At 65.9% G+C, this 115,343-nt stretch carries 99 protein-coding genes and 3 pseudogenes (2 of these 102 running past the window's edge); 41 read left to right on the plus strand and 61 right to left on the minus strand.

From position 1 onward, the window contains the following. From ACIBW7_RS15575 to ACIBW7_RS15595, 5 genes are all read right to left on the minus strand, one after another. Positions 1 to 711, minus strand: the 5' portion of a protein-coding gene (locus tag ACIBW7_RS15575; protein ID WP_397046895.1) for an ABC transporter permease. 51 nt of this gene lie to the left of the window's left edge; 711 of the gene's 762 nt are visible here — the first part of the coding sequence; it begins with the start codon at positions 709 to 711; the stop codon falls past the left edge of the window. After that, positions 708 to 1,730, minus strand: coding sequence for an ATP-binding cassette domain-containing protein (locus ACIBW7_RS15580; RefSeq protein ID WP_397046896.1), 1,023 nt, complete (start codon positions 1,728 to 1,730; stop codon positions 708 to 710). Before ACIBW7_RS15580 ends, ACIBW7_RS15575 begins: the two co-directional genes overlap by 4 nt. A gap of 56 nt (positions 1,731 to 1,786) precedes the next feature. Further along, the gene (locus ACIBW7_RS15585; RefSeq protein ID WP_397046897.1) at positions 1,787 to 2,407 is read right to left on the minus strand and encodes a PadR family transcriptional regulator; all 621 of its coding nucleotides are present in this window, start codon (positions 2,405 to 2,407) and stop codon (positions 1,787 to 1,789) included. A gap of 277 nt (positions 2,408 to 2,684) precedes the next feature. Beyond that, the gene (locus ACIBW7_RS15590) at positions 2,685 to 3,641 is read right to left on the minus strand and encodes an electron transfer flavoprotein subunit alpha/FixB family protein (protein ID WP_397046898.1); all 957 of its coding nucleotides are present in this window, start codon (positions 3,639 to 3,641) and stop codon (positions 2,685 to 2,687) included. A 32-nt stretch (positions 3,642 to 3,673) separates the two neighbouring features. After that, positions 3,674 to 4,459: an electron transfer flavoprotein subunit beta/FixA family protein gene (locus tag ACIBW7_RS15595; RefSeq protein ID WP_397046899.1), complete on the minus strand. Its 786-nt coding sequence runs from the start codon at positions 4,457 to 4,459 to the stop codon at positions 3,674 to 3,676. Positions 4,460 to 4,651: 192 nt separating this feature from the next. Between ACIBW7_RS15595 and ACIBW7_RS15600 the strand changes: the two genes are divergently transcribed. Genes ACIBW7_RS15600 through ACIBW7_RS15610 form a run of 3 tightly spaced genes read left to right on the plus strand, consistent with a single transcriptional unit; the run spans position 4,652 to position 8,249 of the window. Continuing rightward, a complete protein-coding gene (locus tag ACIBW7_RS15600) occupies positions 4,652 to 5,455 on the plus strand; it encodes a class I SAM-dependent methyltransferase (RefSeq protein WP_397046900.1) in 804 nt (267 codons plus the stop codon). Beyond that, on the plus strand, positions 5,452 to 6,984 hold the full coding sequence (locus ACIBW7_RS15605; protein WP_397046901.1) for a 1,4-alpha-glucan branching protein domain-containing protein: 1,533 nt from the start codon (positions 5,452 to 5,454) through the stop codon (positions 6,982 to 6,984). Before ACIBW7_RS15600 ends, ACIBW7_RS15605 begins: the two co-directional genes overlap by 4 nt. 11 nt (positions 6,985 to 6,995) lie before the next feature. Next, complete coding sequence (locus ACIBW7_RS15610; protein WP_397046902.1) at positions 6,996 to 8,249, plus strand: glycosyltransferase family 4 protein; 1,254 nt, start codon at positions 6,996 to 6,998, stop codon at positions 8,247 to 8,249. A 3-nt stretch (positions 8,250 to 8,252) separates the two neighbouring features. On the opposite strand, the gene ACIBW7_RS15615 is transcribed toward ACIBW7_RS15610, so the two are convergent. Then, a complete protein-coding gene (locus ACIBW7_RS15615) occupies positions 8,253 to 8,798 on the minus strand; it encodes a DUF1697 domain-containing protein (protein ID WP_397046903.1) in 546 nt (181 codons plus the stop codon). Positions 8,799 to 8,930: 132 nt separating this feature from the next. Further along, positions 8,931 to 9,680: an acyltransferase gene (locus ACIBW7_RS15620; RefSeq protein ID WP_397046904.1), complete on the minus strand. Its 750-nt coding sequence runs from the start codon at positions 9,678 to 9,680 to the stop codon at positions 8,931 to 8,933. A 238-nt stretch (positions 9,681 to 9,918) separates the two neighbouring features. On the opposite strand from ACIBW7_RS15620, the gene ACIBW7_RS15625 reads away from it, so the two are divergent. Beyond that, entirely contained in the window at positions 9,919 to 11,250 is a 1,332-nt protein-coding gene (locus ACIBW7_RS15625) for a PQQ-binding-like beta-propeller repeat protein (RefSeq protein ID WP_397046905.1), read from the plus strand. 219 nt (positions 11,251 to 11,469) lie between these two features. Here ACIBW7_RS15625 and ACIBW7_RS15630 read toward each other — a convergent pair whose 3' ends face one another. The 5 genes from ACIBW7_RS15630 to ACIBW7_RS15650 all read right to left on the minus strand — a co-directional run bounded on the left by ACIBW7_RS15630 (position 11,470) and on the right by ACIBW7_RS15650 (position 16,670). Further along, complete coding sequence (locus ACIBW7_RS15630; RefSeq protein ID WP_397046906.1) at positions 11,470 to 12,627, minus strand: class I SAM-dependent methyltransferase; 1,158 nt, start codon at positions 12,625 to 12,627, stop codon at positions 11,470 to 11,472. Then, complete coding sequence (locus ACIBW7_RS15635) at positions 12,627 to 13,604, minus strand: class I SAM-dependent methyltransferase (RefSeq protein ID WP_397046907.1); 978 nt, start codon at positions 13,602 to 13,604, stop codon at positions 12,627 to 12,629. The genes ACIBW7_RS15630 and ACIBW7_RS15635 overlap by 1 nt, the downstream gene beginning before the upstream one ends. A gap of 560 nt (positions 13,605 to 14,164) precedes the next feature. Then, positions 14,165 to 14,941 (minus strand): enoyl-CoA hydratase-related protein, encoded by a 777-nt coding sequence (locus ACIBW7_RS15640; RefSeq protein WP_397046908.1) that lies wholly within the window; start codon positions 14,939 to 14,941, stop codon positions 14,165 to 14,167. Between the two features lie 17 nt (positions 14,942 to 14,958). Next, positions 14,959 to 15,729 carry an NUDIX hydrolase gene (locus ACIBW7_RS15645; protein ID WP_397047087.1) on the minus strand — a complete coding sequence of 257 codons (771 nt, stop codon included), beginning with the start codon at positions 15,727 to 15,729 and terminating at the stop codon, positions 14,959 to 14,961. 107 nt (positions 15,730 to 15,836) lie between these two features. Further along, complete coding sequence (locus ACIBW7_RS15650) at positions 15,837 to 16,670, minus strand: ABC transporter ATP-binding protein (RefSeq protein WP_397046909.1); 834 nt, start codon at positions 16,668 to 16,670, stop codon at positions 15,837 to 15,839. A 53-nt stretch (positions 16,671 to 16,723) separates the two neighbouring features. Here ACIBW7_RS15650 and ACIBW7_RS15655 point away from each other — a divergent pair, with 53 nt between their 5' ends. Further along, a complete protein-coding gene (locus ACIBW7_RS15655; protein WP_397046910.1) occupies positions 16,724 to 16,999 on the plus strand; it encodes a hypothetical protein in 276 nt (91 codons plus the stop codon). A gap of 50 nt (positions 17,000 to 17,049) precedes the next feature. On the opposite strand, the gene ACIBW7_RS15660 is transcribed toward ACIBW7_RS15655, so the two are convergent. The 3 genes from ACIBW7_RS15660 to ctaD form a co-directional block, all read right to left on the minus strand. Then, a complete protein-coding gene (locus tag ACIBW7_RS15660; protein WP_397046911.1) occupies positions 17,050 to 17,814 on the minus strand; it encodes a peptidyl-tRNA hydrolase in 765 nt (254 codons plus the stop codon). A gap of 74 nt (positions 17,815 to 17,888) precedes the next feature. Continuing rightward, on the minus strand, positions 17,889 to 19,112 hold the full coding sequence (serB, locus tag ACIBW7_RS15665) for a phosphoserine phosphatase SerB (RefSeq protein WP_397046912.1): 1,224 nt from the start codon (positions 19,110 to 19,112) through the stop codon (positions 17,889 to 17,891). A gap of 137 nt (positions 19,113 to 19,249) precedes the next feature. Continuing rightward, on the minus strand, positions 19,250 to 20,992 hold the full coding sequence (ctaD, locus tag ACIBW7_RS15670; RefSeq protein ID WP_063046341.1) for a cytochrome c oxidase subunit I: 1,743 nt from the start codon (positions 20,990 to 20,992) through the stop codon (positions 19,250 to 19,252). A gap of 290 nt (positions 20,993 to 21,282) precedes the next feature. Here ctaD and ACIBW7_RS15675 point away from each other — a divergent pair, with 290 nt between their 5' ends. From ACIBW7_RS15675 to ACIBW7_RS15695, 5 genes are all read left to right on the plus strand, one after another. Next, positions 21,283 to 22,134, plus strand: a complete 852-nt coding sequence (locus ACIBW7_RS15675) for a VOC family protein (RefSeq protein ID WP_397046913.1) — start codon at positions 21,283 to 21,285, stop codon at positions 22,132 to 22,134. Positions 22,135 to 22,269: 135 nt separating this feature from the next. Next, positions 22,270 to 23,367: an ABC transporter substrate-binding protein gene (locus ACIBW7_RS15680; RefSeq protein WP_397046914.1), complete on the plus strand. Its 1,098-nt coding sequence runs from the start codon at positions 22,270 to 22,272 to the stop codon at positions 23,365 to 23,367. A 473-nt stretch (positions 23,368 to 23,840) separates the two neighbouring features. Continuing rightward, positions 23,841 to 24,299: a hypothetical protein gene (locus ACIBW7_RS15685; protein WP_397046915.1), complete on the plus strand. Its 459-nt coding sequence runs from the start codon at positions 23,841 to 23,843 to the stop codon at positions 24,297 to 24,299. Between the two features lie 235 nt (positions 24,300 to 24,534). Further along, positions 24,535 to 37,851: an amino acid adenylation domain-containing protein gene (locus ACIBW7_RS15690; protein ID WP_397046916.1), complete on the plus strand. Its 13,317-nt coding sequence runs from the start codon at positions 24,535 to 24,537 to the stop codon at positions 37,849 to 37,851. A 172-nt stretch (positions 37,852 to 38,023) separates the two neighbouring features. Beyond that, positions 38,024 to 38,968, plus strand: coding sequence for a dioxygenase (locus ACIBW7_RS15695; RefSeq protein WP_397046917.1), 945 nt, complete (start codon positions 38,024 to 38,026; stop codon positions 38,966 to 38,968). 58 nt (positions 38,969 to 39,026) lie between these two features. Here the strand turns inward: ACIBW7_RS15695 and ACIBW7_RS15700 are convergent, their stop codons facing one another. Beyond that, entirely contained in the window at positions 39,027 to 39,440 is a 414-nt protein-coding gene (locus ACIBW7_RS15700) for a hypothetical protein (protein ID WP_397046918.1), read from the minus strand. A gap of 87 nt (positions 39,441 to 39,527) precedes the next feature. Continuing rightward, complete coding sequence (locus ACIBW7_RS15705) at positions 39,528 to 41,648, minus strand: MMPL family transporter (RefSeq protein ID WP_397046919.1); 2,121 nt, start codon at positions 41,646 to 41,648, stop codon at positions 39,528 to 39,530. A 287-nt stretch (positions 41,649 to 41,935) separates the two neighbouring features. Between ACIBW7_RS15705 and nrdF the strand changes: the two genes are divergently transcribed. Further along, positions 41,936 to 42,898, plus strand: coding sequence for a class 1b ribonucleoside-diphosphate reductase subunit beta (gene nrdF / locus ACIBW7_RS15710; protein ID WP_327101320.1), 963 nt, complete (start codon positions 41,936 to 41,938; stop codon positions 42,896 to 42,898). Between the two features lie 108 nt (positions 42,899 to 43,006). On the opposite strand, the gene ACIBW7_RS15715 is transcribed toward nrdF, so the two are convergent. The 3 genes from ACIBW7_RS15715 to ACIBW7_RS15725 form a co-directional block, all read right to left on the minus strand. Beyond that, positions 43,007 to 43,468, minus strand: coding sequence for a hypothetical protein (locus ACIBW7_RS15715; RefSeq protein WP_397046920.1), 462 nt, complete (start codon positions 43,466 to 43,468; stop codon positions 43,007 to 43,009). 256 nt (positions 43,469 to 43,724) lie between these two features. Beyond that, entirely contained in the window at positions 43,725 to 45,089 is a 1,365-nt protein-coding gene (gene mgtE / locus ACIBW7_RS15720) for a magnesium transporter (RefSeq protein WP_397046921.1), read from the minus strand. A 336-nt stretch (positions 45,090 to 45,425) separates the two neighbouring features. Next, positions 45,426 to 45,935, minus strand: coding sequence for a hypothetical protein (locus ACIBW7_RS15725; RefSeq protein WP_397046922.1), 510 nt, complete (start codon positions 45,933 to 45,935; stop codon positions 45,426 to 45,428). Between the two features lie 155 nt (positions 45,936 to 46,090). On the opposite strand from ACIBW7_RS15725, the gene ACIBW7_RS15730 reads away from it, so the two are divergent. Both ACIBW7_RS15730 and ACIBW7_RS15735 read left to right on the plus strand, forming a co-directional pair. After that, the gene (locus ACIBW7_RS15730; RefSeq protein WP_397046923.1) at positions 46,091 to 47,083 is read left to right on the plus strand and encodes an LLM class F420-dependent oxidoreductase; all 993 of its coding nucleotides are present in this window, start codon (positions 46,091 to 46,093) and stop codon (positions 47,081 to 47,083) included. Between the two features lie 250 nt (positions 47,084 to 47,333). Then, positions 47,334 to 47,702 (plus strand): RDD family protein, encoded by a 369-nt coding sequence (locus tag ACIBW7_RS15735; RefSeq protein WP_397046924.1) that lies wholly within the window; start codon positions 47,334 to 47,336, stop codon positions 47,700 to 47,702. Positions 47,703 to 47,967: 265 nt separating this feature from the next. Here ACIBW7_RS15735 and nrdE read toward each other — a convergent pair whose 3' ends face one another. From nrdE to ACIBW7_RS15755, 4 genes are all read right to left on the minus strand, one after another. Then, positions 47,968 to 50,073: a class 1b ribonucleoside-diphosphate reductase subunit alpha gene (gene nrdE / locus ACIBW7_RS15740; protein WP_397046925.1), complete on the minus strand. Its 2,106-nt coding sequence runs from the start codon at positions 50,071 to 50,073 to the stop codon at positions 47,968 to 47,970. Between the two features lie 38 nt (positions 50,074 to 50,111). Continuing rightward, a complete protein-coding gene (gene nrdI / locus ACIBW7_RS15745; RefSeq protein ID WP_063046323.1) occupies positions 50,112 to 50,573 on the minus strand; it encodes a class Ib ribonucleoside-diphosphate reductase assembly flavoprotein NrdI in 462 nt (153 codons plus the stop codon). A 48-nt stretch (positions 50,574 to 50,621) separates the two neighbouring features. Continuing rightward, positions 50,622 to 50,855 carry a redoxin NrdH gene (locus tag ACIBW7_RS15750; RefSeq protein ID WP_397046926.1) on the minus strand — a complete coding sequence of 78 codons (234 nt, stop codon included), beginning with the start codon at positions 50,853 to 50,855 and terminating at the stop codon, positions 50,622 to 50,624. Positions 50,856 to 51,248: 393 nt separating this feature from the next. Beyond that, positions 51,249 to 51,815, minus strand: coding sequence for an NAD(P)H-dependent oxidoreductase (locus ACIBW7_RS15755; protein WP_397046927.1), 567 nt, complete (start codon positions 51,813 to 51,815; stop codon positions 51,249 to 51,251). Positions 51,816 to 51,944: 129 nt separating this feature from the next. Between ACIBW7_RS15755 and ACIBW7_RS15760 the strand changes: the two genes are divergently transcribed. Both ACIBW7_RS15760 and nadE read left to right on the plus strand, forming a co-directional pair. After that, positions 51,945 to 52,571 carry a helix-turn-helix domain-containing protein gene (locus tag ACIBW7_RS15760; protein WP_357477758.1) on the plus strand — a complete coding sequence of 209 codons (627 nt, stop codon included), beginning with the start codon at positions 51,945 to 51,947 and terminating at the stop codon, positions 52,569 to 52,571. 6 nt (positions 52,572 to 52,577) lie between these two features. Then, entirely contained in the window at positions 52,578 to 53,402 is an 825-nt protein-coding gene (nadE, locus tag ACIBW7_RS15765; protein ID WP_397046928.1) for an ammonia-dependent NAD(+) synthetase, read from the plus strand. On the opposite strand, the gene ACIBW7_RS15770 is transcribed toward nadE, so the two are convergent. The 3 genes from ACIBW7_RS15770 to moaA all read right to left on the minus strand — a co-directional run bounded on the left by ACIBW7_RS15770 (position 53,403) and on the right by moaA (position 55,187). Beyond that, positions 53,403 to 53,810, minus strand: a complete 408-nt coding sequence (locus tag ACIBW7_RS15770; RefSeq protein ID WP_357477700.1) for a DUF1003 domain-containing protein — start codon at positions 53,808 to 53,810, stop codon at positions 53,403 to 53,405. 83 nt (positions 53,811 to 53,893) lie between these two features. Further along, complete coding sequence (locus ACIBW7_RS15775; protein WP_397046929.1) at positions 53,894 to 54,136, minus strand: MoaD/ThiS family protein; 243 nt, start codon at positions 54,134 to 54,136, stop codon at positions 53,894 to 53,896. Beyond that, positions 54,129 to 55,187, minus strand: a complete 1,059-nt coding sequence (gene moaA / locus ACIBW7_RS15780; RefSeq protein WP_397046930.1) for a GTP 3',8-cyclase MoaA — start codon at positions 55,185 to 55,187, stop codon at positions 54,129 to 54,131. The genes ACIBW7_RS15775 and moaA overlap by 8 nt, the downstream gene beginning before the upstream one ends. 140 nt (positions 55,188 to 55,327) lie before the next feature. Here moaA and glp point away from each other — a divergent pair, with 140 nt between their 5' ends. The 4 genes from glp to ACIBW7_RS15800 all read left to right on the plus strand — a co-directional run bounded on the left by glp (position 55,328) and on the right by ACIBW7_RS15800 (position 59,209). After that, complete coding sequence (gene glp / locus ACIBW7_RS15785) at positions 55,328 to 56,596, plus strand: gephyrin-like molybdotransferase Glp (RefSeq protein WP_397046931.1); 1,269 nt, start codon at positions 55,328 to 55,330, stop codon at positions 56,594 to 56,596. Continuing rightward, positions 56,593 to 57,630 (plus strand): bifunctional molybdenum cofactor biosynthesis protein MoaC/MoaB, encoded by a 1,038-nt coding sequence (gene moaCB, locus ACIBW7_RS15790; RefSeq protein WP_397046932.1) that lies wholly within the window; start codon positions 56,593 to 56,595, stop codon positions 57,628 to 57,630. The genes glp and moaCB overlap by 4 nt, the downstream gene beginning before the upstream one ends. Further along, positions 57,617 to 58,054, plus strand: coding sequence for a molybdenum cofactor biosynthesis protein MoaE (locus ACIBW7_RS15795; RefSeq protein WP_397046933.1), 438 nt, complete (start codon positions 57,617 to 57,619; stop codon positions 58,052 to 58,054). Before moaCB ends, ACIBW7_RS15795 begins: the two co-directional genes overlap by 14 nt. A gap of 144 nt (positions 58,055 to 58,198) precedes the next feature. Beyond that, positions 58,199 to 59,209: an AraC family transcriptional regulator gene (locus ACIBW7_RS15800; protein ID WP_397046934.1), complete on the plus strand. Its 1,011-nt coding sequence runs from the start codon at positions 58,199 to 58,201 to the stop codon at positions 59,207 to 59,209. Between the two features lie 48 nt (positions 59,210 to 59,257). On the opposite strand, the gene ACIBW7_RS15805 is transcribed toward ACIBW7_RS15800, so the two are convergent. The 4 genes from ACIBW7_RS15805 to ACIBW7_RS15820 all read right to left on the minus strand — a co-directional run bounded on the left by ACIBW7_RS15805 (position 59,258) and on the right by ACIBW7_RS15820 (position 63,080). Then, on the minus strand, positions 59,258 to 59,449 hold the full coding sequence (locus ACIBW7_RS15805) for a hypothetical protein (protein ID WP_364393698.1): 192 nt from the start codon (positions 59,447 to 59,449) through the stop codon (positions 59,258 to 59,260). A gap of 199 nt (positions 59,450 to 59,648) precedes the next feature. Next, entirely contained in the window at positions 59,649 to 60,710 is a 1,062-nt protein-coding gene (locus ACIBW7_RS15810; protein ID WP_397046935.1) for a CobW family GTP-binding protein, read from the minus strand. Positions 60,711 to 60,983: 273 nt separating this feature from the next. Next, on the minus strand, positions 60,984 to 62,393 hold the full coding sequence (locus ACIBW7_RS15815; RefSeq protein ID WP_397046936.1) for an N-acetylmuramoyl-L-alanine amidase: 1,410 nt from the start codon (positions 62,391 to 62,393) through the stop codon (positions 60,984 to 60,986). A gap of 207 nt (positions 62,394 to 62,600) precedes the next feature. Continuing rightward, the gene (locus ACIBW7_RS15820) at positions 62,601 to 63,080 is read right to left on the minus strand and encodes a sigma-70 family RNA polymerase sigma factor (RefSeq protein WP_397046937.1); all 480 of its coding nucleotides are present in this window, start codon (positions 63,078 to 63,080) and stop codon (positions 62,601 to 62,603) included. A 264-nt stretch (positions 63,081 to 63,344) separates the two neighbouring features. Here ACIBW7_RS15820 and ACIBW7_RS15825 point away from each other — a divergent pair, with 264 nt between their 5' ends. From ACIBW7_RS15825 to ACIBW7_RS15840, 4 genes are all read left to right on the plus strand, one after another. Continuing rightward, positions 63,345 to 63,710, plus strand: a complete 366-nt coding sequence (locus ACIBW7_RS15825; protein WP_397046938.1) for a hypothetical protein — start codon at positions 63,345 to 63,347, stop codon at positions 63,708 to 63,710. 54 nt (positions 63,711 to 63,764) lie between these two features. Next, positions 63,765 to 64,514 carry an SDR family oxidoreductase gene (locus ACIBW7_RS15830; RefSeq protein WP_397046939.1) on the plus strand — a complete coding sequence of 250 codons (750 nt, stop codon included), beginning with the start codon at positions 63,765 to 63,767 and terminating at the stop codon, positions 64,512 to 64,514. Positions 64,515 to 64,580: 66 nt separating this feature from the next. Then, positions 64,581 to 65,783 carry an MFS transporter gene (locus ACIBW7_RS15835; protein ID WP_397046940.1) on the plus strand — a complete coding sequence of 401 codons (1,203 nt, stop codon included), beginning with the start codon at positions 64,581 to 64,583 and terminating at the stop codon, positions 65,781 to 65,783. Between the two features lie 4 nt (positions 65,784 to 65,787). Then, positions 65,788 to 66,189 (plus strand): PaaI family thioesterase, encoded by a 402-nt coding sequence (locus ACIBW7_RS15840; RefSeq protein ID WP_397046941.1) that lies wholly within the window; start codon positions 65,788 to 65,790, stop codon positions 66,187 to 66,189. 4 nt (positions 66,190 to 66,193) lie between these two features. On the opposite strand, the gene ACIBW7_RS15845 is transcribed toward ACIBW7_RS15840, so the two are convergent. After that, entirely contained in the window at positions 66,194 to 67,051 is an 858-nt protein-coding gene (locus ACIBW7_RS15845) for a cyclopropane mycolic acid synthase family methyltransferase (RefSeq protein ID WP_397046942.1), read from the minus strand. A gap of 380 nt (positions 67,052 to 67,431) precedes the next feature. On the opposite strand from ACIBW7_RS15845, the pseudogene ACIBW7_RS15850 reads away from it, so the two are divergent. Beyond that, positions 67,432 to 68,565, plus strand: a pseudogene (locus ACIBW7_RS15850) (transcription termination factor Rho, short form); the annotation flags it as partial. 137 nt (positions 68,566 to 68,702) lie between these two features. On the opposite strand, the gene ACIBW7_RS15855 reads toward ACIBW7_RS15850, so the two are convergent. The 3 genes from ACIBW7_RS15855 to ACIBW7_RS15865 all read right to left on the minus strand — a co-directional run bounded on the left by ACIBW7_RS15855 (position 68,703) and on the right by ACIBW7_RS15865 (position 71,297). Then, the gene (locus ACIBW7_RS15855; protein ID WP_397046943.1) at positions 68,703 to 69,461 is read right to left on the minus strand and encodes a dienelactone hydrolase family protein; all 759 of its coding nucleotides are present in this window, start codon (positions 69,459 to 69,461) and stop codon (positions 68,703 to 68,705) included. Between the two features lie 48 nt (positions 69,462 to 69,509). Next, positions 69,510 to 70,613 (minus strand): MAB_1171c family putative transporter, encoded by a 1,104-nt coding sequence (locus tag ACIBW7_RS15860; RefSeq protein WP_397046944.1) that lies wholly within the window; start codon positions 70,611 to 70,613, stop codon positions 69,510 to 69,512. Between the two features lie 246 nt (positions 70,614 to 70,859). Then, entirely contained in the window at positions 70,860 to 71,297 is a 438-nt protein-coding gene (locus ACIBW7_RS15865) for a DoxX family protein (protein ID WP_397046945.1), read from the minus strand. Positions 71,298 to 71,396: 99 nt separating this feature from the next. Between ACIBW7_RS15865 and ACIBW7_RS15870 the strand changes: the two genes are divergently transcribed. From ACIBW7_RS15870 to ACIBW7_RS15880, 3 genes are read left to right on the plus strand one after another with little or no spacing between them, the layout of a single operon-like run. Beyond that, positions 71,397 to 71,966 (plus strand): TetR/AcrR family transcriptional regulator, encoded by a 570-nt coding sequence (locus ACIBW7_RS15870; protein WP_397046946.1) that lies wholly within the window; start codon positions 71,397 to 71,399, stop codon positions 71,964 to 71,966. A gap of 37 nt (positions 71,967 to 72,003) precedes the next feature. Then, entirely contained in the window at positions 72,004 to 72,363 is a 360-nt protein-coding gene (locus tag ACIBW7_RS15875) for a hypothetical protein (protein ID WP_397046947.1), read from the plus strand. Further along, positions 72,329 to 72,511 carry a DUF6886 family protein gene (locus ACIBW7_RS15880; protein WP_397047088.1) on the plus strand — a complete coding sequence of 61 codons (183 nt, stop codon included), beginning with the start codon at positions 72,329 to 72,331 and terminating at the stop codon, positions 72,509 to 72,511. The genes ACIBW7_RS15875 and ACIBW7_RS15880 overlap by 35 nt, the downstream gene beginning before the upstream one ends. Positions 72,512 to 72,637: 126 nt before the next feature. Here the strand turns inward: ACIBW7_RS15880 and ACIBW7_RS15885 are convergent. Both ACIBW7_RS15885 and ACIBW7_RS15890 read right to left on the minus strand, forming a co-directional pair. Then, positions 72,638 to 72,700 (minus strand): annotated as a pseudogene (locus ACIBW7_RS15885) (hypothetical protein); the annotation flags it as partial. Positions 72,701 to 72,845: 145 nt separating this feature from the next. Next, complete coding sequence (locus ACIBW7_RS15890; protein ID WP_397046948.1) at positions 72,846 to 73,358, minus strand: TIGR03618 family F420-dependent PPOX class oxidoreductase; 513 nt, start codon at positions 73,356 to 73,358, stop codon at positions 72,846 to 72,848. Positions 73,359 to 73,416: 58 nt separating this feature from the next. Between ACIBW7_RS15890 and ACIBW7_RS15895 the strand changes: the two genes are divergently transcribed. Both ACIBW7_RS15895 and ACIBW7_RS15900 read left to right on the plus strand, forming a co-directional pair. Beyond that, entirely contained in the window at positions 73,417 to 73,848 is a 432-nt protein-coding gene (locus ACIBW7_RS15895) for a winged helix-turn-helix transcriptional regulator (RefSeq protein ID WP_387289572.1), read from the plus strand. Continuing rightward, a complete protein-coding gene (locus tag ACIBW7_RS15900) occupies positions 73,849 to 74,139 on the plus strand; it encodes an NmrA family NAD(P)-binding protein (RefSeq protein ID WP_397046949.1) in 291 nt (96 codons plus the stop codon). On the opposite strand, the gene ACIBW7_RS15905 is transcribed toward ACIBW7_RS15900, so the two are convergent. Continuing rightward, complete coding sequence (locus tag ACIBW7_RS15905) at positions 74,134 to 74,607, minus strand: nuclear transport factor 2 family protein (protein WP_397046950.1); 474 nt, start codon at positions 74,605 to 74,607, stop codon at positions 74,134 to 74,136. The genes ACIBW7_RS15900 and ACIBW7_RS15905 overlap by 6 nt on opposite strands. A gap of 422 nt (positions 74,608 to 75,029) precedes the next feature. On the opposite strand from ACIBW7_RS15905, the pseudogene ACIBW7_RS15910 reads away from it, so the two are divergent. From ACIBW7_RS15910 to ACIBW7_RS15920, 3 genes and pseudogenes are all read left to right on the plus strand, one after another. After that, a pseudogene (locus ACIBW7_RS15910) lies at positions 75,030 to 75,194 on the plus strand (Scr1 family TA system antitoxin-like transcriptional regulator); the annotation flags it as partial. Continuing rightward, a complete protein-coding gene (locus ACIBW7_RS15915) occupies positions 75,184 to 75,390 on the plus strand; it encodes a DUF397 domain-containing protein (RefSeq protein ID WP_397046951.1) in 207 nt (68 codons plus the stop codon). The pseudogene ACIBW7_RS15910 and the gene ACIBW7_RS15915, both read left to right, overlap by 11 nt. A 108-nt stretch (positions 75,391 to 75,498) precedes the next feature. Beyond that, positions 75,499 to 75,714, plus strand: coding sequence for a hypothetical protein (locus ACIBW7_RS15920; RefSeq protein WP_397046952.1), 216 nt, complete (start codon positions 75,499 to 75,501; stop codon positions 75,712 to 75,714). A gap of 98 nt (positions 75,715 to 75,812) precedes the next feature. On the opposite strand, the gene idi is transcribed toward ACIBW7_RS15920, so the two are convergent. Genes idi through ACIBW7_RS15960 form a run of 8 tightly spaced genes read right to left on the minus strand, consistent with a single transcriptional unit; the run spans position 75,813 to position 90,461 of the window. After that, a complete protein-coding gene (gene idi / locus ACIBW7_RS15925; RefSeq protein WP_397046953.1) occupies positions 75,813 to 76,409 on the minus strand; it encodes an isopentenyl-diphosphate Delta-isomerase in 597 nt (198 codons plus the stop codon). Further along, positions 76,406 to 77,425, minus strand: coding sequence for a UbiA family prenyltransferase (locus ACIBW7_RS15930; protein ID WP_397046954.1), 1,020 nt, complete (start codon positions 77,423 to 77,425; stop codon positions 76,406 to 76,408). The genes idi and ACIBW7_RS15930 overlap by 4 nt, the downstream gene beginning before the upstream one ends. Further along, positions 77,425 to 78,237, minus strand: a complete 813-nt coding sequence (locus tag ACIBW7_RS15935) for an SDR family NAD(P)-dependent oxidoreductase (RefSeq protein ID WP_397046955.1) — start codon at positions 78,235 to 78,237, stop codon at positions 77,425 to 77,427. The genes ACIBW7_RS15930 and ACIBW7_RS15935 overlap by 1 nt, the downstream gene beginning before the upstream one ends. Positions 78,238 to 78,239: 2 nt before the next feature. After that, positions 78,240 to 79,205, minus strand: coding sequence for a DUF1702 family protein (locus tag ACIBW7_RS15940; protein ID WP_397046956.1), 966 nt, complete (start codon positions 79,203 to 79,205; stop codon positions 78,240 to 78,242). A gap of 37 nt (positions 79,206 to 79,242) precedes the next feature. Beyond that, positions 79,243 to 80,736, minus strand: coding sequence for an enediyne biosynthesis protein (locus ACIBW7_RS15945; RefSeq protein WP_397046957.1), 1,494 nt, complete (start codon positions 80,734 to 80,736; stop codon positions 79,243 to 79,245). After that, a complete protein-coding gene (locus ACIBW7_RS15950; protein WP_397046958.1) occupies positions 80,733 to 82,700 on the minus strand; it encodes a CRTAC1 family protein in 1,968 nt (655 codons plus the stop codon). The genes ACIBW7_RS15945 and ACIBW7_RS15950 overlap by 4 nt, the downstream gene beginning before the upstream one ends. Positions 82,701 to 82,738: 38 nt before the next feature. After that, positions 82,739 to 84,133 carry an aminotransferase class I/II-fold pyridoxal phosphate-dependent enzyme gene (locus tag ACIBW7_RS15955; protein ID WP_397046959.1) on the minus strand — a complete coding sequence of 465 codons (1,395 nt, stop codon included), beginning with the start codon at positions 84,131 to 84,133 and terminating at the stop codon, positions 82,739 to 82,741. 10 nt (positions 84,134 to 84,143) lie between these two features. Next, complete coding sequence (locus tag ACIBW7_RS15960) at positions 84,144 to 90,461, minus strand: SDR family NAD(P)-dependent oxidoreductase (RefSeq protein ID WP_397046960.1); 6,318 nt, start codon at positions 90,459 to 90,461, stop codon at positions 84,144 to 84,146. 286 nt (positions 90,462 to 90,747) lie between these two features. Here ACIBW7_RS15960 and ACIBW7_RS15965 point away from each other — a divergent pair, with 286 nt between their 5' ends. Further along, positions 90,748 to 91,287, plus strand: coding sequence for an ester cyclase (locus ACIBW7_RS15965; protein ID WP_397046961.1), 540 nt, complete (start codon positions 90,748 to 90,750; stop codon positions 91,285 to 91,287). On the opposite strand, the gene ACIBW7_RS15970 is transcribed toward ACIBW7_RS15965, so the two are convergent. The 7 genes from ACIBW7_RS15970 to ACIBW7_RS16000 form a co-directional block, all read right to left on the minus strand. Further along, a complete protein-coding gene (locus ACIBW7_RS15970) occupies positions 91,288 to 91,995 on the minus strand; it encodes a TetR/AcrR family transcriptional regulator (protein WP_397046962.1) in 708 nt (235 codons plus the stop codon). Between the two features lie 27 nt (positions 91,996 to 92,022). Further along, positions 92,023 to 93,657 (minus strand): MFS transporter, encoded by a 1,635-nt coding sequence (locus ACIBW7_RS15975; RefSeq protein WP_397047089.1) that lies wholly within the window; start codon positions 93,655 to 93,657, stop codon positions 92,023 to 92,025. Positions 93,658 to 93,873: 216 nt separating this feature from the next. Continuing rightward, on the minus strand, positions 93,874 to 94,224 hold the full coding sequence (locus ACIBW7_RS15980) for an HPF/RaiA family ribosome-associated protein (protein WP_357477603.1): 351 nt from the start codon (positions 94,222 to 94,224) through the stop codon (positions 93,874 to 93,876). 120 nt (positions 94,225 to 94,344) lie between these two features. Further along, a complete protein-coding gene (locus ACIBW7_RS15985; RefSeq protein WP_397047090.1) occupies positions 94,345 to 95,613 on the minus strand; it encodes an MFS transporter in 1,269 nt (422 codons plus the stop codon). 281 nt (positions 95,614 to 95,894) lie between these two features. Next, positions 95,895 to 96,713 (minus strand): nitrilase-related carbon-nitrogen hydrolase, encoded by an 819-nt coding sequence (locus tag ACIBW7_RS15990; protein WP_397046963.1) that lies wholly within the window; start codon positions 96,711 to 96,713, stop codon positions 95,895 to 95,897. A 32-nt stretch (positions 96,714 to 96,745) separates the two neighbouring features. Then, on the minus strand, positions 96,746 to 97,165 hold the full coding sequence (locus ACIBW7_RS15995) for a hypothetical protein (RefSeq protein WP_397046964.1): 420 nt from the start codon (positions 97,163 to 97,165) through the stop codon (positions 96,746 to 96,748). Between the two features lie 104 nt (positions 97,166 to 97,269). Then, a complete protein-coding gene (locus ACIBW7_RS16000; RefSeq protein ID WP_397046965.1) occupies positions 97,270 to 97,854 on the minus strand; it encodes a TetR/AcrR family transcriptional regulator in 585 nt (194 codons plus the stop codon). A 91-nt stretch (positions 97,855 to 97,945) separates the two neighbouring features. Between ACIBW7_RS16000 and ACIBW7_RS16005 the strand changes: the two genes are divergently transcribed. Continuing rightward, on the plus strand, positions 97,946 to 98,665 hold the full coding sequence (locus ACIBW7_RS16005; RefSeq protein WP_397046966.1) for an SDR family oxidoreductase: 720 nt from the start codon (positions 97,946 to 97,948) through the stop codon (positions 98,663 to 98,665). Between the two features lie 55 nt (positions 98,666 to 98,720). On the opposite strand, the gene ACIBW7_RS16010 is transcribed toward ACIBW7_RS16005, so the two are convergent. Further along, positions 98,721 to 98,867: a DUF1059 domain-containing protein gene (locus tag ACIBW7_RS16010; RefSeq protein ID WP_063721623.1), complete on the minus strand. Its 147-nt coding sequence runs from the start codon at positions 98,865 to 98,867 to the stop codon at positions 98,721 to 98,723. A gap of 367 nt (positions 98,868 to 99,234) precedes the next feature. Here ACIBW7_RS16010 and ACIBW7_RS16015 point away from each other — a divergent pair, with 367 nt between their 5' ends. Beyond that, positions 99,235 to 99,441 (plus strand): hypothetical protein, encoded by a 207-nt coding sequence (locus ACIBW7_RS16015; protein ID WP_063046497.1) that lies wholly within the window; start codon positions 99,235 to 99,237, stop codon positions 99,439 to 99,441. Between the two features lie 71 nt (positions 99,442 to 99,512). Here the strand turns inward: ACIBW7_RS16015 and ACIBW7_RS16020 are convergent, their stop codons facing one another. The 5 genes from ACIBW7_RS16020 to ACIBW7_RS16040 form a co-directional block, all read right to left on the minus strand. Further along, entirely contained in the window at positions 99,513 to 100,124 is a 612-nt protein-coding gene (locus ACIBW7_RS16020) for a histidine phosphatase family protein (protein ID WP_397046967.1), read from the minus strand. A 547-nt stretch (positions 100,125 to 100,671) separates the two neighbouring features. Then, positions 100,672 to 101,439, minus strand: a complete 768-nt coding sequence (locus tag ACIBW7_RS16025; protein ID WP_397046968.1) for a 3-oxoacyl-ACP reductase — start codon at positions 101,437 to 101,439, stop codon at positions 100,672 to 100,674. Positions 101,440 to 101,445: 6 nt separating this feature from the next. Further along, positions 101,446 to 102,807, minus strand: coding sequence for an aldehyde dehydrogenase family protein (locus tag ACIBW7_RS16030; protein ID WP_397046969.1), 1,362 nt, complete (start codon positions 102,805 to 102,807; stop codon positions 101,446 to 101,448). Beyond that, the gene (locus ACIBW7_RS16035) at positions 102,804 to 103,544 is read right to left on the minus strand and encodes a gamma-glutamyl-gamma-aminobutyrate hydrolase family protein (protein ID WP_327101374.1); all 741 of its coding nucleotides are present in this window, start codon (positions 103,542 to 103,544) and stop codon (positions 102,804 to 102,806) included. Before ACIBW7_RS16035 ends, ACIBW7_RS16030 begins: the two co-directional genes overlap by 4 nt. Continuing rightward, positions 103,525 to 104,889, minus strand: a complete 1,365-nt coding sequence (locus ACIBW7_RS16040) for a glutamine synthetase family protein (RefSeq protein ID WP_397046970.1) — start codon at positions 104,887 to 104,889, stop codon at positions 103,525 to 103,527. Before ACIBW7_RS16040 ends, ACIBW7_RS16035 begins: the two co-directional genes overlap by 20 nt. A 103-nt stretch (positions 104,890 to 104,992) precedes the next feature. Here ACIBW7_RS16040 and ACIBW7_RS16045 point away from each other — a divergent pair, with 103 nt between their 5' ends. The 6 genes from ACIBW7_RS16045 (at position 104,993) to ACIBW7_RS16070 (ending at position 113,694) form a co-directional block, all read left to right on the plus strand. Then, positions 104,993 to 106,636 (plus strand): FUSC family protein, encoded by a 1,644-nt coding sequence (locus tag ACIBW7_RS16045; RefSeq protein WP_397046971.1) that lies wholly within the window; start codon positions 104,993 to 104,995, stop codon positions 106,634 to 106,636. A gap of 71 nt (positions 106,637 to 106,707) precedes the next feature. Further along, a complete protein-coding gene (locus ACIBW7_RS16050; RefSeq protein ID WP_397046972.1) occupies positions 106,708 to 108,111 on the plus strand; it encodes a pyridoxal phosphate-dependent decarboxylase family protein in 1,404 nt (467 codons plus the stop codon). A gap of 450 nt (positions 108,112 to 108,561) precedes the next feature. After that, entirely contained in the window at positions 108,562 to 109,398 is an 837-nt protein-coding gene (locus tag ACIBW7_RS16055) for an SDR family oxidoreductase (RefSeq protein WP_397046973.1), read from the plus strand. Between the two features lie 72 nt (positions 109,399 to 109,470). Beyond that, positions 109,471 to 110,520, plus strand: a complete 1,050-nt coding sequence (locus tag ACIBW7_RS16060; RefSeq protein ID WP_397046974.1) for a 3-oxoacyl-ACP synthase III family protein — start codon at positions 109,471 to 109,473, stop codon at positions 110,518 to 110,520. 3 nt (positions 110,521 to 110,523) lie between these two features. Further along, a complete protein-coding gene (locus tag ACIBW7_RS16065) occupies positions 110,524 to 111,435 on the plus strand; it encodes a hypothetical protein (RefSeq protein ID WP_397046975.1) in 912 nt (303 codons plus the stop codon). Positions 111,436 to 111,654: 219 nt separating this feature from the next. Further along, positions 111,655 to 113,694: a LuxR C-terminal-related transcriptional regulator gene (locus ACIBW7_RS16070; protein WP_397046976.1), complete on the plus strand. Its 2,040-nt coding sequence runs from the start codon at positions 111,655 to 111,657 to the stop codon at positions 113,692 to 113,694. Between the two features lie 4 nt (positions 113,695 to 113,698). Here ACIBW7_RS16070 and ACIBW7_RS16075 read toward each other — a convergent pair whose 3' ends face one another. Beyond that, a complete protein-coding gene (locus ACIBW7_RS16075; RefSeq protein WP_397046977.1) occupies positions 113,699 to 114,922 on the minus strand; it encodes an MFS transporter in 1,224 nt (407 codons plus the stop codon). Positions 114,923 to 114,938: 16 nt separating this feature from the next. Next, a protein-coding gene (locus ACIBW7_RS16080) for an acetyl-CoA carboxylase biotin carboxylase subunit family protein (RefSeq protein WP_397046978.1) crosses the window boundary here: on the minus strand, positions 114,939 to 115,343 show its final stretch. 813 nt of this gene lie beyond the right edge of the window; 405 of the gene's 1,218 nt are visible here — the last part of the coding sequence; its start codon lies beyond the right edge, outside the window — the gene reads right to left on this strand; it ends in the stop codon at positions 114,939 to 114,941.

Here is a 115,343-nt window from a genome sequence, read left to right on the forward strand (position 1 = left end):
GGCGACCGCCAGCGTGAGCCCGGTCCCGAGGTACACCTCGGACGCACCGAAGTCACCGCGGAACAGGGCCCTGGCCGCATCGACGGTGTGCGAGAACGGATTCACCTTGCCGATCGTGCGCAGCCAACTCGGCCCGACGCTCAACGGCAGCAGAATGCCGGACAGCAGCATCAGCGGCACCGCGAGACTATTGAGCACCGAGGCGAGTACATCCTCGGATTTGGCCCACAGACCCAGCGCATAGGACGCCGCGGCCAAACCGGCCGCCATGACCGCGATCAACAACACCGACAGCACCACGCCGAGCGGATCCGGCCGAACCCCGAATGCCGCCATGGCAACTCCGACGAGTACCAACGCCTGGACAACGAGCACAACCATGTCTTTCAGCACGCGCCCGGTCAGCAGTGCGCCCCGGCTCGCGGGCGTGACCCGCTGCCGTTCGACTACTCCCGCGCGCAATTCCGCCACAATGCTGAAGCCGACATAGATCGCGCCGAACAGCCCGGTCTGGATGACCAATGCGGGCGTGAGCAGCTTCCACGGATCGGAATCCGCGCCGAGCGACGGCGCGATGCCCTTGACCAGCGGCCCGAACAGCACCAGATACAGCACCGGCTGGGACAGACCGATCAAGACCCACACCGGATTTCGCAGATTTGCCCGCAGTTGGGACCAGAAGATCAGTCCGGTCTCGCGCATGAACCTCATGAGTGACTCGCCTCCCGCAGCGAACGCCCCGTAATAGTGAGAAAGACATCGTCGAGGCTGGGACGTTTGACAGTGAGCGCACCCGGTACGAGACCGCGCTCGTCCATGGCACGCAACAGGGGTACCACCGCAGCATCGCCGCGATCCACGGTGAGATGCACCAGCGTCGCACCGATCCGGTCCGCACCCGCATCCTCCGAGCGCACCAGCGAGCGCACCTCGAGCACCGACTGGGCGACCTGGAGCGCGAGATCCGCATGGCCGTCATCGATTTCGAAGCTCACCACGTCACCGGAGATGCGGCGCTTGAGTTCGTCGGGCGAGCCCTCGGCGACGATGCCGCCGTGGTCCATGATCAGCAGACGGTCACACAGTGCGTCGGCCTCGTCCAGATAGTGGGTGGTGAGCACGACCGTGGTACCCCGCTCGCGCAGGCGCCGGATGTGCTCCCACAGATTCGCGCGGCTCTGCGGATCCAGGCCGCTGGTCGGCTCGTCGAGGTAGATCAGCCGTGGGCCGTGCACCAGGCCGAGCGCGATATCGACGCGGCGGCGCTGACCGCCGGAGAGCTGGTTGCATTTGCGCCGGCCGAGTCCGTCCAGGTCGAGCGCGACGAGTAGTTCTTCGGCGTTGTGCACGGCCTGCGCCTTGCTCAGCCCGAAAAGTCTTGCCTGCAACACCAATTCGTCGATGACCAGCGCATCGTCATTGGTCATTCCGCCCTGGGCGACGTAGCCGATGCGCGAACGCACGGTCCGCTGCTCGGCCCGTAGATCCGCGTCGGAGATGACCGCCGCGCCAGCGGTCGGGGCGATGAGGGTGCTGAGCATCCGCAGTGTCGTGGTCTTTCCCGCGCCGTTGGGGCCGAGCAGACCGAGGATCTCACCCTCGTACACATCGAAGTCGACGCCCGTAACCGCTTGGACGGGGCCGTTTTTGGTTTCAAACGTCCGCGCCAGTCCGCGCACCCGGATCACCGAGGTGCGGGTGCGATCGCGAACGGAGTCGATCGTTTCCACCTGAACAACGGTAGAAACGCCCGACCAAATAGTCAAGCTTTACTATTCAGTCTTGATCAATCGATGATGGCGCTGCGACCGTCCAGCCGCGCCGGGAACCGATCCCAGATCTCCAACTCGCCACTTTCGATGCGCTCCAACGTTTTCTGCGACCAGCGCAGATCGGCCCGGATATGTTCGGAGGCCAACCGGATCGCGTCGGCGACATGATGCGGTTCGGTCTCCGCCGGATCGCCGCTACCGGCCATGACACGACGCTCCTCCCGGTCGAGCTGTTCGAGTTCGGCCTCGAACTTCTTGATCCGGCTGCGCAGCGCGGCGATGACCTCGTCCCGAGGCGCCTGTGGCAGCAGTGCCACCGCCGCGGCGTACGGATGCTTCGGCTGCTCGGCATCCCACAGTGCGTCACGTAGCATCTGGGCGAAGACCTTCTCCCCCTCGGCGGTCATTTGATAAGTCGTGCGCTCCGGTCGCGCACCGTCCTGTCCGACACCCGCCACCGCGATGAGCCCGTCGCGCTGCAACGTGTTCAGTGCGCCGTACACCGAGCCCGGTTTCACATTCGCCCAATTGTCCGCCCGCCAGGACAACAGCTCCCGCCGAACGTCATAACCGTGCACGGGCGCCAGCAGCCGCACCACGGCGAGCACCAGCATCCGAGTCGTAGGAACAGCCATATCCGCAGGTTATCCCACCTGGCGGGACCGTATGAATAAGCGAATGGCGCCGCTATCAGCCGGAGCCATTCGGACAGCACTGGAGCTTGTCAGCTCTCACGAGCTGTCACCGACCGTCAGCTGGCGGGCGATCTCGTTCCTACGATTGGATGCCTCATCGGCTGGTGTTGAATCACGACGACCAGGTTCGATCACCATGCTCGGCGATCATCCTGCAAACGAAAGGTGGCCCCGACCGTTTCCGGTCGGGGCCACCTTTGTTTGCTCGGCGAATGCGTCAGCCCTTGTGGGTCTTCACAGCTTCGGTCAGCTGCGGGGCGACATTGAACAGGTCGCCGACGATGCCGTAGTCCGCGATCTCGAAGATCGGGGCCTCTTCGTCCTTGTTGACCGCGACGATGGTCTTCGAGGTCTGCATACCGGCGCGGTGCTGGATGGCGCCGGAGATGCCGAGGGCGATGTAGAGCTGCGGGGAGACCGTCTTACCGGTCTGACCGACCTGGAACTGGCCCGGGTAGTAGCCCGAGTCGACGGCGGCGCGCGAAGCGCCGACGGCGGCGCCGAGCGAATCGGCCAGCGCCTCGACGACCGCGAAGTTGTCGGCGGAACCGACACCGCGACCACCGGAGACGACGATGCTCGCCTCGGTGAGCTCCGGACGGTCGCCACCGACGACCGGCTCGCGCGAGGTCACCTTCACGACGCCCTCTTCCTGCGCGGGCACCTCGACGGTCACCTTCTCGCCCGCACCGGCCGAGGCGATGGCCTCGACGGCGCCCGGACGCACCGAGATCACCGGCACGTCGCCGGTGGCCTTGGCGTCGACGGTGAACGCGCCACCGAAGATGGAGTGCACGACCGAACCGTCGGACTTGACGTCGATGACATCGACGAGCAGGCCGGAGCCGATGCGCGCGGCGAGACGGCCCGACACCTCCTTGCCCTCGGCGGTGGCGGCTACGATCACGGCGGCCGGGGAAATCGACTCGACCAGACCGGCGAGCACGTCGACCTTCGGGGTGACCAGGAAGTTCTCGACATCGTCGGATTCGGCGATGTAGATCTTCGCGGCGCCCGCGGCGGCCAGCGCGTCGGCCAGCTTCTCGCCGGTGCCGGCCGGGCCGGTCACGACGGCTGCGGGCTCACCCAGCGCGCTCGCGGCGGTGAGCAGTTCGGTGCTGACCTTCTTGATCGCACCGTCGGCGTGCTCGACGAGCACAAGTACTTCTGCCATTTGTGTTCTCTCCTAAGCAGTCTCGGGCGGGATCAGATGATCTTCTGACCGACCAGGTACGCGGCGATCTTGGTGCCGCCGTCGCCCTCGTCCGCGATCTTCTCGCCCGCGGTGCGCGGGGGCTTCGGGGTGGCCGCGGTGACGGCGGTGCCCGAGTTGGCGACACCGACGGTCGACGGGTCGACGCCCAGGTCGGCCAGCGTGAAGGTCTGCACTTCCTTCTTCTTCGCGGCCATGATGCCCTTGAAGGAGGGGAAGCGCGGCTCGTTGATCTTCTCGGTGACGCTGACGATGGCCGGGAGGGTGGCCTCCAGCTTGAACACGCCGTCGTCGGTCTCCCGCTCACCGGTGATCTTCTCGCCGTCGACGGTCAGCTTGCGCAGGTGCGTCAGCTGGGGCAGGCCCAGGTACTCGGCGATGATCGCGGGTACAGCACCGGCGCGACCGTCGGTGGCCTCGTTGCCCGCGATGACCAGTTCGACACCCTCGACCTGACCCAGCGCGCTGGCCAGCACCCAGGCGGTCTGCACGGCGTCGGAGCCGTGGATCGCCGGATCGTTGATGTGGATGGCCTTGTCGGCGCCCATGGACAGCGCCTTGCGGATGGCCTCGGTGGCACGGTCCGGACCGGCGGCCAGCACGGTGACCTCGCCGCCCTGGGCCTCCTTGATCAGCAGCGCTTCTTCGACGGCGCGCTCGTTGATCTCGTCGAGGACGGCGTCGGCGGCTTCGCGATCGAGGGTGAAGTCACCATCGGTCAGCTTGCGCTCGGACCAGGTGTCGGGAACCTGCTTGATGAGTACGACGATGTTCGGCATCGGTCTTCGTCGACCTCCTGTTCTGGTTACACGTGTGTGGTGGTCGCACGAGCGGCGCCGTACGTCCTTGTTTGTAGCTCAGGGCGTGACACTACCCTACGTTAAGTTACTCGCGGGTAACTTAGTCGCTTCTCTCTCACAACGGAGGTCCTGGCGATATCTTGCGGCCGTCCAACCAGTAACGTCGGAGCGATGAGCGAGGCTGTGATCCCTGCCGCAGTGGGCACCACCCCGGGCATTACTCCCGAGTCGGCCGTGGAGCCGTTGCCGCTGACCGGCGAGCGGACCGTACCCGGCATCGCCGAGGAGAACTACTGGTTCCGTCGGCACGAGATCGTCTACGCGCGCCTGCTCGAGCGTTGCGCCGGAAAGACGGTGCTGGAGGCCGGATCCGGTGAGGGTTACGGCGCGAACATGATCGCCGATGTGGCCGCCGAGGTGATCGGCCTCGACTACGACACCAGCGCGGTCGAGCATGTGCGCGCCCGCTACCCGCGCGTGGAGATGATCCAGGGCAACCTCGCCGCGCTGCCGCTGGAGGACGAGTCGGTCGATGTCGTGGTGAATTTCCAAGTGATCGAACACCTCTGGGACCAGGGCCAGTTCATCCGGGAATGTCTGCGGGTGCTGCGGCCCGGCGGGGAACTGCTGATCAGCACGCCCAACCGGATCACCTTCTCCCCCGGCCGCGATACACCGCTCAACCCGTTCCACACCCGCGAACTCGATGCCGACGAACTCACCGAACTGCTCGTCGACGCGGGTTTCCGGGTCACGCTCATGTCCGGGGTACACCACGGCCCGACACTGAAGGCGTTGGACGCCAAGCACGGTGGCTCGTTCATCGATGCGCAGATCGAGCGCGCACTGGCCGGTGAGCCGTGGCCCGCCGAGCTGACCGCCGATGTCGCCGCGGTCGCCATCGACGATTTCGCACTGATCACCGAGGACATCGATGCGAGCCTCGATCTGGTCGCCATCGCGGTGAAGCCGTGAGCGAGCAGGAAGTTCCCGGCCAGTTCACTCTGGTCCTGCATTCCCATCTGCCCTGGCTGGCCCACCACGGCCGCTGGCCGGTCGGCGAGGAATGGCTCTACCAATCCTGGGCCGCCTCTTACCTTCCGGTCGTCGATGTGCTGAGAACCCTTGCCGCGGAAGGCCGTTCGCACCTGCTCAGCCTCGGCATCACGCCGGTGCTCGCCGCCCAGCTGGACGATCCGCATTGCCTTGCGGGCATGCATCATTGGCTCGGCAACTGGCAGCTGCGCGCCGACGAGGCCGCGATGGCGGGCAATATCGCACTCGGCAGGCATGAGCACCGGCTGGCCGCAGCGGCACTCGCGGAATTCGAACAGCACTGGCGCCACGGCGCTGCGCCGGTCTGGCGGCAGCTCATCGACGCCGAGGCCATCGAACTGCTCGGCGGCCCGCTCGCGCACCCGTTCCAGCCGCTGCTGCACCCGCGACTGCGCGCCTTCCAGCTCGACGAAGGCCTGGCCGATGCCCGGCAGCGCTGGGGCCACACCCCGACCGGCATCTGGGCGCCCGAATGCGGCTACACCCCCGGCATGGAGACCGGATACGCGGCCGCGGGTGTGACACATTTCATGGTCGACGGACCCGCACTGCGTGGCGACACCACCCTCGGCCGACCGGTCCGGGAATCGGATGTGGTGGCCTTCGGGCGGGATCTGCAAGTGAGCTACCGGGTTTGGTCGCCCAAGTCCGGCTATCCGGGCCAGAGCGCCTATCGTGACTTTCATCACTATGACCATGCGACGGGTCTCAAGCCCGCCCGCGTCACCGGCAAGACGGTCGCCGGTCCGGACAAGGCCCCGTACGACCCGGAACTGGCGGCCGGGGCGGTGGTCCGCGATGTCGACGATTTCGTGCGGACCGTGCGCGAACGGCTGATCGACGAATCGGCGCGTATCGGACGTCCGGCCCTGGTCGTCGCCGCATTCGATACCGAATTGTTCGGACATTGGTGGCACGAGGGTCCGCAGTGGCTGGCCCAGGTGCTGCGGGCACTGCCCGAGGCGGGCGTCACCGTCGGCACGCTGGCCGATGCCAGGGCGCGCGGGTTCGTCGGCGAGCCGGTTCCGCTTGCCGATTCGTCCTGGGGTTCGGGTAAGGATTGGCGAGTGTGGGCCGGTGACCAGGTGAAAGACCTGGTGGATCTGAACGACGATATTGTCCGGCTCACCCTCGATACGGTCGACAAGATGCGGGCCGCGGACGGCGGCGCCGCACTGCGCGACCCGGTTGCCGATCAGCTGCTGCGCGAGGCCATCCTCACCGTCTCCAGCGACTGGGCATTCATGGTCAGCAAGGACTCCGCGGCCGGCTACGCACGCGACCGCGCGCAACGACACGCCCACGCCGTGCGGGAAATCGCCGCCGCCGTCGGCGCGGGCCAAGTCGCCAAAGCACACCAGTTGGCGGCAGGATGGGGGGCGGCCGACGGGTTCTTCCCGAGTTTGGACGCACGGCGGCTGGCGATCGCGGACCGAGACTCCGCCTGATAAGGACATTCATGAAGATCTTGATGGTGTCGTGGGAGTACCCACCGGTTGTGGTCGGTGGGTTGGGCCGCCATGTGCATCACCTGGCGGTCGAACTGGCCGCGGCCGGCCACGAAGTGGTCGTGCTCGCCCGCCGACCCTCCGGCACCGACTCCGTGACCCACCCCACCCACTCCTTCATCGCCGAGGGCGTGCTGGTTGTCGCGGTCGCGGAGGATCCGCCGTGCTTCGACTTCGGCGAGGACATGCTCGCCTGGACGCTGGCCATGGGCCACGCGATGGTGCGCGCGGGAGTCGCGCTCGGCAAGCCCGGCATCGGCGACGGCTGGGTCCCGGATGTCGTGCACGCGCACGATTGGCTGGTCGCGCATCCGGCGATCGCGCTGGCCGAGTACTACGACGTGCCGCTGGTTTCGACCATCCACGCCACCGAGGCCGGGCGGCACAGCGGTTGGGTCTCGGGTCGGGTCAACAAGCAGGTGCATTCGGTCGAGTGGTGGCTGGCCAATGAATCGGATGCGCTGATCACCTGCTCGACCTCCATGCAGAACGAGGTGGAGCGGCTCTACGGGCCCGAGCGGGTGCCGATGACGGTGATCCGCAATGGAATCGATGTGGGCGCGTGGACCTTTCGGCCGCGCGCACCGCGCACCGGTCCGCCGCGTCTGCTCTACGTCGGTCGGCTCGAGTACGAGAAGGGCGTGCAGGATGCGATCGCCGCGCTGCCGCGCATCCGCCGCGCCCACCCCGGCACCACACTGACCGTCGCCGGGATCGGCACCCAGTTCGAATGGCTGCGCGAGCGCGCCCGGGTGCATCGGGTCGCGCGGGCGGTGACCTTCACCGGTCAGCTCGATCACGAGGAACTGCTCGGCTGGTTGCACGGCGCCGATGCCATCGTGCTGCCGAGCCGCTACGAACCCTTCGGCATCGTCGCACTCGAGGCAGCCGCCGCCGGTACCCCGCTGATCACCTCCACCGCCGGTGGTCTCGGCGAGGCCGTCATCGACGGCGTCACCGGCGCATCCTTCGAACCGGCGGATGTGGACGGCATCGTCGAAGCCGTGCGCGCCACCCTCGACGATCCGGCCGCCACCCAGGACCGCGCCTACGCCGCGCGCGAACGCCTCACCGCCGACTTCGCCTGGGACGTCGTGGCCGCCGAAACCGCCCTGGTCTACTCCTCGGCCAAACGCCGCGTCCGCAATCCCCTCGGCCGCCCCACCATCATCGAACGCCCTCTCCCCGAGCGTGATCCGAAGTAATGCCTAGCTCTCCATCTTCTTGACGATCTTCTGGATGGTGAGCCAGGTGCGGGTGGTGATCTCCTTGCTGTAGGTCTTCTCCATCCAGGCCATGAAGTTCGGGGTGCGGGGCTCGGTGTTGTCGATGATCGAGAGGACGACGCGGGCAGCCGTGTCGTAGCCGACGATCTGGACGCCGGGTTCGGTGTGCCCGCGCAGTTCTTCGGCGACGTTCGGCGGGGCCTGTTTGAGGAAGGTCGCGGTGAGGTAGGTGCCGCGGCCGTGGGTCAGGCCGGGAAACGGATCGGTGTCGAGCAGGTCGCGCAGTTCATCGTAGGTGCGCACGATGGTGCCGCCTGGAATTCCGAGTTCGCTGTTCAGCGCGTCCTGGATGCGGGTTTCCAACTTCGCGATATCGGTGTCCGCGGTACGGAAGACCACATTGCCACTGGCCAATACCGTGGCGACCTTCTCGAATCCGAGCCCCTCGAACACCCCGCGCAGCTTCTCCCCCTTCATATTGGGGTTCGTCGGCATGATCCCGCGCAACAGCGCCGCGTACCTGTTCATATCGCTGACCGTACCCACTGCCGCCGACCCTCATCGAGGGCAGTCGAATGGTTGCTCGAACCCAGGCCGGGAACCACCATTCGACTGCCCTCGACGACCCGGCTCAGCGCGCGGCGCGTCGGGCCGGGTGGGTCATGCCGACTGGGTGGCGCCATTCTTCTTGCGCTCGATATCTTCCAGCGCGGCAACGTATTTGGCGCGCTCCTCGGCGCCGGCCTCCCAGGTCGCCTTGCGGTTCTTGACGACCTTGGCGGGCGCGCCGACGGCGATACTGTAGTCCGGAATCTCGCCCTTGACCACCGCATGCGCACCGAGCACACAGCCGCGGCCGACGCGGGTTTCGCGCAGCACGGTCACCTTTGCGGCGATCCAGGTGTCCGGGCCGATGCGGACGGGGCTTTTGACGATGCCCTGATCCTTGATCGGCATATTGATGTCGTCCATGCGGTGGTCGAAGTCGCAGATGTAGCACCAGTCCGCGACCAGCGTGGATTCACCGATCTCGATATCGAGGTAGGTGTTGACCACATTGTCCTTGCCGAAGACGACCTTGTCGCCGATGCGCAGCGAACCCTCGTGGCAGCGAATGGCATTGCCGTCGCCGATATGTACCCAGCGGCCGATTTCCATCCGGCCCAATTCGGGGGTCGCGTGGATTTCGACGCGCTTGCCGAGGAAGACCATGCCGCGCAGCACGATATGCGGATTGGCCGCCTTGAATTTGAACAGCCGGTAGTACCGCACCAGATACCAAGGCGTGTACGCCCTGTTCGCGAGCACCCAGCGCAGCGACGCCAGCGTCAGAAATCGCGCTTGCTGCGGATCCCGGCGGCGCGAGCCACGCCACCGCGAGCGCAACGGTGCGCCCCACATGCTCGTCACGAAGTCATCTCCTGTCGTGGTCCTTGACATGGCGACCGTCCCGGTCGCGACGGCTAGAGCTTATCCCGTCGGAAAACACCGCCGGGACCCGTACAACGTCGGCGGACCCTCCCGTACAGTGATCGCTGCGCCGCCGACGGCGGCGGCGAACCTCCACGCGGGCGGTGGTGCGCGTACCCGGGGGTCGACACGCTTTCGGTCACGTCCCCAGCGGGCAACGACGACAGGAGTGCAGCAGGTGCGAAGCGGCGGCGTACTGGCCAACCCGGCGCGCGGGCTGACCCTGTCCCGGCTGGGAGCGGCGGCGGCCATCGGCGCGCTGGTATTGACGGGCTGCGGCACCGACGTCGACGACATCACCGTCGGATCGGGCAAGGGCTGGACCACCGCGCACCACGACGGCCGCAACAGTGGCGTCAGCCCGGTCACCGGCTCGCGCAAATTATCGCTGAGCTGGTCGCGGCCGGTCGGCGGGCCGATCGAGGAACCTGTGACGCTCGGCCCGGACGGGCAAATGTTCGTCACCACCCTGACCCCGAACAACTGCGCCATTCTCTCGCTGCAGATGCCGACCGGCCGCAAACGCTTCTGCAATGCGCTGGGACCGAATGCGATCTCCGCGCCCTCGGTGGTCGACAGCGGCACCAATGTCTACGTCGGCGACGACAGCGGGGTCAGTGCGTTCAACTCCATCGGGCAGCCGCGCTGGCGAACTCCCGTTGCGGGCGTGCCGGTTTCGGCGCAGTTCACCGGCGACGGGAACATCCTGACGGTCACCCAGTCCGGTCAGATGGATGTGCTCAGCCGCCAGACCGGTGCGCGCATCGTCAGCACCGCCCAACTGCTCGGCGATCCCGATTTCCTGGCGTACCCGGATCTCACCCGGCCCGCGGCGGGTCAGGGTCTCGACGACTGCGCGATCGGCGGACCGCAGTGCGCGGTCGCCAACATCTCGCCGATCGAAGTGTCCAGCGGCCGCTTCTTCGTCACGCTGTGGAAGCCGGGCAAGCCGATCGCCGCACTGGTCGCGTTGCGCTACGCCGACAATAAGATTCAGCAGGAATGGAGCGCGGACCTGCTCACCGACGGCAGCGCGACCAGCCCGACGCTGTCCGCCGACGGCCGGACCGTCTATGTCGGCGACAACTCCAAGCGCCTCATCGCGATCGACGCCGCCGACGGCCGGACCAAGTGGGTGCAGCCGCTGGATTGGGCTCCGCGCGGCGGCATTTCGGTCTCCAGCGACGGCCTGATCATCCCCGCCGGTGACGAGGGCCACCTGCTCGCCCTGCGCGACAAGGGCGACGCCGCCGAAATCGCCTGGGAGCGCAAGGATCTCACCCTGCGCGGCACCCCCGTCCAGACCGCGGGCGACACCGGCTACACCGCCGCCGCCATCGGCGACGGCATCAACCTGATCACCTTCGACACCAAGACCGGCACAACCGTCGACTCGGACGTCCTGCCGGATGCCAAAGGCACCACCACCGGCACCTCCATCGGCCCCAAGGGCGAGGTGGTCCTCGCCACCCGCATCGGCGAAGTCTTCACCTTCAAACCCGAGCAGTAGCCGCTCGGGGGCGGCCTGAACAGCTTGCATTCCCGAAGCCAGGAGCACTGTCCGCGCCAGGCTTGCAGCTAGGTGCTGGACACTCGATCACCGTCTCCCGGGGGCGAAGCACAATCCTGGACGCCTGATCACCATGGGCTGGCGGCGGCGAATATCGAGGCGGCCCGCCATCAGTACATTCTCGATGCCGGCGAGTGCGGGGTGGGGCGGTGGGTGGGGTCAGGTGCAGAGGAAGGCGGCGGCGGTGCGGGATAGGCGGGTGAGGATGAGGGTGTAGGGGGTGGTGCCGCGGAGTTTGAGGCGTTTGCGGAGGGCGTCGGGGTCTATGTCGAGGCCTCGGATGCGGATTTCGAGGGGGCCGCAGTTGCGGCGGGACAGTTCTTGGCGGAGGGTTTTTTCGCGGAATTCCAGGCGGTCGAGGATGCGGAAGCCGCGGACGCCGTGGGGGACGGTGTTGCCGGTCAGATAGGCGATCTGCGGGTCCAGTTGCCAGAGGCCGTGTTCGGCGGCGTAGTGGCGCACGAGGCCTGCGCGGACGATGGCCCCGTCGGGGTCGATGATCCACTCGCCGGGGGGCTGTTCCGGAATATCGTCGGGGGCGGCGTCGGTGTAGGTGACGGAATCGCCTCGGGAGGTGAGGACTGTTGCGCGGCGGGTGACGTCGCTGTCGGAAAGGCCCGGTGACCACAGGCAGGCCTCGCGGACCGCGCCGTCGAGGGAGACGACCTCGATCTCGCCCGGCCAGTCCAGGCGGTCGAAATCCAGTCCGGGAGCGCACTTTACGGCCAGATCGCGGCCGGGATAGGCGGCAAGCAGATCCGGTAGCGGGGGTTGCAGCTTGGCCGGATCGTGCGTGCGGCGACCGTCCGCGCGGCGGGCCGGATCGGCGATGACCACGGTGCCGGTGCTGGTCGGGACGAGGGCATCGGCCTTGGCCAGCAGAACATTTCGGGATGCGGCGAGATTGTGTGCGGCCATGGACAGGCGCACGTCGTCGAGGTCGCTGCCGAGTACGGAAGGGCAGGTGCGGACCAGTTCGGCGAGTTCCGCGCCGATCGAGCAGGTCACATCGTGTACGACGCGTCCGGACAGGCGCGCGGCGCGGTGTCGGGCGACCAGCGTCGGCGTCGCCTGTTGCAGTGCGTCATCGGTGAACAGCCACTGTCCGGTATCGACGAGCTTGGCCGCGGCACGGCGGCGCAGGCGCACCGTTTCCACGAGTGCGGCCGACCGCTCACCGAATTCGCGACGCACCCGCTCCAAATCGCGCAGGTGCGTCGCGGGAGTCAGCTCCAGCCGATCCACCTCGGCCAGCGCGGCGCAACCCGCCGCGCTGCCGAGGAAGACGACATCCTCGCGGCCGAAGCGGTAACCCACTACTTGCCGGCAGCGCCCGGCTTCACGCCGGTGATCATGGCGTTGTAGAAGAACTGGCGCGGCACCACGCGGCGCATGACGTTCTCGTCCAACCAGCTCAGCCGCAGCCACGCACGGTACATGGCCATCCGGTAGCCCATGGTGAGCTTCTCGTCCGGGACGGCCGCCTCGAAGGTGCGCACCGGCCAGCCCCACAGCGCCGCCGCGAATTCCTCGGTGCTCGCCTTGACCTCGGTGGCGCCGGCACGCCTGGCCATCGCCTCGAGATCGCTCGGATCGAAGGTGTGCAGGTCCACGACCGCCTCCAGCGCCGCGGCGCGCGAGGACTCGTCCAGTTCGGCCTGCGGACGCCGCCAACCCGACAATGCGGGCAGCTTGGTCACGGTGGTGGTGGCCTTCCAGGTGATGCGGCCGAGCCAGCGGGCGTAGAAGTTGCCCGCGGTGGTCGGTTCACCGGCGAAGACGAAACGCCCGCCCGGCTTCAGCACGCGCAGGCACTCCTTGAGCGCCAGTTCCACATCCGGGATGTGGTGCAGCACCGCGTGGCCGACGACGAGGTCGAAGGTGTCGTCCTCGTACGGGATGGTCTCGGCGTCGGCGACCCGGCCGTCGACATCGAGCCCGAGGTTCTCGGCATTGCGCAGTGCGACCTTCACCATGCCCGGCGACAGGTCGGTGACCGAGCCGGACTTCGCGATGCCACCCTGCATGAGGTTCAGCAGGAAGAAGCCGGTGCCACAGCCCAGTTCCAGCGCGCGCTCGTACGGCAGCGGCGCGGGGCCGACCGCGGCGTCGAACCGGCCGCGGGCATAGTCGATACAGCGCTCGTCATAGGAAATCGACCATTTGTCGTCATAGGTCTCGGCTTCCCAGTCGTGATAGAGCACCTGGGCGAGCTTCGTATCCTTCAGCGCTGCTTCGACCTCGGCCTCGGTGGCATGCGGGTTCGGCGCCGGGTCATCGGGGTGGACCGTCATGGTGGGCTAGCCTAGCCAACCCTCCGCCGCACGTCTGCAGCGGACCAGTGAGTAGGACGTGATTTCGCCCCGCCGCCCTGTACCCCGAGACTCGTTCTGGTTCTGAACCTGCCCGACGATCTACCCCCGCACCGCCACGCGACCCAGATGCAGCCGGCAACCTGGGGCTCGAGTGGGACTCACGATCATCGAGTGCTGCGAAAGTCACACAATCCGTCACCCAGGAACGTGTTCCTGTTTATGGTCCGCATCTGCACTCGGATCGCCCAAACCCGACCCAACCGACCACGGCACCGCAGATCCCGACTACCGACCAGTAGCGACAAGCAAGCCGAACCGAACCGTCAGCCTGCTGCGATGCCCGTCCGGGGCCCGTCAGCGTCCGACAACGGTTGCCGGACCTGGACCGCCGGCCAGGTACGTCTCCGTGCCGATGCGGCGGCCCTCGGTGGAGAAGAGCATTCGATGCGAGAACGCTCGAGCCGTCAGCCCCCGCCTGGGCAGATCGACCCGAGAGCCAGACGAAAACCACCGACTCGACCGAGCCCGTTCGGGCCCCGTCAGCGCCCGACGAACGTCGCCGAGCCTGGGCCGTCGGCCAAGTAGGACTTGGTGCCGATGCGGCGGTCTTCGGTGGTGAAGAGGGTGGTCCATTCGGTGCGGGCGCGGTCCAGGCCGTGCGGGCCAGCTTCGAAGACGGCTTTCGCGGCGGCGAGGGCGCGGGTGGGGCCGTCGATGAATTGTCGGGCCCAGCGGATGGCGGTGGTGTAGACGTCGTCGGGGGCAACGACCTCGTCGACCAGACCGAGGGTGCGTGCTTCGTCGGCCTCGACGAAGCGGCCGGTGTAGACGAGGTCTTTGGCGGCGCCGGGGCCGATCAGCAGCGATAGGCGGCGAATACCTGCGAGGGGGATGAGGCCCGCTTTGATTTGGGGCAGGCCGAGTTTGACGTTGTCGCCGATGATGCGGCGGTCGGCGGCGAGGGCGAGTTCCAGGCCGCCGCCGAGGCAGTAGCCGCTGATCGCGGCGACCGTGGGCTGGGGCACCTTGGCCAGGCAGCCCAGTGCCGCTTGCAGATCGGCGGCCATGGCTTCGGCCTGATCCGGGCCGAGCCCGGAGAGTTCGGCGAGGTCGTCGCCCGCGCAGAAGACCCGCTCGTCACCGTAGACGACCAATGCCGCGACCCCGGGGTGTACGGCGACAACCGCCGCCGCCTCGGCCACCTCCCGGACCAGCTGCGCATTCAGCAGGTTCAGCGGCGGACGGTCGATCCGGAGGACGGCAACGCCACGGACGGCGGGATCCTCGGGCAACTCCAGGGTCACGAATTCGGCCATGGCAGAAACCTACTGCCTCACGGACGCGCGGATCCTCTGAGCCTGCTGGTATCCGGCATTCCGGCGAAGTATCGCTGATTGTCCGGGAACTGGAGCACCTGTCGCCCGTTGTCACCGGTGAGCACCGGCATGATCGGTTCGATTACCCGGTCGATGGCCAGAATTTCCGCCGTGGAAGCGAATTCGGCAATGGCATCGAGCTGCGACCAGGTCGGCGGCAACAGCACATCGGTACCCGCACGCCAGCGGTCGAGCTCCTCCCCCGCGGTGCGCCATTGCACCTCGGCCGCCTCGGAGGTGGCACCGTCGGCGAGCTGCCCCTGCGGCAGCACCGCGACGAAGAACCGGGTGTCATAACGTCGCGGCTCGATCACCGGGGTGATCCAATTCGCCCATGGCCGCAGCAGATCCGCGCGCAGCACCAGTTTCTCTTCGGCGAGGAAGGCCGCCAGCGACACCTCGCGACGCTCCAGTCGAGCCCGGGCATTGTGGTAACCAGTGGTATCGGAGACGACGGTGTCGGCGGTAGGCCCGGCCAGCAGTACCCCGCACTCTTCGAAGGTTTCGCGCACTGCGGCGGCAACGAGCGCCTTGGCCCTCGGCTCGGTGGTGCCGAATTTCGCCGCCCACCAAGCGGGTTCGGGTCCCGCCCATTCGATATCGGCGGTTCCGTCCGACGGATCGACACCACCGCCAGGGAAAACGGTCATACCGGCGGCGAAGGCCATCGCCCCGACCCGGCGCTGCAGGAACACCTCGGGCCCGGTGGCACCGTCACGCACCAACATCACCGTCGACGCGTCCTTGAGCGGCGGAATGGGCTCCTGCGCGTTCGTCTCACTCACTCCTGCACCCTAACGCCTGCTTGTTTTACGCCGTAATCCACATCACGGGCTCAGCGCGAACGGTGCCGCCCCAAGCGACGCGCGCGCCGCGCGAAGTACCGGCCATCGACGCGATCCAGCGCGATCGACTGACGGAAGGCCTCGCTCAGGTTCTCGGCGGTGAGCACATCCGGCAGCAAACCCTGCGCGACAACCGCGCCCTCGTTCAGCAGCAGGCCATGGGTGAAGCCCGGCGGAATCTCCTCGACATGGTGAGTCACCAAGACCATGGCGGGCGAATCGGGATCCGAGGCCAGATCGCCGAGGCGTTCCACCAACTCCTCACGGCCGCCCAGATCCAGACCGGCCGCGGGCTCGTCGAGCAGCAGCAACTCCGGATCGGTCATCATCGCGCGGGCGATCAGCACCCGCTTGCGCTCCCCCTCGGACAGCGTTCCGTAGGTGCGATCGGAAAGATGTTCGGCGCCGAGGCTTTCGAGCATATCGATGGCGCGATCGGTATCGATATCGTCGTACCGCTCGCGCCAGCGACCGAGAAGCGCGTAACCGGCGGAGACCACCAGATCGCTGACCTTCTCGTCGCGCGGAATCCGGCTGGCCACCGCGGCCGAGGACCAGCCGATGCGCGGTCGTAGCTCGCTGACATCGGTTTTGCCGATGACTTCACCGAGCAGATGGGCGATGCCCGAGGTCGGATGCACTTCGGCGGCGGCCATGCGGAGCAGCGAGGTCTTGCCCGCGCCATTGGGTCCGAGGACCACCCAGCGTTCGTCGAGCTCGACCTGCCAGGTGACCGGGCCGACGAGGGTGTGACCCGAGCGTCGGATGGTCACGTCGGTGAAATCAATGAGCAGATCGGGATCCGGTTGCGGCACGGGCTCCATCTTGGCTCAAATGCGCTGTGTTCGTACGACCGACCCATGCCGGTAGCCACGACGTGGCCATTCGTCCGCCACGACGTGCCTTCGCCGACGGTGCGCGCACCGCTCCCGGCGGGTTTTTCGGCGGCTCATCGGTGGAGCGGAACATCCGCGCGACGATCAGTGCCAGCGGAATCGAACAACCTACCCAAACGGCGAGTATCACCAACAGCGTCGTCATCATGATGGCCTCCGGCAAGTGGTGTGCGGCGGTCCTGTTGCGTCGAACGTACCCAGATCGGGCCCGGGTGAATCCCCCTGGCACCGAACAGCGAAACATCTACACCGCGTAATCGCTTGCGGGACCTGCAGTGTAAATCGGAGGCAATTCCCCCCGGGGCAATCAGTATTGTCCAGGCACCGCGATCACAGTTATCGAACCTGGAGCGACCTCGGTGAAACCAGCGTCACGGACCGCCACAGCCCGTCCCCGAGACACCTGCTCGCACAGCGACGCCCACTGTTCCGGACCGGATTCGCGCACCGCGCATCGGAACTCACGCTGCGACCACCGCAGCGCCTCGTCCACCGTGAGCGCACCGGCTAGCAACATGCTGGCGTGACCGACCTGAGCGGCGGCCTTGCCGAGCGTCATGCCGAGTTTCGCATTCACCCACAGCACCGGCAGATCGGGATCGGCGGGTCCGGGATCGTCGTGTTCGAGATCGGTGCCGTTGATCTGCAGCCGCCTGATCCGCGGATCGACCTCGCCGACCGGCCCCGGCACGAATGCCCGCGCCTGCGCACCATCCACCTCGACGGTCACTCCGTCCACCTCGTTGGCCGCCAGCCACTGCGCACCCCGCGCCCGCCGCGCCACCTTGCGGATCCGCGACCGCTTCCAGGCCAGGAACCGCTGCTCCCACACCCCGTCGGGTCCGACCCGCTCATCCAGGCACAGCGCCACCGTGGCCACCGCCGCGGCCTCCAGCAGCGCACTGCGCCGCGGCGGATCGACCTTCGGAATGTGCAGCACCATCTGCATGGCCTGCACGAGAGCGGGATCCTCCGGATCGCCGAGACCGCCGTAGCCGCGCGCCAGCTCCGCATGCCGAATGCGGAATCCCTCGACGCCCGTTGACAATTCGGCCTCCGGGATACTCGACATCACGCCACCTCGATCGTCAACGAAAACCGCCGCGCAGGCGCGACACCCCCAGCGAGCCTACCGACCCGCGCGACTCAGCTGCCGACGAGCGGGACGCGACGGATTCCGCCGTCGCGGGCATCGGCGGCCTCCACCTCGTCGCGGGTCACGCCGAGGATGAACAGGACCGCGTCCAGGTAGGGATGCGACAGGGCCGCATCGGCGACCTCGCGCAACGCGGGCTTGGCATTGAAGGCGACACCGAGTCCGGCCGCATTGAGCATGTCGATGTCATTGGCGCCGTCGCCGACGGCCACGGTCTGCTCCATCGGCACCCCCGCCTCCGCCGCGAATTTGCGCAGCGCGGTGGCCTTGAAGGCGCGGTCGACGATCTCGCCGACCACCCGGCCGGTCAGCTTGCCGTCCACGACCTCGAGCGTATTGGCCTGTACGAAGTCCAATTCCAGTTCGTGCGCGAGCGGTTCGATCACCTGACGGAAGCCGCCCGACACCACACCGCAGCGGAATCCGATGCGGCGCAGGGTCCGAATGGTGGTGCGCGCGCCCGGGGTCAGCTCGATCCGGTCGGCGACCTCCTCGATCACCGATTCGTCCAGCCCCTCGAGAGTCGCCACCCGCTGACGCAGCGATTCGGCGAAGTCGATTTCACCGCGCATAGCCGCCTCGGTAACCTCGCGGACCTGATCCTCGACCCCGGCGTGCGCGGCGAGCATCTCGATGACCTCGCCCTGGATCAGGGTCGAATCGACGTCGAAGACGATGAGCCGCTTGGCTCGGCGGGCCAGTCCGGCCCGCTCCACCGCGACGTCCACCTGTTCGGCAACCGCGACCTCGGCCAGCGCCGTGCGCAGCCGGGCATCGGAATCGGGGCCGGTATCGGTCGCGGTGACCAGGAGTTCCATGCCGGTCACCGGGTAGTCGGCAATGCCGCGGATGGTGTCGATGTTGGCGCCGAGCGCGGCGAGCTGACGGGAGACCGAACTGAATGCGCGTGCGGTCACCGGCGCGCCGAGGATGACCACCGCATGGGTGGACATCGGCTGCCTGCCGACCTGCGCGTCGACCTCGACGTCGACGTGCATGCCGACGGTATTCATCGCCTCTTCGAGCTCCTCCTGCAGCGCCTCCGGATCGCTCGGGCAGGTGACCAGCACGCCGAGGGTCAGTCGGCCGCGGATGACGACCTGCTCCACATCCAGCAGGCTCACGTGGTGCCGCGACATCGCCGCGAGCAGCACGGAGGTCACACCGGGCCGGTCGGGTCCGGTGACGGTGACGAGGACGGTGGTGTCGGCCAACTGAGGTGCTCCAAGTTAGTTGTTTGCCGTAGCTGTGCTGGACCCCGGTGTCGCAACGCTGCGGTCGGTGCTTGTCCCACAAATGAGTGTGCACCCACTGATGATCAGCAGGTGCACACTCTCATCGATCGGAAATGCTAATGCTTTGCCAAGGCGCCTTCATGCACCTCGGTGGCATGTTTGCCCGAACCCCAGCCCACATGGGCCTCGGCCCGCATCCGCTCGACCATATGCGGGTAGTGCAGCTCGAAGGCGGGACGCTCGGACCGGATTCGGGGCAGTTCGTAGAAGTTGTGCCGCGGTGGTGGGCAGGTGGTGGCCCACTCCAGCGAGTTGCCGTAACCCCACGGATCATCGACGGTGACCACTTCGCCGTAGCGGTAGCTCTTGAACACGTTCCAGATGAACGGCAGCATCGACGCGCCCAGGATGAAGGCGCCGATGGTGGAAATGGTGTTCAGCGTGGTGAATCCGTCGCTGGGCAGGTAGTCGGCGTAGCGGCGCGGCATGCCTTCGGCGCCCAGCCAGTGCTGCACCAAGAAGGTGGTGTGGAAGCCGATGAAGGTGGTCCAGAAGTGCCACTTGCCGAGGCGCTCGTCCAGCATGCGTCCGGTGATCTTCGGGAACCAGAAGTAGATACCGGCGTAGGTGGCGAACACGATGGTGCCGAAGAGCACGTAGTGGAAGTGCGCGACGACGAAGTACGAGTCGGTCACGTGGAAGTCCAGCGGCGGGCTGGCCAGGATGACGCCGGACAGACCACCGAAGAGGAAGGTGACCAGGAAGCCGAGGGAGAACAGCATCGGCGATTCGAAGGTCAGCTGGCCGCGCCACATGGTGCCGATCCAGTTGAAGAACTTCACCCCGGTCGGGACGGCGATCAGGAAGGTCATGAACGAGAAGTACGGCAGCAGCACGGCGCCGGTGGCGTACATGTGGTGCGCCCACACCGCGATCGACAGCGCCGCGATGCCGAGGGTCGCGTAGACCAGCGTGGTGTAACCGAAGATCGGCTTACGCGAGAAGACCGGGAAGATCTCCGAGACGATGCCGAAGAACGGCAGCGCGATGATGTACACCTCGGGGTGGCCGAAGAACCAGAACAGGTGCTGGTAGAGCAGGATGCCGCCGGTGGCCGGATCGTAGATGTGGCCACCGAGATGACGGTCGTAGGCCAAGCCGAACAGCGCGGCGGTGAGCAGCGGGAAGGCGAGCAGCACGAGGACGCTGGTGACGGCGATGTTCCAGGTGAAGATCGGCATCCGGAACATGGTCATGCCGGGGGCACGCAGGCAGACCACGGTGGTGAGCATGTTGACGCCACCGAGGATGGTGCCCAGACCGGAGACCGCGAGGCCGAGGATCCACAGGTCGGTGCCGACGCCCGGCGAGTGCAGGATGTCGGTCAGCGGCACGTACGCCGTCCAACCGAAGTCCGCGGCGCCACCGGGGGTGATGAAGCCCGCGGTCGCCATGGTCGCGCCGAAGGCGTACAACCAGTAGCTGAAGGCGTTCAAGCGCGGGAAGGCGACGTCAGGCGCGCCGATCTGCAGCGGCAGGACGATATTGGCGAAGCCGAACACGATCGCGGTCGCATAGAACAGCAGCATGATCGTGCCGTGCATGGTGAACAGCTGGTTGAACTGCTCGGGAGACAGGAACTGCAGACCCGGCCGGGCCAGCTCACCACGCATCAGCAGGGCCATCAGACCACCGATGAGGAAGAACGCCATCGAGGTGGTCAGGTACATGACACCGAGGACCTTGGGGTCGGTGGTGGTGACCATCTTGACGATGAACGAGCCCTTCGGCCCGGTCCGAGCCGGATACGGCCGAGTCGCTTCCAACTGAGGGACTGGCTTTGGCTCTACGGCAGTCACTGATCCTCCTGAAAGGTGCCTTTAGGTCGCTCCGCAGGCTCCGCTGCTCGCATCCGCCCCACTACCGGGGACAGACGAGGAGTTCGCTTGCGCTCCTGAGATCGTAAACGGGTGCTGCGACAGCCATCAGCACGGGTCCTACTCTGTGTCGTATTTCGCGGTCAGGGCGAGTACGCCGACGATCGAAATCCGGCACCGAGCGACCTGCAAGCAGTCGCCGCCGATGACTTTCCCGGGCAGCCGACGTCTCTATCGGTGACAGTGATCCACTCTCGGCAAGGAGACCTTTGATGAGTACTGCATCGCGTAGCGATTCGATGAGGGGCGGCGGTCGGGCGACGGGTGGGCCCGCACCCGAGACCGGCGACCCCTGCTGGGTCGATATCTACACCTCTGATCCAGATGGGGCCATCGCCTTCTACGGCCAGTTGTTCGGCTGGACCGCAGACCGCGCGGACGAGGAGTTCGGCGGCTACATCACCTTCCGCAAGGACGGTAAGGCCGTCGCGGGCGGCATGGGCAAGACCCCGGACGGGGCCGAGGGACCCGATCAATGGACGGTCTACCTCGCCTCGCCCGATGCCAAGGCCACCGCCGACGCGGCTGCCGAGCACGGCGGCGCGGTCATTGTGCCGCCCATGGAGGTGGGCGATCTCGGCGCGATGGCCGTGCTCGGCGATGTCGGCGGTGCGGGCGTCGGCATCTGGCAGACCGGCACCTTCGGCGGTTTCGAGACCATCGGCATCGCCTCGGGCGGCACCTGGAGCGACCACGTCGGCATCCCGTCCTGGTTCGAACTGCACACTCGCGACTACGCCCGCTCGCTCGACTTCTACCGCGACGTCTTCGGCTGGAGCGATACCTTCGCCATCTCCGACACCCCGGAGTTCCGCTACACCACGATCCATGCCACCACCCCGATGCTCGGCGGTGTCATGGATGCCTCGGCCTTCCTGCCCGAGGGTGTACCGGCGGGCTGGACCGTCTACTTCGGTGCCGATGACGTCGACGCGGCCGTCGCGAAGGTCGTCGAACTGGGCGGCGCCGTGCTGGCGCAGCCCGAGAACACCCCATACGGCCGGATCGCACAGGTCGCCGATCCGACCGAGGCACGTTTCAGCATCGGCGGCAACGCCGAGTAGCCGATCCCGCTACCGCGCGGAATCCGCTGTACGACAGCGGGATTCCGCACGGTAGCGGACAGGGTCCGGATGCGGGGTGCACGCGGTGGTGGCCTTCGCGTCCCGGCACCCACGCCACGCGGTACCCTCACCCGCATGCCGGTGAGCGCCCGTGTTCGCACCCGAAACCGCACAGACTCCCGCCGATACGGCACCGCCAGGAATCGCGCGGTCCGGCACGGGGGCACCGCGGTCGCCCTGCTCTGCGCCGCATTGCTCGTCGCGAGCTGCAGTCAGAAGGACGATGCCAGCTCGATCATTCGCACCACGACGAATATCGCGGGCGCGGGTGTGGTCGGCCTGGAGCGTGACACCTCGCAGGCCTGCCCGCTGCCGAGCGCACCCGATCCGTCGAACGGCAAGACCCGCACCGTCACCCACGCCGCGGGCACCTCGGAGGTCCCCGCCGATCCGCAGCGCGTCGTGGTGCTGTCCACCTCCGCCTTGGACGCCGCCTGCGCGGTCGGCCTGTGGGAGCGGGTCGTCGGCGCGGTCCCGATCGACGGACCCCGCTCGCAGCCCATGTATCTCGGTTACGGCGTGCTGAAGATTCCCGCGGTCGGTTCGGCGGCACAGCCCGATCTCGGGCAGATCGCCGCACTGCATCCCGATCTGATCATCGGCGATATTTCGAGCGGCCCAGGCGGTTTCGCCGCATTGCAGGCGATCGCGCCGACCGTACTCGCCGATCCCGGCAGCGGCTGGCAGACCGAATTCAACACGCTCGCAGCGGGTCTCGGCCGCCGCAATGCCGCGACAACGGCATTGGAGAACTACCGCACCGAGGCGCGCGAGACCGGTAATGCCCTGGCCGCCAGCCAGTCCCAGGCCTCGGTGGTCCGCTTCACCGCCGATCACGACCAGGTCCAGGGCAGCAATAGCTTCGCCGGACAGGTTCTCGCCGATGTGGGCGTACAGCGGCCGACCGCGCAGCGCGGCACCTCCTTCGACGTGACCGAGAAGGACCTGATCAAGGTCGATGGCGACATCATCTACGTTGTCTTCGCCGGCGAGGCAGGTGCAGAGCACGGTAAGACGGTGCTGCGCAGCGACGCCTGGAAGGATCTCGGCGCCTCCTCCGATAAGCGCGTCTTCGCGGTCGAAGACACCGTGTGGCACGGTGACGGCCTCACCGCGGCCCGCGCCCTGCTCGCCGACCTGCGCAGCAGCTTGAACGGTTACGTCACCGACTGACTGTGTTGGATTGGCCGCGCCTTCGGCGCGGCGGGTTCGCGGCCCCCTGGTGTCTCGCGTCCGAGTCGTCGAGACTCGCACCTGCGGCGCATGCGCTTCGACGACTCGAACGCGAGACAGACCACGAAGTCGCTCATAAGACTCGCTCCGTTGGCGTCACCGAAAGCGGATCGTTCGGCCACCGATGCACACGCCACGGATGGTCGCGTCCCGCACCTGCGGCGCATGCGCTTCGACGACTCGAACGCGAGACAGACCACGAACGGGTCGCTCATAAGACTCGCTCCGTGGTCGTTGCGAGTGATTTGATCGGTCCTCTGAGCGCGCACACCTTGTAAGCGCGCACACCTTGGGTATGGATTCGCTCACCCTCGGAGTGCTCCTACCAGCGCTTGGGTAGCTGTCGCCAACCCCTCCCAGCAGCGAGATTAGAAGGGCATCGAAAACAAGACGGAACCTGTGAGGGGATCACAATGAGCACTCTGGTCGAAACGCCCGCTACCAACGTCATCCAGCTGCAGCCGCGTCTGCGGAAAGCGGCCGAGCTCGAGCTGTGTGCGGTCTCCGGCAACTCCGGGACGCTCGCCAACGTCGAGCTGGATCGCTGGGCGAATCGGCTGGCCCGAGTGCTGATCGCCCGTGGCGCCGCTGCGAACGCGCGGATCGCACTGGCGATCGACCCGCAGATCGAAGACACGGTTGCCACATCCGCCGTCGTCAAGCTCGGCGCGACTCCGGCATCGGTGGCCGAGGACGCGACCGCCGTCCCCGGTGCCTCCCTCGGCATCACCACCAAGGCCCGTCGCCCCGAGCTCAGCGATGACATCGACTGGCTGCTCCTGGACGACCGCTCGACGCTGCAGCGCTACCTGGTCAGCTCCGACGCCCCGATCACCGATGCCGATCGGCTGACCGAGCGGAAGTCCGCCTGACCCGCTATTCAGCCTGCGCGCCCGAACCCTAGGAGTTCGGGCGCGCTGCGGCGCGTACGCCCGGAGGCGGCAGCGCCGCTCGACCACTTAAGCCTCTGGGACGCCGCCGATCGAACACAGTGTTGTCAATACGCCTTCGGTCGGCTCGGCGCCGGTCCAAAATGAACTTGCTACTACGCGACGGTCGGGACCAGCGGTGCGCCACCGCTCCAGACGTCAGAACGCAGGTGTGCTTATGCAACAGCCATCGTCCTCGAACGGAAAAATAGGCACCGCACCGCCCGACAGCGCGTTCCCGCTGTCGGCAGCCCAGCGCGGCATCTGGTTCGCCCAGCACATCGCGGGCGATACGCCTATCTCGATCGCACAGTACGTCGAACTGATCGGCGACCTCGATCTCGACGCGCTCGCCGCGGCGGCCAAGCAGACCGGGCGCGAATTCGGGACCGGATATGTCCGGCTGCTCGATGTCGAGGGTCAGCCGTACCAGTTCGTCGACACCACCATTGTCGACGAACTCACCGTCATCGACCTGCGCGATAAGCCCGATCCCGAGGCAGCGGCACATGCCTGGATGCGCGCGGAGTACTCCGCGCCGCTGGATCTGATGCGCGACCGATTGGTCGTGGTGGCCATGCTGCGGCTGGCCGATGACCGCTGGTTCTGGTACTCGCGCATGCACCACATCGTGCTGGACGGTATGGGTGCGCTCGCACTGGTACAGCGCACCGGCGAGATCTACAACGCCGTCATCGAGGGCAGCGAGGCGCCGCCCGCCAAGGCCGAACCACTGCAGCAGATCGTCGACGCCGATCTGGCCTACCGCGGCTCGGACCGATTCGACGCCGACCGCGAGTACTGGCGCGAGCATCTGGCCGGGATGGCCGACCCGGTCAATCTCGCGGGTCGCGAGGCCGATGTCGACGCGCCGCCGAGCCGGGTCTCGGGCGCACTGCCCGCCGCGACGGCCGAATTGCTCGATACCGTGGCGAAGGCGGCCGGCTCGAACGCCGCGCCGACCATCGTCGCCGCCTTCGGCGCCTATCTCGCCGCGATGACCGGTGCCCCCGAAGTGGTACTGAGCCTGCCGGTTTCGGGACGCACCACGGCGGCACTGCGCCGCTCCGGCGGTATGGTCGCCAATGTCGTTCCGATGCGCATGAAGTTGTCACCGACCACCACGGTCGGTGACATGATCCGGGCAGCGCAGAGTGAGCTGACCGGGGCGCTGCGCAGACAGCGTTACCGGCAGGAGGACATCGTCCGTGATCTCGGCTGGTCGATGGACGAGGCGTCGTCGTTCGGTCCGGCCGTCAATTTGATGATGGTGGACACCAGGATTCAGCTCGGCTCGGTCACCGGACGACTGCACGTGCTGACATCCGGGTTGATCGATGACGTGTTTTTCAACCTGTATCCGGGCGTCGGCGGCGAGAGCACCCATATCGATCTGCAGGGCAACGGGAACCTGTACAGCACCGAGGAATTGGCGGCACACCATGCCCGCTTCTCGAGGTTCCTGCACGCGTTCCTGGCCGCCGGACCGGATGCGCCGCTGTGTACCGTCCGGGTCGTCTCCCCGCAGGAGCAGGATCGGCTGGTGCCCGCGCGTGGACCCGAGGCGGTCGCACCGCGCACCCTCCCCGAAATCATCGCGGCCGGTGCCGCACTCGACCCGGAGGCGGTGGCGCTGCGCAGCGGCGACACCAGCATGACCTACCGTCAGGTCGACGAGTACACCAACCGCCTGGCCCGCGTGCTGATCGCGGCGGGCGCCGGACCCGAACACACCGTCGCGATCTCGATTCCGCGTTCGGCCGAATCCGTCCTCGCCACGCTCGCGGTGGCGAAATCCGGTGCGGCATTCGTCCCCATCGATCCGACCTATCCCGCCGATCGGATCGAGCATATGGTCGGCGACAGCGGGGTCGTCGCGGGCTTGACCGTGCACCCGGCGCGAAAGTCCTTGCCGGACCGCGTGAATTGGCTGCTGCTCGACGACGACGCGACGGCCGAAACGGTGGGCGCGCAAGATTCGGCGGCGATCACCGATGCCGAACGCCGCGGGGCGGTGCACCTGGATCAGATCGCCTACATCATCTACACCTCCGGATCGACGGGCCTGCCCAAGGGTGTGCTGGTGTCGCATCGCGGCCTGGCGAATTTGGTCACCGGTTCCGGCGCCGGTTTCGGTGTCGACGCCGATTCGGTAGTGGCACACGCGGTTTCGCCGAGTTTCGATATTTCCGTCGAGGAGATCCTGGTCACCCTCGCGGCGGGTGCGACGCTCGCCGTCGTGCCGCCGTCGGCGTATGCGGGCGAGGAGATGGCCGAAGTTCTGCGCGCGCACCGGGTCACTCACCTCAATGTCACCCCGACGGTCGTGGGCTCGCTGGACCCGGCGACGCTGCCGGATCTGCAGACGATCGTCGTCGGTGGTGACGCGTGTCCGCCGGAGTTGGTGACCACCTGGTCCGGGCGGACGCTGTTGAACGGCTACGGACCCACCGAAACCACCGTCACCGTGACCTTGAGCGGGCCCTTGCGCCCCGGCGGGCCGGTAACCATCGGCAGCATCGTCCTCGGCGTCACCGCCGTCGTGCTCGACCCGTGGTTGCGGCCGGTGGCCCGCGGCTCGGTCGGCGAGCTGTATCTGGCCGGCGCGGGCGTTGCGCGCGGCTATCACCAGCGCAACGGGTTGACCGCCAGCCGTTTCGTCGCCAACCCGTACGCGCCGGGTGAGCGGATGTACCGCACCGGCGATCTCGTGCGGTGGACCGCAGACGACGAACTGGAGTACCAGGGCCGCAGCGACTTCCAGGTCAAGGTGCGCGGGTTCCGCATCGAACTCGGCGAGATCGATGCCGCGCTGCAACGGCAGCCCGATGTCGACTTCGCACTCACCATCGGCGCGAAGACGCCCACCGGAGTGACCGCATTGGTGGCGTACGTGCTCGGCAAGCCCGGCACCGAGATTCACCCGGAGGCACTGAAAGCCGCTGTCGGTGAGACGCTTCCGGCCTATATGGTCCCCTCGGTGATCATGGTGCTCGACAGCATTCCGCTGACACCGCTCGGCAAGGTGGACCGCAGGGCTCTGCCCGCACCGGATTTCAGTGTCCGGGCCGCTGTGAGCCGGGCGCCGTCGACGCCGCGCGAAGCGGCACTGGCCGACTTGTTCGCCGATGTCCTCGGACTCGAAACGGTCGGTATCGACGACAGCTTCTTCGCACTCGGCGGTGACAGTATCGTCTCCATCCAACTGGTATCGCGCGCGAAGGCCGCCGGGATCGGCTTCAGTGCACGAGATGTGTTCGAGCGCAAGACCGTTGCCGCGCTGGCCGCGATCGCGACCGACGTGCGCGCGCAGACGGTCACCGAACTGCCCGGCGGCGGGGTCGGCGCCGTGGAGCTCACGCCGATCGTGCACGCCATGGTGGAGCAGGGACCGACCTGGAGCCGCTTCGGTCAGGCCGTCTTGATCGGTCTCCCGGAGGCCTTCGGCCGCGACCAGCTCAGCGCCGCAGTCCAAGCACTCATCGACCATCACGATGTGCTTCGCTCCACCCTGCGGCACACCGAGCAAGGCTGGGAATGGATTGTCGGCGAGCGTGATTCGATAACTGCCGACGATCTGATCGAGGTAGTCGCGGCCGGCGCGGACTCCGACGACAGCTACGAACGCGAATTACAACAGGCGGCGGATCTGCTGGATCCCGAGGCGGGTGTCGTCACGCGCTTCGTGCTGATCGAGCGGGCGGGGGCCGATCCTCTGTGCTGGCTGGTGCTGCACCATCTGGTGACCGACGGCGTCTCCTGGCGAATCCTGCTGCCGGACCTGGCGATCGCGGCGACGGGCGGCGCTCCCGGGCCCGTCGGCACCTCCTTCCGGCGGTGGGCATACGGTCAAGCCGAACAGGCGCCCGAGCGGGTAGCCGAACTGCCGCTGTGGCAACAGATGCTGGCCACCCCGGATCCGGTCATCGGCTCGGCGGCATTGGATCCCGCGGTCGACGTCGTCGCCACCATGGGCCAGTGCCGGACCACCGTGGACCCGGATATCGCCAACACCGTACTGGCCACTCTGCCCGACCAATTCCATTGCGGTGCAGACGATGTGCTGCTCACCGGGCTCGCCCTCGCGGTGAGCCGCTGGCGCGATCGCAATACCACGCTGCTCACTCTGGAAGGCCACGGCCGCTCCGAGACGCTCCTGCCAGGCGCCGATATCGCCCGCACGGCAGGCTGGTTCACCAGCATCTACCCGCTGGCCATCGATGTGACCGGGATCGATCTCGACGACGCGTTCGCCGGTGGCGGCGCGGCGGGCACCGCGATCAAGAAGGTCAAGGAACAGCTGCGCGCGGTGCCGGATAAGGGCATCGGCTACGGCATGCTGCGCTATCAGCATCCGGAGTCCGCCGCCACCCTCGCGGACGCGCCGATCCCGCAGCTCAGCTTCAACTATCTCGGCCGTGCGCTCACCGGCGGGCACGCGGGAGCGTGGCTGCCACAGCGTTTCGCGGCGACGCACAACGAGTCGGCGCCGCTGGCCGCGGTCGTCGATATCAATGCCGTGCTCACCGATGTCGGCTTGGAGGTCACCTGGGCCTACGCCTCGCGGCTGCTCGACGAGGCGGATGTCGGTCAACTCGCCGAGCTGTGGTCACAGGCGCTGCGCGCGCTCGCGGCGCACGCCGGCTCGCCGGGCGCGGGCGGACGCACCCCGTCCGACTTCGAACTCGTCACGGTGCCCCAACGGCAGATCGAGAGCTGGGAACGCACCTACCCGAGTCTCGTCGACGTCTGGCCGCTTTCGCCGCTGCAGTACGGTCTGCTCTTTCACGCGCTCTACGACACCGACACCGCCGACGACTACACCGTCCAATCACTGCTCACCCTGGCGGGCACCGTCGATGCCGCCCGCTTGCACAATGCGGCACAGGCCTTGCTGGAGCGCCACGAGAACCTGCGCGTAGCCTTCGCCGAAACCGACGACGGTCCGCGCCAGCTCGTTCTCGCCGATGGCGAAATCCGCTGGCAGGATATCGATCTCACCGATATCGCCGACACCGACGAACGCGACCGCGAACTCGACCGCCTCATCGCCCTTGATGCCCGCACTAGATTCGAACTCGACCGACCACCGCTGATCCGTTTCACCCTCATCCGCACCGGGGCCGATATCTATCGGCTGGTCATGACCAATCACCATCTGGTGCTGGACGGCTGGTCGACGCCGCTGCTGGTGCGCGAACTGCTGACGCTCTACGTCACCAGGGGCGACACCTCCGCACTGCCGCCCGCGCACTCGTACCGGGAGTTCCTGGCGTGGCTCGATGAGCAGGACAACGAGGCCTCGCTGGCAGCCTGGACGCAATCGCTGGCCGGCGTGGATACGCCGACGCGCGCGGTCCCGTCGCTGGCCGGGATCGAATCGACCGAGGCCGGAATGATCACTCATGACTTGGCCCGCACCACGGTCGAGCGGCTGGAGACCATCGCACGCGAATCCGGCGCGACGGTGAATACGATGGTGCAGGCCGCATGGGCAATGCTGCTCGCCATGTCGACCGGGCGCACGGATGTGGTGTTCGGCGGCACTGTCTCCGGTAGGCCACCGGAGCTGCCCGGTGTCGAAGAGATGGTCGGGCTGTTCATCAATACGCTCCCGGTACGGGTCCAGCTCGATCCCGCGGAAAAGGTCGCCGACCTACTGACCCGCATCCAGGCCGAGCAGGCACGCCTGCTGGACCACCAGCATGTGGGGCTGGCCGCCATCCACCGGGCCGTCGGCCTCGCCGAACTCTTCGACACGCTCACCGTATTCGAGTCGTATCCGATCGACCGGGAGGCGCTGTCGCAGGCACTCGACATCGCGGGTATGCGGGTGCTCGATGTCGAGGGCACCGACGCGACGCCCTACCCGTTGGGCCTCATGGTCATTCCGGTGCACGGCGAAGACGGGCACGACACGCTGCGTATCAACCTGAAATTCATGGCCGACCAGCTCGATCTCACCGCGGCACAACCACTGCTGGATCGCTTCGTCCGGCTACTGACCCAACTCGCCGACAACCCGAATGCCCTCGTCTCCCAGCTGCAATACTGCGACGACGCCGAACTGGCCACCCTGCTGCCGGTGCGCGGCGCGGAATCGGTTCCGCCGCAGACATTTCCGGATATCCTGTCGGCGGGCGCGCGCATCGATCCCGATGCCATCGCGATCACCGCGGGCGATCTCACCATGAGCTATGGCGAACTCGACGCGTGGTCCAACCGCTTCGCCCGGGTACTGCTCGGCCGCGGTGTCGGTCGGGAGATCTTCGTCATACTCGCACTCACCCGGTCACTGGAATCCGTGGTGGCCGTCTGGGCGCTCGCCAAGACCGGTGCGGCCTTCCTACCGCTGGATCCGAGCTATCCGGTGGAGCGGATCGAGCACATGCTCACCGATTCGAAGGCGCCGATCGGAGTGACCGTCACGGCGACCGGTGAGACGCTGCCCGGCACCATCGATTGGCTGCTGCTCGACGACCTGAACACGATTCGACGGGTCATGCTCGTCTCCGACGCGCCCATCACCGACGAAGAGCGCGGCGGCCCCATCAATATCGACCAGACCGCCTACCTGATCTACACCTCGGGCTCCACCGGTAAGCCCAAGGCGGTCCTGGTCAGCCATCGCGGTATCGCGAATGTGGCCACCGCACAGCGAGAGGGCCTCGAACTCGATTCCTCCAGCAGTTCGCTACAGGTCGCTTCGCCGAGTTTCGACGCATCGGTCTTGGAACTGCTGATGGCGCATTCGGCGGGTGCCCGCCTGGTGGTATCGCCACCGGATGTCTACGGCGGCAGCGATCTCGAACATCTGCTGCGCGCCGAGCGAGTCACCCACGCCGCGATGACGCCGTCGGCGCTGGCCACCATGGAACCGACCGACCTGCCCGACCTGCGGGTGCTCGGAGTCGGAGGCGAGGCCGCCACACCCGAGCTGATCGAGCGCTGGGCGGTCGGGCGGCGGATGCTGAATCTGTACGGCCCTACCGAATTCAGCATCTGCGCGACCAGCCCCGTCGAACTGCTGCCGGGGAAACCGATCACCATCGGCGGGCCGATCCGCGGCGCGTCGAACCTGGTGCTCGATACCTGGCTGCGACCGGTTCCCGTGGGCATCGCGGGTGAGCTGTACCTGGCCGGTCCGGCGCTGGCACGTGGTTACTTCAATCGGTTCGAGATGACCGCGGCGCGCTTCATCGCGAATCCGTATGGCGCCGCCGGGGAAAGGATGTATCGAACCGGCGATATGGTCCGATGGGTCATCGGAGCCGACGACGCGCTCGAACTGGAGTACTTGGGCCGCAGCGACTTCCAGGTCAAGATCCGTGGTCTGCGCATCGAACTCGGCGAAATCGATGCCGTGCTCTCACGCGACGAACAGGTCGAATACGCGGTGACCATCGGCCTCACCGGACCGGCGGGCGCGACCGTGCTGGTCTCCTATGTCCTGCCGACCCCGGGCACCGAACTCGATCCCGAGCGCCTGCGGGAGCAGGTGGCGGCCGAACTGCCCAGCTATATGGTGCCCGGATACCTGGTCGTGCTCGACGACATTCCGCTGACCCCGGTCGGCAAACTGGATCGCAAAGCCCTTCCGGTGCCGGACTTCTCGGCCACCGACCGGCCGTATCTCGCGCCGCGGACACCGGTCGAACAGGCGGTCGCCGAGGTATTCGGCGAGGTGCTCGGCAGCGAGCAGGTGAGCGTCGACCAGTCTTTCTTCGAACTCGGCGGCAACTCACTCAGCGCGACCAAGGTTGTCGCCCGGATCAATTCGTCCCTCGGCTCCACCATCGCGCTGCGCGATCTGTTCGACGCGCCGACCGTCGCCCAACTGTCCGCGCGGGTCATCCCGGCCACCGACGGCAAGCCGGGCCGGTTCACGCTGGCGCCGCGCATCCGTCCGGACCGAATTCCGTTGTCCCCGGCGCAGCAGCGCATGTGGGTACTCAATCGGATGGATCCGGCTTCACCCGCGTACAACATCGCGGTCGCCTTGCGGCTCACCGGAAACCTCGATGTGGCGGCGATGCGACATGCGCTCGCCGATGTGGTCGAGCGGCACGAGAGTCTGCGCACCATCTACCCCGCCGATGCGGAGGGACCCCGTCAGGTGGTGATCGGTACGGCGGCCGCCGCGCCGGAGTTGACCGTGATCGACACCGGAGACACTGCGGCCCTGCGTCATCGGATCAATGCCTTGGCGGGCACCGGATTCGATATCACCAAGGAGCCGCCGCTGCGGGTCGGCATCTTCCGTATCGGCGACGGCACCGGTGCGAACGGCAAGGGATCGGTGCCGGTGTCCTCCGGCGCCGGCGCGGGCATTCCGCCGGTGTCGTCGCATGCTTCGATGGATGTTCCGCCGGTGTCGTCGAGTCCCTTCGTGACCGAGGCGCCAGTGGTGGTCGAACCGCCGTCGGTGCATGTCGTCGTGCTCGTGGTCCATCACATCAGCGCCGACGGTGCCTCGATGGCGCCATTGGCGGCCGATCTGGTCGCCGCATACTCGGAGCGGACCAGCGGTGCCGACACGACCCGCGTGCCGCTCGGCGTGCAGTACGCCGATTTCGCGCTGTGGCATCGGGAGTTGCTCGGTAGCGAGTCGGATCCGGAATCGCTTGCGGCACGGCAGATCCGGTATTGGTCCGATATCCTCGCCGGTGCGCCGGATGTGTTGGAGCTGCCCGCCGATCGCCCGCGCCCGGCAGTGCAGTCGATGCGCAGCGCCGACCTCGATTTCACGCTGAACTCGCAATTGCACGGCGCCATAATCGAATTCGCGACCGCGAACAATGTCAGCGTCTTCATGGTCGTACACGCCGCGCTCGCGGTGCTGCTGGCCCGGCTCGGCGGTACCGACGATGTCGTGATCGGCACGCCCGTCGCGGGCCGTGGCGAGGAGGCGCTCGACGAACTCGTCGGCATGTTCGTCAATACGCTGGCGCTGCGCACGCCGGTCGATCCGGGGACGGGATTCCGGCAGTTCCTCGCCACCGTGCGGTCCGCGGATCTGGATGCCTTCGGCAATACCGATGTGCCGTTCGAACGGCTCGTCCAGGTGCTCAACCCGACCAGATCGACCGCACACCATCCGATCTTCCAGGTGTCGCTGTCACTGCAGAACTTCGTCGAACCGGTCCTGGAACTGCCCGGATTGCGGTTCGAGGTAGAGGATTTCGATCGCGGCGCCTCGCAATTCGATCTGACACTCGACCTGCGTGAACGTTTCACCGCCGATGGCCCGGACGGCGTCGAGGGTGTATTGACATACGCGAGGGACCTTTTCGACGAAGCCACGGTGGCAACCTTCGTCGATCGATGGCGTCGCGTCCTCGCCGCGATCGTCTCGGATATCGATATCCGCCTGGCCGATATCGATATCCTCGCCGAATCCGAACGCACCGAGCTCGTTCCGGTACGCGGTACCGTGACCGCCGGGACCACGACCCTTGCCCAGACGCTCGCCGCGTCCGCCACGTCCTATCCGGACCGCCCGGCCTTGGTCGCTGACGGACGCACGACGACCTACCGTGAACTCGACGCCACGTCGAACCAGTTGGCCCGGCTCCTGCTCGAAGCGGGCACCGGCACGGAAACCGTAGTGGCTCTGGGCCTCCCCCGCTCCGCCGAACTGCTGATCGGCATGTGGGCGGCCGCGAAGGCCGGTGCGGCCTTCCTGCCGGTCGATCCGAAACATCCGGTGGACCGGATCGATCACATGCTCACCGATTCCGGTGCGCGGGTCGGCCTCACCCTCGCCGCCTACCGGCCGCTGTTGCCCGACAGCACCGAATGGCTGGTGCTCGACGATGCCGAGTTCCGCGGTCGGCAACGGGCGGCAAGTGACGCAACGTTGTCGCCGGAGTCGATCCGTCCGGACAGCCCCGCCTGGATGATCTACACCTCGGGTTCGACCGGAACACCCAAGGGCGTCTCCGTCTCTCATCGCGGTATCGCCGACCTCATTGCGGCACAACGGGAATCGCTCGGCATCGACGAACACGCGCGGGTATTGCAGGTCGCCTCACCGAGTTTCGACGCGTCGGTCTTCGAGGCGCTGATGGCATTCGGCTCCGGCGGCGCGTCGGTAGTGGCACCGCCGGAGGTCTTCGGCGGTAGCGCGCTCGCCGAATTGATTGCCGCCGAGCAGGTCACGCATATGGTGATCACGCCGTCGGCCCTGGCCACCATTGATCCGGCCGAGGTATCGAGTGTGCGCGTGCTCGCGGTGGCGGGCGAGGCGGTCGGTGCCGAACTGGCCGAACGCTGGTGTGACGGCCGGAGCATGCTGAATCTGTACGGTCCGACCGAATTCACCATCTGGGCAACGGGTTCCGGCCCACTCGTCGCGGGCAAACCGGTCACCATCGGTGCGCCCATTCGCGGCGCGGCCGTACTGGTCCTCGACGATCGGCTGCGTCCGGTGCCTGTCGGTGTCGCGGGCGAGCTGTACCTCGCGGGCTCCGCACTGGCCCGCTGCTATCACGCCCGGCCGAGTCTGACCGCCGCGCGCTTCATCGCGAACCCCTTCGGCGGTCCCGGCGAACTCATGTACCGCACCGGTGACCTGGTGCGCTGGACCCGCGCGGCGGGACTGGAGCTGGAGTACATCGGCCGCACCGACTTCCAGGTCAAGGTGCGCGGTCAGCGCATCGAGCTGGGTGAGATCGATGCGGTTCTCGGTCGCGCGGACGGGGTCGACTTCGCGGTCACCCTCGGCGTTCCCGGCCCGACCGGATCCACGGCGCTTGCGGCCTATCTCGTGCGCAAGCCCGGTGTCGACCTCGATATCGCCCGCGTGCGCGCGTTCGCCGCCGATACCTTGCCCGCGTATATGGTGCCCGCCGCATTCGTGGTCATGGATGCCATCCCGCTCAACGCCGTGGGCAAGCTCGACCGAAAAGCATTGCCGGAACCCGAATTCGTCGTCGAGCAGACCGAGTACCGCGCTCCGACGACTCCCACCGAGGAGGTCCTCGCGCAGATCTACGCCGAACTGCTCGACCGCGACAAGGTCGGCGTCGACGATTCGTTCTTCGCGCTCGGCGGCGACAGCATCATGGCGATCAAACTGGTCTCCCGCGCGAAAATGCACGGTATCCAGTGCTCGCCGCTGCAGGTCTTCGAACATCGCACGGTTGCCGCATTGGCCGCTGTGGTGGCGGGGCCGGTCGTGACGCTCGACGAACTGCCCGGCGGCGGGATCGGCGAGTTGCCGCTCACCCCGAGCGTGCACGAACTGGTGGAGCGTGGCGGCGATATCGACCGCTGCGCGCAGTCCGTGGTGTTGGAACTTCCGGTCGGCGTCGAACGTGCGCAACTCGTTGCGACACTCGCCGCGGTGGTCGATCGGCACGACATACTGCGCTCGCGGCTCCGGCGGGCCGAGGACGGCTGGCAGTGGCGGGTCGGCGAGCCCGGCTCGGTCGATGTCGACGCGCTGGTGCACCGCATCGAATACGATGCCGGCGCCGACGCGCTCGATCTGCGCGAATACGCGGCCACCGAGCTGGATTCCGCGGCGGGCCGGCTTTCCCCGGCGAATGGCATTGTGCTGCAAGCTGTCTGGCTGGATCCGGTCGGCGATGCCGGGGCGCGGACGCGATCGGGCCGCCTGATCGTGGTGGCGCACCGACTCGCCGTCGACAGTGCGTCGTGGCGAGTTCTGGTGGCGGACTCGATCGCCGCGTGGGCGCAGGTTTCGGTCGGGAACACACCTGTCCTCGCCGACGTCGGGACATCGATGCGTCGGTGGTCGCATGCTCTCGTCGACGAGGCGCGGACCGAACGGCGCAGTGCCGAACTCGACTACTGGCAGGACATGATCGCCGGTCCCGATCCGCTGATCGGCTCCCGAGAGCTCGATCCGGCGATCGACCAGGCGCACACACTGCGCACGGTCGAATTCGAGGTATCCGAGGAGGTCACCACCGCGCTGCTGACCACACTGCCGGAACTGTTCCAGGGCGCGGTCACCGATGCTCTGCTCGCAACGCTGACATTGGCGCTGGTGCGGTGGCGGAATGTGGACGAGTCGACGGCCCTGCTGCGGTTGGCGGGCGATGGCAGGCGGGATGTGATCCCGGGCGCGAATCTGAATCGGACACTCGGCTGGTGCACGAGTATCTACCCGGCGCGGCTGGATCTGTCCGCGATCGATATCGATGACGCCTGCGCGGGCGGTGCGGCGATGGGCGCGGCGATCCGCGCGATCAAACACCAGCTGCTCGCGGTGCCGGACCAGGGCATTGGATACGGGATGCTGCGCTACCTCAATCCAACTGCAGCAGAACAACTTCCGGCTCGACTGCCGGGCCGGATCAGCTTCGGATACCTCGGTCGACACCCGGAAGTCGATATTCCCGCCGGACTCGAGGGGCTCGGCTGGTCCCCCACCGATGAATTCGGCGATCTGCGCGCCGACGAGCATCCCGAACTCCCGGTCGCCTCCGCGATCGAGATCAGCGCAGTCGTCATCGACGATCGGCTGCACGTGGATCTCCGCTTCCCGGGAACACTAGTGGACCGCGCCGAGATCGCCGCGTTGTCCCGCCTGTGGTACGAGATTCTCAGTGCGGCAGCCCATTTCGCGCATACCCCGGCAGCGCAGCGCGCTGCCGACGAAGAAGCCGCGACGATCGCCGCGCAAGTTGCGGCACGCGAAACCGCCGCCGCACCAGGCGGACTCGGTCTCGATGTGCTGCTGCCGATCCGGCTCGGCGGCACCGAGCCTGCATTGTTCTGCATCCACTCTTCGTCCGGAATGTCCTGGAGCTACCTGGGATTCGCGGAACGGCTGCGGCCCGGCCGTCCGATCTACGGTCTACAGGCCCCAGAACTCAGCGGCCGCGAACCGGCGGCGCGCTCCATCGAGGAGTCCGCCGACCGGTACATCCGCGAAATCCGCGCCGTCCAGCCGAACGGGCCGTACCATCTGCTCGGCTGGTCCTTCGGTGGCCTCATCGCACACGCCATGGCGGCGAAACTGCAGGCGGCGGGCGAAACCGTCGGCGTCGTAGCACTTCTGGACAGCGACCATGCCGATATCGACAGCGACACCATCGAACAGCTTTCCGCGGGCGCATTCGTCAACACCTTCGGCGCGATCTTCGGCATCGACGATGTTCCCGCCGAGGCGAGCGCCCAGGAGGCCGCCGAACTCATCGAGGCCCGGCTCGGTATGGAGCTCATCGATGCCGAGATCATCGAGCGAATGGCGGCTTCCTACAACGCGGCCGCGCGCACCCGCACCGGCTATCACCGCCCGGTCTATCGGGGCGACCTGCTCTATTTCAGCGCCACCGTGGACAGCTCCGATATGGTCGGGCCGGACGGTTGGCGGCCCTACGCCTCCGGCCTGGTCGTCAACCACGATATCGACCTCGCCCACAACGACCTGACCTCGCCGCACGCACTCTCGATCATCGCGCCGGTACTCGATGAACACCTCGCGGCGCCGCCGCCGGAACCGGGCGCTGGTGGTGGCTGATCCAGGACTCCGCACCCGCCGGGCTGGTAGCGATCGGCACCGCTCACGACTGCGCGCTGTGTTGATGGTTCGCTCGCTCACAGCTCGTTCCCAGCCTGGGCCCACATACCGCCTAGCCTGCGTCCATAGCGTCACAGTCGACAGCTGACCGCGACGACGGAAGGACAACGCAGTGAGCGCACAGCCCGCGCACCGCCGCGACGGCGACGTACACGAGCACGATCTCGGACTCGCCCACGATATGAGGGTGATGTCACGCCGCCGTGCCCTGGCCTTCTTCGGCGCAGCCGGGGCGGCGACAGTGGCGGCGGGCTGCGCATCGGCGACGACCACCAGCGCCACCTCTCCAAGCACCACGACCACCAGCACCGGGACGGTCACCGCCGCACCGCAAGAGACCGCGGGACCGTACCCGGGCGACGGCTCGAACGGACCCAATGTGCTGATCGAATCCGGTGTGGTCCGATCCGACATCACGACCAGCTTCGGCGTGTATTCCGGTGTCGCACAGGGTGTTCCGATGACACTACGATTGAAGCTGCAGGACTTGGCCAAGAGCGGCGCCGCGGGCGCGGGCATGGCCGTCTACGTCTGGCATTGCGACCGCTCCGGCGAATACTCGCTCTACGGCAAGAGCATTACCGACCAGAACTACCTGCGCGGCGTCCAAGTCGCGGATGCCAATGGCGAGGTGAGCTTCACCTCGATCTTCCCCGCCTGCTACTCCGGTCGCTGGCCGCATATCCATTTCGAGGTATACGACTCGCTCAGCACCGCCGTCGCGGGCGACAACGCCCGCCTCACCTCACAGATCGCACTACCGCAGGACGTCTGCAGCACCGTGTTCGCCGCCGACTCCGGATACGCGCAGAGCATCGGCAACCTTTCCCAGATCTCACTCGCCTCTGACAATGTCTTCGGCGATGGCTGGGATGCCGAAATGGCCACGGTCACCGGCACTCCGAGTTCGGGTATGACCGTCTCGATCACCATCGGCGTCGCCGAGAAATCGCAGAACACCCAGTCCGGCAATGGCGGCACGCCACCGGGACAGGGCGGTCCCGGAGGACAAGGCGGTCCCGGCGGGCAGGGCGGACCGCCGCCGCGCACGAGGTAGGCAGACAACTCGGCCCCCGCCCCGTACTCGACGGGCCGGGGGCCGATAACGCGAAACCCTATCGGGCGACTCCGCTTTCAGCGCCGATCTGCCGCGCCAGCGCCCAGATCACCAGCACATCGAGTGCGATCATCACCAACGACCAGAACGGATACATCGGCGCGAACAGGAAGTTGTCCAGCAGACTGATCGAGGCCATCACGATACCCGCCAGATAACCCCAGGTCTGTCCGGTGATAATGCCGATGCCCGCGATAATGATCAGCACCGCGATCACCAGGTGAACCCAGCCCCAGGCCGAGACATTCACCTGGAAGACCTGATCCTCGGTCAAGACGAATAAGTCACGCTTGGCGATGGCCGCTATGGCGGCGAGCAGATGCAGCACGCCGGTGATCAGAATCAATACGGCCGCGAAGATCGTCATGTCATTGAGCGCTGGTCCGGTCTCGGTCGGGCCGGGACTTGTCATAACACACCCTCCTTGGCGAAACGCGTGGTACTCGACGGCCACAACGTAACCCTCGCCGCGTCCGAAATGCGGCAGCACGACGGCGGGTCACTTACTGAGACTGGTCTCCGGTTCGCGTTCCGCGGCCGCTCTGGGCCGGGCCAGTGCACTCGGCCACCAGATCCGGTCGCCGATATCCAGCGTCAGGGCGGTGACCAGGATAGAACGCACGATCACGGTATCGAGCAGCACGCCGACGGCGATGACAATGCCCAATTCGGCGAAGGTGACCACCGGCATGGTCGCGAATACCGCGAATGTGCCTGCCAGGACCAGTCCGGCCGAAGTGATCACGCCGCCCGTTGCGGCCAAGCCGATGAGTGCGCCCGCCTTGGTGCGATGTTTGATCGCCTCCTCGCGCACCCGCGACATCAGGAAGATGTTGTAGTCGATGCCGAGTGCCACCAGGAAGACGAAGGTCAGCAGCGGCAGTCCGGCATCAGCGCCCTTGAAACCGGCCAGATCGAAGATCCAGCGGCTCAACCCGAGCGCGGCGAAATAGGACAGCACCACAGTCGCCGTGAGCAGAATCGGCGCGGCCACCGCACGCAGCAGCATCATCAGGATCGCCATCACAATGGCGAGTACCACCGGCGCGATGACCCGATTGTCATGTGCCACAGCGCGTTTGATGTCCAGCACGACGGCGGTCTGCCCGCCGACCCTGGCCTGCGGATCCACCACGTGCACGGCCGCACGCACCCGATCGATGGTGGCCTCGGCGGCCCGACTGTCCGGCGGATCCGTGAGCGTGCCCTCGAGATAGGCCAGATCGTCCCGGACGATCGGTCGCGACGGCGCCGTAATTCCGGGTGTCGAGCCCAAGGCGGTGGCGACCGCATCGACGCGCGCGGACGAGGCGACGACCATCACCGGCTGACCGGTGCCCGCCTCGAAATGCCGTTCCAGCACCTCGGTTCCGGTGACCGCGGCGGATGAGCCGACGAAGGCGTCTTTATTCGCGATGCCCTCGGCCTGCAGCCCGCCGGCACCGAGTGCCAGTGCGCCGAGTGCCAGTGCCGTGCCGATCCAGACGGTGCGCGGCCGCCGGGCAATCGCGAATCCGATGCGCGCCCAGATGCCGGATTCGGTCTCGTTGACGGTGCCGAAATTCGGATGCCGCGGCCAGAAGATCCACCGGCCGAGGATCACCAGCAGTGCGGGCAGCAGCGTCAACATCGCCAGCAGCGCCACCGTGATTCCGATGGCGCAGACCGGCCCGATGCCCTTGGTGGAGTTCATCTCCGCCACCAGCAGCGCCAACATCGAGACGATCACGGTGCAACCGCTGGCCAGCACCGCGGGTCCGGCGCGATGCAGTGCGACCGCCATCGCCTCGTGTTTATCGGGATGGCGGCGCAGTTCCTCGCGATAGCGCGCAACCAGCAGCAGCGCATAGTCGGTGCCCGCGCCGAAGACCAGGACGGTGAGGATGGCCTGGCTCTGCGCGTTGACGGTCAGCCCCAGCTTGGTCGCGCCGAATACCGCGGCCTGCGATATCACCAGCGCGAAACCTACGGTGATCAGCGGAAACGCCCACAGCATCGGACCGTAGGTGAGCAGCAGAATGACGATGACAACCGCGGCGGCCGAGTACAGCAGCAGACCGTCGATCCCCTTGAACACCTCGCCGAATTCGGCCGCGTACCCCGCCGGTCCGGTGGCATAGAAGGACAATCCGTCGGGGCGCTCCCCTGCCGCGTCATCGATCGCACCGACCACATTCATCAGGCGGTTCCAGCCCTCGGATCCCATGGAGATCGGCACCAGGATTTCCAGCGCCTGACCATCCCCGGATTGGATCGGGCCGAGCACCTTATCGGGCACGACATGCTCGACCTGCCGGAACCGTTTGGCATCGGCGCCGACCGCCAGTCGATCGGCATCGGTGATCCCGTCACGGCGCTCGTACACCAGCACCACCGGAACATCGTCGCTATTGCCGAATTTCTCGGCCAGCTTGAATGCCTGGGTGGATTCGGCGCTGTCCGGCAGCCAGGTGACATTGTCGTTCTTCTGTGCGCCGGTGAGCTTTCCGGCGAAGGCGCCCAGTGCCAGCAGGGCGATGATCCAGACGCCGAGCACCACCCATTTGCTCCGGCGGCCACTCGGCACACGTGCTAGTCGGCCGAGCAGATCGGACATATCCGGATCGGTCGGTGCGGACATCGGGCCCTCTCGGTTGCCGCCACACGGTCGGACCATGCTACTGCCGGCTCCGACATCCGCGAGTGAAAATGTGACGCTGCGCCCACCCGGCGCGATGCACGGATTTCGCACCGCGTGCCGCACAATGGGTGCCGCAGGCAGTGGTCACCGGCGCATCTGCGCCATTGCGAAAGACACCGCTGCGACACAAGGTGTTGTGCTGCATGGACTTGTCACCCCCAAGGAGTAGTGTCCAGGGCGTAGCAATTCCGTGACGGCAGCGTGCTCGGGAAGGGTGTGGAGGCAGGATGAAACTGATCGATCGGGTGTCGGCCATCAACTGGAATCGGGTGCCCGACGAGAAGGATGCCGAGGTCTGGGACCGCCTGACCGGCAACTTCTGGCTGCCCGAGAAGGTGCCGGTGTCCAACGACATCCCGTCGTGGAACACCCTCACCGCCGACGAGAAGCAACTGACCATGCGAGTCTTCACCGGCCTGACGCTGCTGGACACGATCCAGGGCACGGTCGGCGCGGTGAGCCTGATCCCGGACGCCGTGACGCCGCACGAGGAGGCGGTGCTCACCAATATCGCGTTCATGGAGTCGGTGCACGCCAAGAGCTACAGCTCGATCTTCTCCACGCTGTGCTCCACCCGCGAGATCGATGACGCGTTCCGCTGGTCGGAGGAGAACCGAAACCTGCAGCGCAAGGCCGAGATCGTGCTGGAGTACTACCGCGGCGACGATCCGCTCAAGCGCAAGGTCGCCTCCACACTGCTGGAGAGCTTCCTGTTCTACTCCGGCTTCTACCTGCCGATGTACTGGTCCTCGCGGGCCAAGCTCACCAATACCGCCGACCTGATCCGCCTGATCATCCGCGACGAGGCGGTGCACGGCTACTACATCGGCTACAAGTACCAGAAGGGTCTGGAACTGCTCGGCCAGGCCGAACGCGACGACCTCAAGAACTACACCTTCGAGCTGCTCTTCGAGCTCTACGACAACGAGGTCGAATACACCCAGGATCTCTACGACGAGGTCGGCCTCACCGAGGACGTCAAGAAGTTCCTGCGCTACAACGCCAACAAGGCACTGATGAACCTCGGCTACGAAGGCCTGTTCCCCAAGGACGAAACCGAAGTCAATCCGGCCATCCTCTCGGCCCTGTCCCCCAACGCCGACGAGAACCACGACTTCTTCTCCGGCTCCGGCTCCAGCTACGTCATCGGCAAGGCCGTCAATACCGAAGACGAAGACTGGGAGTTCTGAGCGACCACCGCAGGTGCCGGACACGAGGCCCGGCACCGTCCGGTCGAAGAGCCCCCGGTATGTCCTGCCGGGCATTCGGTCGATTTGCCGGTTGGAGACAACAGCCCATTACCGGGGTGGCTCACCGAGACCGTTGAGCGCGGTGGTGATACGACTGATACCGATGGCGTTATCCACATTTTCGGCGAGAAGAAGCCCATTGGGGATGGCGCCAGGTGCAATGCCGACCCGGCCGCTGTCGTCCACGGTGAGCCCGACCAGACCGGCATGCTCGACGGCGGCATGCAGCTCGCACTGCGCGATGGCGATCGCATCCTGCAGAGCGTCGAGCGCAGTCATCGCACCCCGGGACAGAATGCTCACGTTCACCACACGATGGGCAATCGTGACCAACGTATCGCGAGCGATCCGGCCGGTATGGTCGGGCCAGTTGTCCTCTAGTGCCTTGATCCCGTTGGCGTGAATGTTGTCCGCGGTTCGGTCGGCCTGTTTCGACACCGCCAGCAAATCGTCGGCGGCAGTCTGCCACAGATATGGCTTCGCGTCACGCAGCTGCACAAAAGTGACCATTGGACTCCCCCCAGAGTCAGAATCCGAATGAACACATGATGTCACACGACTCGCGCCGCCGTCCAACACGCCTTTCCCAGCGGCGAGCACTCGATCCTCGATGGCCCGACTGCCGAAGGTGCCCAGCAGGTTTGCCGCTGACGATACCGAATTGGCCTGGCGTGCAACAGAACCCGATCGGCTCACGAGGTTCCGGCCTCGGCCGCTCAGGCACACACCGTCTGGGCTCGGCTGCTGAGAGTACCTCCTGCGGTCCTCAGATTCCGAGGACCAGTTTGGCGGTGGTGAAGTAGATGATGAGGCCGGTGGCGTCGACCAGGGTGGTGACCATCGGGGCCGAGACGACCGCCGGATCGATGCGGAATCGCTTGGCGAGCAATGGCATGGTGCCGCCGATGGTCGCGGCCCAGCCGCAGATGATGACCAGGGTGATGCCGACGACCAGGGCGGTGCCCGGATCGACGAACAGCGCGCCGATGGCGACGCCCGCGGTGGCCAGCATGGTGCCGAGAACCAGGCCGACGCGGCATTCGCGCCAGATCACCTTGAACAGGTCGGAGCCGCGCACCTCGCCGACGGCGAGCGCACGCACACATGCGGTCGCGGCCTGAGCACCGGCATTCCCGCCCGCGCCGATGAGCAGCGGGATGAACAGCGCCAGGTGCGCCGCCTGCTGCAGGGTGCCCTCGAAGAAGTCGGTGACGCTGACCGTCAGGGTGGCCGCGAACAGCAACAGCAGCAACCACAGGGCACGGTAGCGGGCCAACTGGAACACCTTGGCCGCCATGTAGTGGCCCTCCCACGGTGCCGAACCCGCCTGCTTGGCGACGTCCTCACTGTCGGCGGCCTCGATAACCTCTACGGCGTCATCGATGGTGAGCAGTCCGACCAGCCGGTCCTCGCTGTCGACGACCGGCAGGTTGATGACATTGGTTTCGCGCATCAGCCGCGCCGCCTTCTCGGCGGAGTCGGTCGCGCGCACGAATGTCGGCTCGGTGACGACCAGATCCGAGACCATGGTCTCGGGACGGCTCAGCACCAGCTCACGCAGTTCGACAATCCCGGTGAGCCGGCGACCGGCGTCGACGACGGGCAGCGTGTACACCGTTTCGGCATTGATGCCCTTGATACGTACCGTCTGCAGTGCATCGGGCACGCTCAGATTACGCGGCAGCGCAACGACTTCCGGCGTCATGTACAGCCCGACCGAACCTTCCGGATAGCCGAGCAGTGCAGCGGTCATCCGGCGTTCGCGCGCGCTCAGTCCGGCCAGCACCTTCTTGGCGACCTTGGCCGGCGCCTCGCGCAGCATCCTGGCGCGGTCGTCGGGATCCATGGCCTCGACCAGATCGCGGAAGCTCTGATCGCGCAGACCCTCCAGAATCTGTTGCTGGTCAACGGGTTCGAGCTCCTCGAAGACGGCGAGCGCCAGATCCTTGTCGAGGAGACGGAAGGCGACGCCCGCCTGGACGGCGTCCATGCGTGCGAGTTCGTCCGCTATGACATGCGGCTGCTGGTTGTCGAGCCAGTCGAGTGCGGCATCGACACGGTGGGTGTCCACGATGTCCTGCAGGGATGCGGACAGCGTCGGACGTGCTTCGATGAGATCGGTCTGCGACATGGGAGGTCCTCAGCACACGGCGAGATAAGCGAGTGAATCGAAAGAACGACGTCACACCGCGGGCACCAACCCCGGGACCGACACCTACAGGACGGTTTTACGAAGGGGCGGCGCCGCGCGGCCTTCGACTGGGAGGTTCGCTGCGCATCGCAACCCCACCTCCTCAACGCCGCCACAGGGCCGTCACCACTGCAGATTTCTCGAATGCGCCGCCCGGATCGGGCCGACCGCACAGCTTCCGGTTGAAGGATACATGCGGTGACGCGAGTATTCACACTCGAATCGCGTAAAGACCGACGATATCTCGCTCTGATATGACCGGACCCACATCCAGTGTCAGGATGTCGAGGTGGCGCCGACGGCGATCTCGACATCGGGCCAGGTCGGCGTGTGCTCTACCCAGTCCGGTACCGGCCGTTCTTGCACACCGAACAGATACAGATGCGGTACCAGATCGCGCAGAGCCTGATGCACCTCCATGCGGTCGTCGATCATGTGCGTGATCCCCAATTCCGCGCAGTGCTTCGCCTTATCCGCCCTGGCCCGGCAGAACCGCACATTGTCCTTCGGCACGCCCGTCCGGTCGTAGAACTCGTGGTGGTCGAGCCACTGCAAGGTGCGCTCCTGAACCCGGGGCCCGCATTTCGAGATAACCCATGCCTGGCCGTCGAACCGAAGCACCAACCGCGCCAATACCTCGAACGCGTCGGCACTCGGCGGTGATGCCAGTGCCTGTTCGATTCCCCCCGACAGAAATACGGTGTCCGCAGCGCCCGCCGCAAAGGCCGCCCCCTGGATGACCCGGCCGAAGTCGATGCCGAGTCGCTGTTGTCTTTCTTTGTTCATCAACCTTCAGCATGACCCGGACCGCGCCGCACCGCCAGCGAATTTCCGGCCGGCCGGAGATTCGACGCAGGCCGAGCCGAACTCTGCACCAATCATGGGATGCCCGCGAGGATCGTTGCGGCTAGGTTCGGTGAAAACATACGAAGGAGAGATCTGTGCGCTTCGGCATCTTCATTCCACAGGGGTGGCGGCTGGATTTGGTCGATATCGACCCGGCGGCGCAGTGGGGGGTGATGCGCGATCTCGCCCAGCGGGCGGATGCCGGAGATACCTGGGAATCGCTATGGGTGTACGACCACTTCCACACGGTGCCGGTGCCGACCGAAGAGGCGACACACGAAGCGTGGACGCTGATGGCGGCGTTCGCGGCCACCACATCACGCATTCGGCTGGGGCAGATGTGTACCGCGATCAGCTACCGCAATCCGGCATATCTGGCCAAGGTCGCCGCGACCACGGATCTGATCTCCGGCGGCCGGGTCGAGATGGGTATCGGCGGCGGCTGGTACGAACACGAGTGGCGCGCTTACGGTTACGGGTTTCCGTCGGCGGGCGAGCGGCTCGGGCGGCTCGACGAGGGCGTACAAATCTTCCGCCAAGCCTGGACCGAGGGCAAAGCCACGCTCGACGGTAGGTACTACCAGGTCGACGGTGCGATCGTGCGGCCACTTCCATTGCAGGAGGGCGGTATTCCGATCTGGGTCGCGGGCGGTGGCGAGAAGAAGACGCTGCGAATCGCGGCAAAGTACGCCCAGTACACCAACTTCAGTGGCGCACCGGAGGAATTCACCCACAAGTCCGAGATCCTGCGCGCGCACTGCACCGAGGTGGGCACCGATTTCGATGCCATCGTGCGCTCCTCGAACTTCAACGCGGTCATCGGATCCACCGAAACCGAAGTAGAGCAACGCCTTTCGGCCCTGCAGGCCCGCTTGGCCACGGTGATCAGCGACGACCAGGCCAAATCCTTCGTCGACGGCATGCTCCGCACCTCCCCCGCCGTTGGCACCCCGGAACAGATCACCGAGCGCGTGTCCACCGTCCGCGACCTCGGCCTCGGCTACGCCATCTTCAACTTCCCCGAAGCCGCCTACGACACCAGCGGAATCGACCTCTTCGAACGTGAAATAGCCCCAGCCCTGCGGTAACTGCTCGAGGTCCGCAGGCCGCTGCGCCTGCGGACCTCGCACTTCCCAGCACTGGGACCGCTGACACAATGGTCGGCGGTCAGCTCACGACACGATGACTCGGGAGATATCTGTGGTGCATGGCAATCCGGGCCGCTATGCGGACGCGACGCCGCCTCCGGCTGTGCAGTCGCGGTTCGTACCCGACCCGGGCGGGTCACCACGCTCTGTCGAACCGGTACGCAAACCCGAAGCGACAAAATACGATTCGATGTCGCTGAACGCCGGTCGGCCGCGCCCCGATGGCATCATCGACGAGCCGAGAAGGCCGATGCTCATTGCCTTCGCCATCGATCTGATGCTGCACGCAGCCATCGGCGGCGCCGTCTGGCTCACGATCACCGAATACTCCCCAGACCCCGATCAAGCCATTCCCCTGGCCGTAACCGCCGCCGTCGCAACATCTTTCGTGCACCGCACAGTCATCCAGCGCATTGCAGGCACAACCCTCGGCAAGGCCTTCTTCGGCCTACGCCTGCGCTACCCCGACGGCACCTTCCCCACCCTCTGGCAATTGATCAAACTCTGGTGCGTAGGCACCTTCACCGTCGTAGTAACTCCCCTCCAACTCTTCGGCTGAGCCGTACCGAGCTGAAGGTGGCAGCACCATCCGCGATGCCGGTCAGCGGCTCGTCGAGGCGGTGCGGGCACGCGAAATCACTGTCCCGGTCATTATTTTTCGCGGCTCACGCGCCGCACATGGCGCGAGCAAGGAACGGGGCGACGGCGGGGGCCACGCGGGGCACCGATTCGACGACGACCCTCACCGGGGGAACTGTCCGTGCTTGCTTCCCAGCTGAAAGATATGCCTGCGGCAACGGAATCCGTTGCCGCAGAACCACAAATCACAGCATGCAGGAGACGCAGCCCTCGACTTCGGTTCCCTCCAAAGCCATTTGGCGCAGACGGATGTAGTAGAGGGTTTTGATGCCCTTGCGCCAAGCGTAGATCTGGGCGCGGTTGAGGTCGCGAGTGGTGGCGGTGTCCTTGAAGAAGAGGGTCAGCGACAGGCCCTGGTCCACGTGCTGGGTGGCGGCGGCGTAGGTGTCGATGATCTTCTCGTAGCCGATTTCGTAAGCGTCGTCGTAGTACTCGAGGTTGTCGTTGTCGAGGTAGGGCGCCGGGTAGTAGACGCGGCCGATCTTGCCTTCCTTACGGATCTCGATCTTCGACGCCACCGGGTGGATCGAGCTGGTGGAGTGGTTGATGTAGGAGATCGAGCCGGTCGGCGGGACGGCCTGCAGGTTCTGGTTGTAGATGCCGTGCTCCATGACCGAGGCCTTCAGCTCACGCCAATCGTCCTGGGTCGGAATGTGCACGCCCGCATCGGCGAAGAGCTGTGCGACCCGTTCGGTCTTCGGCTCCCACACCTGATCGGTGTACTTGTCGAAGTACTCACCGGAGGCGTACTTGGATTCGGGGAAGCCGCCGAAGTAGGCTCCGCGCTCCTTCGCGATCAGATTCGAGGCCCGAATCGCGTGGTACACCACGGTATAGAAGTAGATATTGGTGAAGTCGATGCCCTCTTCCGACCCGTAGCGCACCCGCTCACGGGCCAGATACCCGTGCAGGTTCATCTGGCCGAGGCCGATCGCGTGGGATTCGTTGTTGCCCTGCTCGATCGAGGGCACCGAGTAGATATGCGTCTGATCCGATACCGCGGTCAGCGCCCGGATCGCCACCTCGATGGTGCGCGCGAAGTCCGGTGAATCCATCGTCTTGGCGATGTTCAACGAGCCGAGGTTGCACGAAATATCCTTGCCTACCTTGGCATAGGAAAGATCGTCGTTGAACAGCGACGGCGTCGACACCTGCAGGATCTCCGAGCACAGATTCGAGTGGGTGATCTTGCCCGCGATCGGATTGGCCCGGTTCACCGTGTCCTCGAACATGATGTACGGGTAACCGGATTCGAACTGCAGCTCGGCAATGGTCTGGAAGAACTCGCGCGCCTTGATCTTCGACTTGCGGATGCGCTTGTCGTCGACCATCTCGTAGTACTTCTCGGTGACATTGATATCGGCGAACGGCACCCCGTAGATGCGCTCCACGTCGTACGGCGAGAAGAGGTACATATCCTCGTTCTTCTTCGCCAGTTCGAAGGTGATGTCCGGGATCACCACGCCCAGGGACAGTGTCTTGATGCGGATCTTCTCGTCCGCGTTCTCCCGCTTGGTGTCCAGGAACCGGTAGATGTCCGGGTGGTGCGCGTGCAGATACACCGCGCCCGCACCCTGCCGCGCACCGAGCTGGTTGGCGTAGGAGAACGAATCCTCGAGCAGCTTCATGATCGGGATGACACCCGAGCTCTGGTTCTCGATCTTCTTGATCGGCGCACCGTGCTCACGAATATTGGAGAGCAGCAGGGCAACTCCGCCACCGCGCTTGGACAGCTGCAGCGCCGAATTGATGGAGCGCCCGATCGACTCCATATTGTCCTCGATGCGCAGCAGGAAGCAGGACACCGGTTCGCCGCGCTGCTTCTTACCCGAGTTGAGGAAGGTCGGGGTGGCGGGCTGAAAGCGCCCGTCGATGATCTCGTCGACCAGCTTGCCCGCGAGCACCTCGTCACCGGCCGCCAGCGTCAACGCCACCATGCAAACCCGGTCCTCGAACCGCTCCAGGTAGCGCTTACCGTCGAAGGTCTTGAGCGTGTAGGAGGTGTAGTACTTGAACGCGCCGAGGAAGGTCGGGAACCGGAACTTCTTGGCGTAGGCCTGTTGGAACAGCGTCTTGATGAACGCGCGACTGTACTGCTCGAGAACCTCTGCCTCGTAATAGTTCTCGTCGACCAGGTAGTCCAGCTTCTCGTCCAGATTGTGGAAGAAGACGGTGTTCTGGTTGACGTGTTGCAGGAAGTACTGGTGCGCGGCCTCACGGTCCTTGTCGAACTGGATCTTGCCGTCGGCGCCGTACAGGTTCAGCATCGCGTTGAGGGCGTGGTAGTCCATGACCTCGCCCGCCTCGGCGGTACGGACCGGGGGCTGCTCTAAGCGAGCCGTTTTGCCGGTCGGTGCTGTCGTTGCTGTTGCCAAAACAATCCCAATCCCTCTCGGACGCGCTCGACGTCCTCAGCGGTTCCCATGAGTTCGAAGCGATACAGGTAGGGCACCCCGCACTTGCGCGAGATCACCTCGCCCGCATAGCAATAGGTATCGCCGAAGTTCGTGTTGCCCGCCGCGACGACGCCGCGGAGCAGCGCACGGTTGTGCGGATCGTTGAGGAACTTGGCGACCTGCCGCGGCACGAAATCCTTATCGGATCTATTTCCCCCCAGTACGTGCCGACCGCCCCCGTAGGTGGGGACGATCAGCACGTATGGTTCGTCTACGCGCAGCGAGTCAGCGGTGTGCAGTGGTATGCGAGTCGCCGGGAGTCCCAGCTTCTCGACGAAGCGGTGCGTATTCTCCGAGGCGCTGGAGAAGTAGACCAGCGCTGTCGCTGTGGACATGGCTACCTCCTCCCCCTTCCATCGGATACACCGGAAAGCTGGATGCGATCAGGCCGCCACGGAAGCGAGCGACTTGATGCGGTCGGGCCGGAAGCCGGACCAGTGGTCCTCACCGGCGACGACGACCGGAGCCTGCAGGTAACCCAGCGCCATGACGTAGTCGCGCGCCTCGTCGTTCTCGGAGATGTCGATGACTTCGTAGTCCACCCCGGCCTTGTCGAGCGCCTTGTAGGTGGCATTGCACTGGACGCAAGCGGGCTTGGTGTACACGGTGATGGTCATTGATGTCCCTCTCTCCTATGCCTGATCCACAGCCTGTGATCCGTATGCAGTGCTTGATCCGACGTACGCTGCGCAAACTCCTGGATCCGTACCTGAAACCCCTGCTCAGCCGCTCGCGGCCGAAGCTGATCCCATCCCGTCTTCCAGTACCGAAGACACTACACCTAGTGGCCGACAGAGTCATAAAACACGACATGTTGCGAGTCACAAAGATGAAATTCCCAAGCGGTAAGTACCTGGACACTCGATTCGCAACCCGACACAACAGTGGCGCAGATCACAATTTCGTACCGTAGCGCCCTTCCAGCAAACTTCTTTCGGCGAACGAAAAAGGGCCGCCCCCGTACTCCACGGATGGAGCCGGGGGCGACCCTGCCGACAGAACCTCGGCGCTTAGACGGACACCAGTTCACCGGTCGCCTGAACCAGTTCGCGCACGGTCGCGCCGAGCTGCGTCAGCGCCTCGGCATCCTCGCGCGGATGCGAGGCGGCGAACCGCTCGCCGAATCCGGCGAAGTGCAGGTGGGCGGTCTCGACAACCCGGGCACCCGCGACGCCGAGCGTCTTGACCACATCGCCGTGCGCCCACTTGGCCGCATTCGGGCTGATCGAACCACTGACCACCGCGACCGGCCGATCCTTGAGCGCACCTGCGCCATACGGGCGCGAGGCCCAGTCGATGGCGTTCTTCAGTACAGCGGGGATGCTGCCGTTGTATTCGGGCGTCACCAGGAGCAGGCCGTCGGATGCGGCGACCGCGTCACGCAGCGCCTGCGCCGCAGCGGGTACCGAGCCGGGCACGTCGAGATCCTCGTTGTAGAAGGGGATATCGGCGAGACCCTCATAGATGGTGAACTCGACACCCTCCGGTGCGGTCTGCGCCGCGGCCTCGGCGAGCCTGCGGTTGATCGAGGCGGCGCGAAGGCTGCCGACAAGAGTAAGAATCCGGGTCTCGCTCATGATGTCTCCTGGTGTACTGAATGTGGTGTCCAATCTTTTGCCTACACTAACCGGACCATGGTCCGATTTCATTCCCGGGAGAACCGCGAGAGGCCTGTGAGCTACAGCACATCCATGCCGGACGGAATGATGCCCGAGCGACCGCTGCTCGGCGTCGGTGCGCCCCTGCCCGGAAATCACGAACGCGCCGACGCCGCGCGCAACCGCCAGCTACTCCTGGACGCGGCGCAGGAGATCGTGCGCGAACAAGGTGTGGACAGCCTGACGATGGACGCACTCGCCAAGCGGGCCGGCGTCGGCAAGGGCACCGTCTTCCGACGGTTCGGCAGCAGGTCGGGGCTGCTGCGCGCGCTCTTGGACCACGCCGAGCGAAAGTTCCAGGAAGAGTTCATGTTCGGACCGCCGCCGATGGGGCCCGGCGCACCGGCGGTGGAGCGACTGGTCGCCTTCGGCCGGGCCCGGCTACTCGATATCGAGGTCGCGGGCGAACTGCATCGGGCCGCGGAAATCGGCGAGGCGGGCGATCGCTTCACCGGCCCGCCCTACGGACTGCTGCGCGCGCACGTGACGATGCTGCTGCGGCAGGCGCGGGTCGACGGCGATGTCGTACTGGTCGCCGATGGTCTGCTGGGCCTACTCGGCGCCGCATTGGTGATGCATCAGATGCATGTCCTCGGTTACGACCGATGTCAGATCGGCGACAACTGGGAGGCGTTCGTTCGGCGGGTTGTCATCTCGGCGCGGCCAGTAGAGTGATGCGTCATGGGGAACCTGCGTGAACAGATCATCGCCGAGTTGGGCGTCCAATCGAATATCGAACCGAAGCTCGAAGTGCGGCGCCGGGTCGATTTCCTCAAGGACTATCTGAGCGCAAGTCCCGCACGAGGTTTCGTACTCGGCATCAGCGGTGGTCAGGACAGCGCGCTGACCGGACGACTGTGCCAGCTCGCGGTCGAGGAACTGCGTGCCGACGGCGCTGATGCCGCCTTCATCGCGGTGCGACTGCCCTACGGTGTGCAGGCCGACGAGGCCGATGCGCGGATCGCGCTGCGGTTCATCCAGCCCGACCGCTCGGTGGTTGTCAATATCCGCCCCGGCGCCAATGCCGTTGCCGCCGAAGTGGCCTCGGCGCTGCAGACCGATAAGCTGCGCGATTTCGTGCGCGGCAATGTCAAGGCCCGCGAACGCATGGTGACCCAGTACGCCATCGCCGGTCAGGAAAATATGCTCGTCGTCGGCACCGATCACGCGGCCGAGGCGGTCACCGGCTTCTTCACCAAATTCGGCGACGGCGGCGTCGACATCACGCCGCTGACCGGCCTCACCAAGCGCCAGGGCGCGGCGCTGCTGCAGGAACTCGGCGCACCGTCGAGCATCTGGTCCAAGGTTCCGACCGCCGATCTCGAGGACGATCGCCCGGCCCTGCCCGACGAGGAGGCGCTCGGCCTGCGCTACAGCGAGATCGATGCCTACCTGGAGGGCAAGGACGTCACGCCGGAGGTCGCCCAGAAGCTCGAGACGATCTTCCTGAACACCCGCCACAAGCGCACCGTCCCGGTCACACCGCTCGACACCTGGTGGCGCTGACTACTTCGGATTCGGAGTCTCCAGCAGCCTGCGGTGCAGTTCCTTGGTCATCTCATGAATGGCTCTGGTCAGCTCGGTATTGGTCTTGAGCTCCAGCTCCTGCTCGTTGAAGTCGTGATCGGCCTTCATCTGTTGGAACTGGGCCTGCCGATTCTGGCCGATCATCACGAAGGTGGACAGGAATATCGCCTCCAGGGAGACGACCAGGGTCAGCGTCGGCCATGGACTCCGTTCGGCCCAAATCATCCAGATCGCGAAACCTATGGCGTGGATATAGACGAACCGCATAGACCCGGCGAACTTCGTGATCCAGTCCGCCACCCGCAGTTGCAGACTCTCGCCCCGCACCTCGTGGAACCGCACCACCACCGGGTGCTGCGCAGGTGCCTGATTCGGTGGCTGGGACATATCGACTCCTGATCCGGTCCGGCGCACTGCATTGGCGCAGATGCTAACCCGGTCGAGGAGCACCTACTTGCCCACACACACCGTCAGCCGCCTGCGAAGGGTGGGAGGATGTCGACTCGGGGAGTCAGTGCGACCGACGGGTCGCGGGTGAGTTCGTCGCCGACGAGGTAGGCGCAGACGGCGAGCATCTTGTCGAGGTCGGGACCGTAGCACTCGGCGAGGGTGGTGCGCAGGTCGGCGATCGTGGCGTCGGCCGAAAAATCCAGGGTTTCCCGGTCCTTGCCGACGACGTCGGCAATCGCGGCGAAGTAGCGGATCTCAACCACCGATGGCTCCCATCGTGCGTTCCGGCGGGACGAAATCCTCGGCATCGATCCCGTGTCCCGCCCACTTGTTCCACATGGCGCCGCGCCAGATGGTCGCGATCTCCTCGTCGTCCGCGCCCGACCGCAGTGCTTGGCGCACATCGAATTCCTGATCACTGAACAGGCACGACCGCAGCATGCCGTCGGCGGTGAGCCGGGTCCGATCGCAGGTGTCGCAGAATTTGCGGGTCACCGTCGCGATGATGCCGACCGCCGCCGGACCGCCGTCGACGAGCCATTTCTCCGCCGGGGCGGCGGGATCCGACCGGCCGACCTCGGTCAGCGTGAACCTGGTACCGAGCACGTCGAGCAATTCGGCCGCGGTCACCATATTGGCGCGGGCCCATTCGTGATCGGCGTCCAGCGGCATCTCCTCGATGAACCGCAGTTCACAGCCCTCGTCCAGACACCAGCGCAACAGATCCGGCGCACCGGCGAGGGTGTCGCGCATCAGTACGGCGTTGATCTTCATCGGCGCCAGTCCGGCATCCTTGGCCGCGCGGATGCCTGCGAAGACCGATTCGAGCCGATCGCGGCGGGTCAGGCGGGCGAAGCCGAGCCGATCCACGGTATCCAGCGAGACATTCACCCGGCTCAGCCCGGCGGCCGCGAGTCCGCGGGCCCGATGGGCGAGTCCGACGCCATTGGTCGTCATGGACAGCGGGACTCCGGGTACCCGCTCGTGACAGCCCGCGACGATCCGCTCGAGATCGCGACGTAGCAGCGGCTCCCCGCCGGTGAACCTGACCTCACGCACCCCCAACTCCCGCACCGCGAGCGTGACGAGTCGCACGATCTCCTCGACCGTCAGCAGTTCGTCCTGCGGAATCGCGGGCAGGCCCTCCTCGGGCATGCAGTAGGTACATCGCAGCGAACACTTCTCGGTGATCGATACGCGCAGATCACGTGCTGTGCGCCCGAATCGATCAACCAGGTACGGCGTATCGGGCCGTCCGTCAAGTGAGGGCAGCCTGGACCGCACGGCGGGAATCCCCATCTCGACCAGCGTCACCAGTCCATTATGACCGGTCCGCGCGCAGTGCCCATGGGCGGACCGCACCATCTCGAGCTCACAAACTCCGAGTTCAGCGGGTGAGCGTTCGTGCGATACGACAAGAGAACTCGCTACCGCTGGGCGATTAGGCTGGCCGTATGACCTCGCGTGCCGACACCTCCGGTGGCCACCGGCCCAGCCCGCCCGCCACCGCCCGGTCCGTCGACGCCTACCGGGACACCATCGAGGGGCTGCTGCGCCCGCTGGCCGCCCGCGCGGTCGAATCCGTCGCGGTGCCGGCGGCGCTGGGCCGACAGCTGGCCGACGATATCCACGCCCCGGTCGACCTGCCGGTGTTCCGCAACTCGGCGATGGACGGCTATGCGGTGCGCGCCGAATCGGTGGTGGTCACTCCGGTGACGCTGCCGCTGGTCGGTGTGGTCGCGGCGGGTGCGGCCGGACAGACGCCGTTGCCGCACGGCGCCGCGATGAAGGTGATGACCGGTGCGCCGATTCCGCCCGGCGCCGATTGTGTGGTGCCGGTGGAGGATGTGCACAGCGATGCCGCGACGGTGACCGTCGAGCGGGGCCGCACCGCGGGTGAGTTCGTCCGCGAACCGGGCACCGATGTGCGCACAGGCGAGCTGCTGGCTCGCGCGGGCACCGTGCTGGCACCCCGCCACATTGCCGCGCTGGCAGCGGTCGGACTGCCGAATGTGCCTGTATTCCAACCGATTCGGGCGGCGGTCATCACCACCGGTGACGAATTGGTCGCCGCCGGAACGCCATTGCGCCCCGGCCAAATCTACAACTCCAACGGTGTCGCGCTCGCGGCCGCGCTCGGCGCCAACGGTGTCAGCGTCGTTTCGGTGGAGCACAGCACCGACGATCGGGCGAAATTCCGCGCATTGCTTTCCGCCGCAACGAAATCCGCCGATATCGTCTTCACCTCCGGTGGAGTATCCAAGGGCGATTTCGAGGTGGTCAAGGAGGTATTGCAACCGCTGGGCGGTGAATTCGGCTCGGTCGCGGTGCAACCCGGTGGGCCGCAAGGGCTTACCGTCATAGACGGCGTGCCGGTGCTGAGTTTTCCCGGGAATCCGGTGAGCACAATGGTGTCCTTCGAGGTCTTCGCGCGGCCGATGCTGCGCCAGATCGCGGGCCTGCCCGAGGTGGAGATCTACGAAGTGCCGCTGCGCAATGCGGTGCGCTCCCCCGAGGGACGACGCCAATTCCTGCGCGGTCAACTGGTACGCGAGGACGCCGCGGCGCCCGGATTGCATCGCGGGCCGACGGCCGTCGAGGTTGCCTCCGGACCCGGTTCGCATCTCATCGCGGGCATGGCCTGGGCGGATGTATTGATCGATGTGCCCGCCGAGGTCACCTCGCTGCCGGTCGGCGCACCTGTGCGAGTGTGGTCACTATGAGCGAGTTGTCCCATGTCGACCGGGAAGGTCGCGCCCGCATGGTCGATGTGAGCGCGAAATCCGACACCACCCGGATCGCGGTCGCGGCCGGTGAGCTGTGCACCACCGCCGAGGTGGTCGCGCTGGTGCGGGCCGACGATATGCCGAAGGCCGATGTGCTCTCGACCGCACGAATCGCCGGTATCGCGGGTGCGAAGAAAACCTCCGAACTCATTCCGCTGTGCCATCAGCTGGCGTTGTCCTCGGTGAAGGTCGAATTCGGCTTCACCCAGGACACCATCACGATCGAGGCGAGCGCGAAAACCAAGGGCCCCACCGGCGTCGAGATGGAAGCGCTGACCGCGGTGGCGGTGGCCGGGCTCACCCTGCACGACATGGTCAAGGCGGTCGACCCCGCGGCGACGCTCAACGGCGTCCGGCTGCTCACCAAAGAGGGTGGCAAACACGGACATTGGGAGCGGCCCGCCGACCAGGGTCCAGTGGACATCCCCACACTCGCCGACGAACCAGAGCCCACGGAAGACATTTCGCCGGAACAGATCTCGGAATCCGATCAGCGCTCCGCCGTCGTCCTGGTCGCCTCCACCGGAGCCGCGTGCGGCACCCGGGTCGACACCACCGGTCCCGTACTCGCGGAATGGCTCGGCGGACTCGGCTTCTCGGTGCGCGGGCCGCTGATCTACGCCGACGCCGAAATCGACATCGGCTTGGCCGACGCCCTGCGGTTCGAGCCGTCGCTGGTGATCAGCACCGGCGGCACCGGCGCCTCCCCCACCGATGCGACGCCCGAGGCGACGCTGGCCGTTCTGGATCGCGAATTACCCGGTGTCGCAGAGGCGATTCGGCAACGCGGCACCGCGAAATTCCCACTGGCCGCACTCAGTCGGGGCGTGGCCGGACTGGCGGGCCGATCGGTGGTGGTGAATCTGCCCGGCTCCCCCGGTGGCGTCAAAGACGGTATGGCGGTGCTCGAGCCGCTGCTGGATCATCTGCTCGCGCAAGTAGCCGGAGGCGGCCACCATGACAACAAGTGAATTCGCGAGCGTACGCCTGGCGGGTATCAGCGATCAGCCACTGGATCCGGCGGCGGTCGAGGCGGCGGTGACCGGACCGGAGCACGGCGCCGTAGTGGTTTTCACCGGCAAGGTGCGCAATCACGATGGCGGACAAGCAGTTTCCGCTTTGGAATATTCGGCGCATCCGGAAGCTGAACGGTTCCTGCGAAATTGCTGTGCGGAACTCGCCGAGCGCGCCGGACTTCCGGTCGCGGCCGTCCACCGAATCGGTCAGTTGACCGTCGGCGATCTCGCGATCGTCGTCGCGGTCGCCGCCCCGCACCGTGCCGAAGCGTTCGCCACCTGTGCGGAATTGGTGGATCGGATCAAACACGAGGTGCCGATCTGGAAGCGCCAGCTCTTCACCGACGGACTCTCGGAATGGGTGAACGCCTGCGGGTAAAGGCCCATTGCCTGTGAATAACGGCGACGTGAGCGCCTGCTGTTGTTGCCCGAAACAACACTGTGACGCGAATTCAGTGACGATTCAATAGGCGCGGGATAGCGTTCCCGCACGAGGACGTCGATCCGCGGTAGGAGGGGCGCATTGGGAACCGATCAGGTACTGCTGCACAGATTCGTCATCTCGCAGCTCACCGATGCCGGGCTGGATCGGGATCGGCTGATCCGCGAGACCGGCCTACCCGAATGGACCATGGTCGGCGAGGACGTACACCTGCCGAGTCACACCTTCTCGCGACTCTGGGAACTCGGCGAACACGGGCTCGGCGATCCGAATGTCGCGTTGCATGTGGCCAGCCGCTACAAACTCAACAGCTTCGGCCTCTACGACTACCTGTTCGCCACCGCGCCGACACTCGGCGCGGGCCTGGCGACCTGCGGCCCCTACGTCTCCGCGGTGACCACCAATCATCGGTTCGAACTGGTCGCCGAGAGCGAGCACGAGGTCACGCTCTACCTCGACATGATCGATGGCGAGGGCCGCGGCCGGGACCTCACCCAGGTGTGGGGCCTGGCGGCGGTGCTCAGCAGGGCACGGCGTGTGGTCCGGATCCCGCTCGTCCCGTTGCGGGTGGCATTGCGGCAGCAGGCACCGGCCAAAATCGACACCTTTGTCGAGGTCTTCGGCACCCCCGCTATCGAATTCGGCGCACCGGTCGATGCGATGACCTTCCGCGCCGACGATATGAATCTGCCGCTGACCACCAGCGATCCCGTCCTGGCTGCCGTGCTGCAGCCGCTCGCCGACGCCCTGCCGCCACCGCCGCCCCTGGCGACCGCATGGCCGGATCGAGTAGCGACCGAGCTGGCCGAGGCAATGGCGGACGGTGCGGTATCGCTGGATCGGGTGGCCTACCGGCTCGCCACCAGTCCGCGGACACTGCAGCGGCGGCTGATGGAGGCGGGTACCACCTGGCGGATGGAATTGGAACGGGCGCGCAATGCCCGGCTCGCGCAGGCGAGCGCCGAAGGCACCGTACTGAGCCGAACACGCCAAGCCGAACTGCTCGGATATTCGGATGTGGGTTCGATGCGGCGGGCGGCCCGCCGTCGATCCATGACCCAGCTCATGTACCGATCGGAACTACCGGCCTGATCCGCCGCATTCCCACGCGCCGCATCCCCTACCGTCACGCCGGGCCGGTCAGACCTTCAGGAAGGTCGCCGCGATGCGCCAGAAGGTCGCATCCTCGATAGCGCGAAAATCCCAGCTGTCGGCAATATCTCGGGATGCGGCGACGATGGCGGGCACGTCGAAATCGTCACGCGTCGCGGTGCCCTTGGCCTCCAACGCGGCGACCACGTACGCGGTGGCACTCTCCCAGGTCTCTGACACGAAACTCTCCAATCGGTCGTAGAGACAAATACGGTCGATCACGGTTCTTGGGTCGAACCGACACCGCGCGCGCCACGTTCGCTCCATTGCGCACATGCCGCGTGCGGCGGGGCAATATCTCAGTTCTATGTCCGCGCGATCGCCGGGCCAAGTACCGAACGCGTCAGCTTCGAGCAGAACGCGCCAACTTTTTCCGGTGTCAGTGCGGGGTGTAGCGCCAGATGCCGAGCATGGCTTGCTGGTCCAAAGGTTCGGCAGCGGTGTGCACGGTATCGTGCAGCCGCGCCAGTACCGTGTCGGCGGGCAGGCCGGCACCGATAAGCACCAAGCGGGTCGTGCGCGATTCGCCGCGCGACCAGGAGTCCGGTTCGAAGACGATGTGGCGACCGACCATGTGCAGCACGAACTTGCGCCGTTCGGCGGCGACCCCGAAGGCGGCGAACCCCTTGGCGCGGAACAGGCCGGGCGGCGGATCCTCGAGGAATTCGACCAGACGGCGCGGGTCCAATTCCCGGTCGCTGGTGAAGGACACGCTGGTGTAGTCGTCGTGTAGATGCCGGTGCGGCCCGTAGCGACTGCTTGCAGGTCGCTCGAAAGAATCGGCATGGTCGTGGTCGTGGAGCAGTTCGTCGAAGCTCAATTGTTCGGCGACCCGCGGGATTTCCCGCAGCGGCTCGTCGAAGAGCAGGCCGGGGTCCATGCGGCCACGGGTGGTCGCGTACACCGGCACCTGCCCGATCAGCTCGGTGATCTCCTGCCGCAACCCATCCAGCCGATCCTGCGACACCCGATCGGCCTTGTTGAGCACCACCAGATCCGCCAAGCGCAGATGGGTGGCGAGTTCGGGATGACGCTCGCGACTTTCCGGGAACTGCTCGGCGTCGACCACCTCGACCAAACCGCCATAGCGAATGCGCGGGTTCTCGCTGCCCACCACCATCCGAATCAGATTGCGCGGTTCGGCCAGTCCACTGGCCTCGACCACGATCACGTCGATCTTGGCACGCGGCTGCGCGAGCTTGGTGAACAAGTCGTCGAGTTCGCCGACGTCCACCGCACAGCAGACGCACCCGTTGCCGAGCGACACCATCGCATCGACCTGCCCGGCCACCAGCATGGAATCGATATTGATGGCCCCGAAGTCGTTGACCACCACCCCGATCCGCGTGCCCCGGTTGTTGCGCAGCAGATGATTGAGCAGCGTCGTCTTCCCGGATCCGAGGAACCCGGCGACGATCAGAACAGGAATCCGCTCGGCCACTCGGCTGAGTCTATTGGCAGCGCCCGCGGCGCTGTGTGTTCGCGGCCCCCAGGTGTCTCGCGTCCGACCATTTCGAGCGACCTGCAAGCAGTCGCCGGCGGCGCCGTCGAGACTCGCGCCTACGGCGCATGCGCTTCGACGACTCGACTGAGTTGAATGGCCGCGCCTTCGGCTCGGACGCGAGACGGGCCGCGAACGTCGCTCGTAAGACTCGCTCCGCGGTAGGTACGAATGCGGACCACTCGCGACTATGTGCACAGCCAGGCCGCCGTGCTACTTGGTCGGGCCGAGCAGGGTGCTGGCCAGGGTGTAGGCGAAGTTGATCAGCTCCGAGGTGACCGCGGTGTTGTCCATACCGAGGGACTTCGCCAGCGGGAGCATCATTTGCATGATCGTGCCGACCAAGGCGGGCAGGGTACCCGTCGTGCTCGGCGCGGTCTGGCCCGGCAACTGGGATCCGGGGGTTTGCCCCGAACCGGGCGACTGCGGGCTATTCGGCAAGAGACCGTACCCCTGCGACTGCGGTGTGTTGGGCGAGAGCCCGTAGCCCTGCGGCGAACCCGCTTGCGGAGCACTTGGCGACTGCGCCGATCCCGGTGTCTGCGGATCGGGTGAGCTCGGCACCTGTGCGTAGCCCGGTGCCTGTGCGTACCCCTGCGGCGGATTCGATGATGCGGGTGCGGTCGGGACCGTCCCCGCGGAATTCGGCGCCACCGCGGGTTCGGGAATGGCCTGCGGCTGCGGGACAGCCGAAGCCTGCGCTCCACCAGGAACCTGCTGTGCAGCGGGTGCCTGCGGAACCGACTCCGCCTGCGGAGTATTCGATACCGGAGCCGAGGCAGGCCGATCGGCCGACCCGGTCTGCGCCGGAGCCGTCCCCAGTGCCGCCGTCGCCTGCTGCGGAGCGCCGAGCAGGAAGCCCACCAGGCCGGTCGTTATGGCCAGGGCGTGTTTGACCTGCCCCTCCGGACTCTCCAACAGCGCGGCGTCCTCGACATTGGCGCCATTGCCCATCTCGATGAAAACATCCGGGACGGTGGTCATTGCCGGACCGGCCACATCCGCGCGGGTCTGCAGACCGTCCTGTGCGCCCGCATAATTCGCGGCCGGGAATCCGGCCTCGAGATACGCGTCGCGCACCGCCTCAGTCGCCGCGAGACCGGGGCCGGACTGGACCTGATCGGCCTTCGGATCCGGGATCGGCAGCTGCGGCACGATCATATGGATGCCGCGGTCCTGCGCCGGTGCGCCATCGGCGTGGATGCTCACCGCGACATCGGCGCCGGAGGCATTGGCGGCCTGCGCGCGTTCGTCGACGCAGCCGCCCCATCCGGAGTCGTCCTGACGGCTGAGCACCACCTTGGCGCCCAGATCCTGCAGGGCGGCCCGGACCAGGTCGGCCACCTTCCAGTTGATGGTGTGCTCCGGCACGCCGTTGACCGTGGTCATGCCGGTGGTCTGGCAGTCCTTGGTGCCGCCACGACCGTCGCTCACTTGCTTCGCCAAATTCTCGGCGTGGTCGGGCCCCTGATGACCCGGGTCTAGGAATATCGTCTTGCCTACGAGTTTCGTGGACATATCCGGCGGATCGGCGATCGCGGCCGGGGTCAGCCCCGACAGCGTCACCACCACGGCGGCCGTAACCGCGCCGCAGATACCGGTACTGATGATGCTTGGCTTCATGTGCGGTGTCGGTGCCCCGGAACGGAGCACCCCTCCCTTCCCACTAGTAACACCAAACCCAGTGGTTCACTCTGGCAACGCCAGCATCAGCAAAGCAAGCTACGTTATTGAAATGTTATCGATGTATTCGAGCGTATTCTCGCTGATCAGGCGACCAAAAAGCGGCTCACACCGCCGTGAAGCGAGGATTGCCAACCGGATGCGGGCTCAGGCCCCGATCGGCAAGCGACGCAACGACCGCAGCGCATAGTGCACCCGGGTCTTGACCGTGCCGACCGGCACGCCGAAGTCATCGGCCACCTCTTGATAGGCCCGGTCCCGCAGGATCACCTCCACCACCGCCGCGCGCTGCGATTCGGGCAGCCTGGCGAGTAGATCGGCGACGAGCAGACCGTCGACGAGACGCTCGGCGAAGTCCGGATCCGCGAAGCGGACATCGCTGATCTCGGTGATCTCGTCCCAGCCGGTATCCGCGGGCCGGGCGGCGCGGGCGCGGGCGATATCGATCATGACGTTGCGTTCGATGGCGAGCAGCCAGGTGCGCACCGTGCCCTTACGCTCGTCGAACCCTGCACACGACCGCCAGGCTCGCAGCAGCGTCTCCTGCACGGCGTGTTCGGCGAGGCCCGAATCGCCGAGTCCGCGCATGGCGCGCCAATGTAGTAGCGCCCGGTCCGCGGCAAGCACGGCGGCGATCCCATCGTCGGTACAAAGCCCAGCACATGCCACCCCGCAAGTCGACCGCCTGCCCGCGACGTCGACCACCGGACAAATACCACTCATACAACAGATATCGCGAGAATCCGGGCAAGTGGAATCACGCCCGACCGGAATCTGGCGATTCCACCGAAATCGACCGTCGAGTCTGGTAGACCTTGGCCCCGGAGAAACGGGGATCTCCGCAGGTCAGCCGCCAGTGGCGGCAAGAGCACAATTCGAGGAGACAGCAGTATGCGTGCAAGCACGCTCGTGATCGCGGGGGCAATGGCGTCCACCGTGACACTGCTGGGCGCCGGGACCGCGGCCGCCCAGCCCCGCAACACCATCACCGAGGATGGTGTCTACCTGGTCGGCGTCGATATCTTCCCCGGAATCTGGGAGGGCCAAGGCACCCCCGACCCGGCTGTCGGCTGCGACTGGCGGCGGCTGCGCAAGGTCGAAGGTGATAACACCGATCAGCACTACATCATCAATAACGACTTCACCAGGAACCGTCCGGTCCGCGCCGAGATCGCGCCGACCGATGTGGCCTTCAAGACGGTGAACTGCGGCGCTTGGCACATGCTGCCACCGAGTACGGGCTCATTCGGCGGCTGAGTCGAACCCGCACGGATATCGAGTCGCGTGCAGTAACCGCTATGGTTCGCAACCATGACGCGGAGCAAAATCCTGATCACCGGTGCGAGCGCCGGACTCGGTGCGGCCATGGCGCGGGATTTCGCCGCCAAGGGCCGTGACCTGGCTCTATGCGCACGACGCCTGGACGCGCTCGATGCCCTGCGCAACGAACTCACCGCCGCACACCCCGGCATTACCGTCGCGGTCCGCGCGCTCGACGTCGATGACCATGCGGCCGTCCCGCGGGTTTTCGCGGAACTGCGCGATGAACTCGGCGGAGTGGATCGAGTGATCGTCAATGCCGGCATCGGCAAAGGCGCGCGGATCGGCACCGGCCGTGCGGATGCCAATATCGCCACGGCCACCACCAATTTCGTCAGCGCCCTCGCCCAGACAGAGGCGGCGCTGGAGATCTTTCGTGCCCAGGAGTCGGGCCACCTGGTGCTGGTTTCCTCGATGAGTGCGGTGCGCGGCCTGCCGGGTAAGAAGGCCGCATATTCCGCGAGCAAAGCGGGACTGGCCGCGCTCGGTGAGGCGCTCACGGTCGAATTCGCCAACTCACCGATCGCGGTGACCACACTGCTTCCCGGATTCATCGCCACCGATATGGCGGCGAAGGCTGGTGATGCACGCATGGTCACACCATTGACGAAGGGCGTCGCGGCGATGGTGCGGGCGATCGAGCACGAGAAGATTCGCGCCTGCGTTCCCGGTTGGCCGTGGCGGCTCATCGATGTGGTGCTGCCGCATCTGCCCGGCGCGGTCGTCGCCCGGATGAGCTGAGCCGCTTCGGCATCGACGGCCTGAACCCGCCAGAAGTCGGCGGCCGGGATTGCTGGACTGGAGCGCATGTCCATAGCTCTTGCGCCCTCCCCCAGCACCGTCGCCCGGCCGCCGCTGATCCGGTGGCTCGCCGTCGTCGCGGTGATGCTCGGCATCTTCTCGATCGTGACGACCGAGATTCTGCCGATCGGCCTGCTGACCTCGATCGGAGCCGATTTCACGATCTCGGACGGTATGGCGGGACTGATGATGACTCTGCCCGGTCTGCTGGCCGCGATCGCCGCGCCCCTGGTGACCGTCGCTGCCGCGCGGATCGATCGCCGACTGTTGCTGTGCGGCTGCACGTTATTGCTGGTGATCGCCAATGCGGTGGCCGCGCTCGCACCGGAGTTCTGGGTGGTGCTGGCCGCCCGCGTGCTGATCGGGATCACCATCGGCGGCTACTGGTCGATCGCGGCCGGACTGGCCGGCCGGTTGGTGCCGCCGGAGTCGGTGCACCGGGCGACGGCGGTGATCTTCTCCTCCGTTCCGCTCGGCTCGGTGCTCGGCGTGCCCGCGGGCACCTTCGTCGGCAACGTCGCGGGCTGGCGGGCTGCCTTCGTGGTCTTGGGCCTGCTGTCCGCGGTGGTGCTGGTGCTGCTCGCGGGCGCACTGCCCGCGCTGCCCGCCGAGCAGGCCCTTCGCCTGACCGCGCTGCGCATCGGTCTACGCGGTGCGGGTATCCGAATTGCTTTGCTGGCAACATTTTTCGTGGTGATCGCGCAGTTCGGCACCTACACCTACGTCACACCGTTCCTGGAGCAGATCACCGAGGTGAGTGCGGGCACGATCACGGTGCTGCTGCTGATCTACGGTGTGGCGGGCATTGCCGGGAACTTCCTCGGCGGCACTCTGCTCGGCCGTCCCCGTTTCGCGCTCGGCTTCGCGGCGAGTGCGATGGCGGCCGCGATGCTACTGCTGCCGTTGCTGGGGCGCTGGGAGTTCGGCGCTGTCGCATTGCTCATTGTCTGGGGTATCGGATACGGCGGTGTGCCGGTGGTGCTGCAGACCTGGTTCGCCGACGCCCTGCCCGATGCGCCCGAGGTGGCGTCGGTGCTGTTCACCGCATCGTTCCAGGCGACCTTCTGTGTCGGCGCGCTGGTGGGCGGGGTGATCGTGGACCGGACGTCGTCCGGGACGGTGCTGCTCTGCGGCGGTGCGACCGTGCTGCTCGCATTGCTCATTACCTCCGGAGTAATCGACGCGCGCCGGGTGCATCGGGCAGGCTGACTTCATGATCGATGAGGTGGGCACCAAGCTCTTTCACCAGTCCATGCCGTTCACCGAGCGCCTCGGAGTCGAGGTGCTCGAACACGGCACCGAATTGGTGCGCAGTCGGATCGCCTGGGACGAATCGCTGTGCACGCTGGGCGGAGTGCTGCACGGTGGGGTGCTGATGTCGCTCGCCGATGGGACCGCCGCGGTGTGTGCGTTCCTGAATCTGCCCGAAGGCAAGCAGGGCACGACGACGGTCGAATCCAAGACGAATTTCCTGCGGGCCGTGCGTTCCGGCTATGCGACCGCGACGGCGCGACCGCTGCACGCGGGGCGGTCGTTCATCGTGGTGGAGACCGAAATCCGGGACGACGCGGACAAGATAGTCGCCAAGGTGACCCAGACCCAAGCCGTCCTCTGATCCCTCACTTCACCAATGTGAACTGCATGACGTCGATGTGTCCGCTGCGGAAGTACCGGGCACATCCGGTGAGGTATTTCAAATATCTGGCGTAGACCTCCTCCGAGGCGATCCGCACCGCCTCGTTGTGCTGGTCCACCAGCGCGTGGGCCCACTGATCCAGCGTGCGTGCGTAGTGCAGGCGCAGCGGCTGGATCCGCTCGGTGCCGAATCCGGCCTGCCCGGCCAGCCGGGTGACCTCGGCGGGCTGGGGCAGCTGCCCGCCGGGGAAGATCTCGCGCCTGATGAAGATGTGGAAAAGCGCGGCCTCCCTGGTCACCGGAATATTCATGCGACGCAGGTCGTTGAGGGTATGGCCGATGATGGTATGCAGCAGCATCCGGCCATCGGGCGGGAGCATGCGGTAGCAGCGCTCGAAAAATGCCGGGTACCGCTCACGGCGGAAATGTTCGAACGCACCGATGCTGACGATCCGGTCCACACCCCCGTCGAACTCCTCCCAGCCCTGCAGCCGAATCTCGACGCCCGCCACACCGCGCCGATCGATCTCCGAGCGGACGTGCTCGTACTGATTGCGGCTCAAGGTGAGACCGACGACCTTCACGCCATGACGCTCGACCGCACGGAACATCGTTGCGCCCCAACCGCATCCGACATCGAGCAGGGTCATCCCGGGCCGCAGATCCAGTTTGCCGAGCGCGAGATCGATCTTGGCGAGCTGGGCTTGTTCGAGGGTCATATCGTCGCGCTCGAAGTAGGCGCAACTGTAGGTCATCGACGGGTCGAGGAATAGCCGGTAGAAGTCGTCGGAGACGTCGTAGTGCGATTGGACTTGCTGGTAGAACGGTTCGAGTTCAGCCATTGCAGCTCCTGCCTTCGGTCGGTCCTGGCCGGATATGGACTGATACGAGACACACCGCCGAGCCGTTCGCATGCTCGGCTACCGATACGAAACTGTGGCCTGGGCCGGTCACCGTGGTCGGGCTGTGACCATTGCGCGACAGCCGTTCGACGATGTACCCTCGGCTTTGTCCTTGTGGATGTTGGTATCCCGGCCGATCTGCGCCGGACCCCCGCAAGATCCCTCAACTCCCCTATCACGATGGTAGTTCACCTCGTTCCCGGAGCCCAGAGGGACATTCCCAGCAGCGAGCCCTGATCGCCGCTGCCTCATACGGCCGTTCGCCGTACCCATGCAAAGGAAAAACCATGAAAGACAACACATTTCCCGTACCACAAGACGGGGGCGCGGCGGTCGAGACCGCTCAGCACCCCCTACGATCCGTCAGCGGCATGCTCGATATCGCCGACAATCGCGCCGCCGTCCTCCGGGTCGACGGCTACCTCCCCGGTCTGTCCGACGTGCATGTGCCGCCCCGGCTCATCCGCGAATTCGGTTTGCGCCGTGGCGATTTCATTATCGGCACCGCGGAACCCGCACGCAGTGGCAAGCTCGACCCGTTGGTCCGCATCGAATCGGTCAACGGGCAGGATCCCAAGCGCGCCCGGCCCAACTTCGAGGACCTCGTCCCCATCTACCCCAACCAGCGGTTGCGTCTGGAAACCGAACCGCATGCCATGACCACCCGGGTCACCGATCTGGTCATGCCCATCGGCAAGGGGCAGCGCGCACTCGTTGTCGCACCGCCCAAGGCGGGCAAAACCTCTGTGCTGCAAGCGATCGCGCACGGTATCGCGAAGAACCACCCGGAGTGCGAACTGATGCTCGTACTGGTGGGCGAGCGTCCCGAGGAGGTCACCGATCTGGCCAGGTCGGTACCCGCCGACGTCGCCGCCGCCACCTTCGACCAAACTCCACGCGAGCAGATCGCATTGGCCGAACTCGCCATCGAACATGCCAAGCGCCTGGCCGAAATGGGCAGGGATGTCGTCGTACTGCTCGACTCGCTGACCCGCCTCGCCCGTGCGTACAACAACGCCGCACCGTCCTCCGGGCGGGTGCTCTCCGGTGGCGTCGATGCCGCCGCGCTCGCACCGCCGAAGAAATTCCTCGGCGCCGCACGCAATTTCGAGAACGGCGGCTCGCTCACCATTATCGCCACCGCCCTGGTGGAGACCGGTTCGCTGGCCGACACCGTAATCTTCGAGGAGTACAAGGGCACCGGCAATGCCGAGCTGAAACTGGATCGCGCGACCGCGAGCCGCCGGGTCTTCCCTGCCGTCGATATCGCACAGTCCAGCACCCGCAAGGACGAATTGCTGCTCACCCCGGACGAATTGGCGGCCACCCAGCTGTTGCGCCGCACCCTCGCCGCGGTGGACGGTCAGCAGTCCACCGACCTGCTACTGGAGGGCCTGCGCCAGGCTCCGACCAATGCGGAATTCCTGGCTCAACTCGGCCGCAAGCGGCACTGATCCGCTTGACACGTCTCCATTAAGGCTCCTTTAAGGCCCTGTCAAGCTCTCCGAGGAATATTTATTACAGCCCGATCGGGCCTGTCTTCGGAGGGGGAGACAGGGCCGGTCGGGCTCTCGTCGTATCCGGTTCGGGCTCAGCCCAATTCGGTGGCGAACAGCTCGGCGGTGCGCCGCCACGAATCCGCAGCGGCGGCTTCGTCGTACGGTTCCCGGCCGGGGAAGAAGAAGGCGTGCTTCGCGCCCGGGTAGACCACCGATTCGTGCCGCACACCGGCCTGATTCAAGGCCGCCTCGACTTGTTCGCGCTGTTCGGCATCGATGACGTGATCGAGTTCGGCGAAGAACAGCAGCAGCCGCACATCACCCTTGGCGATGTTCTCGGTCGCGGCCAGCAGCGGCTCCGGCCTGCTCAGCGCGGTGCCCGCCGAGGTCAGCCAGCCGGGGTAGAAAATGGCCGCGGCATCCAGGTCCAGTCGGGTGGCGGCGAAGTAGGCCAGATGGCCGCCGAGGCTGAAACCGAGCACACCGGTCTTATCGGTGGCGACGCCGTGCTCGCGGGCATAGGCGATGGCGGCCCGGAAGTCGGCTTCGACACCGTCGCGGGTCAGCTCGCCGAGCAGACCGAAGGCACGCGTCCGGTTCTCATCGGTCTCGGCCAGACCCGCAGCGGTCTCCGGACCCGAGCGGTGATAGACGTTCACCACGAAGGCCACATAGCCGAGCTCGGCGACCCGATCGACGATCCGCTGCGCATCCTCGGTGAGTCCCCACAACTCGGCACCGACCAAGACGGCCGGAAATGCGCTGTCACCCTCCGGTCGAGCCAGATAGCCGGTCAGCGATGAGCCGTCCACATCGAGGTCGAACCGCCGAGAAACGATCTTGTAGGTCATGGGATACAGCCTATGGCCGTCCGTGGTGTGCGGCACCTGGTGCAAACTTCAACGCACCGCCGTCTTCGGCCAGACGCGGGCGAGGCCGAGCAGGTGCCGGAGTTCGGCATCGAAATCGTGCCCGGTCATGGGCAGTCGTGGGCGGGATCCGACGACCGCGGGCCGTTCGCCTGCCTTTCTGGCACGCACGGCGTATGCCAGCCGGTGCGCGTAATCGGTTATCTCCCAGTCCGGTTCGGCCCTGCGCTGCGGTTGCGCGGTCTCGGCGGGGAGGTAGGACCCTAGGTGCAACAGTGCGTCGCGGATCTCGACGGTCATGCGGAACAGTCGGGTGACCGGGTCCGCGCCGTGTCGCGGGTCGGCGGGCAGCACGATCTCCGGTACCGCCGCGGTGAGGTCGCGCCACAGCGGCCGCAGTCGGCGACAGAGTCGACCGTCGCGATCCCAACCGGCCAGCGTGAGCAGCGCGCTGAGCAAAGGGATGGCGAGCAGGGTCACGTTGAGGGTCACGCAGAGCACGAAATCGAGTTCTCCACGCGGCAAATGCGGACCGAGGGCGGGTCGCCCCGTCAGCAACTGCGCGATGGAAAGTGCCTGACTACTCAAGACGAAGCCGCCGCTGATCCCCAGAATCCAGCAGACCACCTGCATCTTGGCGCTGAGGTCGCCCAAGCGCAGCTCGTGGATGCCCGAGAGCAGGAAAACGACCATATTGACCGCAAGCGGTGCGGCATAGGCGATCCCGAAGATCGCCGCGGGCCCGTGTGCGCTCAGATCGACCGGTCGTCCGTTGTCCTGTGCCACTATCCCGGCGAGCAACATAACGACAGTGGCCGCCGCGGCGACGAAACCGCACCGACGCAGCCGCCGCCACACCACTGTCGAATCGGTCTCGGCGAGAATGTATCGGGCTATGACAAACAGGTGCATGGTTGTCATTTCCACGCATCCCAGCGCGAGGACGTAGACCGGACTGGTGACACTCGCCTGGGCGCATCGGTAGCACAGCAGGGCGGCGATGCTCCAGAGCAGATTGCGATTGATGAGCTGATCGATGATCGTGTCCCGCAACAACATCAGCCGACCCAGCGTAATGGCGCCCACGTAGCCGAGCACCAGCCAACCGAGTGTCGCGGGAACCAGTGATGACATCGATATCCTCTCGGCGGCGGCGCAACCGTGCCCGTCGGAGGATACCGCTGCGAACTCGCACGTCATTGCGCTGCGGACCGCTGGCCTCCGCACGCGTCAGGCCGCGCAGCTGTCGCAGGTCGGTATCGAGGGAACTTCGCGGCGCTGCCGATCAGGCCGCAACATACGACACCGGCAACCCGTGAGGCTCTGGCACAACAGACGTCGGCACACCGGAATTCGGTGTGCCGACGCTGGTTTCGGTGATCAGCCGAGCAGGACGAGTGCGCCCGCGCCGAGGAAAATGCCCTGCACGATGGTGCGTAGCGGCAGCGGCATGGTCTTGATACCGATATCCGCCCGTGCCGCACGGATATTCGCGGGGAACATCACGATCAGCAGCAGGATCAGGCCCGCAGCAGCCAGTTTGGCGATGGGCGGGATCAAAAGGCCTACTGCGCCACCGATTTCGAGCAAGCCGGTGAAGGTCACCCAACCCGCCGGATTGGGCAGCCGCGGCGGCACCATGGCGATCAGTGCGCCGCGCTTCGGCTCGACGAAGTGCGCGCTCGACGTGAGGGCGAACATCGCGGCCAGCCCGAGTGCGGCGGCGTGCGGCCAGGAGTCGAGCCAACCGAGGTTGCCGAGCCAGCCGATGAACCGTGCGAGTCCGGCGATGACGATGAGTACAACCAGCGGTGCCATCAGAGTCTCCTGTGGGTCGAGCACCAAATCTTGACAGTGGCTAGATTAGGCCTGAGCGGGAAACTTGTCAATGGCTAGATTTTGGGCGACCATCGAGACATGGCGAAGAGCGGCTATCACCACGGCGATCTGCGGGCCACCATCCTGGCCGCGGCCGCCGACCAGATCGCGACCGACGGTGTCGACGCGGTATCCCTGCGCGGGCTGGCCCGCCGGGCCGATGTCTCGCACGCGGCCCCCGCGCATCACTTCGGTGATCGCGCGGGGCTATTGACCGCACTCGCCATCGAAGGTTTCGACCTGCTCGCTGAGCAGCTGGCCGCGGCCGGACCGGAATTCCGTGAGGTCGCGGTCGCCTACACGCGCTTCGCCCGCGAACATCCCGGCCATTTCGATGTGATGTTCCGGCGCGAACTCCTGCACGCCGCCGACGAGCGCCTGGTCGCCGCCCGCACGGCCGCGGGAGCCGCGCTCCGCTCCGGAGTCTCGGTCATGCAGCCCGACAACACCGTCGAGCAGCAACAAGCCACCCGCCTGGCCGCCTGGTCACTGGTCCACGGCTTCGCGGCACTGTGGCGCGAAGGGGCACTACAGGATTCGGCACTCGGTGACAGCTCCGATCCGGAAACCCTGGCCCGCCGGATGATCGCCACCGTCCACTTCGAATGACCACGGCCCGTTCGCCTTTGGCCGTAAATTCTCTGGCATGGATATCCACGCCTACCCCACCGAGGCGAGCACCCCGGTGGATCTCGCCGAGGCACAACGCCTCGCCGATCACTACCTGTCCACCGAGGACGGCATCAGCAACCTGCTCACCGAATTCGACGCGGGGTTCACCGTCGTCGCCATCTTCGCGCCCCCACCGGGTATCGACCCACACAAACCCCCACTCCCCCCGACCATCGGCGGTTCGGTCTGCGTCATCGACAAACCCACCGGCGCCATCTCCTACTGGCCCACCTACCCCACCCCCGTAGTCGCCGAACAGTACACGCAGGCAATGCAATCCGGCCGCCTGGTCATCGAGGATGGTTGGCCGGAAGACGCCCCCGAGGGCGACTGAGGTGTACCCCGAACCGGGGCAGGTACTGCACTTCTCCGAAGACCCGACGATCGAGCGCTTTGTCCCACGGATCGCGGCGACCGCGCAAGCGTACGTGTGGGCCGTCGACGCTCGGAACGCTGCGAATCGAATCGACCAGACGCTGTAGGCGCGATATCGCATCGCCTGGCTGGGCCGCGGCGACCGGATCGGCGAGACCGGCCAGGCGGCGCAGGTGGCGTTGCTGTCCGGCATCGAGGCGCAATGCCCTGGCCAGCGCATCGACCACCTGTGGACTCGCCGCGATCTTGCGCCCCTGTTCGAGCCAGGTGTACCAAGTGAGGCTCACCCCCGCCATCTCGGCGCGCCTCGATGTCGTGCTCAGTAATCCCGCGAAATCTGTTGTGCCGCAAGCATGATGACGAGCGGCGCGCTAACCGCGCGCCGCCCGGTGTGGGGGAACCGAACCGCCATCGCGAGCACCCACATGCGCTCTCGCCTGGTCAGTGCCCGGCGGCGAGGGTGTCTCCGTATAGCTTGGACACACGAAGCCTGATCACCAGTCGGTTGTCCTCGACCATGTTCGCCAGGAAGGTCGCTTCGTCCTCAGGGTTGTCGAACTCGGGGAACATCGAGAGCATTTCGCGGCCGGTTGCGTCTCCGGGAGTAGTACTGACGGGGGAGATTTCGGCCGCGCCCTCGGCGACCGCGAAAGTGAGCTGGTCAGCGCTGCTCACATAGAGCGCAGCACGCGGATCCCGGGTGAGCTGGCGTACTTTGACGCGATCGGCTGTCGAACCGATCGAGATCATGCGCGTTGCCGGATCCCATCTGTAGGCAACCGTTGACAGATGTGGGTGCCCGTCACGCTTGATCGTTGCCAGCGCCCCCATCCGATTAGCGCCGAGGAATCGCTCCAACCTCTCCGCGGAGAGTCGCGTCGGCGGCGCTCCGCGGCCTGGCTCGTACGAAGTTTCATGGATGTCGGTCACGGGCTGCCCTCCGTAATGGTGCACTATTTGTAACTAAGTGCATGATCTGTCACCATCACGCTCAGCGGAAGGAGGCACTTTCATGTCTCAGGGGCACATTGATGTTCCAGCGCAGGTGGAGGCAATCAGTGTTGGCGAAGCTGCGGGCTCATCCATCGACAAGGCGTGTTCGGTGCTGGAAGTGCTCAACCGGATCAGCGGCAAATGGGCTATCGGCGTCTTGCTGCTGACCACGCAGCGACCGATGCGCTTTACGCATCTCGAGCGCGAAATCAAGGGAGTCAGTCGTCGAATGTTGACGCTAACCCTCCGCAACCTCGAGCGCGACGGCCTATTGGTCCGGACGGTCTATCCAACAGTGCCGCCCAGGACCGAATACGAAGCGACACCGATGGCCCGAGAGCTCTATGAGACCCTGCTGGCGTTGACGGGCTGGGCCGATCGTCACCGACACGAGATCGATTCGGCGCGTCGGGTTTACGACGAGCAGTCGGCATCAACAGGATCACCATGAATGCCGGATGTTGACACCGCCGAACCCGAACTCCGCCAACGAATCCCATCTGGCCTGACGGGCGGCAAGGGACCGGTGCTTGTGATCGGCGCGACCGGTCAGCAAGGTCGGGCGACCACAGCACAACTACTCGAACGCGGTTGGGAAGTACACGCATTCGTGCATGATCTGAAGTCGCCCGCGGCGCACGCATTGCGCGAAAGCGGTGCCGATCTCATCGAAGGGATCTGGACGACAGCACGTCGGTGCGGTCCCATGGACGGCTCGTTCGATACTGCGGGTGGGTTATGAGATGTCGGCCAGGTCGAGAACGGAGTTCGGGTAGGTGATGCCATTGGGGATGGGGGCGTCGGGCTGGTTCATCAGGAGGTCGCATTTGCGGCGGGTGATGACCCAGGAGCCGTTCTGCTGAATCAAGCGGTCTCGGTACAGGGTTCGGGATCGGTTGATGAGGTTCGGTCGATCGCGCATTGTCCACTCGACGAAGCCGTAGCAGGTTCCCCAGATACCGTCGGCGTCCGCACCGACGACGTGATTGGTCATCGCATGCTGGATCCATGTGCAGTCGTCGTGGAAGGGCACGAAGAACTCCAACCAGTGCTCGATCCCCGAGAACGGCATGCCCGGGTACTCCGCGACTACATCGGGGGTGAACAACTCCCGGAAGAGGTCCCAGTCGCGCGTGTCGATCGCACGCGCATATCCGTTCTGCAATCGCATCGCATCGATCGCGACACCGGCCAGCTCGCTGCTCGTCATCTCAGCCTCTCCTGCTACTCCGCTTGCCCCGGCAACAAACCGTATACCCATTTCGACCCTTTGGAGACTATCTATCAGTTTACGGACTTCAGCCAAGCCAATGAACACTGCACGCCCCGAAACGGACTGGATCCGCCCTCGCGCTGGATGTCCGAGTAGTCGCCCGAACAAGATCAGGTGGAATCCATGGCGGCATCGCCCGAGAAACCCCCGCCACCAGTTCCACCTGATCTTGTTTCTTATCCGGCCATATCATTACACTCTTATTGACCAGACTGCGGGTTGAGATAGTGGCGTTCGGATGGAAGCCTCGGGTAGGTGTGGTGTCGCAGAGGTCGACGGACGGCGTCGACGTAATGCTGTGTGTGGTGCTCGCGTACGAAGATCAGCGGTGAGGCAAGGGCAAGCCCGAAGAGCCCAGCCTCGTCTACGTGGAGAGTTTCACCGGGGGCATCTTCCTGGAGCGGCCAGCGGATCTCGACAGGTACCGTGAGGCGTATGAGGTCCTCCGGCGCGAGGCGCTCGATGCCCGACCAAGCCGAGACCTATTACGTGAAGTTGCGAAGGAGTTCGAACGTGGGCGTTGACTTGTCCGGGGCGAAGTGGTTCAAGAGTAGCCACAGTGGCGGGGGCCAGGATTGCGTAGAGGTGGCACATCTGGACAGAGGCCTGGTCGGCGTGCGGGACTCCAAGAACCCGACCGGCCCGGCGCTGGTCTTCACCCCTGGCGAGTGGGAAGCCTTCACTGCTGGCGTCAATGATGGCGAGTTCGATCGGCCATAGGTCATGTCTCACGTCTCTGCCCGCACCACTCGCCTACGAACTGCAGCAACTTGCCAATCCATTTAGGCTGCAAGGCAAATCATTGCCAAGCATAGAGGGTGGGGCACGATGACGAACCTCGTCTTGGTGCTGGCGGTCCTGGACATTGTGTTGATGACGATATTGATCATCATCTACCGCATCCCTCGCCTATCGCGCAGCTTGCAGACCATGCCTGTGGTGCAACGCTATTGGCGTCCGAACTGGCCAGAGCTCAGAGGAATGATCCCGCTGCTGCTCCTCGTCCTGGTGGGTGTGTTGTGGGGGCTCATAAGCCTGCTGTGATCTCGTCGCCGGTCCAGTATCAACGGTGCCTAGCATCGAGAGCGCCGTGGTCGGCGTGCGGGATGTTCCGCAGCTGCGGTCGCGTGTTCAGGTGCGACCTAGCCGAGTGCCCGGTAGCAGGCCTTCGTGCTGTCTGCATCAGTGAAATCGGCTGCACGCGTGGCAATATCGAGGACGCCGCGTAGCCACGGGGTGTAGGAGTCGGGTGTCGCCGAGATGTCCTCGAGCAACTCGGCGGGGTCGACCCAGAGGCATTCGGAGACCTCGGCCGGATCGGGGCGGGGCAGGTCGCCGGATTTGACACCGACCAGCACATGGTCCCATTCGTGCTCCACCTGGTCGCCGCGCGGGTCGGCGGCGCGGTAGCGGTAGATGCCCACCTCGGTCAAGTCCGTGACCGCTAGGTTCAGCTCCTCCATCAGCCGGATCGACGCCGCTGCCAGCACGTCCTGACCGGGTGCGGGATGGCCGCAGCAAGTATTCGAAAGCCGTTGCGGGAAGCGGGTTTTGACTGCGGCGCGACGTTGCAGCATGATCCGTCCGGACGCGTCGTACAGCAATACCGAGAAGGCGCGGTGCAGCTGACCGGGCGCGCGGTGGGCATCGGCCACGGAACGGGCTCCGATTGCGCGGCCGTGCTCATCGACCAGTTCGACGAGCAGAGTCTCACGATCGGAGCGTATCTCGGTGGTCATAATGATCGTTGGCAGAACACGGCGGCCGCGGGCACGATGGCCGCCCAGGCAACGAGCGCGACCATGTATACGAACAGTTTCGCCTGCGATCGGACGAGCGGCATGGCGTCGTCCAGCGGCTTGCCCCAGGTGCCGAACTGGGTCCGGCCCAGGTAGCCGATGACGATCGACACGCCAACGACATACACGATCAATGTCCAGGTAAATCCCACCATGGCGACGACGGACCCCGCCACGAGTGCGGCGCCGACGGTGACCCGCGTCATCGACTCGAACAGCGAGACGCGCAGACCGAGCGCGACCACCGAGGTCCGGAATCCGTGCTCGGTGTCTTCCGGAATGTCTTCGGCGGTGTTCGCGACGAAAACTCCGGTGGTCGTCAGCCCCAAGCCGAGAATGGCGATGAGCGCGGGGATTTCGATCGGTCGGTCGTACAGCCGGAGCACGACCACGCCCGGAAAGACCATGGTCATGATGTAGGTCCATGGGATCTGCCAGAATCCGGCGGCCTTGAAATGCCAAGGTGGCAGCGAATATTCGAGCAGCAACAGGGTTCCGACCGGAATGATCAGCAGCAGATCGGGATGCCCGGTCGCCACGGCGAGGTATACGGCCGCGACGCCGATGCCCGCGGTGGTGAGGTAGATCTGCCGGGCCACGAATCGCACGCCGAGATCTCGAACCATGCGGGAGAACTTGGATTTGTATTCGACGTCCACCCAGCGATCGGCCAGGCAATTGGCGACGTGCAACAGTTGAATCGCGGCGGCCAGCATTACCGCGGCCACGATCATCGGCGCCGACCAGATCTCGGCGCCGGTGTGCGCGCTGAACAGGACATCGGCCGCCATGACCGCAGCGGACATCGGCGCGATTTCGGGGCGGGTCAGCCACATCGCGTAGTTGATCTTCGTGCGCAGCGGTAGCGGACGCCCCTCCTCGCCGGGGCCCGCGGTGAAGATGCGGCGTAATTGTGCACGCAACGAGGCTTCCCCGCCGCTGACTGTGGTGGACATCAGGTCTGCTCCTGCTGCGCATGTCGACGTGCTCGGGCAATACTGCGGCGGAAGAACGGCCGGGACAGGTCCTCCGGGAGATTGGCCCATCGCATGAAAAAGGTGGTCAGCGGATCCAGCGTGATGTGATGGCGGCCCCGCTCCATCCCACGCACCGCCGCTTCGCCGACCTTCTCGGCGGGCATCGGCTTGATCGAACCGGTAATGGCCTTGGTCTCGGCCGGTTTGCGCAGGTTCTCCCTGGCGAGTCCGGGAGTGTCGGTGTCGGCGGGGTACAGCACGGATACCGTCACCCCGGCGGGCTCGACTTCGTAGCGCAGGCACAGCCCGAGCTGGCGGACGCTCGCCTTGGTCGGCCCGTAGCTCGAATATCCGGGGATGCCGAGGAAGGCCGCCGTCGAACTGGTCAGCAGGACACGCCCTTCGCCACGCTCGACCATTCCGGGCAGTACACATCGAATGGCATTGACCGAGCCGAGATAGTTCGCATCGCTCTGGATGCCGAATTCATCGCTGTCGATATCGAGGAACAGTCCAGGCAGGGTGAGCCCCGCGCAGCAGGCAATCACCGCGCAGGCTCCGTTGCGTTCCTCCAATTCCTGCACGGCGACCGCCAGCCCCGTTCGGTCGGTGACATCGGCGGTGCGCCAGTCGGCCCCGATCCGCTCGGCGGTGGCGCGCAATGGCGCCTCCCGCCGAGCGATGACCGAGACGCGCGCGCCGCGTACGGCGAACGCGGCGGCCACGGCGGCGCCGATGCCATCGGAGCCGCCGGTGACGATCACATGCTTATCCGTCCAGCGCACAGTCATTTTCAGTTCCCGCCGGGTACGGCGAGCTCACCGAGACGGTCGCGCCAGGCGTGATAACTGGTGGCCGTGCCGTCCTCCGGTATGCCGACGAACGCCTTATCGATCAAGGCCGCGGCCTCGTCGATGGTGCGGCCGGTATAGGTCCGCACCGCGACCTCGGTGTGCAGGGTCGCGCTGTCGGCCTGCTGCCGGATCTTCGCGACCATGGTCGATCCCGCCGCCAACTGCTGGTGGAACTGCGGCACCAGGGACCGGATCGCTTCCAGGTCGGCGACTTCCACACCACCGGCGAAGGTGGTCGCGATGCCGATGCCGTTCCACAGGTCGGCATGTCTGCTCGGGTCGAACTCCGCGATCCGCGATGCCACACCGTCGACCGATCCGCCGCCGATGAACCAGAGTGCGCGCCCGATGCCCTGATCAGCAGCCCGTTTCAACGGTGCGGTATCCCCCATCCAGGACGGGTACCGCTCGTCGACGTGCTGGCGGTCGATGTATTTCCCGGTGCGGAAGAAGGCGTTGTAGAAGCCGTATCCGTCGATCGCGAGCCAGCGGTACACCGGATGCTTCGGAAAGACCTTCTTCCAAATCGGTTTCGGAATCTTGCCCATCGCCAGACCGACGCCGACATACATGGTCAGATCGTGTTTGGCCGCGGGGCCGGTGAACAGGTCCGCGGCGCGATGGCTGAACGGGGTGATCGAATCGACAGCGGCCAGACCCGTTGCGGCGCCTTCGAATGCGAAGCCCTGGTACTGCTCGGGCAGCTGTTGGATCTGCTCGACCAGCTCCGCGTTGTTCTTACTGCATACGGCGACGTGGATGCTGGTGGACAGGTGGGTGGCGACCCGCTCGAGTTCGGCGGCGGTCGCCGGGCTCGGTGTCGCGAAGCCGGGGCGCTTCAGCGGTTCCTGCTCGATATTGGTGCCGAGCAGGGTAGAGCGAAGTGGTCCGATCAGTGATGGCATATGACCTTCGATTCTGTTGCAGCGGTGTTGGTTTCGGCTATGAGGACCGCGCCGGTTCCTTCTCCGGTTCGACTTCCACCGGATCGCCGGACTCGACCACCGCTGGATCGTCCGACTCAACCGCCACCGATTCGCCCGACTCAGCTACCGCCGGCTCATCCGACTCAGATACCACTGGCTCGCCCGACTCAACCACCGCCGGATCGCCCGACTCGACCGCCACCGGATCGCCGGACTCGACTGCCACCAGCTCTCCCGACTCAGCTGCCACCGGCTCGCCAGACTCAACCGCCACCGGATCGCCCGACTCAACCGCCACCGGATCGCCCGACTCAACCGCCACCGGATCGCCGGACTCGACTGCCACCAGCTCTCCCGACTCAGCTGCCACCGGCTCTGCGGACTCGACCGCCACCGGCTGTGCCACCGGCTCATCCGACTCAGCTACCACCGGCTCGCCCGGCTCAACCGCCGCCAGTTCATCCGGCTCCGGTGCCGTCTCCTGGACGTCCACCACCACGACGGTCGCGCGATTGGCCAGCCACTCCCGAATATTCCGGCTCCACCAGAACAGTCCGCGACTCGCGCAGACGATCACCAGCGCGAAGAACAAGCCGAACGAGACGTGCAGGGCCATCAGCACGCCGTACATCAGACCGACCGAGGCGCCGAAGATGATCTGATCGCGCTTGGCGAACGGCGTCGTCGCCGGGTCGGTGATCATGTAGTTGGTGTAGAGCACGAAGGCGATACCGGTCATCGGCAGCAGCGCCGCGATGATCGAGATGTTGCTGTCCAGCAGGCCACGCACCACCGCCTGCAGCACATACGCACCGAGCCAGGCCATGATCAGCGGCGTCTTCTTGGTCAGCTTGGCGTTGAGCATGGTGCCCGCGCCGAGCAGACCGAGCACGATCAGCGCATCGGCCGGACCCGAGACGTTCTCGACGAAGTGATACGGACCGACCACGGCGATCGTCGGGAAGACCAGCAGCGCGACCACGATCCCGAAGTTCGACGGGTTCATGAAGTGCTTGACCTTGCCGTTGACCTTGGCCCGCAGTACCCATTTCGTGCCGACCGCGACCGTAATGCCGAACATGATCGGCAGGAATTGATCTGCCGCGTACATCAGGAAGTTGAAGGCCACACCGGTGATGTGCGCGGGCAGCAGGAACACGATCAGCCCGCGAAGCCCGTTGCCCCGGTAGCCCGCCGGGCGGCGATAGGCCCATGCCGCCAGCGTTTCCAGGATCATCTCCACCGCATACGCGGTACCCGCACTGAGGAACGGCCACAGCCACGGCTGCTCGAATCCGAGCCACAGGAAGCCCAGAATATTGAAGATCGTCAGCGACGCCGCGAAGTTGCGCAGCGCGAGGTAGCGCGGATCACGTCCTTCGATATTGACGCCCAACCACTTTCGCCGCCAGGTCTGCGCCGGTGCCGGCTCGGGCTCGGCCGAGGAGCCGTTGGGGCTTTCGACGACGAGTGTTCCGTTCGAATGTGTGCCGTTTCCTTGAACACTCACTGGTGCACCTCCCGGGCATCGGAGTCGAGTACGAGGGTGTGTTGCCCCGGTTTCAGCTGCAACTGCTGGGTGTGCACGGCGCCGTGGTTATCGCGCCACGCGAGTTGTACCGACAACGCGGTAGTGGGATCGATATCGCCGAGTCCGACGTGGATATCGGTGGACCGCTTACCCGCGTGCCCACTGCCGCCGTCGACCTGTGCCACATGGGTTTTGCCGTCCGGCATCGTCACGGTGATTTCGGCGCCGAGGGCCGGAGACCCGAGCACTGGCTTGCCCGCGACCGTTGTCTCGCCGGCGGCAGCGGTGGTCGGTGGGGTCAACAGGCGCAGGCCGAGGTACTGCCCGGGATGCGGGGCGTCGTTGCGGTAGAAGACCGGTGCCTCCCACTGCCTGGCGACCGCGAAGCCGAGGTTGCCGGTTCCGGTCGAGTCACCGACCGCGATGCCGCGGGTGGGTGTCGCCGCGAAGGTGTCCAGGGCGGGCGAGATATTGGTGAACTTGCCGCCGTCGTCCTGGGCGAAGAAGCCGATCCGGTTATTGCCCGCCAGGTCCGATTCCTCGGTGAACTTCGGCCAGGCCCACGGGTATTTGCTGAAATCGTCGTTCATCGTGGCCATTTCCTGCACCTGCGGCCAGCGCGTGCTCGAACCCTTGAACATGCCGTTGGTCTGCACGATCTGCGGTCGGCCGCTGTTGTCGAAATCGGCGACCTTGGTATCCCAGCACCAGCCGTCCCAGGCGATGCCCTTCTCCACGGCGCGGTTCTCGAACGGGGCGATACCCGACTCCAGTTGCGCCGCAGCATGTTTCGGATCAGCTGCGGTGTTGTAGAAGGCTAGGTTGGCTTCGACGATGCCCCAGCGCTGCGCGATATTGCTGACGAACAGATCGGGCATGCCGTTGCCGTCGAGATCGGCGAAGTCCGCGCCCATGCCCTTGAACGAATCATGGCCGAGCACAAAGGACTTCGGATCGGTCGGGCCGCGCTCACCTTCGGCCAGGCCGAAGCTGATGTGCCCCGGCGTCGACTTGTTCACGAACAGGCGATCCGGGCCCATATCGTTGGCCACATACAGCTCGGGTAGTTGATCGCCGGTGAGGTCCTGGGTTGCCGATGCCAGCGTCCAGCCGTTCGCCTTCCCCTCCGGGAGCGCATCGACCACCTCGCGGTAAACCGCGGTCGGTTCGGCGCCGCCGGTGCTCTGCTGGAAGGTGAGGATGCGGTCGGTCCCGGCATTGGTCGCTTTGGAGAACGATTCGTTCAGGGTCAGGCTGTGCTGACCGTCCGGACCGATGAAATCGCTGTCCGGGAAATAGTTTCCGAGGTAGACGTCCGGATTGCCGTCACCGTCGAAGTCGGCGACGGAGGCGGCCAGGGTGAACCAGCGCGCGCCCTGATAGCTGCCGTCCTTGGTGGCAGGCGGCTCCACCATTTCCACCGGCCGGAATGCCTTGTTGTCCAGATGCTTGGCGCCCGCGCGCGGCAGGTACAGGATGGGGGTGCGTCCGCCGTAGTACACCATCAGACCGATGCGGCCCGAATGGTCGAAATCGCCAGGGACACAGCCGGTCGGGGCCATCCGGTCGTCGGTCGGCAGCGGAGCCGGGTCCAGTACGAACGGTGCGTAGCGGCTGGTGTCGCTGTCCGGCGTCGGCGTCACGATCACCGTATCGGATCGGGAATCGACCAGGCACAGATCATCGGCACGGCCGTTACCGTCGATATCGTTGATCGCCGCCGCGGAGTTGACCGAGGACATCCAGGCGACGACGTGCTCGTACCGTGGCTCGATATGCCGGATCTTGTGCTCGGGCAAGCCGGGTGGCAGCGCGATCGGCATCTCCGTGAAATGGAACCGGCTCGCCAGCGGACTGTTCGGATCGGTCTCGACCGGGGCGATCATGGCCGAGTGGGCCGGTACGAACAGCACCGCCATCAGCGTCAATGATGCCAATGGCACCAACGCTTTTCGCAACAGAGAAGAACTGACCGGCAATTTCACGAGTGGTGACTCTCTTCCGTGGTGAGACCGTCGAACACCGACCGCAGGGTGTCCAACGCGTGATCGAGCTGCGCCTCGGTATGCCGGCAGTTGATGAAGAACCGCAAGCGCGCCTCGCCCTCGGGGACCACCGGATGCCCGATGGCATTGGCCATCACATTGCGCTCCAGCAGTTCCATCGAGGCGCGCACCGCGGGTTCGTTCGCGCCGGTGATGATCGGGGTGATCGGTGTGGCCTGGCCGTTACCGGTGTCGAAGCCGAGTTCGCGGGCCCGGCGATGGAAGTACTCGGCGTTGTGCCGCAGTGCCGCGACGCGTTGCGGCTCGTCGTGCAGCACGGCCAGACCCTCCAGTGCGGCCGCCGCCGCGGACGGCGCGGGTGAGGCCGTGTACATGCTCAGACCAGCGGCGGAGTATTTGAACCCTTCGACGAGTTCGCGATTGGCCGCCAGGTATCCGCCGACGCTGCCGAGCGCCTTCGACAGCGTGCCCATCCAGACATCGACGGCATCGCCGGGCAGATCGAACAGCTCACGCGCGCCGAGCCCGCGCGCACCGAGGACACCGAACGAATGCGCTTCGTCGATCATGATCGAGCAGTCGTATTTCCTTGCCACCTCGATGATTTCGGGCAGCCGGACCACATCGCCGTCCATGCTGTACACACCCTCGATCAGCACGAGGGCCCGATCGAAGCTGCGCCGTGACATAGCCAGAATCGCGTCCAGCGATTCGGGATCATTGTGCCGGAAGGTGACTCGTTTGCAGCCCGCCCATTCGGTGCCGGACACGATGCTGTTGTGGATCAGCGAGTCGCAGACCGCAATATCGCGCTTCCCGAGCAGGAAGGCGACCGCCGCCGCATTGGTGAGGAAGCCGCTGGCCGTCACGATGGCGGCCTCGGTGTCGTAGATTCGCGCGAGCTCACGTTCCAACTCCCCGTAGAGCGGTAGCTCCCCCGCGACCATCCGGACCGCGGCCGCGGACGTCCCGTAGCGGCCGATCGCGGCAATGGCGGCGGCATGCACGCGCGGCTCGGCGGCCAGATCCAGATAGCCGAAACTGCTGAAGTTCAGCATGTCCCGGTCCGCGAAGCTGGTCACCGCACCGCTGATGCCGTCGTGCGGCAGGTAGTAGGGATTGAGCACACCGGCCTCGCGCGTCCAGGCGTCGAAGGCGGCGAACTTCTCGTTGGCCTCGAGCACGCCTGGATGATCGCGGAAAGAGGTCTGCATGCTCGGGCCGTGAGCGGTCCGCACATCGGCCGCGCCGCGTTCGGGTCCCGGCGCCGTCGCGGTGCCGGCACGTTTGGTACTGGCACCATTGCCCGCATCGTGCTTGGCCATCAGGGCACGGGCGAGCGCACGGGGATCGATGCTCTCAGTTGTCATGCAGTAGTCCTCACGCTGCTGTCGTTCCGGTACTTGCTTCTTCGTGCGCGATCTGAGCGGCGATCTTGACGCCGAGGCCCGCCAGCGAGAGTCCGGCCCCGATCGAGAGGACCGACATCTTGACGCCGAGGCTTTTCACGACGCGTGCACCGAATTCCATGGCCATCAGCGAATCCAGCCCCAATTCCATGGTCGGAGTCGCCAGATCCACGGTCTCCGCGTCGACGCCGAGAACGACCGCGAGTTGTTCGGCGAGCAGGCAGGCGACGACCTCGCCGCGGAATTCCGGGTCCAGCGCCAGGATTTCGGCGCGCAGCGCGCTCGTGCCCGCCGCCCCACCGCCCGCGGCGGTGACCAATTCGACGAACCGTGGCGCGCGCGCCGACGAGCGATGCGCGAGTGCCCATTGCGCCCAGTCGATATCGAGCAGGGCCAGCTGGGTGATGTCGAAACGCAGACATTCCCGCAGCAGCAGGGTCGCGAAATCCATATCCAGCGAGCCGTATCCGGTCATCTCGGCATAACGGGATACCGCCCGGGAGTCGGCCATACCGCCGTCCCCGCGCATGAATCCCCAGTCCACCGACAGTGCGGGCCTGCCCTGTGCACGCCGGGCCCAGGCGAGTGCGTCGAGCGCGGAATTGGCTGACGCATAACCCAATTGGGGCGAGAGCCCGGCGATGCCGCTAGCCGAGGAGTAGAGCACGAACAGGTCGAGCTCGACGTCCGCGGCGGTGGTGGCCCGATCGAGATTGGTCGCGCCGATCACCTTCGGATCGAAGATCTCGCGCAGCGATTCGGCGGTGACCTCGGGAATCTCGGTGTTGTTGACCACACCCGCGGCATGGATGACACCGCGCAGCGGTGCACGGCCGGCCTGGATGCACGCGACGAGATCGGCGACCGCGTCGTAGTCGGCGACATCGACGCGTTCCTCGCGCACGTCGACACCCTCGTTCGCGAACCGCGCCAACTGTTCTCGCGCCGCATCGGTGGATGCGCCACTGCGACCGACGAGCACCAGGTGACGCACTCCGGCGCGCACCAGCTGACGTGCGGTGGCCAGACCGAAGGCTCCGAAGCCGCCGGTCACCAGATAGCTTGCGGTGGGGTCGAATTCGAATTCGCGCGGGATGTGGCGCACCGCCGGATGTTCTTCGCGCAGATCGAGCACGACCCGGCCGATCTGGGCGGAGCGCGCCACCGTTTCGAATGCCGCGGTCAGCTGGTCGAGTGCGAACGGCGTGTTCGGCAACGCGGTGTACTCGCCGTGGAACATCGCGTCCACTACACGCCGGGCCGCCCGGCGGACCTGCTCGGGTCGCCGGGCCAGGATGCGGTCGATATCGACGGCGAAGAATGCCAGATTTCGGTCGAATGGGCGCAGGTCGATGGTGCCCGAGCCGTAGATGTCGGCCTTGCCGATATCCACGATGCGGCCGAATTCGCCCGCGACCCGGAAGTTCTGCTGCAAGATCTCGCCGGGCGCGGAACTGTAGACGACATCGACGCCCGCACCGTCGGTCAAGCGCAGCACCTCGTCGACGAAGCCGATCGACCGGGAACCGAGCACCTCGTGCGCGCCGAGCGCCCGCACCTGGGCGCGCCGCTCCTCGGTACCGGCGGTGGCGATCACTCGTGCCCCCATCCGCAGCGCGACCTGGACGGCGGCCATGCCCATGCCGCCCGCCGCGCCGTGGATCAGCACCGTTTCGCCCGGCTGCACCCGAGCCAGTTCGCCGAGCGCGATTTCTGCGGTGAACAGCGGCATTACCGAGGTGCAGTGCAGCGGATCGAAGGTGCCGGGCGGGAAAATGTCCATCCGGGTGGTCGCACCGGTGTCCGGCCGGATCGTCACGTAGCGCTGCACGATTCCCGGTGCCACGACCGAAATCTCGTCTCCCGGTGCGATATCGGTGATATTGCTGCCGACCCTGGTCACGACGCCATAGCCGTCCATGCCGATATCGGTGCCGAAAAATGTCCCCTCCAGCTCTTTTTCGGTGAGCACGCCCAGCACCTTGAGGGTGTCCTTGTAGTTCAGGCCGACCGCCTGCATTCGGATCTCGACCTCGTCCGGTTCCGGCGCGACCCGATCGCAGGTGCGCAGTGCGAGTTCCGGCAGCAGTCGCGAGCGTGGGATATCGAGCCGGAAGGACTGTTCGGGATCGGTGAGCGGCCGTGGCACATCCCATCCGGCCAGCCGGTCGGTGAGGGTCTGCCGCCAGCGGATCGTCCAGCGCGCGCTCGCCCGCAGCGCCACCTCGTCGATGGTGGTGTCGGTGTAGATCTGCTCGAGGATGTCCGCCGCCGCGGAGGCGGGTTCGGTATCCACCAGCCGCCACTGTCCGGCGGGAAGTTCGTTGAGCAGTTCGCGACGCGCCCCGCTCAGTACCGAATGCTCGAGCCGGGCGAACCGGTCGATCGGCAGGCACAACCCATGTTCGGTGACCACGACGGCGTGGATTACGAGGGGCAGCTCGTCGGACAGCAGGGCCTTGATCGCCTGGGCGACCTGTGCGAGCCCGTACACATTGCGCATGCCGTCGAGTTCGGACCCGGCTACGACAACGAGCCGCAGGCGCTCGACCTCGGGCCGGGAATGAGCGACACGCAGCAGGTCGAGCAGTTGTTCACTGTCGGCCGCCGAGGCATGCTCGCCCACCGTCACCACTTCGGCCCGGATCCGCGCATTGGCGATTTCCTTGGCCCGCTGGGAGATTTCCGCGCCGAGGTTGACGACGAGCAGGAACTCCTCGTCACCGGGCAGGTCTTGCATCGCCGGTTCCGCGGAGTCCCTCACGATCTCCCACACCGGCTCGTAGAACAGCCCGTCGAGTTGCTCGGAGAGCGCCGGCGGCGGTGTGAGGGCGCGGAACTGCACCCCCGACATGGTCAGTGCGACATCGCCGCTCGCGGACGCGATGCGGATATCGGCGCGCAACGGATTACCGGGTACGCGGGTGAGGACCACGACCGGATCGACCGGCATCGGTCCGGTCCAACGGATCCCGGCAATCGCGGCAGGCACGACCACCTCGGCATCGGTGCCGGAATTCGGCTGTGTCGCAGCCGTTCTCGCGTGCAGCGCGGCGAAGCACTGTAGGGCTGAATCAACTATCGCCGGGTGGGCGAGATGCCGCTGCCCGATTGTTGCGGACGAATCGAGGTGTGCGACAACGCTATCCGCGCCGACCCAGACCTGATTCAGCAGCCGGAAGGCCGGGCCGTAGCGGAGTCCGTGCTCGGCCATGCTCTCGTAGAGTTCCTCGACCGCGACCTCCGCCGAGTGCGCGGCCGGCGCGATGTCGACGGTGGTGGCGTCGGTGTCCGCCTCGATGAGACGGCCGTGTGCATTGAGTGCCCATACCCCACCACCTGCGGGCCGGGACTGGATGGTGAACCGGTGGGTGCTCTCTTCCACGCCGATGCGGACGACGGGCACATCGTGCTCGTCGACAACCAGCGGGCTGATGAATTCGACGGATTCGAGCCCGAAGGTATCCCGGCCGGTGCGTAGTGCGATGGCGCTCATAGCGGCGTCCAGGTAGGCCGCACCCGGCAGCACCACGGCACCGGCCACCACGTGATCGCGCAGCCACGGCAGGTTCGAAACCGACAGTTGGACTTCCCATTCCGTGGCCACCGACGTGGTGCGATCGCCGAGCATCGCGAATCCGTTCGGGGTGCCGATCCGATCCAGCTCCGTTTCCGGCTCCTGGGTCCACACGAACCGGCGCTGCCACGGATAGTCCGGCAGGTCGACGTGCCCGGCACCCGGATCGACCGCGCCGGGCAGGCGGTCACCGTCCAAAGAACCCGCCCGGTACAACTCGCCGATCGCGGTCAGTATGTTCGCGCTGTCATCGCCGCCGCGCGTCAGCGTGCTGATGGCAGCACCGGTAATGCCTTGCTGCACCAGGATTTCCCGAATACTGCCGCCCAGCACCGGGTGCGGGCCGACTTCCAGGAAGACCCGATGCCCGGCATCGAGCAACTCGCCGACCGCGTCCGCGAACCGGACCTGATCGCGGACATTGCGGGCCCAGTACTCCGGACCCCAATCCTGGTGCGTCGCTTGCGTACCGGTGACCGTCGAGTAGGCGGGAACGGTGGGATCCCCCGGTGCGATCGTCGCCAGTGCGGCACGCAGATCATCGAGGATCGGGTCCATCAGATGGCTGTGGTACGGGACTTCGACACGCAGCGCCTTGGCGAAAACGCCGTCGGCGGTGAGATGTTCGCCGAGGTCCGCGAGTACCTGACTGTCCCCGGCCAAGGTGAGCGCCGACGGGCTGTTCACCGCGGCCACGCACACGCCGTCGAGGTCCGACAGCAGTTCGCGCGCCTCGGCCTCGGTCAACCCGACCGCCAGCATGCCGCCGGTCCCCGCCGTGGTGGCCTGCAAGCGGGACCGGTGATAACTGACCGCAACGGCCTCGGTCAGCGACAGCGCACCGGATACGTACGCCGCGGTCACCTCGCCGACACTGTGTCCCATCGTGACGGCGGGTCGAATGCCGAACTCCGCGAGTTCCGCCGTCAGCGCGGCCTGGAGCAGGAAGTTCGCCGGTTGTGCGATCTCGGTGCGCGCGATCCGGGAGTCCGCCTCGTCGCGGCCCATCTCCGCGAGGATCGACCAGCCCGCGAGTTCGGTGAATTCCCTATCGATTTCGCGTGCCAGTTCGGCGGCCGGGCCTTCGCCCACGAGCAGGCCGCGGCCCATAGCCCACCACTGCGGCCCCATCCCGCTGAAGACGAATACCGGATCGGTGTGGCCTTCCGCGATGGCGCGAGTGGGGGGTCGACCACCACCGGCGGCGAATTCCGCCAGTTGGGAACGCAATTCGCCGGCATCGCCGTAGCGGAAGGCGGCTCGCAACGGGTGATGCGCGCGGCGCACCCAGGCTGCCTCGGTCAGGGTGCCGAGCGGTTCGGTGTCGGCCGCAGCCAACAGCCCTGCGGCGAGCGTGCGCAGTGCCGGTTCGCTGCGCGCCGATAGCGGCAAGATCGGCAGCCGCATTGTCGTTGTGCCGGAAGGAGTTTCGACGGCAGCAGGAGCAGGGCCGATGAGCGCATGCGCGTTGGTGCCGCCGTAGCCGAAGCTGTTGACCGCCACCAGCGGCCGGACCAGAGGTTCGGCTGCCATCGGCACCCGCAGCCGCAGTTCGTCGAACGGGATCTCGGGATTGAGCTGGTCCAGCCGGGCCTGCGGCGCGATCGTCCGATGGTGAACGGTCAACGCGGCCTTGATGACTCCGGCCACGCCTGCCGCGGCCTCGGTGTGACCGATATTGTTCTTGACCGATCCGACCGGCAGCGGCTCGGTCCGGCCGTCGATTGCGCCGTACACCTTGCCGAGGGCCGTCAGCTCCGCCGGATCGCCGACCGGTGTCCCGGTGCCGTGCGCCTCGACGTAACCGATCTCATGCGGTGCGATGCCCGCGCTGGTGTGCACGCGCCGGGCAAGTTCCTCCTGTGCGACGGGATTCGGCACCGGAATGGCCAAGGTGCGGCCGTCCTGGTTCACGCCGCTCCCGCGGACCACCGCATAGATGCGGTCACCGTCGCGTACCGCGGCCTCGAGCGGCTTGAGGATCACCACACCCGCGCCCTCACCACGGCCGTAGCCGTCGGCGGCGGCGTCGAACGATTTGCAGCGACCGTCGACGGACAGGAATCGCCCCTTGCACATGGAGATGAAGGTTTCCGGCTGCAGCATCGCATTGGCGCCGCCGACGATGGCGGAGCTGCATTCGCCGAGCGCCAGTGATCGGACGGCCTGATGCAGTGCCACCAGCGACGACGAGCAGGCGGTGTCGATGGTCATGGTCGGGCCGTGCAGGTCGAGCAGAAAGGCGATGCGCGCCGAGAGCAGGGTGTGCGACGAGCTCGTCGGGGTGTGGCTGTTGATCGCGGAGCGGACCACGTTGCGGCCCACCGCATTGTCGTTCATGAAGCCGCCGACGAAGACGCCGATATCGCGACCCGCGATGCGTCCGGCCATTCCGCTATCGTCGAGTGCCTCCCACGCGACCTCGAGCAGCAACCGTTGCTGCGGATCCATGATCGAGGCCTCGCGCTGGGAGATGCCGAAGAATTCGGCGTCGAACTCCCACAGCGACTGGGTCAGGAATCCGCCACTGCGGGTGTACATCCGGCCGGGCGCGTCCGGATCCGGATCGTAGAACTTGTCGAGGCTCCAGCGATCCGGCGGCACCTCGACGATGCCGTCGCCCTTGCGGATCAGAAAATCCCAAAAGGCGCCCGGTCCGTCGATTCCACCGGGAAATCGACAGCCGATACCGACGATTGCTGCATCGGACATTGCGCAGTCCTCGATTTCTACCCTGAGCATTGAACGGTAGGCAGCATACTTTCGATATTCAGTCGGCAGCGCAAAATGGCTGAAACCTGTTGCAACGAGCCCGGATCGGGGTCCACATAGTGAAATTACAGTGTTATCGGACAGGCCATGACATTGTTATCGCCGAGGCTGACACTGTTTATAGGTCGGCACACCGCACAGCGGTCTCAAAGAATAACAATGTCATGGGTTCGAATTACATTGTTATTCGAACCCATGACATTGTTATGCAAGTACGGTGGCGGCCATGAACTCTGGTGAATTCGCCCTCGACCCGGCCGCCGAGCCCATCGAGGACACCGACTGGCTGCGCGAGTTCGTCGAGCGCTACATCGCCGGTTGGAACACCGGCGACGGCGACGCGGTGGCGGCCTGCGTCACCGAGGACACCCGCTGGCTGGACCCGTCCGAGGGCGAGCTGATCATCGGCCGGGCCGGGGTCGCGAAGTTCGTCCACGACACCAAGCGGGCATTTCCAGATGTCAGTTACACCACCGTCTTCGAGCCGGTCGTCACCTCGGACGCGCTGGCGGCGATCGTGCCGTGGCGAATGACGGGCACCCACCTCGGCATGATCGATCCGCCCGGATTCGCAGGCACCAACAAGAAATTCGACCTGTTCGTGGTCGACATCTGGCAGTTCCGCTCCGGACTCATCTGGCGCAGCAAGGCCACCTGGGACCTGAACGAGCTGCTGCTGCAACTCGAATTGCTACCCAAGCGCAATGGTTTCGCCGAACGCGCCATGGCCCGCGCCCAGCGCATCGCGGTCAAACTCCGTGGCTGATCACGTGTGCGGGCCGGTCAGCGCGGTGACCTGCTCGAGGGCACGCGCTACCGACCGCTCGATCGTCGCGCGTTCGGCGCCCATGCCGATCAGGATGTTGACGATCGAAGGCAATAGCACCTCCGACACCCCCTGGTCGCCGTACAGGCCGGCCATATCCAGCTGGATGAACCCGTACAGCCCGGTCCAGAACTGGGCCGCGGCCGAGCGCTCATTCGTGCTGTGCAACAGATTCGCCGCCAGCGCCCGCCGGGTCGCGCGCACCACGAAATCGAAGCTCTCCGCGAAGTTCTCGAAGTCGGAATCGCTGCTATCGGCCAGCACATTGCCGCGGTGCACCTTCACCTCGGCCTTCGGCGACTCGGTGGCGAACATCAGCCGGAACAGTTCGGGTTTGCGCACCGCCTCGTCCCGGAAGACGAAGCCGAGCACCAGGATTTCGGCGATCGGATCGTCGCTCACCTCGCATTCGGCCAGCCGCGCGACCAACTGCGCGAAGCCCTCCGAGCCGACCGCCTGGATCAAGCCCGGCATGCCGCTGAAGTTGGAGTAGATCGCCATGGTCGAGACCCCGCATATCCGCGCCACGCGACGCACGGTCAACGAGGCGAGTCCTTCCGTCGAGATGAGTTGTACTGTGGCCGCTATCAGGCGATCGCGCATCGAGCCGGTTAGTGCGGGCTCCAACGCAGTTGCAGTGTCGATCATTACCTCACCTAGCAGTGCTCGTCCTTGCTACGCCGCCGCGACGCCCAACTCCTCGGCGGTGATCTCTTCCAATGGCTTGCGCCGGGTTTCGACGATGAACCCGACGGCCACCACCGCCGCGATCGCGATCGGCGCCGCGCTGATCAGCGCGGTCACGGTGATCGATGGCGTGGCCACGGCGAGCACCACCAGCGCGATGACCAGCACACCGCCCGCCTTGGTCATGGCCGCCGCGACGCCGCTGCCGCGGGACCTGATCCGGGTCGGGTAGACCTCCGCGCCATAGGCGACGATGACCGCGACCACCGAGCTGGAACCCCAGATCGGCACCACGAGAAGGGCATACAGCAGCGTGGTGTTGTCGGCGATGTGGTCACCGAGGATTACGAAACCGCCCAGCGCGACGGCGAGCAGCGTGCTGAGCGTGATCAGCGTCCATTTGGTCGAGCGGTGATAGCAGTAGGCGACCAGGAAGTTCAGCGGAAAACCGATCAGCGCGGAGTCACGCAGGATCTTGTCGGCGCTGACACCGGTGAATCCGAGGCTGCGCAGATTCGTCGGCAGCCATAGCTGGAAGCCGTAGGTGACCAGTCCGACCCCGAGCCCCAAAAGCGCCAGCACGATGGTCATTCCGGCGAAGGGACGGCGCAGCAGCTGACCGAACCCACCCTGCAGATCATCCTCGGCAGCGGCTTGCGGCTGCTCGACCTCGATGACCTCGGCATTGTATGTGCGCAGCACCTCTTCGGCCTCGCGGTGCCTGCCGATGGCCATCAGGAACCGCGGCGACTCCGGAATCCAGCGGACCAGCAGCACCAGCAGCAGTCCGGTGGGCAAGCCGATCAGCCACATGCTGCGCCAGCCGTAGGTCTCGCCGATCGTCGAGGACAGCCAGCTGGTGATGACGTAGGCCCCCGCGATATCGCCGCCGATCAGCACCAGCAGCCAACCGCGGTGGCGCGCCGGGATGGTCTCCGAGAGCAGCGTGAAGGCGATCGGCAGCATCCCGCCCGCGCTCAGGCCCATGATGAAGCACATCGCCACATTCAGTTCGAAGCTCGGCATGGCGCCGCAGATCGCGGTTCCCACGAAGAAGATTCCGGCCAGCAGGATCGCCGCCTTGCGGCCGATGCGGTCACCGAGCCAACCCCACAGGAACGACCCCAGCACCGTGCCGGTGATACCGGACAGCGGCAGCAGCGCCACCGGTAGCGCGTCCAGATGCGGGCTCGCCGGGGTGCGCAGGTGGTATTCGGCGCCGACACCGGGAACGACGAAGGCCAGGGTCGTCGGCTTCATCACGTCGATGGTGATCGCGGCGGCCATGATCAGCAGCAGCACCACGTGCACCCGGTTGATCGGCGCGTCGTCGAGTGCCCGCACCCGCAGCCCGGCCACCGTGTCGTTGACCGCGCGCTGCGGGAAAAGGCCGTAAGTGGTGACGCCCAACCCGACCACGATCAAGATCATCCCCGTGATCATGGCGCCGTCCATGGGCATGCCCGCCAACCGATAGCCCATGTCGCGGGCCATGAGATACATCGGAAGGTGCAGGGCGGTGCCGAGCACCGTCAACACCAGACCGAACCAGAAAGCTCCCGTACGCCGACGGTTGACCGGACCCTCCGATCGAGGCGCGATATCGACGGCATTCACATGCATCACCGGACCCTCATCAGCCCCCACACACCAGTTACCGATCGGTATTACACACGAGTTCCGTGCCGGCGTGGGCTTTTTAATCTGTTCGGTATCAACAAGTTCGGTGCGCGGTGGACTTACCTATGAGAATGGTTACGATCACGGCCGGCTGGGTAACCTGCTGCGCCGATATCGTAAGCCGATTCCCACCGGTGGGAATATGGTCGATGCTGTCTATTATTCGACGCGCAAGTGCCTGATGGATTCGCCACCCTTCGTGTGATGCAGGCGGCCGAAGCGACTTTCGAGGAGGTTGGCCATGGCGTCGGCGGCGCCGGTATAAGCCTCTTCGACCGTAGCCGCGCGGTGAGTTACGGCGACCGGAGGCTGACCGGATATCCGGGCCTCCAGTACGCACTGCTTATCGTCCGGACCGCCTTTATCGGCGTTCAGATCGGTCAGATGAACTTCCAGTCGGGTGAGCTGCTCACCGAAGCGGTCGAGTGTCGAGGAGAGCGTCGATTCCACGCGCTCGGCCAGCGATGCGCCGCCGTGGATATTGCTGCCGGTGTTGACCTGAATCTGCACGAGCGTCTCCAATCCGATAGGTGTCTGCCCACGGTTACCGACTCGCGGAGCGCGAACTCAGCAATCCGTCGGCAATGCCGACACTACTCGCATGGGTGTGTGCTCAGCAGATTCCCAGGTTCAGACCGTCTGTGCCGCGATCGGTGGCGTCAGTTGCTGCGCATCGGGAACGACGGTGCCGCGCAACGAGGTTCCCGCGGTCTCGCGCAGGAACGACCAGGCGACGAGTCCGATCAGGCTGGCGCCCACCATATACGCGGCTGGGAACAGTGACCAGCCGGTCGATTCGATCGCAGCCTCGTTGACCAGCGGTGCGGTGCCGCCGAATGCGGCGGTCGAGATGTTGTAGCCGAGGGCGAACCCCGCATAGCGCACATGCGTCGGGAAGATCGCCGGGAAGGTCGAGCTGATCGTCGCCAGCTGGGGGACGTACAGCAGGCCGAGCACGATGAATCCGGTGATGGCCCAACCGGTTCCCTGCCCCATCAGCCAGTACATGGGCAGCGCGAGTATCGCGAGTCCGACCAGCGAGACCAGCCAGAGCGGGCGGCGGCCCACCCGGTCGGACAACCTGCCGAAGAACGGCAGCACGATCATCATCACCAACTGCCCGATCAGCATCATCGCGGTGGTGGTCGATTCGCCGACGCCGATGGTGTTCTGCAGGTAGGTCGGTTGATAGGTGAGCAGGGTGTAGTTCACCACGTTCAGGGCGACCACCAGGCCGATCAGCGTCAGGGTTTCGCGGTGGTAGGTGGTCAGCACCTCCCACACGCCGCCCGGCGGGTGCGGTTTGTCGGCCACCTCGGTGAACACGGGCGACTCGTTCAAATGCGAGCGCAGGTACCAGCCGATCAGGCCGAGCGGCACCGCGAACAGGAACGGCACGCGCCAACCCCAGTCGTGCATCGCATCCGAACCGAAGATGAGCTGACACAGCAGCACGACCGCCGAGCCGCCGACGAACCCGCCGAGAGTGCCGAATTCCAGGAAGCTGCCGAGGAATCCGCGCTTGCGGTCGTTGGCGCATTCGGCCAGATATGTTGCGGCACCGCCATATTCGCCGCCGGTCGAGAAGCCTTGCACGACGCGCAGGGCGATGAGCAGAACCGGTGCGAACCAACCGATCTGGGCATGGGTCGGAATCAGGCCGATGCATCCGGTAGCAGCGGCCATCAACAGAATTGTGGTGGCCAGCACGACCTTTCGGCCGAGTCGGTCGCCGAGCGGTCCCCAGACCATACCGCCGAGCGGGCGCAGCAGGAAGGAGATGGCGAAGCCGAGCATGGTGCCGAGGGTGCCGAGTTCGCCCGGGAAGAATGCGTCGGTGAGATAGGTGGCGGTCGCGGCGTAGACGCCGTAGTCGAACCATTCGGTGGCATTGCCCATCGCGGAGGCGGCGACCGATCGGCGTAGCGTCTTCTTCTCCGATTCGCGATCCGTCACCTGCGCCTCCTCACCAGCCCCGGTCACGGGCCTCGATTCGTTCGACCGGCCCGATCCGGTTTTTCCGAGTACAGGCACGGAATTAACCCGTACCCCGGTTCCAAACTGGGCAAACAAGCAGTGGACCGGCCGACCCGGTGACGGGCCCGCTGCCACCTGCGGGATTTCAGGCAAATGTGAGCATGGTCACACTTGTGTTTTTGGGCGTCGAATGCTGTTCGTCATCAGCCGTCGCTGGAGCCTGCTGCTGGGCGCGATCGCCGCCGGAATGAGCCGATGAATGATGCCGCGAACACCGCCACGGACAGCCATGCGAACCAGTCGCCGAATCGGGCGTAGACCGTTTTGCCCGAGTCCAGCGCTATGGTGGCGAGCACCGATCGGGTAACGGTGACATCGGTCCGCGCCGACGCCAGGATATGGCCGCGGGAATCACTGGCCACGAGTTCGCCGAGTTGAGGTGCGCGCGCAATGCCGATACCGGATTCGATGCCGCGCATGATGGCCATACGGCTGTGCAACCAGCGATCGTTGGTGAAGTCCAAAGCCGGGACCAGCAGTAAGGTCTCCCCGCGGTTCCGGTTCTCGCGCACCAGGTCCGGACCATCCAGGTCGAAACACACTGCCAGCGCCCAAGGTTCGCCTGGAATGCGCTGCCAGGCCCTACCCGGCTCGAGGTCGTCCTCCAGACCCGGAATCAAGCGGTGCTTGGCGTATTCGACGCCCGACGGGTAGGCGATGGCGGCATTGACACTGATTCCGCCGGCGGTTTTCACGAGTCCCGCGACGACATGGATACCGCGCCGCGTGGCGACCTCGGTAAGCGGACCAGATAGGTCCGTCAACGTCGATTCATCTGCGGTCCAAGCCTTTTCGGGGAGCACAACTACCTGCGCGCCCTGATCCGCGAGCCGATCGATCTCGCTGACCGCACGCGCGACCATATCGCGACCATCGGCCGAGTTCGCCGGAACATATTCCGGCGGTTGGGAAACCGCGAGGAGACCGATGCGCACGGTATCCCGCTCCGGTGCAACCGCCAAGCGCCACCAGCCGAATGCACCTACCGCAACGATCAGAAGGACGGTCGCGCTTGCGAACCGAAGCCGTTGCGCGCCGGTAACTTCGGATGCCGGATTCCGATGCTCACGCTGGTCAGCGCAACCCGCCGCGGCCGAGTCGGACTGCAGGCCGCGATCGTGTACACGCAGATGATGGTTCCGTACGGCAATGCGGGCATGGCGTGCAAACAGGCCAGCACCGTGATCGCGGGCCCGACCACGAGCAATACGAGAATCGGCGCGCGTCGCCGCCACAGCACCGGCGCGGACGCGAGCACACAGCAGGCGATCACCCACCACGGCGCACGCATCACGATCGCGGGCCCGACGCTGGCCGCCGTGACCGCGACGGCGAGCACGATATCGACCGCACCTGACGGCAACGCGCGCAGCCGCTTCGACGACCAGGACACGGTCCGAGCAAGAGAACTCATAACGAATCCAGTTTCTCCCGCACCCGCACCAACCCGCCTCCCCCGCCCGAATGACCCGGCACTCATCCTCGCGAGCGAGGCATTCATTGCCCAGGTCTGCGATCTCACGGCGCGAGCATGGTCGCGACGCTGGTCGTGACATCCTTCGCCAGCGCGGCATTCACCGGCGCGTGGTGACTGAGCAGCCGGTACCACATGGCACCGAAGACGAAATCGACGACGAGATCCAGCGGGACCACCGGGGTCAGTTTTCCAGTGTCGACACCGCGCTGGAGCAGTGCGCGCAGTGTCGCTCGTCGCGGGCCGATCACGGTGTCCTGCAATCGTTCGGACAGGGCTGGATCGCGTTGCGCGTCCGCCATCAGACCGACCAGCGCCTGACCCGTCACCTTCTGCGCGAGGTCGAAAGTGGCCGTCAGCAGGCGCTCGACGGCGACGAGCACATCCACCGATTCGTCCGAAACATGCAGTGCCGCATGCTCTTCGGCCAAACCGACCAGCGCCTCGATCAGAATCGAGGCCTTGTCCGGCCACCAGCGGTAGACCGTCTGCCGCCCGACGCCCGCCCCGTCCGCGATGGCCTTGATGGTCAGATCTTGGTAGCCGTCGCGCTCGCAGAGTTCCAGCGCCGTATGCAGGATCGCGCGCCTGGCGTCCTCACTGCGGGGTCGACCGCGGGTTCCTGTCATGCGGGTCACTTTACAAGACACCGTGCCTCGAATATATTAACGAGGCACGGTGGTTCGAAAATCATCGTGTTTCGAACTTCAGGAGGATCTTGTGAACAACAAAGTCGTCATCGTTGGTGGAACCTCTGGAATCGGCCTGGCGACCGCTCGCCGACTCGCCGCGAACGGCGCGGAGGTCGTCATCGCCGGACGCAACGAAGAACGACTCGCCGCCGCACTGGCCGAGCTGGGCCCGCAGGTCACCGGCAAGGTCGTGGATGCGCGCGCCGAAAATGAACTGGCACAACTATTTTCGGAGGTCGGGCCGGTCGACCATGTGGTGGTGACCGTGACCGGACCGTCCGGCACCACCCCGTTCCGCGAACTCGGCCTCGACCAACTGCAGGCCCACGTCTCCGGCAAACTGCTGCCGCACGTCGCCACCATTCAGGCGGCGCTGCCGCATCTCGCGCAGGACGGGTCGATCACGCTGGTCTCCGCTGCATCCGCGGGCGGCGCAATGCCGACAACCGCCGCACTGGCCGCCGTCAATGCCGGTGTCGAAGCCATCGTTCCCGTGCTCGCGGTCGAACTCGCACCCGTGCGTGTGAACGCCGTATCCCCTGGTGTGATCGACACCGAATGGTGGAGCTTCCTCCCCGCGGACGCCCGCGCCGAGGTGTTCGCCGGAATCGCGGCACAGACCCCGGTCGGCCGGATCGGCAGCGCGGACGATATCGCCAAGGCCATCGAATTCCTCACCGACAACACCTTCACCACCGGCGTGGTGGTACGCGTGGACGGTGGCGCTCGCCTCGGCTCCCCCAAATAACCCACCTCGCCCGGCTTTTTGTCATAACCGGTGACGAAAAGCCGGGTGCGGTGGATCAGTACGCGATGAACAGAATTTCGTCCCGGGAATAGTCGTGCCCCGGGTGGTTCTCGGCCAGATGCGCCTTGGTCTTCTCGACCAGGTCGTCCTCATCCGTCCCGACGATCTGTTCGCCGCAGGGGCAGTTCAGATTTCGCTTCATCAACGGTCCTTCCTTCTCCCCCGTCAGTCTAAGCACGCGCCGCCGGACCAGGCGGATCTGGTGGGCTCCCGCGCGCTTCACAAGGCGTTGTGCCGGCGCGCCGACCCCGCAGACCGACGACACCCGACCAGCTGCACAATCAGCGACAGCCGGCACCGCACAGGCCATCCCCGGCACCGATCGCGCGGTCGTGCAGGCACCGTGTCGCCTCATTCGGCCGAGACGGACACGCCTGATTCGTCCGTCGCTCCCGCGTCGATCGGCGGCAAATGCCGACGAAACGGCCCAGCGCGGCCTGGACATATTCCGGCAGTCCCGAACTCGGCACCTCGCTCGAAAGAGCGCAGAATGGGAGCAGGAGGTCATGATGCAATTGCTAAAGGGCCTGCTCGGCGTGGTGTTGGGGCTCGTGACAGCCGTGCTCGGCACGGTAGTCGGAATCCTCGCGGCCGTGGTCTGGCTCGTCGGCGCAGTGCTGTGCGTGACGCTGATCCTCATTCCGCTGGGTCTGCCTGTCATGCGGCTCGGCCGCCGCCTGTTCACGCTCGCCGGTCAGCTGATGCACACTCCCTGAAGGCCGCCCTGGGCTCTTCGACGTCGGGACGCGCCGCCGACTTTCCGCGCGTCGCGACGGGCATCGAGGCACTACGGCCGCAGCGGCACAGGCCACGATAGGCACCGCCAAGCCGTGCCATTCCATTCCACGAGAAACGGCTCGGCGTGCGGCAACGGAGTTCCCCACACCCGAGCACGAAGATCGCACAATCTTGCCAATGTCACGGTCAGGCTGGCGACGTGCCCGACCACAGCGACAGTCTCGCCACCATGGTCAGCCGCGATCCGCCGGAACGATCCGGTCATCCGGGCAACCACCTGCCGCCCCGACTCGCCATCCCTCACGCGCTGCTCGAGATCACCCTCAACGATCCACGCGCGCAGCACTTTCGCGGTCAGCCCGAGGATCGCCGGATCCCTGCTCCCGTCGAACTCACCGATGCCGACCTCGGCCAATTCATCCATCGCTACGACATCGAGCCGTCGTCGCGATGCCAGCCCAGCGGCAGTCTGCCGAGCACGCAGCGCACTACTCGAATAGATCCGAACAATCGGCTCATCGGCCAACCTATGGGCCGCATCAACAGCTTGCCGGCGACCAACCACGGTCAACGCCGACCACGGCACAGCACCCGCAACCCCGGCAGCGACATTCTCCGACTCACCATGCCGCAAACACCACACCCGCACCCGATCAGCCATCGTCGAGTGATGTGTTCGCGCGGTTGTCCCGGGCCGCGACGGCGGCAGCGAAGTCCGGGGGACGCGGCACCGAAGTCGTTGGGCGATGACTCCGTTCGCGGTACATCGGTCGGCCCGGGAGCCGGAGTGGATGCTGTCGGCTCGGCGACTCGCGGATTCGCCGTGCACCAGCTATTCGGCGAGAAGGCCGGTGCAGCACGGCATTACGGAGACACGGAGGAGGAGCATCAGGTTCTACCAGCGGATCACATGGTTCGAAGAAGTAGGCGTAGCGCCGCACTGAGTCCGGCGCTACGCGTGCTCAGTTTCCTTGATCCGGCTGGGGATACGAACCGGGTGCGCTGCCGTCACTTCGGCTGAATACCGGGCGGAAATCGGGACCGACGGCGTCGGTTTGGACGGACTGTTCGGTTGTCAGGGCGTCGTGACTGAACAGCCCGGGCGATCGCCCATCTTCCGTACTCATCTTCACGAGCCTCCCTCTGATCGGCGACGTATGGCGAATCCTGGCTTACTGCGCAGCGGTCCGCCCGAATCAACCGTACCTTTACAACGGTGTGACGTATGCGCCGGAGATGCCACCGTCCACCAGGAACTGCGATGCGGTGATGAACGAGGAGTCGTCACTGGCCAGAAATGCGACCGCGGCGGCGATCTCCTCCGGCTCGGCGAAGCGTCCGACGGGGATGTGCACCAGGCGGCGCGCGGCGCGTTCGGGGTCCTTCGCGAACAGCTCCTGCAGCAGTGGCGTGTTCACCGGCCCGGGACACAGCGCGTTGACCCGAATCCCGTTGCGCGCGAACTGCACACCGAGTTCACGGCTCATTGCGAGCACACCGCCCTTGGATGCGGTGTAGGAGATCTGCGAGGTCGCCGCCCCCATGACCGCGACGAACGACGCGGTATTGATCACCGAGCCCTTACCCCGCTCCAGCATGTGGTTGATGGCGTACTTGCTGCACAGATACACCGAGGTCAGATTGACCTCCTGCACCCGACGCCAGGCGTCGATGCCGGTGGTCAGAATCGAATCGTCTTCCGGCGGCGAGATTCCGGCATTGTTGAAGGCGATATCGAGTCCGCCATAGGTGTCGACGGCGGTCTGGAACACGGCCTCGACCTGGGCCTCGTCGGTGACGTCCACCTTCACGAACAGGCCGCCCACTTCGCCGGCCGCGGCCTCTCCCGCGGCGGCATCGATATCGGCGACGACGACCTTGGCACCCTCCGCCGCGAACCGGCGAACGGTGGCCAGGCCGATACCGCTCCCGCCGCCGGTGACGACGGCGACTCGATCCTTTAAGCGCTGCAACACATCTCCTTAATCAGTTGCTATGAAGACGTTCTTGGTCTCGGTAAAGGCAAGTGCCGCATCGGGTCCGAGTTCGCGCCCGAGCCCGGACTGTTTGAATCCGCCGAACGGCGTCCAATACCGCACCGAGGAATGCGAATTCACCGACAGATTCCCGGCTTCCACACCGCGAGACACCCGCAGCGCCCGGCCCACGTCATTGGTCCAGATGGAGCCGGACAGACCGTATTCGGTGTCATTGGCAATGCGAACGGCATCGGCCTCGTCCTCGAACGGAACCACCGCGACCACCGGCCCGAACACCTCCTCGGTGAGGACCCGATCCGACTGCGCGTCGGGCAGCACAACCGTTGGCGGATACCAGAATCCGGGTCCGTCGGGCTGCGTACCGGTGAATGCCACCTTGGTCGACGGCTCGACGAACGAGGCCACCCGAGCACGATGCGCGGCCGAAATCAGCGGGCCCATTTCGGTGGACTCCGCCGCGGGATCACCGACCCGAACCCCACGCACAGCCGGTTCCAGCAATTCCAGGAACCGGTCGAACACACTGCGCTGCACCAGAATTCGCGACCGCGCACAGCAATCCTGCCCGGCATTGTCGAAAACACCGTAGGGCGCGGTCGCCGCCGCCCGCTCCAGATCGGCGTCGGCGAAAACGATATTCGCGCTCTTACCGCCCAATTCGAGCGTCACCCGCTTCACCTGGCGCGCACATCCGGCCATGATCTCCTTGCCCACCTCGGTGGACCCGGTGAAGACCACCTTCCGCACGGCGGGATGGGTCACGAACCGCTGCCCCACCACCGAACCCTTGCCGGGCAGTACCTGGAAAACACCTTCCGGCACACCGGCTTCGAGCGCGAGCTCACCCAATCGGATCGCGGTGAGCGGCGTGAGCTCGGCAGGCTTGAGCACCACCGTATTCCCGGCGGCGAGTGCGGGACCGAATCCCCATGCCGCGATCGGCATCGGGAAGTTCCACGGCACGATCACCCCGACCACGCCGAGCGGTTCGTGGAAGGTGATGTCGACCCCGCCCGCGACCGGAATCTGGTTGCCCAGCAGCCGTTCCGGAATCCCGGCGGCGAAATGCAGCACATCGCGGACATTGCCCGCCTCCCAGCGCGCATTGCAGATGGTGTGCCCGGCATTGGCCACCTCGAGCTGGGCGAGCTGCTCGAGATTCGCGTCGACGGCCTCGGCGAACCGACGCAGCAACCGAGCCCGATCCCCCGGTGCGACCACGCGCCAATCGGCCCCGGCCCGCTGCGCCCGCTCGATGGCCGCATCGGTCTCGGCCACGCTCACCAATTCGAGTGTCGTGACGACCTGCTCGGTCGCCGGGTTGACCACCTGCGTTGTCGTCACGAATTCCGTTCCTTTCGATAGGTGGCCGCCGCCTGGACCAGTGCTCGCATCAATCGCGTATCGGTCGCATCCGCCTCCGGATGCCACTGCACACCCACCAGGAACGGACCGTCCGGCGCCTCCGCCGCCTCGATCGTGCCGTCCGACGCGTGCGCGGTCGCGACCAGGCCATCGGCCAGGATGGCGACGGCCTGGTGATGGTGGCAATTCACCTTCACCTCCGGTCCGGCGATCGTGGCGACCAGGCTGTCCGGCACCGTCGTGACCCGGTTCGGGTGGAAGCCACCCGGCGTACCCGAATGGTCGTCGTGGCCGAGCAGATCCGGCAGATGCTGGATCAGGGTGCCGCCGAACGCGACATTGACCAGTTGCAGGCCGCGACAGATCGCGAGGATCGGCAGACCGGCAGCGCGTGCCAGGGCCAACAGCTCGAATTCGGAATCGTCACGGTCGGCGCGCAGTGGGCCGAGGGCCGCATCCGGCGGCGCGCCGTAGCGGGCCGGATCGACATCGGCGCCGCCAGTCAGCACCAACCCGTCGAGCCGATCCACCAGCTCCGCGCGCGCCACGCCGGTGGGCGGCAGCAGCACCGGTATGCCGCCCGCGCGCTCCACCAACTGCAGGTAGTTGTGCGGCAGCACCGCACTCGGCACATCCCAGGCGCCGAATCGGGCCTGTTCCAGGTAGGTCGGCAGGCCGATGACCGGACGGATCTGCTCAGAGCCGCTCGAAACCACGGATTCGCTCCCAATCGGTGACGGCGGCGTCGAAGGCGTCCAGCTCGACCTGTGCCGCATTCCGATAATGGTCCACCACGTCGTCGCCGAACGCTGTCCGTGCCACCTTGCTCTCGCCGAACAATTGCGCCGCTTCCCGCAGCGTACGCGGCACCCGCGGGCGCTGGGACCGGTAGGCATTGCCGTGGAACTCCGGCTCGAGCGGGAGCGCGTGCTCGATACCGTGTAATCCGGCGGCAATGGTCGCGGCGACGGCCAGATACGGATTCACATCGCCGCCCGGGATCCGGTTCTCCATCCGCAGGGACAGATCCTCGCCCACCACGCGCAGCGAACAGGTCCGGTTGTCACGTCCCCAGGCCAATGCGGTCGGCGCGAAACTCCCTGCCACGAATCGCTTGTAGGAGTTGATATTCGGCGCGAGCAGGTAGGTGAACTCGCGCAGGCAATCCAGTTGCCCGGCGAGGAAATGCCGCATGAGTGCGGAGGTGCCGTGCGGGCCGTCACCCGCGAATACCGCCGCACCCGAATCGGCACGCAGACTTATATGAATATGGCACGAATTGCCCTCGCGCTCATTGTATTTCGCCATGAAGCTGAGACTGCGGCCCTCCTGGGCGGCGATCTCCTTGGCGCCGTTCTTGTAGATGCTGTGGTTGTCGCAGGTCACCAGCGCCTCGTCATAGCGGAATGCGATCTCGTGCTGACCCGGATTGCATTCACCCTTGGCCGATTCGACATACAGTCCCGCACCGGCCATTTCATTGCGAATGCGACGCAGCAGTGGCTCGATGCGTGCGGTCCCCAGCATCGAATAGTCGACGTTGTACTGGTTGGCGGGCCGCAGATCGCGATAGCCGGAATTCCACGCGTCCTCGTAGCTGTCGTCGAAGACCAGGAACTCGAGTTCGGTCCCGACGTAGGCATGCAGCCCACGTTCGGCGAGCCGCGCCAATTGCGCTCGCAATATCTGCCGCGGCGATACCGTGACCGGCTGACGTGCCGGTTCCACGTGCTCGACATCACACAGCACCAGCGCGGTTCCCGGCTGCCACGGCACCAGCCGGAGCGTACTGAGATCCGGCCGCAGGACGAAGTCGCCGTAGCCGGTTTCCCAGGACGAGATCGCGTATCCGTCGACCGTCGTCATATCGACATCCACCGCGAGCAGGTAATTGCACGCCTCGGTCGCGTGCCCGATCACCTCGTCCAGGAAAAACCTTGCCGCACAACGCTTTCCCTGTAAACGGCCCTGCATATCGGTCATTGCCACCAGCACCGTGTCGATCTCCCCCGCATCGACGAGCGCCCGCAACTGCACCAGCTCCAGCATCCCCGTACGCATCGATAACCCCTCTCGGCAGCAACCTGGCCAACGCTAGAGCAAAAGGGGCGAGCGCGTGTCCCGACACACAAAACCCAATGGTCGGTTGGTGTTGAATGGCCTGGTGGACGACCCGACCCCCGATCCGTCACACCATCCGGTGCCGACGCCGCCGCGGCGGCGCGCGCTGCTGTTCGGATCGGCGCACACGGGTTGGCGGTGGCCGGTGGCGGCGCGGTCCGCGCTCGCATTCGGGTTGCCCGCGCTGAGCGTGCTCGCGACGGGGCATCAGCAGCAGGCGATGATCGTCGCGCTGGGTGCGTTCGCTGTGCTCTACGGCGAGGCGCGCGCCTACCGAATGCGTTGGCGGATAGTGCTGATCGCGGGGGCGGGCTTTCTCACGGCGGCGGCGCTCGGTGCCGTGATCGGCGATCTGTGGCACGCGACGGCCGGAATTATCGGTGTGGCGGCACTTTCCGTTGTGGCGCTGGTCGCGAGCTATGTCATGGTCGCGACGCGGGCCGGACCGCCGGGCATGTTCTTCTTCGTGCTGGTATGCGCGGTAGCGACGCGGATGGCCGCCGCCGGTATTTCGGTACCGGTCATCGTGGGATATACCGCGCTCGGCGTGCTGAGTTCGGTGCTGGTTTCGATGAGTCCGATATTGCGCGATGCGCGTGCGCCGGAAAAGGCGTCGCTGGCATCGGCCTTGCGTGCCGTCGATACCTACGTCGAATACCGGAAGAACGGGCAACCGTCCGCCGCCGAGCGGCACGCGGCGGGTGCCGCGCTGCATTCGGCGTGGGCCACGGTCCATGATGCGGGTCTGCCTGCCCGCGAACCGGATTCGGAGATCGTCCGGACGCTGCTGGCCGCACATCGCCAATTCATCGGGATAGCGGACGCCGCACCGGACGTGCTCGACGCGCCGGTGCCGATGACCCGCCCGACTGTCGGTCAGCGACTGCGACGGTCACTGACGATCCGCTCGCATGCGGCGACCACGGCGCTGCGCACGCTGGCCGCCGCCGTGATCGCGGGTGGCATCAGTGTGCTGGTGGACCTCGGCCGACCGGACTGGGCCGTGATCACCGCCGTCCTGGTGCTGAATCTGGGGCCGGATCGCATTGTCGGCACCGTGCGCGCATTGCATCGCGTCGGGGGCACGGTCGTCGGGCTGATCGTGTTCGCGGCGCTGCACGCAATCGCGCCGTCGGACATCGTGCTCGTGCTCGTGCTCATGGCTCTGATGTTCCTGACGGATCTGTTCGTAGTGCGCAATTACGGGATCGCCGTCGTCTTCATCACGCCATTGGCGCTGCTGATCGGTGGCGCGCTGGGTGGGCCGATACTGGTTCCCGTCCGCGATCGGCTGATCGAGACGCTGGTCGGTGCGCTGGTCGCGGTTGCGGCAATGTGGGTGATCGTGCCGCGTGCGCACCGGCACGACCTGCGATGGAACGAATCCAAGGTGCTGCGGGTGGCCGCGGACCTGATCGAGATCCTGCGCACGAAGCCACCGGCCGATCCGGTCGCCATGCGGTTGCGTCGCGATCTGCAGTTCGAACTCGTCGGCAATCACCTCAGCGGTGTGGCGGCATATCGCGACGAACCGGCGTGGACACGTGAACAATGGCCTCGGCATGCGGAGATCGGCCGGATCGGGTACGACCTGCTCGCGCAATGTTGGCTGACACCGGCGAAGCGATTGCTCACCGACCCCGACGACCTGGCCGGACAGATCGCCCGGATGGACGCATCACACTGAACCGATCGACACGTCCAGTTCGTCGTAACTGGCTCACGACAGCGCCGGGGCGGCGTCTCTAGGGTCGGTGGATGGACCCGATACTCGCCGATGATCTCGCCGACCTCCCCGCACTGCTGGACGAGACCCGTCGCGCGGCGGTGCAGGTATTGGCCGGGCTGAACGACCGGCCGGTGGCACGGCCGGACATCGACAAGGCAACGGCAAGTGTCGTTCCGGAGGTCGGCATCGGACTGCGCGGCGCATTGCGCGAATTTCAGGAACGGTGGGAGCCGAGGCTCTCCGGCAGCGCGGGGCCGCGGTATCTCGGATTCGTGACCGGCGGAACAACCCCCGCATCGATCGCGGGCGACTGGCTGACCAGCGTATTGGACCAGAACACCATCACCACCGCCGATTCGGCGTCCTCGGCACTCGAACGGGAAGCCGTGGATTGGCTCGGCCAACTGTTCGGGCTCACCGAGCACACCGGCGCTTTCGTCTCCGGTGCCACCATGTCGAATTTCGTCGGGTTGGCAACTGCCCGTGAGTGGTTGGGCGAGCAGGTCGGAATATCGGTCGCACAGGCCGGTGTGGGAGCGCTCGGCCCGGTACATGTGTTGTCCGGCGCGCCGCACGCGAGTATCTACAAGGGACTGGCCATGCTCGGCGTCGGCCGCGATCAATTACGGCTGATACCAACACATTCCGGTCGCGAGGCGGTTGATATCCGACGGCTCGCCGACGCTCTGGACGCACTCGACGGCCATCCGTCGATCGTGGTCGCCAATGCGGGCACGGTGAATACCGTCGATTTCGACGATCTGCGCGCGATCGCGGAGCTGAAGCAGCGCTACCCGTTCTGGCTGCACATCGACGGTGCGTTCGGAGCCTTCGCCGCGCTCGCACCCGAATACGCGCATCTGGTCGACGGACTCGCTGCGGCCGATTCGATCTGCGTCGACCTGCACAAATGGTTGAATGTGCCCTACGACGCGGCGGTGCAGTTCACCCGCCGTCGCGACCTGCAGGTCCAGGTCTTCCAGAACACCGCCGCCTATCTCGGAATACCCACCGGCACTCCGGATTTCGTGCACCTGGTCCCGGAGAGTTCGCGCCGACTGCGGGCGCTGGCCACCTGGTTCACTCTTACCGCATACGGCAGGGCAGGTCATCGAGAGATCGTGCAGCGCAATGTCGCTTCGGCTCGCCGCCTCGGCGAATTACTCACCGCAAGTGGACTCGTGCGGCTGCTGGCACGCGTGCGACTCAATGTCGTCTGCTTCACCCTCGCCGACCGGCCGACCACCGAGCGCATACAGGCGCTGACCCGAGCGATCGCCGAAGGTGGCGAAACCTTCTTGACGCCAACCGTTTACGACGGTATACCCGGTGTCCGCGCCGCGTTCAGCAACTGGCGGACAACCGATGCCGACGTGGACCGGATCTGCCACGCGATCACCACCACGTGCATCGATCTCGACACGGGGTTGTGATGGCGCTGCTGTCAGGATCCCTCCCCCGCTCGTCCCGTCCACCGGCTCGATCGGTCCGAGGTCCGTAGTGCCCTCGAGATGCATCCGCTGTCCGCCGACGCGCGGTCATCAAGGTCGATCAGGCAACAGCTACACAAGCCGAGCGCCACAACGCACTTGTCCCCCAATTGGACCAGAGCAGTTCGGCGGGTCCACGACTCGCCATCTCTGCGGCCTCGACGAACCGCCTCAGATGGAACGACCTACCCCTATCCACCCCTATCGACAGTCATGCGCGACGGCTACAACTACGGCGCAGCATCATTGGGCCGAATTCGGCACGCGCGTGCTGATCTGCGCGATCAATCGAGCGCGCCCGGCCATCGGGGTCGTTCGCACACATCGGGCAACTCGCCGAAGCCACCCCGAGAGCGGATTTCGGCCATGGCATCGATGGCAAGGTGATCGAACATGAAGACGATCCTGATTACGGGGGCCACCTCGGGCATCGGTCTCGAAGCCGCGCAACAGCTCGCCGCAGGGGGCGATCGGCTGGTGTTGGTCGGCCGGAATCCGCAGAAGCTCGCCGACAGTGCGGAATTGGTGCTGGCCGCGGGGGCGGGAGCGGTCGATACGCTGGAATGCGATATCGCATCGCAGTCGTCGGTGCGCCAACTCGCCAAGGCGGTCGAAGCCGACTACGACCGCATCGACGTACTTGCCAATAATGCGGGCAGCTATCACCAGACGCGGACCGAAACCGAGGACGGTATCGAGGCGACCTTCGCCACCAACCATCTCGGCGGATTCCTGCTCACCGAACTGCTCATCGATCTGCTGGTCCAGAGCGCCCCCGCGCGCATTCTGTTCACCTCGTCGGTGATGCACTACGGCGCGACTCTCGATTTCGACGATCTCGGGTTCCGTGAAGGCTATTCGGGCGAAAAGGCGTACAGCCGATCCAAATTGGCCAATGTGCTCTACGCCCGCGCACTGGCCGATCGACTGGCGGGCACCGGCGTTACGGTCAATGCCTTCCATCCCGGCGCGGTCTCGACCGGCATCTGGAATTCGCTGCCATGGTTCGGGCAACCGATCGTCGCGCTCGGCAAACGCCTGTTCTTCATCACCGCGGCCGAGGGCGCCGCCGCGCTCACCTTCCTCGCGACGGATCCGAGCGTCGCCGAGGTGACCGGTGCCTATTTCCGCAAGACCCGCGAGCGCGAACCGTCGCGGCTGGCCCGCGACGATGCGCGGGCCCGCCAATTGTGCGAGGTGAGCGCGAGTTTGGTCGGGCTGCCCGAATAGGGCGTCCACGACGACAGCGCCGTCGAAACTCCTGGCAACACAGGGAAAAATGCGACACAGAAAGCAGGGGTAATGCTGCGCACACGTTTCGAGTCCATCGGCTCGTACACACCATCCACCGTCCGTTCCACCGAGGAGATCATCGCCGGACTGGCGGTGCCGAGATCCCTTGATCTGGAACGGATTACCGGCATCAAGAATCGGCGCGTCTACGACTCCAGCGACGAGGGCTACGAATCCTCCTTCGATCTGGCCCTGCGCGCCATCGAGGACTGCCTGACGCACTCCGATTACGCCCCCGACGAGATCGATGTGGTCGTCTCGGCCTCCATCACCCGCACTCGCGGGAAGGAAATCTTCTGCTACGCACCGTCTTTCGCGGTCATGCTGGGCAAGGAGATCGGTACGACGAAGGCCCGCCATTTCGATGTCTCGAATGCCTGTGCGGGCATGATGACCGGGGTGCTGGTGCTGGATCGCATGATCAAGGCCGGTGTGGTCCGCAATGGGCTGGTCGTCAGCGGCGAGCAGATCACTCCGATCGCCGAGACCGCGGCGCGCGAGATCAACAAGCCCTACGATCCGCAGTTCGCCGCGCTGACCGTCGGCGATGCGGCGGTCGCGGTGATGCTCGACGATCGCGGTGACGATGACGACGAAATCCACTATGTCGAACTGATGACCTCCGCCGACGGCGCGGAACACTGCATCGGCATGCCGAGCGACCAGGCCCCGGGAATCGCGCTGTACACCGATAACCGCGCAATGCAGAACGAGGGCCGCTATCTGCAGGCCATCAACCGCATGTCGACCTTCCTGGAGGAGACCGGGCGCACCTGGGAGAGCGAGAAGTTCGACTACTGGATCCACCACCAGTTCAGCGCGCCCGCCATCGAGTACATCTCGCACCTCACCGAGCAGCACTTCGGCACCCCGATGCCGCAAGCCCTGAATGTGCTGCACGACTTCGGCAATACCGCGTCGACCTCGCATTTCGTGGTCCTGCACGAACACCTCGCGCAGCAGAAGATCCCCAAGGGGTCCAAGGTGCTGATGATTCCGGAGGCATCCGGCATCGTCTCCGGACACCTCGCCGCCACCATTTCCCGCTTGGAGGCCTGAGCCATGCCGACCACGATCCTCGCGGCCGCCATCAATGCCGATCTCGATACCGGCAGCTATTTCGACCTGGCGGCCCGCGCGGCCACCTCCTGCCTCGAACAGGCCGACATCGCCCCGGAGCAGGTCGGAATGCTGATCAATGCCGGGGTCTTCCGCGATCAGAACATCTCCGAACCCGCGGTATCGGCGCTGATCCAGAAGCGTGTCGGCATCGGACTGGAATACGCCCCCGGCCGGGTGCCCGCATTCTCCTTCGACCTGATGAACGGCGGGACCGGACTACTACACGCGATCGCGACCGCCGAATGCTTCCTGGTCAGCGGCGAAGTGTCGTACGCGCTGCTGGTCGCCGGTGATACGCACCCGTCGACCGAGCGTCATGTCGACGGCTTCCCCTACAGCACCAGCGCGGCGGCCATCCTGCTCGGAACATCCGGCACCGCAGCCGGATTCGGCGGGCTGCACACCACCGATATCGCCGGGCCCGCCGACCCGACCGCATGGGTCGCGATGGGCGAGGCCGGCGCGAACGGCCGCTCGGCCATGAGCACCCGGGCCGGTGCCGGCGATCTGGTCGAATTGGCCGCGGTGGCCGTGCGCGACTGCCTGAACGCCGAAGGACTGGACGTCGCCGATTTCGCCGAGGGCCGCGCGGTGCTGCTCGCACCCACCTGGACCCTCGCCTTCCGCGCCCGCCTCGCGGCGGCGCTCGGATTCAAACCGGAATCGGTCGTCGGCGTCGATCCCTCGGTGGACAATCCGTACTCCGCGGCCCCGGTGCACGCGTACGTGAGCGCGCGCGACAGCGGCGCTCTCGACGCGGCACGCACGGTGCTTTTCCTGGCCGCCGACGATACCTCGGCCGCCTGTCTGGCCTACCATCAGCACGCATTCGCGCACGCCGGGAGTCAATGATACGAAAGGCATTGAAACACCTCATATTACGTAGGTGTCATCAGTTGTCGTGACAGGATCGGGCGGGCGAATTAACCTGTGTTCACCGGCTGGATCATCGGGCGCGTGGACGCGTCCTTCCCGCTGCGACGATGCCGCATCCTCAGTGCACCCGAGCTGCTCGTTTTCGATGGTGCTCTCCCTCAGTCGGGCTCACCACCTCGACGAAGGGCTCAGAGTATGTGTCAGCCTGTCCCGCCACACAGCGACACCCCAGCGCATCGCGACCACTGGGCCGACTTCGCCAAATCCCGGGTCGGTCAGGCCATGGCCGTGCTCGGCACCGCGAGCACGGCCGGCCTGGTCGCCGAGCTGCTGGAGGTGGACGAGGCCGCGGTGCGGGCCGTCGTCCGACAACTCGCCGAAACCGCGCGTTTCGAACATCCGGAGGTCGGTGAGCGGATCCTGCGCAACACCCCCGACCAGGTCCGGCAGAAATTGCACGGCCGGGCCGCGGAACTGCTGCACCATCGGGGTTTTCCGGCGAGCACCGTCGCCGACCACCTGGTCGACGCCGGTGCCGCCGGCTACCCATGGGCCGTCGACGTACTGCGCACCGCCGCCGAGGATGCGATAACCAATGACCAGATCGAACCGGCGGTCGATCGGCTGGAATCGGCCTATCGCGCCACCCGGGACGCGGGCGAGCGGGCCACCATCGCGATCCGGCTGGTCTGCCTGGAATGGCGGATCAATCCGTCGACCCGCTCGCGCCAGTTCACCCGGTTGAAGGCGGCGCTGCGCACGGGCCGGGTGCCGTACCACGAATTGCCCGCCGCCATCATGTATCTGCTGTGGCACGGGCAGGTGCAGCAGGCCGATCACGCGCTCGGCCAATTGAACAGCGGCGAACCGGACGAGGCGACGCCGGAGATCGACTTCCTGCGCGCCTGGCTGCGGTACTCCTATCCCCCGCACGTCCAACGTCATCCGCGACTCTTCGCGGCCCCGGCCCGGCCGCCCAAGGTGCGCACCGATCAGCATTCACCGCATCGCCACGGCGCAGATCTGCTCACCGGCCTGTTCACCCATCCGCTCGACGAGATCGACACGCTCGCGCAGCGTTTGCTCACCAGCCATCGCCTCACCTCGACCACCATCGAAACCCTGGTCGCGGCGGTGCATTGCCTCATCTACAGCAATCGGCTCGATACCGCGGCGGCCTGGTGCGAATCGCTGCTCGCCGAGGCCGATGCCCGCCGCGCCCCGACTTGGCAGTCGATCTTCGCCGGGCTGCGCGCGGAAACCATGCTGCGCAAGGGCAATATTCGCGATGCGACCAGCGATGCGGCGCTGGCGCTGAATTACGTACCCGCCGAACACCTCGGCCTCTGGATCGGCACGCCGATCGCCACAATGGTGCATGCGCTGACGATCGCCGGCCGGCATGCCGAGGCCGCAACCCAGCTCGAAAGGGCGGTGCCCCGAACAATTTTCGAATCGCGCTTCGGCCTGCCGTATCTTCAGGCGCAGGGACACCATCACCTCGCTGTCGGCCGCGCCGACGAGGCATTACGCAGTTTCCGTCGGTGCGGCTATCTCATGGACCGGTGGAATATGGACTTCCCCTGGCTGGTGCCGTGGCGCAATGACATTGCCGCCGCCCATCTCACACTCGGTGAGCACCGGCAGGCACAGGAATTCGCGACCAGACATCTCGAATTGCTCGGCACCGCCGACCGGCACCGCTCCGGTGGCGTCGCACTCCGGTTGCTCGCCACCACCAGCGATCGCTATCAGGCTTTCCGCTTGCTGCGTGAGTCGGCCGCCATCGCCCGCACCGGCGGTGACGATGTCGAATTGGCCACGGCCCTCGGCGAACTCGGCAAGGCGCACCGCAGCGTCGGCGATCACGAGCGATCTCGCACACTGATCCGCGACGCGGCGCGTATCGCCGAAACCTGCGGCGCCGAGGTGCTGCTGCGCGATCTACTCGACGGCAAACCCCAAACCGCGACGCAGCCGACCCAGCCCATGCCCGCACTGCGCCGGATTCCGGGTGGGCTCGCGACGCTGAGCCCGGCCGAACGCCGGGTGGCGGAGCTGGCGGCCCGCGGCAAGGCCAATCGCGAGATCGCCGACAAACTCGCCATCACCACCAGCACCGTCGAACAACATCTCACCCGCGTCTATCGCAAACTCGGCGTCGCCCGGCGCAGCGAACTGTATTTCGTCCTACCGATCGGTCCGGCTGATACCGCGGTCTCGGCCACCGGGTAGCGGCCTACGGTGCCGCCGCGAGGGCATACCGGTCCCGCCTGGACTCCGCCTTCGCGACGAATACCGGTGCGAGCAGACCGGCGGCCAGCAGAATCAGCCCCGCGACATACCAGCCCGCGACACCTATCCCGATGCACAACCAGGTCAGCAAGGCCGGACCGAGCGCATCGGCCAATCGGAGTCCGGTGCCGAATACGCCCAGATACTCACCGATGGCCTCCGGCGGCGCCAAGGCATTCGAGACCTCGAAACCGCCTGCCGTCTGCCACAGTTCACCGACGCTCAACACCGCCGCGCCGCTGGCGAGGGTAAGCACCGCGAGCCAGCCGGACTGGCCTTCGGCTGCCGCCAGCACAATGCAGGCCAGCAGGAATGCCCACCCGGCGCGCCGCAGCGCGGCACCGCCCGCGCGGGCGGTATCGATGCTGCGGCTCGCGCGGACCTGGAAGAACACCACGATGAAGATATTGAGCATGTCGATCGCGGCGATCGACCACCGCGGCGCCGTCGTCGCACCGATGATCCACAGCGGAATCGCGACCGACTGAATCCGGTACTGCAGCGACAGCACCCCATCCAATACGGTGAGCGCCAGATACGGCCGATCACGCAGCACCGCCCAGCGCTGTCTTGGCGCACCGGACTCCACCGCCACCGGCCCCAAGGCCGGCAGCCGCTCCACCATGAGGGCGGCCCCGGCAGCACAACCAGCGCCGATGACGATGGCCGCGTGATAGAAGTTCGCCGAATCCCATTGCACGGCAACCGCGGAGAGGCCGATGCCGATGGCGATGCCCACATTCAGAATCGAACGGATGTAGGCGCGGAATTCATTGGCCCGTTCGGTGACGACGCGGGTGATGATCGTCGAAATCATCAGCTGCACACAGGTCTGTGCGGCCGCCGTGGCCGGAATAACGACCAGATACCAAGCGAATTCACCGACCGTGAGAAAGCCGAGGGTGCCGCAGGCCGCCAGGACCAGACTGACCCGCAGCACACCCAGCGGGCCGCGCCGATCCGACAGCTTTCCCGCCAGTATCGAGACAGCGATGGATACGGCCCCGGCGACGCTGAGGCCGATGCCGACCTGCATCGGCGAGATGTGCACGATCCGGGTGAAGTAGAGGACGACGGTGGATAGATAGATTCCGCTGAAGACGGCGGATGCCGCCGTAATCAGCGTCAGCACACGCTGCGGGCCGACCGGCGGCAGGGCACGTGACACGATCCGTTCCCTCGACTCAGGCGACGGCCGGGTCGGCGGCCGGATCGTATGCCACGCAATCCATCCGGAATCCCGCCGCGGTGCGGCGCAGTGAGTCGATGACCTCCACCGTGGAGTTGCCCCGGAACCGGAATGCGGCACCGATATCGGCATAGCCGAATGTCTGGGTGATCGTCGTCCCCGGCTGTGGGACCGAGACATGGTACGGCGCATACTGCTGCGGTATGTGGAGCTGGACGTCCACCACGGTGCACGGTGGGGTCACCGACGGGTGGATCAGTAATTCGCCGACTACCGATTCATCGCTGAGCGGATCGGTGGCGGGAATCCGGCCCAGTTGGATATCCACCGCCGCACCGAGCAGGTCGTAGCCGTGCACCTCCCGCCACATGTGCGTGGTCTCCCCACCCGAGGCTCGTGC

The organism is Nocardia sp. NPDC049526, assembly GCF_044465765.1.
Taxonomy (GTDB): Bacteria; Actinomycetota; Actinomycetes; order Mycobacteriales; family Mycobacteriaceae; genus Nocardia.

Coding starts and splice junctions, on each gene's coding strand:
- ACIBW7_RS15585 (WP_397046897.1), bottom strand. CDS start 2,407: ATGGCTGTTCCTACGACTCGGATGCTGGTGCTCGCCGTGGTGCGGCTG.
- ACIBW7_RS15590 (WP_397046898.1), bottom strand. CDS start 3,641: ATGGCAGAAGTACTTGTGCTCGTCGAGCACGCCGACGGTGCGATCAAG.
- ACIBW7_RS15595 (WP_397046899.1), bottom strand. CDS start 4,459: ATGCCGAACATCGTCGTACTCATCAAGCAGGTTCCCGACACCTGGTCC.
- ACIBW7_RS15600 (WP_397046900.1), top strand. CDS start 4,652: ATGAGCGAGGCTGTGATCCCTGCCGCAGTGGGCACCACCCCGGGCATT.
- ACIBW7_RS15610 (WP_397046902.1), top strand. CDS start 6,996: ATGAAGATCTTGATGGTGTCGTGGGAGTACCCACCGGTTGTGGTCGGT.
- ACIBW7_RS15615 (WP_397046903.1), bottom strand. CDS start 8,798: ATGAACAGGTACGCGGCGCTGTTGCGCGGGATCATGCCGACGAACCCC.
- ACIBW7_RS15635 (WP_397046907.1), bottom strand. CDS start 13,604: ATGACGGTCCACCCCGATGACCCGGCGCCGAACCCGCATGCCACCGAG.
- ACIBW7_RS15640 (WP_397046908.1), bottom strand. CDS start 14,941: ATGGCCGAATTCGTGACCCTGGAGTTGCCCGAGGATCCCGCCGTCCGT.
- ACIBW7_RS15645 (WP_397047087.1), bottom strand. CDS start 15,729: ATGTTGGTGCGTGACGGTGCCACCGGGCCCGAGGTGTTCCTGCAGCGC.
- ACIBW7_RS15650 (WP_397046909.1), bottom strand. CDS start 16,670: ATGGAGCCCGTGCCGCAACCGGATCCCGATCTGCTCATTGATTTCACC.
- ACIBW7_RS15660 (WP_397046911.1), bottom strand. CDS start 17,814: ATGTCGAGTATCCCGGAGGCCGAATTGTCAACGGGCGTCGAGGGATTC.
- ACIBW7_RS15675 (WP_397046913.1), top strand. CDS start 21,283: ATGAGTACTGCATCGCGTAGCGATTCGATGAGGGGCGGCGGTCGGGCG.
- ACIBW7_RS15680 (WP_397046914.1), top strand. CDS start 22,270: ATGCCGGTGAGCGCCCGTGTTCGCACCCGAAACCGCACAGACTCCCGC.
- ACIBW7_RS15685 (WP_397046915.1), top strand. CDS start 23,841: ATGAGCACTCTGGTCGAAACGCCCGCTACCAACGTCATCCAGCTGCAG.
- ACIBW7_RS15690 (WP_397046916.1), top strand. CDS start 24,535: ATGCAACAGCCATCGTCCTCGAACGGAAAAATAGGCACCGCACCGCCC.
- ACIBW7_RS15700 (WP_397046918.1), bottom strand. CDS start 39,440: ATGACAAGTCCCGGCCCGACCGAGACCGGACCAGCGCTCAATGACATG.
- ACIBW7_RS15705 (WP_397046919.1), bottom strand. CDS start 41,648: ATGTCCGCACCGACCGATCCGGATATGTCCGATCTGCTCGGCCGACTA.
- nrdF (WP_327101320.1), top strand. CDS start 41,936: ATGAAACTGATCGATCGGGTGTCGGCCATCAACTGGAATCGGGTGCCC.
- ACIBW7_RS15715 (WP_397046920.1), bottom strand. CDS start 43,468: ATGGTCACTTTTGTGCAGCTGCGTGACGCGAAGCCATATCTGTGGCAG.
- mgtE (WP_397046921.1), bottom strand. CDS start 45,089: ATGTCGCAGACCGATCTCATCGAAGCACGTCCGACGCTGTCCGCATCC.
- ACIBW7_RS15725 (WP_397046922.1), bottom strand. CDS start 45,935: ATGAACAAAGAAAGACAACAGCGACTCGGCATCGACTTCGGCCGGGTC.
- ACIBW7_RS15735 (WP_397046924.1), top strand. CDS start 47,334: ATGTCGCTGAACGCCGGTCGGCCGCGCCCCGATGGCATCATCGACGAG.
- nrdE (WP_397046925.1), bottom strand. CDS start 50,073: ATGGACTACCACGCCCTCAACGCGATGCTGAACCTGTACGGCGCCGAC.
- nrdI (WP_063046323.1), bottom strand. CDS start 50,573: ATGTCCACAGCGACAGCGCTGGTCTACTTCTCCAGCGCCTCGGAGAAT.
- ACIBW7_RS15750 (WP_397046926.1), bottom strand. CDS start 50,855: ATGACCATCACCGTGTACACCAAGCCCGCTTGCGTCCAGTGCAATGCC.
- ACIBW7_RS15755 (WP_397046927.1), bottom strand. CDS start 51,815: ATGAGCGAGACCCGGATTCTTACTCTTGTCGGCAGCCTTCGCGCCGCC.
- ACIBW7_RS15760 (WP_357477758.1), top strand. CDS start 51,945: ATGCCCGAGCGACCGCTGCTCGGCGTCGGTGCGCCCCTGCCCGGAAAT.
- nadE (WP_397046928.1), top strand. CDS start 52,578: ATGGGGAACCTGCGTGAACAGATCATCGCCGAGTTGGGCGTCCAATCG.
- ACIBW7_RS15770 (WP_357477700.1), bottom strand. CDS start 53,810: ATGTCCCAGCCACCGAATCAGGCACCTGCGCAGCACCCGGTGGTGGTG.
- glp (WP_397046931.1), top strand. CDS start 55,328: ATGACCTCGCGTGCCGACACCTCCGGTGGCCACCGGCCCAGCCCGCCC.
- moaCB (WP_397046932.1), top strand. CDS start 56,593: ATGAGCGAGTTGTCCCATGTCGACCGGGAAGGTCGCGCCCGCATGGTC.
- ACIBW7_RS15795 (WP_397046933.1), top strand. CDS start 57,617: ATGACAACAAGTGAATTCGCGAGCGTACGCCTGGCGGGTATCAGCGAT.
- ACIBW7_RS15815 (WP_397046936.1), bottom strand. CDS start 62,393: ATGAAGCCAAGCATCATCAGTACCGGTATCTGCGGCGCGGTTACGGCC.
- ACIBW7_RS15825 (WP_397046938.1), top strand. CDS start 63,345: ATGCGTGCAAGCACGCTCGTGATCGCGGGGGCAATGGCGTCCACCGTG.
- ACIBW7_RS15830 (WP_397046939.1), top strand. CDS start 63,765: ATGACGCGGAGCAAAATCCTGATCACCGGTGCGAGCGCCGGACTCGGT.
- ACIBW7_RS15835 (WP_397046940.1), top strand. CDS start 64,581: ATGTCCATAGCTCTTGCGCCCTCCCCCAGCACCGTCGCCCGGCCGCCG.
- ACIBW7_RS15840 (WP_397046941.1), top strand. CDS start 65,788: ATGATCGATGAGGTGGGCACCAAGCTCTTTCACCAGTCCATGCCGTTC.
- ACIBW7_RS15845 (WP_397046942.1), bottom strand. CDS start 67,051: ATGGCTGAACTCGAACCGTTCTACCAGCAAGTCCAATCGCACTACGAC.
- ACIBW7_RS15855 (WP_397046943.1), bottom strand. CDS start 69,461: ATGACCTACAAGATCGTTTCTCGGCGGTTCGACCTCGATGTGGACGGC.
- ACIBW7_RS15860 (WP_397046944.1), bottom strand. CDS start 70,613: ATGTCATCACTGGTTCCCGCGACACTCGGTTGGCTGGTGCTCGGCTAC.
- ACIBW7_RS15865 (WP_397046945.1), bottom strand. CDS start 71,297: ATGGCACCGCTGGTTGTACTCATCGTCATCGCCGGACTCGCACGGTTC.
- ACIBW7_RS15870 (WP_397046946.1), top strand. CDS start 71,397: ATGGCGAAGAGCGGCTATCACCACGGCGATCTGCGGGCCACCATCCTG.
- ACIBW7_RS15875 (WP_397046947.1), top strand. CDS start 72,004: ATGGATATCCACGCCTACCCCACCGAGGCGAGCACCCCGGTGGATCTC.
- ACIBW7_RS15880 (WP_397047088.1), top strand. CDS start 72,329: ATGGTTGGCCGGAAGACGCCCCCGAGGGCGACTGAGGTGTACCCCGAA.
- ACIBW7_RS15895 (WP_387289572.1), top strand. CDS start 73,417: ATGTCTCAGGGGCACATTGATGTTCCAGCGCAGGTGGAGGCAATCAGT.
- ACIBW7_RS15900 (WP_397046949.1), top strand. CDS start 73,849: ATGCCGGATGTTGACACCGCCGAACCCGAACTCCGCCAACGAATCCCA.
- ACIBW7_RS15905 (WP_397046950.1), bottom strand. CDS start 74,607: ATGACGAGCAGCGAGCTGGCCGGTGTCGCGATCGATGCGATGCGATTG.
- ACIBW7_RS15920 (WP_397046952.1), top strand. CDS start 75,499: ATGACGAACCTCGTCTTGGTGCTGGCGGTCCTGGACATTGTGTTGATG.
- idi (WP_397046953.1), bottom strand. CDS start 76,409: ATGACCACCGAGATACGCTCCGATCGTGAGACTCTGCTCGTCGAACTG.
- ACIBW7_RS15930 (WP_397046954.1), bottom strand. CDS start 77,425: ATGTCCACCACAGTCAGCGGCGGGGAAGCCTCGTTGCGTGCACAATTA.
- ACIBW7_RS15935 (WP_397046955.1), bottom strand. CDS start 78,237: ATGACTGTGCGCTGGACGGATAAGCATGTGATCGTCACCGGCGGCTCC.
- ACIBW7_RS15940 (WP_397046956.1), bottom strand. CDS start 79,205: ATGCCATCACTGATCGGACCACTTCGCTCTACCCTGCTCGGCACCAAT.
- ACIBW7_RS15955 (WP_397046959.1), bottom strand. CDS start 84,133: ATGACAACTGAGAGCATCGATCCCCGTGCGCTCGCCCGTGCCCTGATG.
- ACIBW7_RS15960 (WP_397046960.1), bottom strand. CDS start 90,461: ATGTCCGATGCAGCAATCGTCGGTATCGGCTGTCGATTTCCCGGTGGA.
- ACIBW7_RS15965 (WP_397046961.1), top strand. CDS start 90,748: ATGAACTCTGGTGAATTCGCCCTCGACCCGGCCGCCGAGCCCATCGAG.
- ACIBW7_RS15970 (WP_397046962.1), bottom strand. CDS start 91,995: ATGATCGACACTGCAACTGCGTTGGAGCCCGCACTAACCGGCTCGATG.
- ACIBW7_RS15975 (WP_397047089.1), bottom strand. CDS start 93,657: ATGCATGTGAATGCCGTCGATATCGCGCCTCGATCGGAGGGTCCGGTC.
- ACIBW7_RS15985 (WP_397047090.1), bottom strand. CDS start 95,613: ATGGGCAATGCCACCGAATGGTTCGACTACGGCGTCTACGCCGCGACC.
- ACIBW7_RS15995 (WP_397046964.1), bottom strand. CDS start 97,165: ATGAGTTCTCTTGCTCGGACCGTGTCCTGGTCGTCGAAGCGGCTGCGC.
- ACIBW7_RS16000 (WP_397046965.1), bottom strand. CDS start 97,854: ATGACAGGAACCCGCGGTCGACCCCGCAGTGAGGACGCCAGGCGCGCG.
- ACIBW7_RS16010 (WP_063721623.1), bottom strand. CDS start 98,867: ATGAAGCGAAATCTGAACTGCCCCTGCGGCGAACAGATCGTCGGGACG.
- ACIBW7_RS16015 (WP_063046497.1), top strand. CDS start 99,235: ATGCAATTGCTAAAGGGCCTGCTCGGCGTGGTGTTGGGGCTCGTGACA.
- ACIBW7_RS16020 (WP_397046967.1), bottom strand. CDS start 100,124: ATGGCTGATCGGGTGCGGGTGTGGTGTTTGCGGCATGGTGAGTCGGAG.
- ACIBW7_RS16040 (WP_397046970.1), bottom strand. CDS start 104,889: ATGCGTACGGGGATGCTGGAGCTGGTGCAGTTGCGGGCGCTCGTCGAT.
- ACIBW7_RS16050 (WP_397046972.1), top strand. CDS start 106,708: ATGGACCCGATACTCGCCGATGATCTCGCCGACCTCCCCGCACTGCTG.
- ACIBW7_RS16055 (WP_397046973.1), top strand. CDS start 108,562: ATGAAGACGATCCTGATTACGGGGGCCACCTCGGGCATCGGTCTCGAA.
- ACIBW7_RS16060 (WP_397046974.1), top strand. CDS start 109,471: ATGCTGCGCACACGTTTCGAGTCCATCGGCTCGTACACACCATCCACC.
- ACIBW7_RS16065 (WP_397046975.1), top strand. CDS start 110,524: ATGCCGACCACGATCCTCGCGGCCGCCATCAATGCCGATCTCGATACC.
- ACIBW7_RS16070 (WP_397046976.1), top strand. CDS start 111,655: ATGTGTCAGCCTGTCCCGCCACACAGCGACACCCCAGCGCATCGCGAC.